Annotated in this window: 98 protein-coding genes, 3 tRNA genes and 3 pseudogenes (2 of these 104 running past the window's edge); 53 read left to right on the top strand and 51 right to left on the bottom strand. The window is 70.3% G+C overall.

Translation table 11 applies throughout. The features are described 5' to 3' along the window. Positions 1 to 360: the end of a HEPN domain-containing protein gene (locus tag HCC61_RS26480; protein WP_169139618.1), read on the top strand. The gene continues 1,005 nt to the left of window position 1, outside the view; 360 of the gene's 1,365 nt are visible here — the last part of the coding sequence; the start codon falls outside the window, past its left edge; it ends in the stop codon at positions 358 to 360. Between the two features lie 335 nt (positions 361 to 695). Here the strand turns inward: HCC61_RS26480 and HCC61_RS26475 are convergent, their stop codons facing one another. After that, positions 696 to 1,472, bottom strand: a complete 777-nt coding sequence (locus HCC61_RS26475) for a GntR family transcriptional regulator (protein ID WP_169139609.1) — start codon at positions 1,470 to 1,472, stop codon at positions 696 to 698. Between the two features lie 190 nt (positions 1,473 to 1,662). Between HCC61_RS26475 and HCC61_RS26470 the strand changes: the two are divergent. The 3 genes and pseudogenes from HCC61_RS26470 to HCC61_RS26460 all read left to right on the top strand — a co-directional run. Then, a pseudogene (locus HCC61_RS26470) lies at positions 1,663 to 1,914 on the top strand (hypothetical protein); the annotation flags it as partial. Positions 1,915 to 2,009: 95 nt separating this feature from the next. Then, on the top strand, positions 2,010 to 3,200 hold the full coding sequence (locus tag HCC61_RS26465; RefSeq protein WP_169139607.1) for an FtsK/SpoIIIE domain-containing protein: 1,191 nt from the start codon (positions 2,010 to 2,012) through the stop codon (positions 3,198 to 3,200). A 618-nt stretch (positions 3,201 to 3,818) separates the two neighbouring features. After that, complete coding sequence (locus HCC61_RS26460) at positions 3,819 to 7,310, top strand: NB-ARC domain-containing protein (RefSeq protein ID WP_169139605.1); 3,492 nt, start codon at positions 3,819 to 3,821, stop codon at positions 7,308 to 7,310. A 25-nt stretch (positions 7,311 to 7,335) separates the two neighbouring features. Here HCC61_RS26460 and HCC61_RS26455 read toward each other — a convergent pair whose 3' ends face one another. After that, complete coding sequence (locus HCC61_RS26455; RefSeq protein WP_169139603.1) at positions 7,336 to 8,028, bottom strand: DUF4286 family protein; 693 nt, start codon at positions 8,026 to 8,028, stop codon at positions 7,336 to 7,338. 189 nt (positions 8,029 to 8,217) lie between these two features. Between HCC61_RS26455 and HCC61_RS26450 the strand changes: the two genes are divergently transcribed. After that, the gene (locus HCC61_RS26450) at positions 8,218 to 8,994 is read left to right on the top strand and encodes an IclR family transcriptional regulator C-terminal domain-containing protein (protein ID WP_169139601.1); all 777 of its coding nucleotides are present in this window, start codon (positions 8,218 to 8,220) and stop codon (positions 8,992 to 8,994) included. Between the two features lie 140 nt (positions 8,995 to 9,134). On the opposite strand, the gene HCC61_RS26445 is transcribed toward HCC61_RS26450, so the two are convergent. From HCC61_RS26445 to HCC61_RS26430, 4 genes are all read right to left on the bottom strand, one after another. Continuing rightward, on the bottom strand, positions 9,135 to 10,079 hold the full coding sequence (locus tag HCC61_RS26445; RefSeq protein ID WP_206323016.1) for an amidohydrolase family protein: 945 nt from the start codon (positions 10,077 to 10,079) through the stop codon (positions 9,135 to 9,137). 28 nt (positions 10,080 to 10,107) lie between these two features. Then, positions 10,108 to 11,064: an SDR family NAD(P)-dependent oxidoreductase gene (locus HCC61_RS26440; RefSeq protein WP_169139599.1), complete on the bottom strand. Its 957-nt coding sequence runs from the start codon at positions 11,062 to 11,064 to the stop codon at positions 10,108 to 10,110. Further along, a complete protein-coding gene (locus tag HCC61_RS26435) occupies positions 11,061 to 11,597 on the bottom strand; it encodes a carboxymuconolactone decarboxylase family protein (protein ID WP_169139597.1) in 537 nt (178 codons plus the stop codon). Before HCC61_RS26435 ends, HCC61_RS26440 begins: the two co-directional genes overlap by 4 nt. 77 nt (positions 11,598 to 11,674) lie before the next feature. Further along, positions 11,675 to 13,150 carry a cation:dicarboxylase symporter family transporter gene (locus HCC61_RS26430; protein ID WP_206323015.1) on the bottom strand — a complete coding sequence of 492 codons (1,476 nt, stop codon included), beginning with the start codon at positions 13,148 to 13,150 and terminating at the stop codon, positions 11,675 to 11,677. A 480-nt stretch (positions 13,151 to 13,630) separates the two neighbouring features. Here HCC61_RS26430 and HCC61_RS26425 point away from each other — a divergent pair, with 480 nt between their 5' ends. After that, a complete protein-coding gene (locus tag HCC61_RS26425) occupies positions 13,631 to 14,131 on the top strand; it encodes an NUDIX hydrolase (RefSeq protein ID WP_169139595.1) in 501 nt (166 codons plus the stop codon). Between the two features lie 84 nt (positions 14,132 to 14,215). On the opposite strand, the gene HCC61_RS30310 is transcribed toward HCC61_RS26425, so the two are convergent. The 4 genes from HCC61_RS30310 to HCC61_RS26405 form a co-directional block, all read right to left on the bottom strand. After that, a complete protein-coding gene (locus HCC61_RS30310; RefSeq protein WP_346777394.1) occupies positions 14,216 to 15,559 on the bottom strand; it encodes a pyridoxamine 5'-phosphate oxidase family protein in 1,344 nt (447 codons plus the stop codon). Between the two features lie 126 nt (positions 15,560 to 15,685). Continuing rightward, positions 15,686 to 15,832 (bottom strand): hypothetical protein, encoded by a 147-nt coding sequence (locus tag HCC61_RS26415; protein ID WP_169139593.1) that lies wholly within the window; start codon positions 15,830 to 15,832, stop codon positions 15,686 to 15,688. Positions 15,833 to 15,972: 140 nt separating this feature from the next. Continuing rightward, complete coding sequence (locus HCC61_RS26410; protein ID WP_277349098.1) at positions 15,973 to 18,414, bottom strand: globin domain-containing protein; 2,442 nt, start codon at positions 18,412 to 18,414, stop codon at positions 15,973 to 15,975. A 204-nt stretch (positions 18,415 to 18,618) separates the two neighbouring features. Then, positions 18,619 to 19,419 (bottom strand): hypothetical protein, encoded by an 801-nt coding sequence (locus tag HCC61_RS26405; protein ID WP_169139591.1) that lies wholly within the window; start codon positions 19,417 to 19,419, stop codon positions 18,619 to 18,621. Between the two features lie 193 nt (positions 19,420 to 19,612). Between HCC61_RS26405 and HCC61_RS26400 the strand changes: the two are divergent. Then, a pseudogene (locus HCC61_RS26400) lies at positions 19,613 to 20,107 on the top strand (DUF2269 domain-containing protein); the annotation flags it as partial. 256 nt (positions 20,108 to 20,363) lie between these two features. Here HCC61_RS26400 and HCC61_RS26395 read toward each other — a convergent pair. Beyond that, positions 20,364 to 21,647 (bottom strand): MFS transporter, encoded by a 1,284-nt coding sequence (locus HCC61_RS26395; protein WP_169139589.1) that lies wholly within the window; start codon positions 21,645 to 21,647, stop codon positions 20,364 to 20,366. Positions 21,648 to 21,908: 261 nt separating this feature from the next. Here HCC61_RS26395 and HCC61_RS26390 point away from each other — a divergent pair, with 261 nt between their 5' ends. Continuing rightward, positions 21,909 to 22,358, top strand: a complete 450-nt coding sequence (locus HCC61_RS26390) for a MarR family transcriptional regulator (protein WP_169139587.1) — start codon at positions 21,909 to 21,911, stop codon at positions 22,356 to 22,358. Between the two features lie 482 nt (positions 22,359 to 22,840). Next, positions 22,841 to 23,278, top strand: coding sequence for a GNAT family N-acetyltransferase (locus HCC61_RS26385; RefSeq protein WP_169139707.1), 438 nt, complete (start codon positions 22,841 to 22,843; stop codon positions 23,276 to 23,278). A 143-nt stretch (positions 23,279 to 23,421) separates the two neighbouring features. Here the strand turns inward: HCC61_RS26385 and HCC61_RS26380 are convergent, their stop codons facing one another. Further along, entirely contained in the window at positions 23,422 to 23,880 is a 459-nt protein-coding gene (locus HCC61_RS26380; RefSeq protein ID WP_169139585.1) for a helix-turn-helix domain-containing protein, read from the bottom strand. Between the two features lie 106 nt (positions 23,881 to 23,986). On the opposite strand from HCC61_RS26380, the gene HCC61_RS26375 reads away from it, so the two are divergent. After that, positions 23,987 to 24,373 (top strand): DUF1304 domain-containing protein, encoded by a 387-nt coding sequence (locus HCC61_RS26375; protein WP_169139583.1) that lies wholly within the window; start codon positions 23,987 to 23,989, stop codon positions 24,371 to 24,373. A 201-nt stretch (positions 24,374 to 24,574) separates the two neighbouring features. Here the strand turns inward: HCC61_RS26375 and HCC61_RS26370 are convergent, their stop codons facing one another. Continuing rightward, complete coding sequence (locus HCC61_RS26370) at positions 24,575 to 25,471, bottom strand: aminoglycoside phosphotransferase family protein (protein WP_346777393.1); 897 nt, start codon at positions 25,469 to 25,471, stop codon at positions 24,575 to 24,577. 98 nt (positions 25,472 to 25,569) lie between these two features. Continuing rightward, a complete protein-coding gene (gene dnaB / locus HCC61_RS26365) occupies positions 25,570 to 28,269 on the bottom strand; it encodes a replicative DNA helicase (RefSeq protein WP_169139581.1) in 2,700 nt (899 codons plus the stop codon). A gap of 478 nt (positions 28,270 to 28,747) precedes the next feature. On the opposite strand from dnaB, the gene HCC61_RS26360 reads away from it, so the two are divergent. Next, positions 28,748 to 30,097: an MATE family efflux transporter gene (locus HCC61_RS26360; RefSeq protein WP_169139579.1), complete on the top strand. Its 1,350-nt coding sequence runs from the start codon at positions 28,748 to 28,750 to the stop codon at positions 30,095 to 30,097. Positions 30,098 to 30,238: 141 nt separating this feature from the next. Here the strand turns inward: HCC61_RS26360 and rplI are convergent, their stop codons facing one another. The 4 genes from rplI to rpsF all read right to left on the bottom strand — a co-directional run bounded on the left by rplI (position 30,239) and on the right by rpsF (position 32,072). Further along, positions 30,239 to 30,685: a 50S ribosomal protein L9 gene (gene rplI, locus HCC61_RS26355; protein WP_169139577.1), complete on the bottom strand. Its 447-nt coding sequence runs from the start codon at positions 30,683 to 30,685 to the stop codon at positions 30,239 to 30,241. An 18-nt stretch (positions 30,686 to 30,703) separates the two neighbouring features. Continuing rightward, the gene (gene rpsR / locus HCC61_RS26350; protein WP_028438380.1) at positions 30,704 to 30,940 is read right to left on the bottom strand and encodes a 30S ribosomal protein S18; all 237 of its coding nucleotides are present in this window, start codon (positions 30,938 to 30,940) and stop codon (positions 30,704 to 30,706) included. 108 nt (positions 30,941 to 31,048) lie between these two features. After that, positions 31,049 to 31,603 carry a single-stranded DNA-binding protein gene (locus tag HCC61_RS26345; RefSeq protein ID WP_169139575.1) on the bottom strand — a complete coding sequence of 185 codons (555 nt, stop codon included), beginning with the start codon at positions 31,601 to 31,603 and terminating at the stop codon, positions 31,049 to 31,051. 178 nt (positions 31,604 to 31,781) lie between these two features. Further along, positions 31,782 to 32,072, bottom strand: a complete 291-nt coding sequence (gene rpsF, locus HCC61_RS26340) for a 30S ribosomal protein S6 (RefSeq protein ID WP_055484685.1) — start codon at positions 32,070 to 32,072, stop codon at positions 31,782 to 31,784. Positions 32,073 to 32,303: 231 nt separating this feature from the next. On the opposite strand from rpsF, the gene HCC61_RS26335 reads away from it, so the two are divergent. Both HCC61_RS26335 and HCC61_RS26330 read left to right on the top strand, forming a co-directional pair. After that, the gene (locus HCC61_RS26335; RefSeq protein WP_169139573.1) at positions 32,304 to 32,603 is read left to right on the top strand and encodes a hypothetical protein; all 300 of its coding nucleotides are present in this window, start codon (positions 32,304 to 32,306) and stop codon (positions 32,601 to 32,603) included. 397 nt (positions 32,604 to 33,000) lie between these two features. Next, positions 33,001 to 33,363: a UBP-type zinc finger domain-containing protein gene (locus HCC61_RS26330; protein ID WP_169139571.1), complete on the top strand. Its 363-nt coding sequence runs from the start codon at positions 33,001 to 33,003 to the stop codon at positions 33,361 to 33,363. A gap of 147 nt (positions 33,364 to 33,510) precedes the next feature. On the opposite strand, the gene HCC61_RS26325 is transcribed toward HCC61_RS26330, so the two are convergent. Further along, positions 33,511 to 34,455, bottom strand: a complete 945-nt coding sequence (locus HCC61_RS26325; RefSeq protein ID WP_169139705.1) for a DUF5996 family protein — start codon at positions 34,453 to 34,455, stop codon at positions 33,511 to 33,513. 248 nt (positions 34,456 to 34,703) lie between these two features. Between HCC61_RS26325 and HCC61_RS26320 the strand changes: the two genes are divergently transcribed. The 3 genes from HCC61_RS26320 to HCC61_RS26310 all read left to right on the top strand — a co-directional run bounded on the left by HCC61_RS26320 (position 34,704) and on the right by HCC61_RS26310 (position 38,757). Continuing rightward, positions 34,704 to 36,473 (top strand): MFS transporter, encoded by a 1,770-nt coding sequence (locus tag HCC61_RS26320; protein WP_169139569.1) that lies wholly within the window; start codon positions 34,704 to 34,706, stop codon positions 36,471 to 36,473. Between the two features lie 45 nt (positions 36,474 to 36,518). Next, positions 36,519 to 37,637 (top strand): peptidoglycan bridge formation glycyltransferase FemA/FemB family protein, encoded by a 1,119-nt coding sequence (locus HCC61_RS26315; RefSeq protein WP_169139567.1) that lies wholly within the window; start codon positions 36,519 to 36,521, stop codon positions 37,635 to 37,637. A gap of 88 nt (positions 37,638 to 37,725) precedes the next feature. Next, positions 37,726 to 38,757 carry an alanine racemase gene (locus HCC61_RS26310; RefSeq protein ID WP_169139558.1) on the top strand — a complete coding sequence of 344 codons (1,032 nt, stop codon included), beginning with the start codon at positions 37,726 to 37,728 and terminating at the stop codon, positions 38,755 to 38,757. Positions 38,758 to 38,985: 228 nt separating this feature from the next. Here the strand turns inward: HCC61_RS26310 and HCC61_RS26305 are convergent, their stop codons facing one another. Both HCC61_RS26305 and HCC61_RS26300 read right to left on the bottom strand, forming a co-directional pair. Next, entirely contained in the window at positions 38,986 to 40,062 is a 1,077-nt protein-coding gene (locus tag HCC61_RS26305) for an inositol-3-phosphate synthase (protein WP_169139556.1), read from the bottom strand. 49 nt (positions 40,063 to 40,111) lie between these two features. Then, complete coding sequence (locus HCC61_RS26300; protein WP_169139554.1) at positions 40,112 to 40,813, bottom strand: PadR family transcriptional regulator; 702 nt, start codon at positions 40,811 to 40,813, stop codon at positions 40,112 to 40,114. A 403-nt stretch (positions 40,814 to 41,216) separates the two neighbouring features. Between HCC61_RS26300 and HCC61_RS26295 the strand changes: the two genes are divergently transcribed. The 3 genes from HCC61_RS26295 (at position 41,217) to HCC61_RS26285 (ending at position 47,036) form a co-directional block, all read left to right on the top strand. After that, a complete protein-coding gene (locus HCC61_RS26295; protein ID WP_169139552.1) occupies positions 41,217 to 43,901 on the top strand; it encodes a transglycosylase domain-containing protein in 2,685 nt (894 codons plus the stop codon). A 128-nt stretch (positions 43,902 to 44,029) separates the two neighbouring features. After that, positions 44,030 to 45,529, top strand: a complete 1,500-nt coding sequence (locus HCC61_RS26290) for a glycosyltransferase 87 family protein (protein WP_169139550.1) — start codon at positions 44,030 to 44,032, stop codon at positions 45,527 to 45,529. A gap of 163 nt (positions 45,530 to 45,692) precedes the next feature. After that, complete coding sequence (locus HCC61_RS26285) at positions 45,693 to 47,036, top strand: MFS transporter (protein ID WP_169139548.1); 1,344 nt, start codon at positions 45,693 to 45,695, stop codon at positions 47,034 to 47,036. Here the strand turns inward: HCC61_RS26285 and HCC61_RS26280 are convergent. After that, the gene (locus HCC61_RS26280; RefSeq protein ID WP_169139546.1) at positions 47,008 to 48,504 is read right to left on the bottom strand and encodes a CCA tRNA nucleotidyltransferase; all 1,497 of its coding nucleotides are present in this window, start codon (positions 48,502 to 48,504) and stop codon (positions 47,008 to 47,010) included. The two genes, HCC61_RS26285 and HCC61_RS26280, sit on opposite strands and share 29 nt — an antisense overlap. A gap of 169 nt (positions 48,505 to 48,673) precedes the next feature. Between HCC61_RS26280 and HCC61_RS26275 the strand changes: the two genes are divergently transcribed. The 7 genes from HCC61_RS26275 (at position 48,674) to trxA (ending at position 59,088) form a co-directional block, all read left to right on the top strand. After that, complete coding sequence (locus HCC61_RS26275; RefSeq protein ID WP_169139544.1) at positions 48,674 to 51,250, top strand: DUF6049 family protein; 2,577 nt, start codon at positions 48,674 to 48,676, stop codon at positions 51,248 to 51,250. A 34-nt stretch (positions 51,251 to 51,284) separates the two neighbouring features. Continuing rightward, on the top strand, positions 51,285 to 53,702 hold the full coding sequence (murJ, locus tag HCC61_RS26270) for a murein biosynthesis integral membrane protein MurJ (RefSeq protein WP_169139542.1): 2,418 nt from the start codon (positions 51,285 to 51,287) through the stop codon (positions 53,700 to 53,702). 111 nt (positions 53,703 to 53,813) lie between these two features. Then, a complete protein-coding gene (locus tag HCC61_RS26265) occupies positions 53,814 to 55,670 on the top strand; it encodes a protein kinase family protein (protein WP_169139540.1) in 1,857 nt (618 codons plus the stop codon). Between the two features lie 152 nt (positions 55,671 to 55,822). Then, entirely contained in the window at positions 55,823 to 56,527 is a 705-nt protein-coding gene (gene sigM / locus HCC61_RS26260; protein ID WP_346777392.1) for an RNA polymerase sigma factor SigM, read from the top strand. Further along, the gene (locus HCC61_RS26255) at positions 56,524 to 57,543 is read left to right on the top strand and encodes a hypothetical protein (protein WP_169139538.1); all 1,020 of its coding nucleotides are present in this window, start codon (positions 56,524 to 56,526) and stop codon (positions 57,541 to 57,543) included. Before sigM ends, HCC61_RS26255 begins: the two co-directional genes overlap by 4 nt. 133 nt (positions 57,544 to 57,676) lie before the next feature. After that, entirely contained in the window at positions 57,677 to 58,681 is a 1,005-nt protein-coding gene (gene trxB, locus HCC61_RS26250; protein WP_169139536.1) for a thioredoxin-disulfide reductase, read from the top strand. 77 nt (positions 58,682 to 58,758) lie between these two features. Then, positions 58,759 to 59,088, top strand: a complete 330-nt coding sequence (gene trxA / locus HCC61_RS26245) for a thioredoxin (RefSeq protein ID WP_070017807.1) — start codon at positions 58,759 to 58,761, stop codon at positions 59,086 to 59,088. 165 nt (positions 59,089 to 59,253) lie between these two features. Here the strand turns inward: trxA and HCC61_RS26240 are convergent, their stop codons facing one another. From HCC61_RS26240 to rpmH, 9 genes are all read right to left on the bottom strand, one after another. Continuing rightward, entirely contained in the window at positions 59,254 to 59,871 is a 618-nt protein-coding gene (locus HCC61_RS26240; protein ID WP_169139534.1) for a GNAT family N-acetyltransferase, read from the bottom strand. Between the two features lie 99 nt (positions 59,872 to 59,970). Beyond that, positions 59,971 to 61,113 carry a ParB/RepB/Spo0J family partition protein gene (locus tag HCC61_RS26235; RefSeq protein ID WP_169139532.1) on the bottom strand — a complete coding sequence of 381 codons (1,143 nt, stop codon included), beginning with the start codon at positions 61,111 to 61,113 and terminating at the stop codon, positions 59,971 to 59,973. Next, positions 61,110 to 62,183, bottom strand: a complete 1,074-nt coding sequence (locus HCC61_RS26230) for an AAA family ATPase (RefSeq protein ID WP_169139703.1) — start codon at positions 62,181 to 62,183, stop codon at positions 61,110 to 61,112. Before HCC61_RS26230 ends, HCC61_RS26235 begins: the two co-directional genes overlap by 4 nt. 255 nt (positions 62,184 to 62,438) lie before the next feature. Beyond that, positions 62,439 to 63,161 carry a 16S rRNA (guanine(527)-N(7))-methyltransferase RsmG gene (gene rsmG, locus HCC61_RS26225; RefSeq protein ID WP_206323050.1) on the bottom strand — a complete coding sequence of 241 codons (723 nt, stop codon included), beginning with the start codon at positions 63,159 to 63,161 and terminating at the stop codon, positions 62,439 to 62,441. A gap of 59 nt (positions 63,162 to 63,220) precedes the next feature. Continuing rightward, positions 63,221 to 63,751: a R3H domain-containing nucleic acid-binding protein gene (locus HCC61_RS26220; RefSeq protein WP_169139530.1), complete on the bottom strand. Its 531-nt coding sequence runs from the start codon at positions 63,749 to 63,751 to the stop codon at positions 63,221 to 63,223. A gap of 18 nt (positions 63,752 to 63,769) precedes the next feature. Beyond that, on the bottom strand, positions 63,770 to 64,876 hold the full coding sequence (gene yidC, locus HCC61_RS26215) for a membrane protein insertase YidC (protein WP_169139701.1): 1,107 nt from the start codon (positions 64,874 to 64,876) through the stop codon (positions 63,770 to 63,772). Positions 64,877 to 64,884: 8 nt separating this feature from the next. Further along, positions 64,885 to 65,175, bottom strand: a complete 291-nt coding sequence (gene yidD, locus HCC61_RS26210; protein WP_169139528.1) for a membrane protein insertion efficiency factor YidD — start codon at positions 65,173 to 65,175, stop codon at positions 64,885 to 64,887. Further along, complete coding sequence (gene rnpA / locus HCC61_RS26205; protein ID WP_169139526.1) at positions 65,172 to 65,549, bottom strand: ribonuclease P protein component; 378 nt, start codon at positions 65,547 to 65,549, stop codon at positions 65,172 to 65,174. The genes yidD and rnpA overlap by 4 nt, the downstream gene beginning before the upstream one ends. A gap of 24 nt (positions 65,550 to 65,573) precedes the next feature. Next, positions 65,574 to 65,711 carry a 50S ribosomal protein L34 gene (rpmH, locus tag HCC61_RS26200; protein ID WP_027748981.1) on the bottom strand — a complete coding sequence of 46 codons (138 nt, stop codon included), beginning with the start codon at positions 65,709 to 65,711 and terminating at the stop codon, positions 65,574 to 65,576. A 478-nt stretch (positions 65,712 to 66,189) separates the two neighbouring features. Here rpmH and dnaA point away from each other — a divergent pair, with 478 nt between their 5' ends. The 9 genes from dnaA to HCC61_RS26155 all read left to right on the top strand — a co-directional run bounded on the left by dnaA (position 66,190) and on the right by HCC61_RS26155 (position 79,078). Next, positions 66,190 to 68,109, top strand: a complete 1,920-nt coding sequence (gene dnaA / locus HCC61_RS26195; RefSeq protein ID WP_169139524.1) for a chromosomal replication initiator protein DnaA — start codon at positions 66,190 to 66,192, stop codon at positions 68,107 to 68,109. 878 nt (positions 68,110 to 68,987) lie between these two features. Then, positions 68,988 to 70,118 (top strand): DNA polymerase III subunit beta, encoded by a 1,131-nt coding sequence (gene dnaN, locus HCC61_RS26190; RefSeq protein WP_169139522.1) that lies wholly within the window; start codon positions 68,988 to 68,990, stop codon positions 70,116 to 70,118. 136 nt (positions 70,119 to 70,254) lie between these two features. Next, entirely contained in the window at positions 70,255 to 71,187 is a 933-nt protein-coding gene (gnd, locus tag HCC61_RS26185; RefSeq protein ID WP_169139520.1) for a phosphogluconate dehydrogenase (NAD(+)-dependent, decarboxylating), read from the top strand. Positions 71,188 to 71,195: 8 nt separating this feature from the next. After that, positions 71,196 to 72,374, top strand: a complete 1,179-nt coding sequence (gene recF, locus HCC61_RS26180) for a DNA replication/repair protein RecF (RefSeq protein WP_169139700.1) — start codon at positions 71,196 to 71,198, stop codon at positions 72,372 to 72,374. Then, on the top strand, positions 72,367 to 72,978 hold the full coding sequence (locus HCC61_RS26175) for a DciA family protein (RefSeq protein ID WP_169139518.1): 612 nt from the start codon (positions 72,367 to 72,369) through the stop codon (positions 72,976 to 72,978). Before recF ends, HCC61_RS26175 begins: the two co-directional genes overlap by 8 nt. 243 nt (positions 72,979 to 73,221) lie before the next feature. After that, positions 73,222 to 75,366 (top strand): DNA topoisomerase (ATP-hydrolyzing) subunit B, encoded by a 2,145-nt coding sequence (gene gyrB, locus HCC61_RS26170; RefSeq protein WP_346777391.1) that lies wholly within the window; start codon positions 73,222 to 73,224, stop codon positions 75,364 to 75,366. A 104-nt stretch (positions 75,367 to 75,470) separates the two neighbouring features. Further along, the gene (gene gyrA, locus HCC61_RS26165) at positions 75,471 to 78,122 is read left to right on the top strand and encodes a DNA gyrase subunit A (protein ID WP_169139516.1); all 2,652 of its coding nucleotides are present in this window, start codon (positions 75,471 to 75,473) and stop codon (positions 78,120 to 78,122) included. A gap of 81 nt (positions 78,123 to 78,203) precedes the next feature. Then, positions 78,204 to 78,920 carry a DUF3566 domain-containing protein gene (locus tag HCC61_RS30975; protein ID WP_240969312.1) on the top strand — a complete coding sequence of 239 codons (717 nt, stop codon included), beginning with the start codon at positions 78,204 to 78,206 and terminating at the stop codon, positions 78,918 to 78,920. Between the two features lie 81 nt (positions 78,921 to 79,001). Beyond that, a tRNA-Ile gene (locus HCC61_RS26155) sits at positions 79,002 to 79,078 on the top strand. Positions 79,079 to 79,319: 241 nt separating this feature from the next. Here HCC61_RS26155 and HCC61_RS26150 read toward each other — a convergent pair. The 3 genes from HCC61_RS26150 to hemC all read right to left on the bottom strand — a co-directional run bounded on the left by HCC61_RS26150 (position 79,320) and on the right by hemC (position 81,976). Then, the gene (locus HCC61_RS26150; RefSeq protein WP_169139514.1) at positions 79,320 to 79,784 is read right to left on the bottom strand and encodes a hypothetical protein; all 465 of its coding nucleotides are present in this window, start codon (positions 79,782 to 79,784) and stop codon (positions 79,320 to 79,322) included. Positions 79,785 to 80,024: 240 nt separating this feature from the next. Beyond that, positions 80,025 to 80,753, bottom strand: coding sequence for a class I SAM-dependent methyltransferase (locus HCC61_RS26145; RefSeq protein ID WP_169139512.1), 729 nt, complete (start codon positions 80,751 to 80,753; stop codon positions 80,025 to 80,027). Positions 80,754 to 80,872: 119 nt separating this feature from the next. After that, complete coding sequence (hemC, locus tag HCC61_RS26140) at positions 80,873 to 81,976, bottom strand: hydroxymethylbilane synthase (protein ID WP_346777390.1); 1,104 nt, start codon at positions 81,974 to 81,976, stop codon at positions 80,873 to 80,875. Between the two features lie 144 nt (positions 81,977 to 82,120). On the opposite strand from hemC, the gene HCC61_RS26135 reads away from it, so the two are divergent. From HCC61_RS26135 to HCC61_RS26120, 4 genes are all read left to right on the top strand, one after another. Next, positions 82,121 to 82,333: a hypothetical protein gene (locus tag HCC61_RS26135; protein ID WP_169139510.1), complete on the top strand. Its 213-nt coding sequence runs from the start codon at positions 82,121 to 82,123 to the stop codon at positions 82,331 to 82,333. A 161-nt stretch (positions 82,334 to 82,494) separates the two neighbouring features. Next, positions 82,495 to 82,629, top strand: a complete 135-nt coding sequence (locus tag HCC61_RS30970) for a DLW-39 family protein (RefSeq protein WP_003958712.1) — start codon at positions 82,495 to 82,497, stop codon at positions 82,627 to 82,629. Positions 82,630 to 83,081: 452 nt separating this feature from the next. Further along, positions 83,082 to 83,252 (top strand): hypothetical protein, encoded by a 171-nt coding sequence (locus tag HCC61_RS26125; protein WP_169139508.1) that lies wholly within the window; start codon positions 83,082 to 83,084, stop codon positions 83,250 to 83,252. A gap of 41 nt (positions 83,253 to 83,293) precedes the next feature. Then, positions 83,294 to 84,847: a hypothetical protein gene (locus HCC61_RS26120; protein WP_169139506.1), complete on the top strand. Its 1,554-nt coding sequence runs from the start codon at positions 83,294 to 83,296 to the stop codon at positions 84,845 to 84,847. 109 nt (positions 84,848 to 84,956) lie between these two features. On the opposite strand, the gene HCC61_RS26115 is transcribed toward HCC61_RS26120, so the two are convergent. Further along, positions 84,957 to 86,240: a serine/threonine-protein kinase gene (locus HCC61_RS26115; protein WP_169139504.1), complete on the bottom strand. Its 1,284-nt coding sequence runs from the start codon at positions 86,238 to 86,240 to the stop codon at positions 84,957 to 84,959. A 157-nt stretch (positions 86,241 to 86,397) separates the two neighbouring features. After that, on the bottom strand, positions 86,398 to 86,952 hold the full coding sequence (locus HCC61_RS26110) for a DNA-binding protein (protein WP_169139502.1): 555 nt from the start codon (positions 86,950 to 86,952) through the stop codon (positions 86,398 to 86,400). A 127-nt stretch (positions 86,953 to 87,079) separates the two neighbouring features. Here HCC61_RS26110 and HCC61_RS26105 point away from each other — a divergent pair. Next, a tRNA-Ala gene (locus tag HCC61_RS26105) sits at positions 87,080 to 87,152 on the top strand. 456 nt (positions 87,153 to 87,608) lie between these two features. Here the strand turns inward: HCC61_RS26105 and HCC61_RS26100 are convergent. From HCC61_RS26100 to HCC61_RS26090, 3 genes are all read right to left on the bottom strand, one after another. Then, a complete protein-coding gene (locus HCC61_RS26100) occupies positions 87,609 to 88,970 on the bottom strand; it encodes a deoxyribodipyrimidine photo-lyase (protein ID WP_169139500.1) in 1,362 nt (453 codons plus the stop codon). Between the two features lie 76 nt (positions 88,971 to 89,046). After that, positions 89,047 to 91,230 (bottom strand): MMPL family transporter, encoded by a 2,184-nt coding sequence (locus HCC61_RS26095; RefSeq protein WP_169139498.1) that lies wholly within the window; start codon positions 91,228 to 91,230, stop codon positions 89,047 to 89,049. Positions 91,231 to 91,675: 445 nt separating this feature from the next. After that, complete coding sequence (locus HCC61_RS26090; RefSeq protein ID WP_169139496.1) at positions 91,676 to 92,431, bottom strand: DUF5324 family protein; 756 nt, start codon at positions 92,429 to 92,431, stop codon at positions 91,676 to 91,678. Between the two features lie 206 nt (positions 92,432 to 92,637). On the opposite strand from HCC61_RS26090, the gene HCC61_RS26085 reads away from it, so the two are divergent. Both HCC61_RS26085 and HCC61_RS26080 read left to right on the top strand, forming a co-directional pair. Next, positions 92,638 to 93,165 (top strand): peptidylprolyl isomerase, encoded by a 528-nt coding sequence (locus HCC61_RS26085; protein ID WP_169139494.1) that lies wholly within the window; start codon positions 92,638 to 92,640, stop codon positions 93,163 to 93,165. A 222-nt stretch (positions 93,166 to 93,387) separates the two neighbouring features. Further along, positions 93,388 to 94,269, top strand: coding sequence for a rhomboid family intramembrane serine protease (locus HCC61_RS26080; protein ID WP_346777389.1), 882 nt, complete (start codon positions 93,388 to 93,390; stop codon positions 94,267 to 94,269). A gap of 352 nt (positions 94,270 to 94,621) precedes the next feature. On the opposite strand, the gene crgA is transcribed toward HCC61_RS26080, so the two are convergent. Continuing rightward, positions 94,622 to 94,882 (bottom strand): cell division protein CrgA, encoded by a 261-nt coding sequence (gene crgA / locus HCC61_RS26075; protein WP_169139490.1) that lies wholly within the window; start codon positions 94,880 to 94,882, stop codon positions 94,622 to 94,624. 127 nt (positions 94,883 to 95,009) lie between these two features. On the opposite strand from crgA, the gene HCC61_RS26070 reads away from it, so the two are divergent. The 5 genes from HCC61_RS26070 to HCC61_RS26050 all read left to right on the top strand — a co-directional run bounded on the left by HCC61_RS26070 (position 95,010) and on the right by HCC61_RS26050 (position 99,778). Continuing rightward, on the top strand, positions 95,010 to 95,747 hold the full coding sequence (locus HCC61_RS26070; protein ID WP_169139488.1) for a DUF881 domain-containing protein: 738 nt from the start codon (positions 95,010 to 95,012) through the stop codon (positions 95,745 to 95,747). Between the two features lie 121 nt (positions 95,748 to 95,868). Further along, on the top strand, positions 95,869 to 96,036 hold the full coding sequence (locus HCC61_RS26065) for a hypothetical protein (RefSeq protein ID WP_169139486.1): 168 nt from the start codon (positions 95,869 to 95,871) through the stop codon (positions 96,034 to 96,036). Next, positions 96,036 to 96,704, top strand: coding sequence for an aminodeoxychorismate/anthranilate synthase component II (locus HCC61_RS26060; protein ID WP_169139484.1), 669 nt, complete (start codon positions 96,036 to 96,038; stop codon positions 96,702 to 96,704). Before HCC61_RS26065 ends, HCC61_RS26060 begins: the two co-directional genes overlap by 1 nt. Positions 96,705 to 96,709: 5 nt before the next feature. Further along, positions 96,710 to 98,983, top strand: a complete 2,274-nt coding sequence (locus tag HCC61_RS30965; protein ID WP_240969296.1) for a class E sortase — start codon at positions 96,710 to 96,712, stop codon at positions 98,981 to 98,983. Between the two features lie 27 nt (positions 98,984 to 99,010). Further along, positions 99,011 to 99,778 (top strand): class E sortase, encoded by a 768-nt coding sequence (locus tag HCC61_RS26050; RefSeq protein WP_169139482.1) that lies wholly within the window; start codon positions 99,011 to 99,013, stop codon positions 99,776 to 99,778. A 65-nt stretch (positions 99,779 to 99,843) separates the two neighbouring features. On the opposite strand, the gene pknB is transcribed toward HCC61_RS26050, so the two are convergent. The 6 genes from pknB to HCC61_RS26020 form a co-directional block, all read right to left on the bottom strand. After that, positions 99,844 to 101,844: a Stk1 family PASTA domain-containing Ser/Thr kinase gene (gene pknB, locus HCC61_RS26045; RefSeq protein ID WP_169139480.1), complete on the bottom strand. Its 2,001-nt coding sequence runs from the start codon at positions 101,842 to 101,844 to the stop codon at positions 99,844 to 99,846. 223 nt (positions 101,845 to 102,067) lie between these two features. Continuing rightward, positions 102,068 to 103,534 carry a penicillin-binding transpeptidase domain-containing protein gene (locus HCC61_RS26040; RefSeq protein ID WP_169139478.1) on the bottom strand — a complete coding sequence of 489 codons (1,467 nt, stop codon included), beginning with the start codon at positions 103,532 to 103,534 and terminating at the stop codon, positions 102,068 to 102,070. A 58-nt stretch (positions 103,535 to 103,592) separates the two neighbouring features. Beyond that, on the bottom strand, positions 103,593 to 104,987 hold the full coding sequence (locus HCC61_RS26035; RefSeq protein ID WP_169139476.1) for an FtsW/RodA/SpoVE family cell cycle protein: 1,395 nt from the start codon (positions 104,985 to 104,987) through the stop codon (positions 103,593 to 103,595). Positions 104,988 to 105,003: 16 nt separating this feature from the next. Continuing rightward, a complete protein-coding gene (locus HCC61_RS26030) occupies positions 105,004 to 106,572 on the bottom strand; it encodes a Stp1/IreP family PP2C-type Ser/Thr phosphatase (protein WP_169139474.1) in 1,569 nt (522 codons plus the stop codon). Positions 106,573 to 106,594: 22 nt separating this feature from the next. Then, positions 106,595 to 107,104 (bottom strand): FHA domain-containing protein, encoded by a 510-nt coding sequence (locus HCC61_RS26025; RefSeq protein WP_169139472.1) that lies wholly within the window; start codon positions 107,102 to 107,104, stop codon positions 106,595 to 106,597. Between the two features lie 9 nt (positions 107,105 to 107,113). Then, positions 107,114 to 107,938 (bottom strand): DUF3662 and FHA domain-containing protein, encoded by an 825-nt coding sequence (locus tag HCC61_RS26020; protein ID WP_169139470.1) that lies wholly within the window; start codon positions 107,936 to 107,938, stop codon positions 107,114 to 107,116. 400 nt (positions 107,939 to 108,338) lie between these two features. Here HCC61_RS26020 and HCC61_RS26015 point away from each other — a divergent pair. Next, a tRNA-Leu gene (locus tag HCC61_RS26015) sits at positions 108,339 to 108,422 on the top strand. 328 nt (positions 108,423 to 108,750) lie between these two features. On the opposite strand, the gene HCC61_RS26010 is transcribed toward HCC61_RS26015, so the two are convergent. From HCC61_RS26010 to HCC61_RS26000, 3 genes and pseudogenes are all read right to left on the bottom strand, one after another. Next, on the bottom strand, positions 108,751 to 110,013 hold the full coding sequence (locus HCC61_RS26010) for an MFS transporter (protein WP_169139468.1): 1,263 nt from the start codon (positions 110,011 to 110,013) through the stop codon (positions 108,751 to 108,753). A gap of 43 nt (positions 110,014 to 110,056) precedes the next feature. Next, positions 110,057 to 110,267 (bottom strand): annotated as a pseudogene (locus HCC61_RS26005) (glyoxalase/bleomycin resistance/dioxygenase family protein); the annotation flags it as partial. A gap of 17 nt (positions 110,268 to 110,284) precedes the next feature. After that, positions 110,285 to 111,652, bottom strand: a complete 1,368-nt coding sequence (locus HCC61_RS26000) for an FAD-dependent oxidoreductase (RefSeq protein WP_169139464.1) — start codon at positions 111,650 to 111,652, stop codon at positions 110,285 to 110,287. A gap of 301 nt (positions 111,653 to 111,953) precedes the next feature. Here HCC61_RS26000 and HCC61_RS25995 point away from each other — a divergent pair, with 301 nt between their 5' ends. Next, complete coding sequence (locus HCC61_RS25995) at positions 111,954 to 112,325, top strand: metalloregulator ArsR/SmtB family transcription factor (RefSeq protein ID WP_169139462.1); 372 nt, start codon at positions 111,954 to 111,956, stop codon at positions 112,323 to 112,325. Positions 112,326 to 112,388: 63 nt separating this feature from the next. Then, entirely contained in the window at positions 112,389 to 113,159 is a 771-nt protein-coding gene (locus tag HCC61_RS25990) for a sulfite exporter TauE/SafE family protein (RefSeq protein WP_206323014.1), read from the top strand. A 151-nt stretch (positions 113,160 to 113,310) separates the two neighbouring features. On the opposite strand, the gene arsB is transcribed toward HCC61_RS25990, so the two are convergent. Further along, on the bottom strand, positions 113,311 to 114,417 hold the full coding sequence (arsB, locus tag HCC61_RS25985) for an ACR3 family arsenite efflux transporter (protein WP_169139460.1): 1,107 nt from the start codon (positions 114,415 to 114,417) through the stop codon (positions 113,311 to 113,313). Then, complete coding sequence (locus HCC61_RS25980; RefSeq protein ID WP_169139458.1) at positions 114,414 to 114,728, bottom strand: metalloregulator ArsR/SmtB family transcription factor; 315 nt, start codon at positions 114,726 to 114,728, stop codon at positions 114,414 to 114,416. Before HCC61_RS25980 ends, arsB begins: the two co-directional genes overlap by 4 nt. Positions 114,729 to 114,801: 73 nt before the next feature. Here HCC61_RS25980 and HCC61_RS30960 point away from each other — a divergent pair, with 73 nt between their 5' ends. The 3 genes from HCC61_RS30960 to HCC61_RS25970 all read left to right on the top strand — a co-directional run. Beyond that, complete coding sequence (locus tag HCC61_RS30960; protein WP_240969294.1) at positions 114,802 to 114,969, top strand: hypothetical protein; 168 nt, start codon at positions 114,802 to 114,804, stop codon at positions 114,967 to 114,969. A 116-nt stretch (positions 114,970 to 115,085) separates the two neighbouring features. Then, positions 115,086 to 115,277, top strand: a complete 192-nt coding sequence (locus HCC61_RS30955) for a hypothetical protein (protein WP_240969293.1) — start codon at positions 115,086 to 115,088, stop codon at positions 115,275 to 115,277. 20 nt (positions 115,278 to 115,297) lie between these two features. After that, on the top strand, positions 115,298 to 115,343 hold the 5' end (the start) of the coding sequence (locus tag HCC61_RS25970) for an arsenate reductase ArsC (protein WP_169139456.1). 377 nt of this gene lie beyond the right edge of the window; only the first 46 of its 423 coding nucleotides appear in the window; it begins with the start codon at positions 115,298 to 115,300; its stop codon lies off the right edge, out of view.

Raw genomic sequence — 115,343 nt, 5'->3', positions numbered from 1 at the left:
TTGGACGCTCTGCTGGGATCCAAATCCGCTCTGCCTGGACGCGCAATGAAGGAGCGTTATGCCCTCCTTGAAGAGGACCGCAAAGCAAGATCTCAAAGGGCGAAGCAATATGAAGATATGTACTCGGTCAGAAGTATTGTTGCCCATGGCGGGGAACCTCGAAAGCTCAGCGAAGGAAACTTCCTCAGAGATATGCAAGATTCCATAACTTGGGCCGCTTGGAGGCTCCTTGAAGTGAATTCCACTTTCTCAATCTCCAACGAGAAGGAGTTGGAATCCCTACTCGAAGACCTACGGTGGGGAACGCGTGAATGGCCATCGAGTGAGGCCCCGAAACCGGTTCCTAGGAATGACCCGTAGGTCGGTGGAACGGCTTTGGGCTGGAGCTGCCTTGGGGCGAGAGATCAGGGGCTCGTAAGCTTACCGCGACTCGGGCAGTCTTCTGACCTGCCCGCAATAGCCCGAAGTGAGCCCCTGATCTTCGAGGCTCGCCCCAAGGTGGCTGCCTAAAGCCGAGGAGCCGACCGACCCCGCCGTCGCCCTCTTGTCTCTTCTGGGTCGCGTCCGCGCGCGGGCCGGCGGCCGGGCCGGAGCGGGGCGAAGACAGGAGCGTCGGCCCGGCGGCAAGCCGGGCCGCGCGGCGAGCGGAGCGAGCCCTTGAGGAAGTGAAGAAGAGTTTCGACAGGTGGCGGTCGTCAGTCGGGGACCGCGGCCAGTTGGCGCGATGTCGTGGCTGTAATGCGGTAAGTCGCTTGAGCAAGACCGCCGTTGGTGCGGAGCTCTTCGAGAAGCAGAGGGCGGTTCTCGTTGCCGTGGGTGATGCGCGTGGTGTGCAGAACCGGCGTCGCATCGGGGAGTTCGAGAGCCGTGCGTTCGTCGGGGAGCGGCATCCGGGCACTGGCCGTCTCGGACCATGCGAGTTCGTGGCCGGACTCCGCAAGGATCGCGTAGACGCGCCCGGGGTCAGTGTCGGGGGCGTCGGCCAGCTCGGTGCCTTCGGCTGTGGCGAAGGGGATCAGGAGTCGGTGCGCGAGACGTACGCCGGCGCCGGTGATTTCCCAGAGGCGATCCACGGCGAACAGTGCTTCTCCTTCGTCGAGTTCGAGGAGCGGGCCGGTCGTGCCGTCCGTGTGGGAGCGGTAGATGCTGGGCTCTTCGAGCAGGTTCCACGCCTCGAAGCCCGCGTAGAAGTTGCCCTTGCAGTCCTTCGTGATGGTCCGGTTGATCTTGATGCCGGAGACCGGCGCACTGCGTACGAAGCTGCCCTTCCCGTGGACGACTTCGATCAGGCCCTCGGCACGTAGAGCCGCTATGGCGTTGCGCACAGTCGGGCGTGAGACCTGGTAGCGGTCGATGAGTTGGGACTCCGACGGCAGCGGGCTGCCCGCCGGATATTCGCCGGTCGCGATGCCGTCGCGGATCGCCGCGGCGACCTGGCGGTGGAGCGCTCCAGGGCGCTGGATCTCTGCCATGGCGGTGCCTCTCTTCGGCTCGTGCGTACGGCCGACCGGTTGCACGCGGCTCTGGATGGCTCCGCGTCGGTCTCACGTCACTCGTCAGCATAAGTTGTTGCGCTCAGCCGTCAAGGCATGCATAGTCGTCACTCGTCAGTACGAGTGACGTCCGCCAGGGACGTCCGACGGCCAAGGAGGCCAACAACCAATGCAGTCCATACCCGTGGACACTTCGCGGCTCGGCGTACTCCGTTGCGCGGTCGCGCCCGAGAAGAAGCTCAGCAACTACGAGACTCAGGAGGTCAAGAAGGACCGCGACGGCAACACGATCTACACCGTCGCCGTCATGGTGCGTCAGGACGGTCGTCGCGTCTCGGTGATCGAGATCGCCGCACCGGGCGAGCCGAAAGGCGTAGTCGAGGGCGTAGAGGTCCGGCTGACCGGGCTCGAAGCCTTCGCATGATCGATGGGCGACCGGCACGGGATCAGCTTCCGGGCATCCGCCATCACGCCCGCGCCGACTCCGTCAGCTGGCGGGAAGGGCGGTGCCGTCTGATGGAGCGCCCCATCATGCTGGCGTTCGCGCTCGCGCTGCTGGCCTGGTTCCTCGTGATCGGTGATCGGTTACGGATTCAACGTCCGGACTGGCACTGGTACTTGACCGGCTACCCGCGCACGCTGCTCAGGATCGTGTTCACGTGGCGCAAGGTGGCGCTGATCAACGATCTGAGCGTGTCCTACGGAAGCTCCCGGCGAGCGTTCGGGGACATGGCGGTCAAGGGAGTGCCGCTGCGCCGGCAGACACCGCGCATCTCCTTCCCGCGCCCGATACCGGGCGGCCTGGAACTGAGGGCGCGGCTGCGTCCCGGACAGACTCCGGCGCCGTTCCTTGAGGCGACTGAGGCTCTGGCGCACGCCTGGCGGGTGCACGCGGTGCGCGTCGTCGCACCGGAGCGCGGAGAGGTCGCCATCTCCGTGACCGCCCGCGATCCGTTGGAGAAGCCGCATGCTCCGTCACCTGGGAAGACCTGGCGGCTGCTGTCTGCCGTGGTCGGCGCACTGGAAACCGGAGGCACCTGGGTGATCGACTTCCGGCGCATCCCGCACTGGCCCGTCGTGGGTGCCACGCGCTCCGGCAAGTCGACGCTGCTGGCGCGACTCGTCACACAACTCGCCCCGCAACCCGTCGCCCTGGTCGGGATCGACTGCAAGGGCGGTATGGAACTGGGGCTGTTCGGCGAGCGCTTCTCGGCGCTGGCCGCATCCCGGAGCGAAGCGGTCGCGGTGCTCGGTGGTCTTGTCACCGAGCTTCAAGAGCGCATGCAGGCCTGCCGCTTGGCGGGTGCGCGTTCCATCTGGGAGTTGGCCGAGCAGGCGCGGCCTGTGCCGGTGGTGGTGCTGGTCGACGAGTTGGCCGAGCTGTACCTCAGCAACGGATCCAAGGAGGACAGGGCCGAGGCGGAACAGTGCTCGACCTACCTTCTGCGACTGGTCGTCATCCACACCGTCGCGGACATCGCCGCCGGGCTGCTGGCCCTGTGGATCGTCCTCTATCTGCTCGACGCCAACCAGGGAAACGTCTTCGTCCAGTTCGTACGGGACAGCGCCCACTGGCTGTCCGCCTGGTCGCAGGACATATTCACCATGGAAAACGACCATGTGCGTCTTGCTCTCAACTACGGCCTGCCCGCGGTCGTCTACCTCTTCATCGGACACGGCATCGCAGCGAAGATCCGTCACGGGTGACCGGAAAGAAGACCGGCTTCCGCCATGTGCGGAACAGGGAGCGGAACAGGGAAATGTGGTGTGGAGGCGCTTCCGGCGCCTCCATCGCGAATTCACCCTCCTCCGGCCGCGGCCCGCAGTGGCACGTCACCACGCCACTGCGGACCGCTTCGTACGGGCGCCGTACGGCCACGGCGCCGTGCGGCCACGGACCGGCAGCGTTTTCAAGCCCCCTCGTCAGCGGCCCTTCCATTGCCGTAGACCATCGACGGTCATGACGGCGCGGCGCCCCCGTTCCGCTCGGCCACGGACCGCTCCGCGCGGCGGCCGACAAAGCGTGCACCACCGGAATAACCCCATCCGCTTCCATCCGCGTACGGAAACGGGCACGGATCGTCCGGCGGCGCCGCACCGCACAGCGGAACGCCCGAAGCGGAGCCCGCGTCCGCGCACATGTCCTGCACATCCGTACTTCTCGGTAGCCGAACGACCGGTCCTACGGGGCGAAGCCTGTGGCCGGTTGTTGATGTTGACCGGATAACGGATGGTGCGGGCCGGACCGTGGCACCATGACCGGCCCTACGGCTTATGGGGGTTGGGGAGATGGGTCGGTGGGAGCGGTGGCTTGCGCTGGCGGTGATGTCGCTGGCGACCTTCGCCCTCTCCGTGTGGCTGTGCGACGAGACGCTGCCCTGGAATCAGGAGGCCCGCGTCGGCACCGGCACCGGCGCCGGAGCTGTGCTCGCCGCACTGGCCCTCACCTGGGGCAACTCCTGGGCGGGAGCGCCGCCTTCGCTCGAACCGCCGCCCCCGGACGCCGGCGAGGCCTGGCTCGTCGAGCGTCCCGCCGAGGCCGACGAGGTCGTACGGGCGCTGCTGCGCCGCCCCTCCTCCGGTGCGCCCCCGGCCGCGGGCACCGATGTCGGCCTCTACGGGCCGGGAGGCTTCGGCAAGACGACCCTCGCGGAGGTCGTCTGCGCCAGCCCCGCGGTGCGCAAGCACTTCAAGGGCGGCATCTACCCGTTCACGATGGGCCGCGAGATACGCAGCAGCGCCGCCGTCGCCGCCAAGGTGAACGAGGTCGCGCGCCTGGTGACCGGCGACACCACCACCTTCGAGGACCCGCAGCTCGCGGGCCGCCACCTGGGCCGCCTGCTCGGCCGCCGCCCGCCGACCCTGCTGGTGATCGACGACGTGTGGGACCCGGCGCAGCTGAGGCCGTTCCTGCACGGCCCGAGGCACTGCGCACGGCTCGTCACCACCCGAGTCCCGTCGTCACTGCCCGGCGACGCGGTACGCGTGCGGGTGGACCGCATGACGCAAGGGCAGGCCCGGCGGGTGCTCAACTGGGGCCTGCCGTCGATGGACTCGGCGCTCGCGTCCCGGCTGCTGAGCGCCTGCGGCGACTGGCCCCTGCTGCTCAGGCTCACCAACCGGATACTCGCGGCCGACCTCGAAACGGGCGCCAGACTGGAGACTTCGGCCGCCGAGGTACTCGGAAGGCTCCACACCGAGGGCCCGGCCGCGGTCGATCCGCCTCCGCGCGACGCCACTTCACCGGGCGGCGTCGCCGAACCGCATCCGCGCGCCGTGCGGTCCACGATCGAGGCGAGCATCGGGCTGCTGCCGGGCGACGGCGCGGCCCGCTTCCGTGAACTGGGGGTCTTCGCCGAAGACGAGCCCGTCCCCGTGGGCCTCGTCACCCGGCTGTGGCAGGAGACCGCCGGTCTGAACCCGCTCGACGGCCGGCGGCTGTGCCATGACATGGCCGATCTCTCCCTCGTCAACCTGCGTCCGTCCGCGGGCACCCTCGCCCTGCACGACGTCGTACGCGACTATCTGCGCGGAGAGGCCGGCCCCGCGAACCTCGCCCGGCTCAGCGCCTCGCTGCTGGACGCGGCCGCCGCCCGGCTCCCCGCCGCGGCACCGCTGACGCCGGACGAGCCCGGGCCCGGCACCGCCTGGTGGCTGGAGCACGACCCCTACCTCAGCCGGCATCTGATCGCCCATCTCCTGGACGCCGGACGCACCGAACAGGCCGAGGCCGCCTCCGGCGACCTGCGCTGGGTCGAGGAGCGGCTCGCACAGAGCGGCCCGAGCGCCCCGTACGCCGACCTCAGCCTCGTACCCACCGAACGGGCCGCGGCCCGTGCCGGGGCGCTCGCCCGTGCCGCTCACCTGCTGGCCCCCACCCGGCCGCGGCACTCCCTCGCCTCCGTGCTGCACAGCCGCATCCTCCACGAGCCCTGCTGGCAGGAGCAGGTGACGCGGCGCCGGGCCGAGCTTCTCGAACCTCATCTGGTGGGCCGCTGGCCACTGCCCGACCTGCTCGGCGACGGCCTCAAGCGAACCCTGGCCGGGCACGACGGGCGGGTGGCGTCGGTCGCGGCCACCCCGGACTGCCGCCGGCTGGTCAGCGCGGGCTGGGACGGCACCGTACGGCTGTGGGACGCGCACACCGGCGAGGAGATCCGCACCCTCAGCGGGCACACCAACATCGTCACCGGCGTCGCCGTCTCGCCCGACGGCGAATGGATCGCCAGCACCAGCTGGGACGACACCGTACGGCTCTGGAACGCGGACACCGGCGAGGAGACCCGGACCCTCAGCGGGCACACCGACACCGTGACGGGGGTCGCGATCGCACCCGGCGGCACCTGGTTCGCCACCGCGGGCGAGGACCACACGGTGCGGCTGTGGAACGTGCGCACGGGGCGCAACTTCAAGACCCTCACCGGGCACACCGCCACCGTCACCTGCGTCGTCGTCTCCCCCGACGGCGACTGGGCCGCCTCCGCCGGGGCGGACGGCACCGTACGCATGTGGAACACCGACTCCGGCCGCTGCCGCCGCACCCTCACCGGACACAACGGCACGGTCACCGCACTCGCCGCCGCACCCGACGGCAGCTGGCTGGCCAGCGCGGGCGAGGACAGCATCGTGCAGATCTGGGACGCCCGCACCGGGCGCTACGAGCGGACGCTGACCGGCCACACCGACGCCGTCACGGCCCTGGCCGCCGCACCCGGCGGCAACTGGCTGGCCAGCACGGGCGAGGATCAGACCGCGCGCCTGTGGGACCTGCGCACCGGGCAGGAGACGCGGACGCTGACCGGCCACACCGACGCCGTCACCGGAGTCGCCGTCTCCCCCGACGGGAACTGGCTCGCCACGACCGGCGCCGATCGCACCGTACGGGTGTGGAACGCCGGCACCGTGCGCAGGCGTCAGACGCTCACCAGGCACAACCGCCGCGTCACGGGCGTGGCCTTCGCCCCGGACGGCGGCTGGCTCGCGACGTCGGGCGAGGATCACACGGTACGGATCTGGGACACCGTCGCCGGACGGCACCTGCGCACCCTCACCGGGCACGGCGACCGCGTCACCGCACTCGCCGTCGCCCCCGGCGGAGAGTGGCTCGCGACGGCCGCCGGCGATCTGACCGTACGGCTGTGGGACACGGACTCCGGCGAGCACCTCCGCACCCTGACCGGGCACACCGACCGCATCACCGCGCTCACCGTCGCGCCCGGCGGGGAATGGCTGGCCACCGCGGGCGCCAACCGCACCGTACGGCTGTGGGATCCGGAGACCGGGCGGCAGCTGCGCACGCTCGCCGGGCACACCGACCTGATCACCGGGCTGGCCGCGGCGCCGGACGGAAGCGGGCTCGCGACGGCCGGCTGCGACCGCACCGTACGGCTGTGGAACAGCGGCACGGGACGGCAGACCGGCCTCTTCGCCGGGTCGGGGGAGCGCATCACGGGACTGGCCGCCGCACCGGACGGCGGCTGGCTCGCGACGGTCGGCGAGGACCACTCCGTACGGCTGTGGGACGCGGACAACGGCGAGCGCATCCACACCCTCACCGGGCACACCGACCGCGTGACGGGCCTGGCGGTCTCACCGTCCGGGTCGCGGCTCGTGTCCACCAGCACCGACCACACGGTGCGGCTGTGGGACACGGCGAGCGGCGGCTGCGTGGCGATGACGCGGGCGGACGACGACTTCAGGTGCTGTGCGTGGGTGCCGGGGCAGAGCGCGTTCGCGGCGGGCGGCAAGCGCGGGATCTACATGTTCGAGGTGCGGCAGGACCGCGGGCCGGAGGCCGGAGCGGGGAGCGGCGGCTGAACCGCGTCCGGTCCGGGTCCGCGTCTCACGACGGACTCGTCACCGCGGAGTGGAGGCGGAAGACCCGGCGCTCGCGGGCGGTGACGGTCCGCATCACGCGCTCGCGCGCCGGAGTCGCGGTGGCCCTGCGGTACGCGGCCGACTCGAAGAGGTCCGTACCGCTGATGTCGTGCACGGCGAGGAAGTCCGGGCCGGCGCCCTCGAGTCGGCGGAAGCGGCGGGTCCGCCACCACCCGGGGAGCGTGTGCAGCAGGGGGATGTGCTCGTGCACGTACCAGTCGTGGAAGGCCGCCTCGTCGCTCGTGCTCATCGCGACGCACACGGCGACCGGCGGCTCCACGGGAGCGGAGAGGGCGGAGACGCCGGTGGGCCCGGCGGGCCCCGGCGCATCGGTGAGGGCTGCCGGCTCGGCGCCGCAGGAGTCGAGGAGCCCGTAGACGCGGCGGTCCAGCACCGCCAGGCCGTCGACGACGCGCTGCTCGCGCGGACTTCGGTTGCGCAGGCGCGCGTACTCGGGGCTCGCGAGGGCGTCCGTGTCGAGGTCGTAGCGCGCCATCCAGGAGGGGGTCAGACCGTCCGCCGCCCGGTAGCGCAAGGCGTTGCGTACGCCCGGCACTTCGAGGCGCGCCGGTACGTGCTCGTTGTCGTACCAGTCGTGGAACTCCTCCTCGGGCACCCGGCCCGGCTCGGAGAGCACGTACAGCAGGCCCTCGGTCATATGGGATCCTCTCGGGTGGCGCCGCCGGAGCGGTGTCCGCGGCGGAGTCGAGCGCCGGGACACAGGACGCGGAAGACCGGCGGCCGTGACGGGTACGGGCACGGGCACGGGCACGGGTGACTGCAACGCATCGGCGGGCCGCGAGCGCGGCGGCAGCCGCGACGGCCGCGACAGGGGGAGGCACGAGAAGTGTCACGTAACGATCCCGACGTCATCGACTCGGTGGAGAAGGCGTTCCGCGTGCTGGAGTCGTTCTCCGCGGAGCGCCCGCAGATGTCGGTGTCGGAGGCCGCCGAGGCCGCGGGCCTCTCGCGGGCGACGGCGCGGCGCGTTCTGCTGACGTTCCAGCGGCTGGGTTTCGCCGAGACCGACGGGCGCCGCTTCGCGCTCACACCGCGAGTGCTGCGCTTCGGATTCGGCTACCTCTCCGCGCTGCCGTACTGGGAGACGGCGCAGTCGCGGATGCGTGCGCTCGCCGACGAGCTGCGCGAGTCGTGTTCCATGGCGACGCTCGACGGCGCCGAGATCGTGTACGTGGCACGGGTGCCGGCCGCACGCAGCATGTCCATCACGCTGAGCGTCGGCTCCCGGCTGCCCGCGTACGCGACGTCGATGGGCCGTGTGCTGCTGGCCGCGCTGCCGCCGCACGAACTGGACACGCTGCTCGCGGACGTGCGGCTGGAGCCGCTGACGAAGAACACGCTGACCGGACCGGCCGCGCTGCGGGGCGAGTTGGAGCAGGTGCGCAAGCAGGGCTTCGCGGTGGTGGACGGTGAGCGCGAGGAGGGCGTGCGCTCGGCGGCGGCTCCGGTGCGCGGGCGCGGCGGCCGGGTGCTGGCGGCCGTCAACGTCTCCGCGAACGCGGCGCGGGTGCCGCTGGAGGAGCTGCGTGACGTGTTCGTTCCGCGCGTGGTGGAGACCGCGGACGCGATCACGGCCGACATCGGCTACACGGGCCTGCACTGATCCTCCCGAGGGCTCTCGGCTCACGCCGGGGCTCGGCGCCGTGTGCGCCACGCTCTCCGGGCACCGGCGCCTCCAACGCGAACCCGGCACGGACTCCGAAGCGGACTCTGTCGGGGCCACGGCGCGGGCTACGGCGCGGGCTACGGCGTCCCGAAGCCGAAGCAGGCCACCGGGTTGTCGACGAGCAGCCTCCTCAAGTCCCCTGCCCCGGGGGCGATTTCGGCCAGCAGGTCGGTCAGGTCACCGTCGTCCGGCATGAATCCGTGGGTGTTGGGGTGCGGGAAGTCCGTGCCCCACAGGACCCGTTCCGGCGCGTCCCGTACGAGCAGCCGGGCGAGGGCGGCCGAGTCGTCCATCCGGGGCGGCGACGTCGCCAGCCGGTCGGCCCCGCTGAGCTTCACCCAGACTCCGCCGCCTTGCAGCAGCCGCCGCAGCGCGTGCACGGCCCGGCTCTCCAGGCCCTCGCGCAGATCGACCCGTGCCATGTGGTCGACGACGACGGGCAGCGGGATCGAGCGGACCAGCTCCTCGTGGTCGGCGATTCCGTCGCCCTGCACGTGGAGCGCGATGTGCCAGCCGTACGGACGCACGAGAGCGACGACCGCCCGGATCTCCTCCTCGGACGGCGCCGCCCCCAGGTGCGGGGTGAAGTGCAGCCGGGTGCCGCGCACTCCGGCCTCGTGGAGGCGGCGTACCTCGGCCTCGGGCGTCGCAGACGTGACGATGGCGACCCCGCGGCAGCGGCCCGCGCCGTCCTCCAGGGCGTCGAGCAGGGCGGAGTGGTCGGTGCCGTGGCAGGCGGACTGCACGATCACGGCGCGGGACAGTCCGAGCAGCCGGTGCAGCGCCCGCAGCCGTTCCTTCGGCGCCTCGGGCGGGGTGAAGGTCCGGTCCGGCGCATAGGGGAAGGTGTCGGTGGGACCGAAGATGTGGCAGTGCGAGTCGCACGCGCCGGCGGGCAGGACGGTACGGGGCCGGCGCGGCTCGGCGACCGGCGGAGGGCAGGTGGCGGCGGATGCGCCGGACGCCTGCCGGTCCGGGTGCCGGTCCGGGTGCCGGTCCGGGTGCGGGTCGGGCTCGTTCACGGTGAACTCCTGGTCGTGCGAGGGGTGTTCAGTCGCAGCGCGCGGTCATGCCGCCGTCGACGACGATCTCCGTGCCGGTCACGAAGCGGGCCTCGTCGGACGCGAGGAAGAGCGCAGCGTACGCGGTGTCGCGGCCGTCTCCCATGAAGCCGAGCGGGATGCGTGCCTCGCGCTGGGCGAGCAGAGCCGCCGCGTCGCCGCCCGCGCGCTGCCCGGCGAGCCGCGCCTCGACCATCGGCGTGTGCAGCTGGCCCGGCACGACGGTGTTGACGCGGATGCCGTCCGGCGCGTGCTGCACCGCCGCCACCCTGGAGAACTGGATGACGCCGGCCTTCGCCGACGCGTAGCCGATCTGCGGCGAACCCGTCCAGCGCAGCCCCGACGTCGACGCCGTGTTGACGATGGAGCCGCCGCCGCGCTCGCGCATCAGCGGCACGATGTGGCGGCAGGTGAGGTAGACGCTGGTGAGGTTGAGGTCCAGCTGCGAATGCCAGTCGTCCTCGGCGAGTTCGGCCGGGCCGCCGTGCCGTGAGCCGCCGACGTTGTTGACGAGGACGTCGGGGCCGCCGAGTTCGCGGCGGCAGTGCTCCGCCATGGCGGAGACCGCGGCGGAGTCGGTGACGTCGCAGACGTACGGGTGGATGCGCCCGCCGCCGTCCGCCTCGCCTTGCTCCTGTTCGCCTTGTCTGTGCGCGGGCCGGTCCGCGGACGCGCTCCGCTGGTCCCGCACGAGCGCGACCGTCGCCTCCAGCGCCTCCTCGTCGACGTCGACGGCGAGCACTGTGGCGCCTTCGCGTGCGAACAGGACCGCTGCGGCACGGCCGTTGCCCCACCCGCTGCCCACGCATCCGGCACCGGTGACGACGGCGGTCCTCCCGGCGAGCCTGCCGCGCGGGGAGTGCGCCGCGTCCGCGGGATGCGCGGAGCCCGTGCCGTCATCGCCGCCTGCCGGCCCCGCACCGCCGCCGGTTCGCGTTCCGCTCATGCGCTCAGCTCCTGGCCCGTACCCGCGTCGTCCGTGCCGACTTCGAGAGCGACGAGGAAACGGGAGACGAGGTTGTACGTGCCGACGGTGGCGGTCAGCTCGACGATCTGCCGGTCGTCGAAGTGCTCCCGCAGCCGGTCGAAGACCCGGTCGGGGACGGCCACTTGACGGGTCATGGCGTCGGTGTAGTCGAGCGTCGCACGCTGCTCCGGAGTCAGCGCCGCCGTGCCGCCGCCCTCGTGCAGCGCGTCGAGGTGTGCGTCGGTGAGCCCGGCAGCACGTCCGACCGGCTCGTGCGCCTGCCACTCGTACGACGCGCCGTTGAGCGCCGCGACACGGAGGATCGCCAGCTCGCGGAGGGCGGGCGGCAGGGACGTGCTGTCACGTATGGCGCCCAGCAGGCTGTTCCATCCGTCCGCGACGGGCGCGCTGTGCAGCAGCATTCCGTCAAGCGGGGTCAGGCTTCCGCCCCTGCGCAGGCGGATGCGCTCCGCGACCTCGCTGCTGTGGCGGACGTAGTCGAGCCGGGCCATCGAAATCCTTTCGGGTGTTCCTGAACGGGCTTCGTACGTACGGGAGTCGGACACCGGACACGGGAGGAGGGGAACGGCTATCGCCGCTGCTCGGCGGTCGTGCCGTCCGCCGCGGCCTCGTGACCATCGCCCTCGTGGCCATCGCCCGGACCGCCGCCCGGACCGCCGCCCGGATCGCCGCCCGGATCGCCGCCGGGACCTTCGCCGGAGCCGTCGCGCCGGGCTGGTACGGAGCCTTCCGGGTACGCGCCCGCGACGGCGGGCTCCGCGGCGGCCGGCTGCCGTCCATAGAGCACGGCACGTGCCCGTTCCCTGTCGAAGACCCCTTCCCAGCGACTGACGACGATGCTGCCGAGTATCTGGCCGGTGAGGCTGACCAGCCCGCGCAGCGTGGACAGGAAGCGGTCGACGCCGAGGACGAGCATGATCCCGGCGACGGGCACGGCCGCGGTCGTCGACAGCGTGGCGGCGAGGATGACGAATCCCGCTCCGGCGACCCCGGCACTGCCCTTCGACGTGATCATGAATACGGCGAGCAGACCGAGCTGCTGCCAGAAGGACATGTGCACATCGAAGGCCTGGGCGATGTACAGCGCGGCGAAGCCCAGATAGAGGCAGACGCCGTCCCCGTTGAAGGCGTACCCCGAGGGCACGGTGAGCCCGACGATCCGCTTGGGGCAGCCCAGGGCGACGAGCTTCGTCATCAACTGCGGCATGACCGCCTCGTAGTTGGCGGTGCCGAGCGTGATGAGCAGCTCGTCCTTGAAGTGCCGGTAGAGCGGCAGCACGCGGATGCCGCACAGCCGGGCCACCACGCCGAGCACGACGACGGAGAAGAAGACGCTCGTGCCCAGGAAGAGCAGCACAACTCCCATCAGCGATACGAGGGTGCCCGTGCCGAACTTCCCGACGGTGAAGGCCATGGCGCCGAACGCACCGACCGGAGCGAGATACATGATCAGCCGGACGATGCCGAAGACGGCCTCTCCGACGCGTTCGACGCCGCGCACCAGCGGTTCCCCGCGCTCGCCCAGCATCTTCACCGAGACGGCGAACAGCACCGAGATCAGCAGCACTTGGAGCACATTGCCCTCGGTGAAGGCGCCGACCATGCTGTCGGGGATGATCTGGACGACGAAGTCGTACCAGTGCTGCGCCTCGCCCTGCTCCATGTAGGAGCGGGCCATGCCCGTCACTTCGACCTTCGCCGGGTCGGCGTGCACGCCGGCTCCCGGCGCGGCCACGTCCATCACGATCAGCCCGATGATCAGGGCGATCGTGGTGAGGACCTCGAAGTAGACCAGGGCCTTCACACCGATCCGCCCGACGCTGGTGAGTTCACCCGCCGACGCGATGCCGCTGACGATCGTGCAGAAGATCACCGGGGCGATCAGCATCTGGATGAGCGAGATGAACCCCGTACCGACGGGCTCCATGGCGGCGCCCACACCGGGCGCCGCGAGGCCCACCACCGCGCCGAGGACGATCGCGACGAGGACCGTGACGTAGAGCTTGCTGGTGAAGGCGCTTCTCAGAATCGTTCCCGGCGACATCCGCGTCTCCGATCGTTCGACTGACGCACACTTGCACGGTCTGCGAACGCAGTATTGGGGCCGCATACCTTCGGGGTCAAGGAGCGGGTACGCACGGAAAGGCGGCGGCGGGAGACGGCGAGGGGGCGGAGGGAACGCGCCGCGAGCGCGGCGAACCGGAACGGAGGGTGGGAGCCCGGGCGCGCGCGTCCGCCCGTACACATGAGAGCGGTTCGAGGCTCCCCCCTCATGCCTCGAACCGCCCGGTCGCGGTTCAATGCGCCAAGAACCGCTCAAACCAGGTTAGTTGACTCTGCGTCAATGTCCAGTGACGCAGACGACATTATCGATATGCCTCCGTAAAGATATTCCCCGCTGCGAGGGTCCGCGCGGTGCGGCGACAGGGGTTGTGGAGTCCGGCTCCCCGGATTCAGGTCCGGATGTCCGTACATCGGCACGGGACGGTGTTTGACCCGCCGCACCGCGGGCCAGACCTCACCCATGCCCCATGAACGTCCCGTGGTGAAGCGCACCGCCCGCGCCCTGCTCCTCGACGCAGACGGCACCGGCGCTCCGAGACTCGTGCTGATCAAGCGCACCAAGCCCGGCCGCGAGCCGTACTGGATCACTCCGGGCGGCGGGGTCGAACCGGGCGTGGACTCCTCCGTCATCGACGCGCTTCACCGCGAGGTCGACGAGGAGTTGGGCGCGAAGGTCACGGACGTGGTGCCGGCCTTCGTCGACACCGTTCCGCACACCACGGAGCAGGGCGGGACGGGGGTGAAGGTGCAGCACTTCTTCGTCTGCCGCCTCGCCTCGATGGACCTCTCCCGCAGGCACGGCCCGGAGGTCGACGAGCCGTGCGGGGAGTACGAGTTCGTGCGGGTGCCCTTCACCCGCGAGGGCATCGCGTCGGTCGAGGTCGTGCCGCCCGCGTTGCGCTCGTACCTCGACAAGAACATCGAGGGCGTACTGGCGCTGCTCGCCCCCGACTTGGGCTGACCCGGCCCGGCTCGGACCGGGTCGCCGCTGCTCGGTGTGCGCAACGGCAGTGCGGCGGGCGGCCGTTGGGCCCGCCCGCCCGGCTCAGCCGAACCAGCCCTGGAACGAGCTGGTTTCGCTCATCGCCCCGCGCCGCTGCGCCTCGGCCAGCGCACGCTCGGCCTCCTGGCGCCACGCCTCCGGGTCCGAACCGCTCACGTCCAAGCCGTCGGGGGACTGAGCGGCACGCGCCGCGAGCGCACCGGACGCGCCGTCCATCGCGGACGGGCCCGGCAGGCCCGACTGGCCCAGCTGACCCGGGCGGCCCGAAAGCCCGGACTGCTCCTGCGAGTTGAGCGACGCGGTGGGGAAGCGGGGAGGCGACGGCATCTCCGGCCACTGAAAGTCGGGAGAGCGCCGCTGTTCCGGCACGGTGGGGGTCTCACGCGCTCCGGCGGCGGGGTCCGTGAACGGATTGCCGGAGCGCGGTGACGAGGACGGTGACGAAGACGAGGACGGTGACGAAGACGAGGACGGTGACGGAGACGAAGGGGTGTCGAGCGGCAGCATGTCCGCCACACCCGTCACGGCGGGCCCGGCGGGCTCGGGGGGCGCAAAGGGCCCCGTTTCGGAAGGCCCCGTTTCGGAAGGCGCCGGCTCGGAGGGCCGCGGCTCGGGGCGCACTTCGTGCTCGCGGGCGCCGCCCACGCCTTCGGCCGCACGCTCGCGCGCGTCGCGCGCCGTACCGAAGAAGTCGCCGCCCTTGCGCTTGTAGTCGTCCGTGCCCCAGTCCCTGGCGGTACGTTTCGGCGCCTTCTGCATCTGCGGAATGTGCTTCGCGCAGTGGATGTACGCCTCTTCGACCTCCACTTGCACCCACAGCTGCGGGCGCCGGCCCGGCACCGGGTCCTCCGGCAGATGGGGATACGCGGCGCGGATCTCCTCGTCCTCGACCACCTTCGCGCGGCCGTTGACGTGCAGCCCGATGCGTGCCCGGGTGAAGTCGATCAGCATGATGCCCAGGTGCGGGTTCTCCTGGATGTTGCCGAGGCTCGCGTGCACGCCGTTGCCCCGGTACTCCGGATACGCCAGGGTGCGTTCGCCGAGCACCTGGAGGAAGCCCGCCGGGCCCGCGCGGAAACTGCTGTCGCACTCGCCCGACGCGTCCGCGGTCGCCAGGAAGAACATCTCCTGCCGCTGTATGAACTCCCGCATCCGCTCGTTGAGATGGTCGAGCATCTGCTCGTCGTAGAAGCGCTCCGCGCGGTCGGACGTACCGAGCCGCCGTTGCAGCAGGTGCTCACCCTCACTGCCCGTACGGGGCCGTGCCCCCTCGGATGCCGCCCTGCCGTGTTCGGGCTCGTGTCCCTGTTCGTTCCGCTCGTGCCGCTCGTGTCCAGTCCGCGAGTCCTGCCCGACCCACGGACGTGGCTCCTCCGCCTCAGCCACGCCGCTGACCCCTTCGCCTTCCTCTTCCTTCACGTACCGTTCGCGCTCGTACCCGGCGCCGCGTGCCCAGCCGGGCCGGAGACCGGTTCCCCGCCCGCGCTCTTCCGGCGTGGTTCCGGTCCTGATTCAGATGCTGTGCTCGCTCGCGCTCTTGTGCTCGCCGGCGCTCATGTTCATGCGCGCTCTTGCCCGTTCGCGTACTCGGTGGTTCGCGTACTGGTGGTTCGCGTACTGCTGGTTCGCGCTCGTGCTCGTTGCGCAGGGCTGTCGCACGGGGTTTGTTCCGCGGAGCCGTTCCGCGTGCTTGTTCTCGTCGTCGATGCTCTCGCGCTCTTTCCTGCTTCCAGTGCGCGGGGAGCGGCGCCCGCGTTACGCCCCGGGAAACGTCCGCCGCACGCTCCCATGGCGCCGGCTCACCCGGAACCTCTCGCACCGCCGGTGATCAGCTCCGTCAGCGAGTCGTGCCGTATCCGGTCGGCCGGAACGCCCGAGGCCATCAGGGCGTCGACGCCGCTGCGGATCATCCCGGGCGGACCCGAGAGATAGCCGTCGTATTCGGCCCAGGGCCCGTACTGCCGTACGGCGTCGGGGAGTTGACCGGCGAGGGCGTTCGCGAACGCCGAACCCGGCGGGGTCGCGACCACCGGACGCACTGACAGCCAGCGGTGCTTCTGCTCCAGCCGCATCATGGTGTCCAGGTCGTAGAGGTCGTGATCGCTGCGCGCTCCGTAGAAGACCTCGACGGGCCGGCTACGGCCGTGCTCCGCGACATCCTCCACCAGCGCGCGGATCGGGGCTATCCCCGTACCGCCGCCGACGCACAGCAGACCGCTCTCCGTCACGTGGTCGACCGTCATGCTGCCCGCCGGCGGTCCCAGCCGCAGCACGTCGCCGGGACGCGCACGGTGCACGAGGGCGTTGGAGACCCACCCGGCCGGGACGGCCTTCACGTGGAAGGTGAGCAGCCCGTCGGAACGCGGCGACGACGCGAAGGAGTAGTGCCGCCAGACCCGCGGCCACCACGGCGTCTCGACGCTCGTGTACTGGCCCGCGAGGAACGGGTACGGCTGGTCAGGTCTGAGGGTGATCACGGCGATCTCGGAAGTGCGCAGCTCGTGCGAGACGATCTGGGCGTTCCACCAGGCCGGGGCGTGCTGCGCGTCCTCGGCGGCGGCGTCGATCATGGCCTGCGAGATCGTCGTGTACGCACGGACCCAGGCCTCCTCGGTCTCCTGGCTCCAGCTCTCCGGCGCGTACTGCGCGAGCGCGCCCAGCAGGCACTCGCCGACGGCCGGGTAGTGCTCGGGGAGCGTGCCGTACTTGCGGTGGCCGCGGCCCAGACCCGCCAAGTACTCGGTGAGCGCCTCGACTTCGTCGGCGAGCCGGACGGCCGTGAGCAGCGCCCTGAAGAGACGGTCGCGCTGGGTGTCCATGGAGACGGGGAACAGGTCCCGCAGTTGGGGCTGCTGGACGAAGAGCAGCGCATAGAAGTACGCGGTGGCCGCGTCGGCCCGCGGCTCGATCTCTTCCAGCGTGCGGCGGATCAACCCCGCGTCGTGCGACTCGACTTCGGGGACGGGCGCGGCGGCGGCCGTCGCCTCGTCGTACAGGGGGCCGCTGGGGTGCGGGCGCGTTCCGCTGCCGGCCGGGGGCGCGGCCTGAGGTGCCGCCTGCGGCGGGGCCTGGGGTGGCGTCTGGGGCGGAGCTTGGGGAGGGCCCTGTGGCGGAGCCGGAGCCGGAGCCGGAGCCTGGGCCGCAGGAGGCGTCTGCGGTGGAGGACCCTGCGGGGCCTGCGGATGCCGGGGCTCCGGAGGGGCCTGCGGCCGGGGCGGTGCCTGCACGTCGGGCGGCGTCTGCGGGCGGGGAGGCGCGGGGCGCGCACCGGCCTGGGGCTCGGACCGGGGCCCGGACTGGGGCCCGGACTGGGACTGCGGGGGCGTGGCCCGGGTGCCGGGCTGGGACGGCGTACTGGTCTGCGGAGCCCAAGTCCCGGACCCGGTCCGGCCCTGCGGCGAAGGGGAGGGATGTTCACGGGCCGGCTCGGGACCGCCGCCGGGCCACCCGGCGGGACCGGGCGCTCCGCGCTCTCCGGCGCCGGGAGCGGGGGCGGGCCCGGGGCCGGGACCGGGTGTGGGGCTGGAGCCGGGACCGGGGCCGTAGGGGCCGGGTCCGTAAGGGGAGACGGATCCGGGTCCGTAAGGGCCGTTCGCCACCGGGTCGTTGGGATCAGAGGCGTTGGGATCGGGAGCGTTCGGATCAGGGGCGTTCATGTCGGTGCCGCCGGCCGCCGGACCGTTCGCGTCCGGCGGTGACGGCACGGGTATCGCCGCCTCCTCGGGCGTCTCGGCCCAGCCCGCCCGGCCGCCGCCGGCACCGGTGACGATCGGGCTCAGCGGCCGACTGCCCGTCTCCGCGCCGCCGTTGTCCGCACGGCGGTCGTCCGCGGGCCCGCTGCCACCGGCGCCCCAGGTGCCGGCGGCGTCCGGTCTCGCCGTACGTCCCGCCTGGTCCGACTGCCCCGCCGCACGGGCCTGTTGAGGCTGCTCCGCCTGCCGTGCCTGCTGCGCGGGCTGCTGTGCGGGCTGCTGTGCGCCCGGTGACTGCGGGGACTGCGCGGACTGGTGTGCCTGGTGGGGGTACTGGGGGTGCTGAGGACGCTGTGCCTGCTGTTCCTGCGCAGGGGCTTCCGGCCGTCCCGGCTGCTCCGCCTGTCGCGTCTGCTCGCCCGGCTCGCTCTCACGGGACGCCTCTGCCTCGGCGGTCGGCTGCGCGGGGGTGAACCACCCCCATCCGCCGTCGTTCTCTTCTCTGCCGTCCCCCGCGGACGGACCGTTACCGGCCGATGTGGTCGTCATGGTCTGCCTCGCCTCGAACTCCTACGAACAATCTGCGCAGTCGCGCATTCGGAACGTCGTTCTGGTGGTGCGGCCCCCTGGCACCGGCTGCGGATTCTGTGCCGTACCGCGCGCGATGCGGACTCGACCATACCGTTATAACTTCGCCACACAAGTCCCATACGCACAGGGGGCGAATTACGTGACGTGCACCACTGGCGGGAATTACGGACTCTTACGGACAAGTCCGTAAGCCTCGCGAAGATCCTCCCCCTCGTACTCGGCGGAGGCGAGGTCGCGTACATGGCCGTCGGCATTGACCGCCACCGACACGGGCACCGCGGCGAAGAGCGCCGCGTCCGACATCGAGTCGCCGTAAGCCACGCAATCGCTTCTCGACACACCGAATTCCGCGCAGAGTTCGTCCGCGATCCTTACCTTCGCCTCGGCCGAGAGAATCCCCGCCGGGTCGGGTTGCTCGCGGAAAGGGACCGTCGGCCAGCGGGAACCGTATGCGGCGTCCGCGCCCCGCCCCGGATCCGCTCCGGTCTCACGCGGTGGGCCGCCCGGTCCGCGGTCCGTGAGGACGGCCGGACCCCGGGCCCCGGCCGTGTCACCTGTGCCGTCGCGCGGAGCACGCCCGTGGCGCGACGGCGGAGCCTGGAGAAGCAGCCTGCCGACGAAGAAATCCGGTGAGAGCGAAATGACGGCGGACCGTTCGCCGCGTTCCCGTATCTCTTGCCACACCTCGCGGATTCCCGCCAGCCAAGGTGCGTCCATGAAAGCGGCGGTGACGTGATCGTCCGTCAGTTCCGACCACAGTGCGCAAGCGCGTGCCGCGAATTCCGGCGGGGTCATTCCGCCTGCCGCAAAGGCCAGTTCGAGCTCGCGGATCTCTTCGTCCAGTCCGAGCTGGTGCGAAATCTCCACCGCCGCCGAAGAACCGCGGATCAACGTCCCGTCGAGATCGAAGAGATGGAGCCTGGCCGGGCGGTTCGGGGGCGTGCCGGAGATCAAGGAGGCCATGCGTCCGATCGTAGTGCGCACCGGCACAGCGGCCGAGGGGCACGGAAGCCTCCCGTCCCGTCCCCGGTCCCGTCCTCGGCGTCCGGGGCGTCGGGCTCGGGGTCCGGCACCGCCGCCTACTCGGAGCCGAGTAGAGCGACGTACTCCCCCCGTAAGACGCGGTGAGCGGCCCGGCACCGTCAACGTGTGGAGCATGTCTGAGTCGTCGCGCCTGCCGCGCCCCGCCCGCAGAGCCTTCCTCGTCGCCCACGTCACGGTCTCCGTCGGCTGGCTCGGCATCTCGCTGTGCCTGCTGACCCTCGCGATCGCCGGGGCCCGGGATCCCGACGCCCTCGGCGAGACCGCGTACACCGCCATGAAGCTCTTCGCCGACTGGCTGCTGCTGCCCGTCGCGCTGCTCTCCCTCACCACCGGGCTCGTGCTCTCGCTCGGTACGCAGTGGGGTCTCGCCCGGTACCGCTGGGTCTGGCTGAAGTTCTGGCTGACGCTGGCCGCCACCGGGCTGACCGTCTTCGCGTTCAAGCCCGGTGCGGACGAGGCGGCGGCGCTGGTGGCGGCGGGAGAGCCCGTCCCCGCCACCGACCTCCTCTTCCCGCCCGCCGTCTCCCTCTCGCTGTACGCGTTCATGACGGCAGTCTCCGTGCTCAAACCGTGGGGCCTGACACGGCGCGGACGCCGGCTGCGCGAGGCCCGTACGGGACGCGCCGCCCGTAAGGCAGAGCCCCTTGGAGAGCCCCTTGGAGAGGACTCCCGCGAGGGGACGGGCGCCGCGGCGGCCGTACGGTCCGGTGCAGGAAGCGCGCCGCCGGGCGGTGGCAACCGCGCTGGGCGGCGGTCGCGGTCCCGCCAGCCGGCCTGAGCCAGCGGACCGGCCGGGCCGCGTCACCGTCGACCGGACGGCCCCCGGAGGACCGGGACCCCGGCTCGCACGCCCCGCCGCGGGCCTACTCCACCGCCGCGGTCTGTACGGCGCGTGCCCCCGTACCGGCGGACGCATGAGCAGTGGACGCCCGCCCCGCGGACCCCGGACCGGTGAACTCGCCCGCGCCACCCCGCCGTTCGAGCACAGCCGACACCACGGCCAGCGCCAGCGCGGTCCCCGCGAGCAGAGCGCCCACCCAGTTCGGCGACGTGGGCCCGGCACCGGCGTCCAGTACGACACCGCCGAGCCAGGCGGCGAGTGCGTTGCCGAGGTTGAACGCGCCGATGTTCACGGCGGAGGCGAGGGTGGGGGCGTCTGCGGTCTGGTCGAGGACCCGCTTCTGCAACGGCGGCACCGTGGCGAAGCCGAAGGCGCCGACCAGCGGAAGCGTCACGGCCGCGGCCACCTTGTCGTACGCCGTGAAGACGAAGAGCGCCAGCACCAGCGCGAGCGCGGTGAGCGCCGTGAACAGCAGCGGCATCAGCGCCCGGTCCGCGAGCCGCCCGCCCACGAGATTGCCCGCGACCATGCCGAGCCCGAAGAGCACGAGCAGCCATGTGACGGACGGGGCGGCGTAACCGGCGGCGCCGGTCATCATCGGCGCGATGTAGGTGATGGCGGCGAAGACCCCGCCGAAGCCGAGGACGGTCATCGCCATGGCGAGCAGTACCTGCACGTTGCGGAACGCGGCCAGTTCGCCGCGGATGCGGGAGCGCGTGCCGCCCCGCCCGGGCTCGCCCGCGCCGTCTGGCCCTCCCGCCTGCCCTGCCGGTACCAGCACGGCGATGCCCAGCAGCCCCAGCACTCCCAGGACGGTCACGGCGCCGAACGTCACCCGCCAGCCCAGCTGCTGGCCGAGCATGGTCCCCGCCGGTACGCCCACGACGTTCGCGACCGTCAGTCCCGTGAACATCATCGAGATCGCAGCCGCCTTGCGCTGCGGCGCCACCAGCCCCGCGGCGACGATCGAGCCGATCCCGAAGAACGCGCCGTGCGTGAGCGAGGCGATGACGCGGCCCGCGAGCATCACGCCGAAGACCGGCGCTGCGGCGGAGACCGCGTTGCCCAGGATGAACAGGCCCATGAGCAGCATCAGCATCCGCTTCCGCGGGACGCGCGTGCCGAGCACGGCCAGCAGCGGGGCGCCGACGACGACACCGAGGGCATAGCCGGTGGTGAGGTAGCCGGCCGTGGGCACCGAGACCCCGAAGTCGCCCGCGACCTCGGGCAGCAGGCCCATGATCACGAACTCCGTGGTCCCGATTCCGAAGGCGCCGAGAGCCAGCGCCAGTAGTGCGAGCGGCATGGTGAGCCCTTCACTGTTGCGTGCACTGTTGCATGCGTACGTTGTTAACCGGCGGAGACAATAATTGCAGACGCGCTTTATTTGCAAGCGCGGGATATTGCGCCGGTGGACTACTCTGGGGACCCGCCCCAGCCGGGCCGCCGAGAGGGCCGGGCCACCGAGACCCAGTCCGGCGCACGCCGAAGGCCGGCTCGGCACCCGTACGCACCGGCCGGGCACACTCGCCGATGAGGGGCACCGCACAGGAGAGGAAGGGGAGCCATGTCACGTCCGGACCCCGGGCCGGCTCAGGGCTGGTGCGCGCTGTCCGCCCTGCACGGCCGCATCGAGACCCGCATCGAGCGCGCGCTCCAGGCCGAACACGGCCTGAGCGTCCGTGAGTTCTCCGTCCTCGACGTACTCAGCGAGCAACACGAGGGCGTGGGCGGCCACTTCCGCATGACCCAGCTCGCGGACGCCGTCGTGCTCAGCCAGAGCGCCACCACCAGGCTCGTCAACCGCCTCGAAGAGCGCGGCCTGCTCACCCGCTACCTCTGTCCCGACGACCGCCGCGGCATCTACACCGACGTCACGAAGGCGGGCCGCACGCTCCTCGAAGCCGCCCGGCCCACCAACGACACCGCCCTGCGCGAAGCTCTCGACGAGGCGCAGGAGCGAGCCGAACTCGCCCCGCTCGTACGGGCGGTGCGCGCGCTGGAGCCGACGGCGTGAGAAGCGCGCACGAGCGGGCGCGGGCCGTGATTCGTCAACGGAGCGCATGCGCGAGTCACAGCCGGGAAGCGGAACCCGAGGCGGGTCGCCCCACACGAGGTGACACCGTACGCAGCGGCACAACCGGTACGTTCACCGCACTCCCCGCACATCCGCCCGGTTGCGCACTTTCCAACCGAGTCCAACCTCTGGCCAATACCGGGGCGTAAGCTGCGATCATGAGCACCGGTACACCGCACCCGCCGTCGACGCCGTCGCAGTCGGCACAGCCGACGCCCTCGGCGCAGCAGGCGCAGCCGGCGCGCTCCACGGCGGCGCAGGAGAAGGAGACGCCGGGCGCTCCGGGGACGCCGGAGGCTCCGGGGACGGCGAACCGGCCCGAGACGCCGGGCACTTCGGGGACGACGAACGCTTCGGGGACGGCGAACGGGGCCGAGACGCCGGGCACTTCGGGCACCCCGGAGGCAGCGGCGCCGGTCGTCATGCGGCGCGCGACCGCCGACGACGTACCGGCCCTTGTCGCCATGCTCGCCGACGACCCGCTCGGTGCCCAGCGCGAGAGCCCCGGCGAACCGGCCGTCTACCTCGAGGCGTTCGAGCGCATCGACACCGACCCCAACCAGCACCTCATCGTGGCCGAGCGCGACGGCGTGCCCATCGGCACCCTTCAGCTCACCCTCATCCCCGGCCTGTCCAGGCGCGGTTCGACCCGCGCCCTGATCGAGGGGGTACGGGTCCACTCGGACGCCCGCGGCGGCGGCCTCGGCAGCACGCTGATCCGCTGGGCGATCGAGGAGGCCCGCCGGCAGGGCTGTGCGCTGGTGCAGCTCACCTCCGACGCCACCCGCATCGAGGCCCACCGCTTCTATGAGCGTCTCGGCTTCGAGGCGTCCCACCTGGGCTTCAAGATGCAGCTCTGACCGGTCACCGGTCACCGCTCACGGGGGCGGCCGGTCATGGGGGCGGCCGCCGGTCGCGGGTGCCCGCCGCTCATGGGTGCCGCGACGCGCCCGCGCCCGTCCCGCACCCGTCCCCGCCGGGCTGTCTCAACTGCCGGGCTCTCTCAACTGCCCGCTTCCGCCGTGCCGTTGTCCGGACCGGCGGCATCGGCGACCCCGACCGGCTCGCCGCACGAAGCGCACACGATCCCCGCGTCCAGCTGGCCGCCGCAGTCGTGTGTGAAGGGCGTCGGCCCCACCGGCGCGTCCGGCACCCAGCGCATGCCCCAGCGCATGAGGCCCAGCAGGGCCGGCGCGAGTTCGCGGCCCGCGCGGGTCAGGCGGTACTCGTCGCGCGGCGGGCGCTCGGAGTAGCGCACGCGCCGCAGCACACCGCCGTCGACGAGCGTGCGCAGCCGCGCGGCGAGCACGTCGCGCGGCGCCCCGGTGTTACGGACGATGCCGTCGAAGCGGTGCACCCCGTAGAACACCTCGCGCACCGCCAGCAGCGACCACTTCTCCCCGACCACGTTCAGCGCCGAGGCCAGCGAGCACTCCCGCGGGTCGACCTCTCTCCTCGCCATGCCCCGATCCAACCAGGCGCATGATTTGGAAGCCAAACCAACGTGCTACCGTCCTCACGTCCAAGTCGGTCGGAAATCCCAACTCACCCTTGTCCGGGAGGACTTCATGAACCAGGTCGACTTCGCCGGCCTCGCCCACGCCGCCGCCCTCGTGCTCACCGCACTGGTCGCCCTTCTCCATGTCGGCTTCCTGATACTCGAGATGTTCCTGTGGCGCACCCCGCGCGGCCGTGCCGTCTTCGGCACGGCACCCGAATTCGCGGAGGAGTCGGCGCCGTTGGCCGCCAACCAGGGTCTCTACAACGGCTTCCTCGCCGCCGGCCTCGTCTGGGGCCTCGCCGCGTCCGACCCCACCGGCCCCCAGGCACGGTTCTTCTTCCTGTGCTGCGTGATCGTCGCCGGAGTGTTCGGAGCGGCCACGGTCAGCCGCCGCATCATCTACATACAGGCCGCCCCGGCGGCGGCAGCCCTGGCCCTCTCACTGGCCGCCTGACGGAAGCGGAAGCCGGACTGCGGGAAACCGGAGAAACGAAAAGCTGGGGGAACGGGAAGCCGAAGGCCGTGAATGCCGTGAATGCCGTGAAGCCGGGGGAACGGGGGAAACCGGGCCGGCGGCACCCGGCGGTGTACGGACCCGCCACGGAGGCCCCGGTCGGGCAACGCCCTCAGGGAGCGGTCCGCCGGGCGACGCCCGTCAGGGAGAACCGTCCGCGAGCACCTGCTCCAGCGCATGCCAAGTCTGCCTGACCATCCCGGGGTTGGTGTCCCAGTAGTAGGCGAGGCCGCTCACCGCCTGATACAGCACCCAGCCTCGGCCACGCAGCCAGGACGCGTCGTCGGCGCCGAGTTCGGCACGGAAGCGCTCGCGGCTGCCGCCCGCGAAGGAGTTCCACGCCGGCTGGAGGTCGCACGCCGGATCGCCCACCACGAGCCCGAAGTCGATGACCGCGCTCAACCGCCCGTCGACGACGATCAGATTCCCCGGCAGCAGATCGCCGTGCAGCCAGACCTCCTCGCCGTCCCATCTCGGCGCCGCCAGCGACTCCTCCCACGAGCCGAGCGCGCCCTCGCCGTCGATACGGTCGCCGAGCTCGGCCACCGCACGCCGCACCGCTCCGTCCAGCTCGGCGAGCGGCCCGCCCCGGCTGCGGGGAGGGCGCGGCGGGGCCCCGTCCGTGCCGACCCGCCGCAGCGCCGCGACGAAGGCGGCCAGATCGACGGCCGCCCGGTCCAGGTCGGCGAGGGTGCCGTCGGCGTTCTCGCCCGGCATCCACTCGTACACCGACCACTCATACGGGTAACCCTCCGCGGGACGTCCCCTCGCCTTCTGCACCGGGACCGCGAGCGGCAGATGCGGCGCCAGCTTCGGCAGCCACTCACCCTCGACCACCGCCTGCCGCAGGGCCCCACGGACCCGCGGCATCCGCACGGACAGCTCCTCGCCGAGCCGGTAGATGTCGTGGTCCGTACCGTACGAATCGACCAACTCGACCGGCAGGCCCGCCCATTGGGGAAACTGCCCGGCAAGCAGGCGCCGCACCAGCGCGGCGTCGGTCTCGACCTCGTCGGCGTGCATCCTGACTCTGCCCACGGGACGAACTCTGACGTCCCGCCCCCTCGACGACAACCGAATTCCGCCCGGCACGCTCGGCATCCCCCGACCCGACGCGCAGACCACGGACGGAAGGTCTACGTCTGCGCCATGTCCACGAAGCGCGAGTAGTGGCCCTGGAAGGCGACCGTGATCGTCGCCGTCGGGCCGTTGCGGTGCTTCGCCACGATCAGGTCCGCCTCCCCGGCGCGGGGCGACTCCTTCTCGTACGCGTCCTCACGGTGCAGCAGGACGACCATGTCGGCGTCCTGCTCGATCGAACCCGACTCGCGGAGATCGGAGACCATCGGCTTCTTGTCCGTACGCTGCTCCGGCCCACGGTTGAGCTGCGACAGCGCGATCACCGGGACCTCGAGCTCCTTCGCGAGGAGCTTCAGATTCCGGGACATCTCCGAGACCTCCTGCTGCCGGCTCTCGGGACGGCGCGAACTGCCCGTCTGCATCAGCTGGAGATAGTCGATCACGACCAGCTTCAGATCGTTCCGCTGCTTCAGACGGCGGCACTTGGCCCTGATCTCCATCATCGACAGGTTCGGCGAATCGTCGATGTACAGCGGCGATTCGGTCACCTGCGGCATCTGCCGCGCCAGCCGCGTCCAGTCCTCGTCCGTCATCGAACCCGACCGCATGTGATGCAGCGCCACCCGCGCCTCCGCCGACAGCAGCCGCATCGCGATCTCGTTGCGCCCCATCTCCAGGGAGAAGATCACGCTCGGCATGTTGTGCCGCACCGAGCAGGCCCGCGCGAAGTCCAGCGCGAGCGTCGAGTTGTGAGTGGGGATCATGGACGTCGTCGCGAGGTAGAGGTGGCCGGGGTTGTCGACCTCGACGCAACGCACCGGAACACTCTCGACCGGAGTGACGTCACGGATGAAGCGCTGCGCCGTCCTCGGCGCCGCCTGCCGTCGGTGCTCCTTGTGCAGCAGCCGCTTCCGCTCCAGCCGGAAGACGTCGTCGTCTGTCGTGAAGGTGGTGACGTAAGAGGCGGACGGCTCCTCACCGCGGCCCTTCACGCGCTCGACCGCGGTGCCGCACCCGTAACCGAGGCTCGTCACCAGTTCCCGGAATCCCTCGGCGAGCGCCCTGCTGGTCACGGCGAACCGCACCGAGCCGTCACCGGTCACGGTGCCGTACGTGTCGAGAAGCCCGGAGAGCAGTGCCCGCCGCTGGGCGACGGACGCGCGCAGGTACGACTTCGGGATGTGCTTGCCGTCCAGGACTCCGGCCTCCCGGAGAAGTACGAGGACGCCTGCGTGCCGCTCGGTGGACGTGGCACAGCGCGGTTCCGCGAAGGGCGAGAAGCAGCGCCTCCCGCAGTCGGCGCAGGAGCGGTCCGCGTGCTCCGGCTCGTCCATGCCCGTAAGAAGGTCATAGGTGAACTTCGAGGAGCCCGCACGACGGGCGGTGAACCCCTCGGCTTCGATGTGCATCAGGAGTTCGGAATCCGCTGTCGTGATCCGGGCCGCGCCGCCGTGGCCGCCACCCAGCCATGCCCCGAACGTGTAAGGCGGGACGGGGAGTTCACGCTCCGGCAGCTCCAAGGGGGCCGTGTTGCTGACGGAATGGTTCATCCGCCCGTCCGCGGTGCGGCAGCGCACCGTCTCGGCGATCTCCCGCGTGGTCTTCACCGACGGGGAGGTCCGCCGGCCGCGACGCCCGTCGGACCCGGACCCGGACCCGGACCCGGACCCGGACCCGGCGGCCGACTGCTGCGCGGAAAGACGCGACGCCCGGGTGTCGGTGAGCCACTGGTGCTGTGCATCGGCGATCACCGTGGTGCCGTCGTCGAACGTGACCTCGTAGCAAGGGCGATGGCGCAATACGTCTGTCGCCGCGGTGACCCGCGTGGGCCGTCCGTCGGCGTCGATGAGGAGGTCACCGGCCTCCACCTCTCCCATGGTCGTCCAGCCGGTGGGAGTCGGCAGAGGAGTGTCGAGCGCGAGCGCCTTGCCCATCGCCGGCCTCGCGGCGATGACGATCATCTGGCCCGGGTGGAGCCCGTTCGTCAGCGAGTCCAAGTCCGTGAAGCCCGTGGGGACTCCGGTCATCTGGCCGCTGCGGGAGCCGATCGCCTCGATCTCGTCGAGGGCGCCCTCCATGATGTCGCCGAGCGGCAGATAGTCCTCGGAGGTGCGCTGCTCGGTGACCGAATAGATCTCCGCCTGCGCGGAGTTGACGATGTCGTCGACGTCGCCGTCCGCCGCGTATCCCATCTGCGTGATGCGCGTGCCCGCCTCGACGAGGCGCCGCAGGACGGCGCGCTCGTGCACGATCTCCGCGTAGTACTCGGCGTTCGCGGCCGTGGGCACCGTCTGCACGAGGGAGTGCACATAGCCGGGGCCGCCGACGCGGCCGATCTCGCCGCGGCGCGTGAGCTCGGCGGTGACGGTGATGGGGTCGGCCGGCTCGCCCTTCGCGTACAGGTCGAGGATCGCCTCATAGACCGTCGCGTGCGCCGGGCGGTAGAAGTCGTGACCCTTGAGGACCTCCACCACGTCCGCGATGGCGTCCTTGGAGAGCATCATGCCGCCCAGCACGGACTGTTCGGCCTCGATGTCCTGCGGCGGTACGCGCTCGAAGGAGACGGCAGCAGGCGCCGGGGCGTGTGCGTCCGCACCACGGTCGTGACGGTCGGCGCCGCCGCCGTTCCCACCGCCGTGTCCGTGCCCGTTGCGCGCGGCCGGGAAGCGCTCCTCGGAGTGGGCGGTGCGTGCGGCGCCGTGGGAGCCGGGCTCGGTCGCCCACGGGTCCTCGATGTGCTCGGGCTGCTGGGTCACGCGTCCACCTCCTCCCCGTCCGGTGATCGCGCACGATCGGACCTGACCGCAGTGCCCCTCTTTCTTACGGCACGGCTCTGACAATGGCGGCCCGACTGTTCATCGGCGCGTCGGATCAACGGAGTTGACGAGGGGTTCGCGCGGCGGGCGGGGACCAACGTTATGGCTGCGGGAGGCCTCAGCCAATCTTGTTATCCACAGGGTGATGTGGACAGGCCTCGAGTTTCTGTGGAGAAGACCGCGAAAGCTGTGCACGGCCCGGGGGACAGCGCTGTGGAGAAGTACCGCCCCCGCCCTCCGCCACACCCCTGACCTGTCACTACGGCGTCCACCGCCTGTGCGGGGAAAAAAGTCGGCGCCCGGATCCGGATCGTTACGCACCTTGACCCAGGGTTGCCGCACATGCACGCGAGCCCCCGCCTACGTAATAGACGAAAGCCACTTGCAGTCATTACCTGTGGATGCTTGGATCGAACCCATGGGCGAGACGACCGACACCGCATCCACGCGTGCCACGATGCGGCGCCACGACCGTGAGATCGTCGCGCTCGCCCTTCCCGCCTTCGGCGCCCTCGTCGCCGAGCCCCTCTTCGTCATGGTGGACAGCGCCATCGTGGGGCACTTGGGCACACCGCAGCTCGCGGGGCTCGGAGTGGCGGCGGCGCTGCTCCAGACCGGGGTCAACGTCTTCGTCTTCCTCGCGTACGCCACCACCGCCGCCGTGGCCCGCCGCGTCGGCGCCGACGATCTGCCCGCGGCCATCCGGCAGGGCATGGACGGCATCTGGCTCGCCCTGCTGCTCGGTCTCACCGTGATCGCGGTGGTGCTGCCCGCCGCACCGGCGCTGGTGGACCTCTTCGGCGCCTCGGCGACCGCGGCACCGCACGCGGTGACATATCTGCGCGTCAGCGCGCTCGGCATCCCAGCCATGCTCGTCGTGCTCGCGGCGACGGGCGTGCTGCGCGGACTACAGGACACGCGCACCCCGCTGTACGTCGCGGTCGGCGGCTTCTCCGCGAACGCCGCGCTCAACGTGCTTCTGGTCTACGGCTTCGGGCTGGGCATCGCGGGCTCCGCCTGGGGCACGGTGCTGGCGCAGTGGTCGATGACCACTGTGTATCTGTGCGTGGTGGTGCGCGGCGCGAGGCGGCACGGCGCTTCGCTGCGTCCGGACGCCGCGGGCATACGGGCCTGCGCGCAGGCGGGCGCGCCGCTGCTGATCCGTACGCTGTCGCTGCGCGCGGTGCTGATGATCGCCACGGCGGTCGCGGCCAGGCTGGGCGACGCGGACATCGCGGCCCATCAAATCGCCCTGACCCTCTGGTCGTTGCTGGCCTTCGCGCTGGACGCGATCGCGATCGCGGGGCAGGCGATCATCGGCCGTTATCTGGGCGGAGAGGACGCGGCGGGGGCGCGGGCCGCGTGCCGGCGGATGGTGCAGTGGGGCGTCGTCTCGGGCGTGGTGCTGGGATTGCTGGTCGTTGCGGCACGGCCGTTCTTCATGCCGCTGTTCACGTCGGACGGTGCCGTCATCGCCGAACTGACGCCCGCGCTGCTGGTGGTGGCGCTGACGCAGCCGTTGGCGGGAGCCGTGTTCGTACTGGACGGTGTGCTGATGGGCGCCGGGGACGGCCCGTATCTGGCGGGGGCGATGCTGGTGACGCTCGCGGTGTTCGCACCCGCGGCGCTGCTGGTGCCCACCCTGGGCGGCGGTCTGACGGCGCTCTGGTGGACGATCGCGGGCGTGATGATGGGCGTCCGGCTGGTGACGCTCTGGGTGCGCGCCCGCTCCGGGCGGTGGGTGGTCACGGGAGCCGTGCGGGACTGACCGTCCAACGGTCCACGGACCGCGCGCGGTTGCGTACGTACGGAGACGCCGTATCCGTGGAAGACCGCGCCCGCATGCGGAAGGGCCGTACCCCTCGCGGGAGTACGGCCCTCCGTGCGTGCCGTGCCGGCTGACGCGTGGTCAGCCGGCGAGTACCTCGATGTCCACCTTGGCCGCGACCTCGGCGTGCAGCCGGACCGAGACCTGGTGGGAGCCGAGGGTCTTGATGGGCGAACCCACCTCGATGCGGCGCTTGTCGATCTCCGGTCCGCCCGCGTCCTTGACGGCGCCGGCGATGTCAGCCGGGGTGACGGAGCCGAAGAGCCGGCCCTGGTCGCCGGCCCGCACCTTCAGACGCACGTTGACGCCCTCGAGCCGGGTCTTGACCTCGTTGGCCTGCTCGATGGTGGCGATCTCGTGGATCTTGCGGGCGCGGCGGATCTGCTCGACGTCCTTCTCTCCGCCCTTGGTCCACCGGATGGCGACGCGGCGCGGGATCAGGTAGTTGCGGGCGTACCCGTCGCGGACCTCGACGACGTCGCCCGCGGCACCGAGCCCGGACACCTCGTTGGTCAGGATGATCTTCATCTGTCGGTCACCCTTCCCTTATCGAGCGGTCGAGGTGTAGGGGAGCAGCGCCATCTCACGGCTGTTCTTCACGGCCGTGGCGACGTCGCGCTGGTGCTGGGTGCAGTTGCCGGTGACCCGGCGGGCACGGATCTTGCCGCGGTCGGAGATGAACTTCCGCAGCAGGTTCGTGTCCTTGTAGTCGACGTAGTTGATCTTCTCCTTGCAGAACACGCAAACCTTCTTCTTGGGCTTGCGAGCAGGCGGCTTCGCCATGTCTCTCTCCGTTTTGATTCAAGAAGTGTGCAGCTGTCTGAGCCCGCCCGGCCGGCCGCGATCGCTCCGCGGGCGGCCTTCCGGCCCGGTGCGCGCGTGCGCGTCGGGTCAGAAGGGGGGCTCGTCCGAGTAGCCGCCGCCGGAGCCTCCGCCCCAGCCGCCTCCGCCGCCGGCCGGTGCGCCGGTGGCCCACGGGTCGCCCGCGGGTGCGCCGCCGCCCTGCTGGCTGCCGCCACCCTGGCCGCCCCAGCCGCCGCCACCCTGACCGCCGCCGAAGCCGCCGCCCTGGCCGCCTCGTCCGCTGGTCTTGGTGATCTTGGCGGTGGCGTTGCGCAGGCTGGCGCCGACCTCGTCGACGTCCAGCTCGTAGACCGTGCGCTTGATGCCCTCGCGGTCCTCGTACGAGCGCTGCTTGAGACGCCCCTGTACGACGACCCGCGTGCCCTTGGTGAGGGACTCGGCGACGTTCTCCGCCGCCTGCCGCCAGACCGAGCAGGTCAGGAAGAGGCTCTCGCCGTCCTTCCACTCGTTGGTCTGGCGGTCGAAGGTGCGGGGCGTGGACGCGACGCGGAACTTCGCGACCGCCGCACCGGAGGGGGTGAAGCGCAGCTCGGGGTCGTCGACGAGATTGCCGACGACCGTGATGACGGTCTCGCCTGCCATGGGGTACCTCTCGGCGGGTGCTGCTGGCTGCTTGTGGCTTCTGGTGGCCTGTGCCTTGCGGCCTGTTGCCTTGCGGCTCGTGCCACATGCCGTGGCTCGCTGCTGCTCGGCGCGTACTCGGTGTGTCCTGGACCGGTGTACGGGCTGTGCCCGTCCTCGGTGCCCCTGTGCCGAAGCCTCAGTGGGCGGCGGGGCGCAGAACCTTGGTCCGCAGGACCGACTCGTTCAGATTCATCTGGCGGTCGAGCTCCTTGACGGTCGCAGGCTCGGCCTGGACGTCGATGACCGAGTAGATGCCCTCGGGCTTCTTGTTGATCTCGTAGGAGAGCCGGCGACGGCCCCAGGTGTCGACCTTCTCGACCTTGCCCTTGCCGTCGCGGACGACGGAGAGGAAGTTCTCGATGAGCGGGGAGATCGCACGCTCTTCGAGATCGGGGTCGAGGATCACCATCACCTCGTAGTGACGCATGTGGAACCCACCTCCTTCGGACTCGCGGCCACGGTCGTTCCGTGGCAGGAGGTTCGTGATGCGCTCCGCACGTCCGCCGCTCGCTACGGGGCGGCGGGTGCAGACCGTTCAGCGTACCCGGCTTGGGCCTTCCGGTTGAAATCCGGGGGCAAGTCGCCGCAACCTGGACGCATCGGTGTGAGCGGCGTCACGAGGGCGCCGCCGATGCCGGCCCCTGTCAGGAGGTGCCGCATGGCACAGGCAGTACGGCACAACCCGGTCTCCCTTCTCCTCGACGACAGCAAGGCGCACCCGCTGGAGAGTTCACTCGCGGCGGTGACGGTGCTGCTGGGCGTGATCGCCTTCGCCACCGCCTTCTCGGGCGGGCTGCATGTGCTCAGCGCCTGGACGGGTCTGGCGGGGATCGTCACGGGGGCATGGGGCCAGTTCATCTCCGCCACCACCGGCGAGCGCTTCGCGCTGATCATCGGGCTGGGCGGTGCGGCCTTCGGGTTCTACCTCGGGATGGCGCACGGCGGCCTGCTCGGCTGAGCCGCACAAGGGGGTGTGTACGCCGCGCACGTGCTGTGTGCGGCGTGCGTGCTGTGTACGGGCCCGGCCCCACGCGCGCGCTCGCTCACGCGCAGCCCGCGGCGCCGTTGCGCTGTCCGGCGCTCTCGCGGGCTTCCGAGGTGCCGGTGGCGTGCGTGCTGCTTACGCTGGCGGTTGTCCGGCCGCGGGGCTTCGGGTTCCGGTAAGGGCTTCGGGTTCCGATCGGGGCTTCGGGCTCCGCTCACAAGTGCCGTCGGTTCCGTCGGCGTTGTCCGAGGCGTTCGGCGTCGCCGGCGTCCGCTGCCGCCCGATGGTGTGACGGCCACGGCTACGGCCCGTCCCGCGGCCCGGCGAGGTTCCGAGGCGTCAAGGGGGGCCTGGCGAGAGGTGGCTGCGCATGGCACAGCAGGACGGCATCCCCGGCATCGACCCCTCCGCGCCGCCGAGCGGCACGGGGTGTGTGGAGTGCTCCGCGGGCGACGGCCCGGGGTGGTGGTTCCATCTGCGGCGCTGCGCGGCGTGCGGCCACATCGGCTGCTGCGACTCCTCGCCCGGGCAGCACGCCACGATGCACGCCCGCCAGGCGAGCCACCCCTTTCTGACCAGCTTCGAGCCGGACGAGGAGTGGTTCTGGAACGCGGAGACCGAGCAGCTCTACGACGGCCCGGAGATGGCCCCGCCCACGTCGCATCCGCGTACGCAGCCGACTCCGGGCCCCGAGGGCAAGGTCCCCGCGGACTGGGAGCGGCAGCTGCACTGAGGCACCGGCCGCACCAAGGCCCAACTCCGGGCCGGGCCACCGCAGTACGTCACCGCGATACGTCACCGCGGTGCCCCGGCACGGTCCGGTCCGGTCCGGTCCGGTCCGGTCACCGCCCGCGCCACCGGCACGGGCGCCCCGCGCGGATCAGCGGTGCTGCACTGCCAGCCGCGGGTCCGTGACCCCGCCGGGGCTGCTGAACGCGTCGATGTCCCAGTCGGCCCGTGCGGCCGCCGCGCGGTAGGCGCTCTCGTAGAAGTCGAGCACCGCACCGCGCGGATCGGGGAGTTCGCGTACGTCCTCGTAGCGCAGCAGCGCGAGGTGGCTGCCGTTCTGCGTGGCCCAGCGCGCCGCCGGCGGGCTCAGCGGCTCCAGTTCGAGGCCGTCCGGCTCGGGAGCCGCGTACGCGTAGAAGGCGGGCTCCGCGAAGGAGTCGTCCCCGAACCAGAAGCCGAAGCTGGTCACTTCCTGTGAGTACGCCTCGCGCGTCACGGGATCGGTCTGCGCCGACTGCTCGACGTGCCGCCCGGAGAAGCGGGTGTGCGCGATGTCGAACGTGTGCCAGAAGTGGTGCACCGGGCTGGACTTCCCCGAGAAGCGCGCGGCGAACTCCTCCAGCACCAGGGCGACTTGGCTGAGGACCTGCCAGTAGCGGTTGGCGTGTTCGGGGTCGTACGCGGCGTGCTCGGTGTCCTGCGCGAAGGGCCTGGAGGAGTCCGCCAGGTCGAAGGGCTCGGGGTGCGGGATCTCGGCGTGGATGCCGAGGTCGGCGAGGGTCTCCAGGGTGAGCCTGCGGAAGGAGGCCACGGACTGGCCGAGCAGGGGGAAGGAGACGGCCGTGCCGTCGAGCGTCGAGACGACGAGCTGGTGGTCCACGAAGTCGAAGTCGATGGTGTAGACGGGGTTGCCGTCGGACTGGCCCATCGGCCGGGTCGTGATGCCGCGTCCGGTGACATGGAACGGCACGTTCCACCAGTGGTTGCGGCGGGTGCTCGACGTGAGACGGATCTTGCCGATGAGCTGCTCGAAACGGTGCAGGGTCTCCTTGGTGTCCCGCCACTCGCTGAGCGGCAGGGGCGGGAAGAGCTCCATGGCGTCGTCCCCCTTCCTGCTGTGGTGCTTCCCGTCCGGGGCGACGGCCGTTGCGGCCCGCCGTACGGGCAGGTGCATGGCGGTTCCATGATGCCGAGATCGGCGGGGTCCGGCATGTGCGGCCCGCTCCGCCGCCTCCGGTGCGCCCCTGGTCCGCCCGCTCCGCCGCCTCCGGTGCGCATCCCCCGGTCCCATCCGTCCCGTACGCAGGCGTGCTCATCGCGTACACGGGCAGCACGATGGATGTCATGGACGCTCCGCGCTCCCGCAGGACGACCGGCGAGAAGACAGAACAGGGCGAGAAGACAGACAGGACCACCACCGGCGAGAAGACGGGTGGGGCGACCGAGGGCGGCACGGCCCGCGGGACGGCCGGCGAGCCCGCCGGCGAGGTGGCGCTTTCCGGCCCCACCGGACGCCGGGTGCTGTTCACGACGGTGCTCGGTTCGAGCATGGTGCTGCTGGACGGCACTGCCGTGAACGTCGCGCTGCCGCGCATCGGAGCCGATCTCGATTCGAGTCTCGCGGGCCTCCAGTGGGCCGTGAACGCGTATCTCCTCACTCTCGCCGGGCTGATCCTGCTGGGCGGCTCGCTCGGCGACCGCTACGGCCGCCGGAGGATCTTCGTCGTGGGCGTGCTGTGGTTCGCCGTCTCGTCCGCGATGTGCGGGATCGCTCCGAGCGCGCCGCTGCTGGTCGGCGCCCGCGGCCTGCAAGGTGTCGGCGGCGCGCTGCTGACGCCGGGCTCCCTCGCGATCATCCAGGCGGTCTTCCGTTCCCAGGACCGGGCGGCGGCCGTCGGCACCTGGGCGGGTCTGGGCGGAGTGGCCGGTGCCGTGGGGCCGCTGCTCGGCGGCTGGCTCGCGGGCGGACCGGGCTGGCGCTGGGTCTTCCTGATCAACCTGCCACTGGCCGTGCTGACCGTGACGGTCGCCGTGCGCCACGTGCCGGAGAACCGGGACGAGAAGGCGAGCGGCCGCTTCGACGTCACGGGCGCGGTTCTGGCCGCGCTGTCGCTGTGCTCACTGACGTACGCCCTGACCGCGGCCTCGACCCAGCCCCTCCCCGCGCTCGTGACGGGTGCGGCGGCGGTGCTGCTCGGTGCGGCGTTCGTCGTTGCGGAGCGGCGCTCGCCGCGTCCGATGGTGCCGCTCGGGCTCTTCCGCGTGCGGATGTTCTCGTACACGAACGTGGTGACAGTGCTCATCTACGGGGCTCTCGCGGCGGTCTCCTTCTTCCTCGTGCTGCAACTCCAGACCACCGCCGGCTTCTCGCCGCTCGTCGCCGGGCTCGCGCTGCTGCCGCTGACGCTGCTGATGCTGGCCTTCTCCAGCCGGGCGGCACGGCTGGGCAAGCGCATCGGACCGCACGTACCGCTGACGGCCGGTCCGGTCCTGGCCGCCGCGGGGGTGCTGCTGATGCTGCGGATCGGGCCGGACGCCTCGTACTTCGCCGACGTGCTGCCCGCGGGCGCAGGGCTGGGCGCCGGGATGACGCTGCTGGTCGCCCCGCTCACGGCGACGGTGCTGGATTCGGTGGAGGTGGGCAGGGCGGGCACCGCGAGCGGCATCAACAACGCGGCGGCGCGCACCGGCGGCCTGATCTCCGTCGCGGCGATCCCGTCCCTCGTCGGCCTTTCCGGCGACGAGTACCGCTCGCCCGCCGACGTCGACGCCGCATTCCACGGCGCGATGCTGACGTGCGCGGGACTGCTCGCCGTCGCGGCCGTCGCCGCCTGGCTGTTCGTACGACCGGAGAGGCCGCGGCAGGAGACGGTCGACGCGGTGTGCAGGTCGTGCTCCCTGTCGGCGCCCCCGCCGACGGCCGAGCCCGCAGGCGCGGATCGCGCGACCACCGCGGGCAGATCCACGTCGGCGGACAGGTCCGCGTCCGGGACTCCGCCCGGCGGACGCCCGGCGCCCCGCGCCCCGGACAAGTCAGGCGAGCCCCCGCGCGGGCCCCGCGACGACCCGGACAAGCCCGGCGGCGGGGAGTGGGGGCACCCCGACGCACAGTAGGCTTCGCGGCGAGTCACCCACCTGCGCCCGGAGGAGCGTCCCCGCATGAGCCTGACCCTGAGGACCATCAGCCGTGAGCAGCACCTGGCGTACATCAGCGCTCAGCCCTCGGCCAGCCACTGTCAGGTGCCCGCGTGGGCCGACGTGAAGAGCGAGTGGCGTCCGGAGAATCTGGGCTGGTTCGACGGCGACGGCCAGCTCGTCGGCGTGGGTCTGGTGCTCTACAGGCAGCTGCCGAAGGTCAAGCGCTATCTCGCGTACCTGCCGGAGGGTCCGGTCATCGACTGGTACTCGCCGAATCTGGAGGGCTGGCTCCAGCCGATGCTGGCGCATCTCAAGCAACAGGGCGCCTTCTCCGTGAAGATGGGCCCGCCCGTGGTGATCCGCCGCTGGGACGCACCGGCGATCAAGCGCGGCATCCAGGACCCCGACGTCAAGCGGCTGCGCGACGTGCAGGCGACGCACATCGAGCCGCGCGCCTTCGAAGTCGCGGACAGGCTGCGGCGGATGGGCTGGCAGCAGGGCGAGGACGGCGGTGCCGGCTTCGGCGACGTACAGCCGCGGTTCGTCTTCCAGGTGCCGCTGGAGGGCCGCTCGCTGGAGGAGATCCACAAGAGCTTCAACCAGCTGTGGCGGCGCAACATCAAGAAGGCCGAGAAGGCCGGAGTCGAGGTCGTGCAGGGCGGGTTGCAGGACCTCGACGACTGGCAGCGGCTGTACGAGATCACCGCGGAGCGCGACAAGTTCCGGCCCCGGCCCAAGGCGTACTTCGAACGCATGTGGACCGTGCTCAACGCCGAGGACCCCAACCGCATGCGCCTGTACTTCGCCGAGCACGAGGGCGAGCGCATCGCAGCCGCCACGATGCTGATCGTGGGCGGCCATGTGTGGTACTCGTACGGGGCGTCGGCCAACCACAAGCGCGAGGTGCGGCCGTCGAACGCGATGCAGTGGCGGATGCTCCAGGATGCCTACGCACTGGGCGCGAGCGTCTACGACCTTCGCGGCATCAGCGACTCACTGGACGAGACGGACCATCTGTTCGGGCTGATCCAGTTCAAGGTGGGGACCGGGGGAGAGGCGGCCGAATATCTCGGCGAGTGGGACTTCCCCCTCAATAAGCTGCTGCACAAGGCGCTCGACATCTACATGTCGCGACGCTGACGGCGCGGGCCGCCGCCACCGAGGCCCGCGAGCCGAGAGGTCGCAAAGAGACCGAGACCAGAGACGGAAGAAAGGTTCCCTACCGGCCATGGCGCTCACCCTCTACGTCGATACCGATCGCTGGCGGGCGCACCAGCAGGCGGTGATCCAGCAGTACCCGGGCCTCGTCCCGGTCTGCAAAGGCAACGGCTACGGCTTCGGTCACGAGCGGCTCGCCGACGAAGCCACCCGGTTCGGCAGCGACATCCTGGCTGTCGGCACCACCTACGAGGCCGCCCGCATGAAGGACTTCTTCGGCGGCGACCTGCTGGTGCTCACGCCCTTCCGCAAGGACGAGGAGCCGGTGCCGCTTCCGGACCGCGCGATCCGTTCGGTCTCGTCGGTGGAGGGCGTCGGCCTGATGCGGGGGGCGCGCGTCGTCATCGAGGTCATGAGCAGCATGAAGCGCCACGGCGTGACCGAGGAGGACCTGCCGAAGCTGCACGCCGCGATCGACGAGGTGCGGCTTGAGGGCTTCGCGATCCATCTGCCGCTGGACCGTACGGACGGCTCCGACGCGGTGGAGGAGGTCATCGGCTGGATGGACCGGCTGCGCGCGGCCCGGCTCCCGCTGGACACGATGTTCGTCTCCCACCTCGGACCGGACGAATTCGCCCGCCTCCAGCAGCAGTTCCCGCGCACTCGCTTCAGGGCCCGCATCGGTACGAGGCTGTGGCTCGGGGACCCCGACGCCACGGAGTACCGGGGCGCGATACTGGACGTGACGCCCGTGGTTAAGGGCGACCGCTTCGGCTACCGGCAGCAGAAGGCCGCGAGCGACGGATGGCTCGTGGTCGTCGCGGGCGGCACCTCGCACGGAGTCGGTCTGGAGTCGCCGAAGGCGCTGCACGGGATGACGTCGCGGGCCAAGGGCGTGGCGCGCGCCGGGCTGGCCACGGTGAACCGGAATCTCTCGCCGTTCCTGTGGGGCGGCAAGCAGCGCTGGTTCGCGGAGCCGCCGCACATGCAGATGTCGATCCTGTTCGTACCGGCGGAGGCGGCGGAGCCGAAGGTCGGCGAGGAGCTGACGGCTCAGCTGCGGCACACCACGACGATGGTGGACCGTACGGTCGACCGCTGACGGGCCGAGGCCGGGACCGGGGGCCGGAGGGCGGAACGCCCGCTGCACGTCCGGGAGTCGGCGCGCACACCTCGCGCCCCCCGCGCCCCCCGCCGACCGCGCGGACCGCGCCCCCCGCGCGCAGCCCGTACGCACGCGCGCACCCGGTCACACGTAAGGGGCTGTCCTCCCCGGCCGGACCGGAGCGGACAGCCCCCGCGACGACAGGCGCCTCAGCGGCGCCGCGGCTTACGCCTTGCCGTCGATGAACGCCTGCACCAGTTCCCGCGCCTCGTCGTCGTAGTACTGCACGGGCGGCGACTTCATGAAGTACGAGGACGCCGAGAGGATCGGCCCCCCGATGCCCCTGTCCTTCGCGATCTTCGCCGCGCGCAGCGCGTCGATGATGACGCCGGCGGAGTTCGGCGAGTCCCAGACCTCCAGCTTGTACTCCAGGTTGAGCGGCACGTCGCCGAAGGCCCGCCCCTCCAGGCGCACATAGGCCCACTTGCGGTCGTCCAGCCAGGCCACGTAGTCGGACGGGCCGATGTGCACGTTGTCGGCGCCGAGTTCGCGGTCGCGGATCTGGGAGGTGACGGCCTGCGTCTTGGAGATCTTCTTCGACTCCAGCCGGTCACGCTCCAGCATGTTCTTGAAGTCCATGTTGCCGCCGACGTTCAGCTGCATCGTGCGGTCGAGGATGACGCCGCGGTCCTCGAAGAGCCTGGCCAGCACGCGGTGCGTGATCGTCGCGCCCACCTGCGACTTGATGTCGTCGCCGACGATGGGCACCCCGGCCTCGGTGAACTTCTCCGCCCACTCCTTCGTGCCTGCGATGAAGACGGGCAGCGCGTTGACGAAGGCGACGCCGGCGTCGACCGCGCACTGGGCGTAGAACTCGACGGCCTCCTGGGAGCCGACGGGCAAGTAGCAGACCAGCACGTCCGCTTCGGCGTCCCGCAGGGCCCGTACGACGTCGACGGGCGCGGCGTCGGACTCCTCGATGGTCTCGCGGTAGTACCTGCCGAGCCCGTCGAGCGTGTGCCCGCGCTGCACGGTCACGCCGGAGGGCGGTACGTCGCAGATGCTGACGGTGTTGTTCTCGCTCGCGCCGATCGCGTCCGCCAGGTCGAGCCCGACCTTCTTGCCGTCGACGTCGAAGGCGGCGACGAACTCCACGTCGCGCACGTGGTATTCGCCGAACTGGACGTGCATCAGGCCCGGCACCTTGCTGCCCGGGTCGGCGTCCTTGTAGTACTCGACGCCCTGCACCAGCGAGGCGGCGCAGTTGCCCACGCCTGCGATGGCTACACGAACCGAACCCATTCCGGTTGCTCCCTGTGTGTGGTCGGTGAGGCCGCGTTCGTACGCGGCCTCATGCGGTGTCGTCGGACGGATCCGGCGGGGTGCCACCCCTGTGCCGGGGCCGGCCTCCCGCGTCTCCTGATCGGCGCGGCGGAGGCACGGGACCGTCGCCCGCCTCCCTGTCGCGCCCGGTCCGCTCGCTCTCGATGAGTTCGGTGAGCCAGCGGACTTCGCGCTCCACGGATTCCATTCCGTGGCGCTGTAGTTCGAGGGTGTAGTCGTCGAGCCGTTCGCGGGTACGGGCGAGGGAGGCGCGCATCTTCGCGAGCCGCTCCTCCAGGCGGCTCCGTCGCCCTTCGAGCACCCGCATCCGCACGTCCCGCGAGGTCTGACCGAAAAAGGCGAATCGAACACCGAAGTGCTCGTCCTCCCACGCGTCCGGACCGGTCTGTGAAAGAAGCTCCTCGAAGTGTTCTTTTCCGGCGGCCGTGAGCCTGTAGACGATTTTGGCCCGGCGTCCGGTCAACGAGGCCGGGAGGGCTTCCCGTTCGGGACCCTCGCTCGGCTGCGGCGGACGGGCCGGCTCGTGCTCCTCGGTCAACCAGCCGCGCTGAAGCAGGGTCTTGAGGCATGGATAGAGCGACCCGTAGCTGAAGGCGCGGAACACACCCAGCGAGGTGTTGAGCCGTTTTCGCAGCTCGTAACCGTGCATGGGCGATTCACGGAGCAGGCCGAGCACGGCGAACTCAAGGATCCCCGAGCGCCGGCTCATGCTGCACCGCCCCCCTCATCTCCGCGCGCAGATCGTGTACTTGTGTCGTACTTGTCTCGTAGCTGATGTATCGGCTCGATACATCAGAACGATAGGCCGGGGCCCGGAAGGCGACAAGTGGCCGCCGGGTGAAGGGACTCACATCTCTGATTAGTTGAGGGCAACTTGCCTGGATTGCGATGGATGCCCGCCGAAGGACGTTTTGGATCTGCGTAGTCTGTGCGCGTGCAGACCACCACCGGGAAACAGAAGACGCCCGCGCGGAACCAGAAGGCGCCCGCACGCGTCATCGTCCTGGGTGCAGTGCGACCAGTCGGCCGGATGCCGGCGGGCCGCGCTCGGGGGGACCAGACGTCAACTGCCACCTTCAGGCGCGAGCGCCTGCCCGAGGAGTAGCTGTTCCATGAGCGAGCACCGTCGAAAGCCGCCACAGGGGCGCGGCCGGCGCGCAGCGCAGCCGCAGCCGCCGTCCGGTTCCGGCCGCCGTGCCGCCCCGCCGCCCCGGGGGGGCGCACCGAGCTCGTACGGCGGTCGTGCCGACTCCCGGAGAGCAGCACCACCGCCGCCGCGTGGAGGTGGCGGCGGTCGCCGCCGGGCCGCGGGCTCCGGCGCCGGAATGGCCGCGGGAGGCTACGGCGCGGGAGGCCGCGGGCGCGGCGGTGGCGGTGGAGGTGCCGGTGGCGGCGGGCCGTACGGCCGTGGTGGCCGCGGGCGCTACCAGCCGCCGCCCAGAAAGCGGTTCATCGACTACCCCCGCTGGAACAAGGCCGGGGTGCGCCGCTGGATGCCCTCGTGGAAGCTCGTGCTCGGCTCGTTCGTCGGTTTCCTCGGCCTGATCATCGGCCTCTCCGGAATCGCGCTGGCGATGGTCTCCGTCCCCAGTGAAAATGCCGCCTCCAGGCAGCAGAAGAACGTCTACTACTGGGCCAACGGCAAGCAGATGGTCGTCGCGGGCGGCGGCGACCAGAACCGGCAGATCGTCCCGCTCGCCCAGATCCCCAAGTCGATGCAGAGCGCCGTCATTTCGGCGGAGAACGAGTCGTTCTACGACGACCCGGGCGTCGACCCGATCGGCATCGTGCGCGCCGTCGGCCGGATGGCCATGGGCGGCGACACCCAGTCCGGTTCGACGATCACCCAGCAGTACGTGAAGAACACCTACCTCGACCAGTCGCAGACCATCACGCGCAAGGTCAAGGAGCTGTTCATCTCCATCAAGGTCGGTGCGACGCAGAAGAAGCAGAAGATCCTCCAGGGGTACCTGAACACCGGCTACTACGGCCGCGGCGCGTACGGCATCCAGGCCGCCTCGCAGGCCTACTACCGCAAGGACTCCAAGGACCTCAACGCGAGCGAGGCCGCCTTCCTGTCGGCGACGCTCAACGGCCCGAACCTCTACGACCCCGAGGGCGGCATCGGTTCCGCGGCCACCAAGGAGAAGAACTACCAGCGGGCCAAGGCCCGTTGGAGCTGGACGCTGGACCGCGAGGTGCAGACCGGCAGGCTCTCGAAGACGCAGCGGGCGAAGTACACGAAGTTCCCGATGCCGGAGCGGCCGAAGAAGTCGACCGAACTCAAGGGCCAGAAGGGCTACATGGTCGACATCGTCAACAACTACATCACCGCCAACAGCAACATCTCCGACCGCAGGCTCAAGCAGGGCGGCCTGCGCGTCTACACCACCTTCGACAAGAAGAAGATGGCGGAGATGACCAACGCGGTGGAGCGGGTCCGCAAGGAGAACATCGACCCCAAGAAGCGCGACGTCGACAAGTACGTGCAGTTCGGCGGCGCCTCGGTGAAGCCCAACGACGGTGCGATCGTCGCCATGTACGGCGGTGCGGACGCCACCACGCACTTCACCAACAACGCGGACTACACCGGCGTCCAGGTGGGTTCGACCTTCAAGCCGTTCGTCCTCGCCTCGGCGATGCGCGACGGCGTCCGGGATCCGCGGGGTCCGGAGGTCCAGGGCAGGGACGCCCGTACGCCCGTGTCGCCCAAGAGCATCTACAACGGCGACAACAAGATCAAACTGCGCAACTGGGACGGCTCCGTCTGGCACGACAAGGAAGGCAAGGAGTGGCGCCAGCGCAACGACGGCAATGAGGACAAGGGCAAGATCTCGCTGCGCGAGGCGATGCAGTACTCCGTGAACACGCCTTACATCCAGCTCGGCATGGACGTCGGCGTCGACAAGGTGCGGCAGGCCGCGCTCGACGCGGGGCTCAACGAGGACAGCCTCGCCCGCAGCACTCCGACGCTGTCGCTGGGCACTTCGGCACCGAGCGCGATCCGCATGGCCAACGCCTACGCGACGTTCGCGAGCAGCGGCACGAAGTCCGAGCCGTACTCCGTCAAGCGCGTGGAGTCCGGCGGCAAGAACGTCTACAGCCACCAGAAGCAGGTCAAGAACGCCTTCGAGGCACGCGTCGCCGACAACGTCACCAACGTGCTGGAGACGGTCGTCCAGAACGGCACCGGCACGACGGCACGGGGACTGGGCCGGCCGGCCGCGGGCAAGACCGGTACGACGGACGACAACAAGTCGGCCTGGTTCACCGGCTACACGCCGCAGCTGTCGACCTCGATCGGCATGTGGCGCGTCAACGACAAGGCCAAGACCCAGCGGTTCCAGAAGATGTACGGCGTGGGCGGCCAGGACTCGATCCACGGTGCTTCCTTCCCGGCCGAGATCTGGACGAAGTACATGACGGGCGCTCTCCAGGGCACGTACGCCAAGCCCTTCCCGACGCCCGAGCCGATCGGCGAGCCGGTCTTCGGTGCGGGCGCGAGCCCGTCGCCGACGCCGACACCGACGCCGAGCGAGACCCCGTCGCAGGACCCGTCCCAGTCGCCGAGCGGGTCGCCGTCGCCCTCGGGCACGTGTGACAACCCGTTGACCTGCACCGACCAGGGCCAGGACGCCGGTCAGGACCAAGGGCAGAACGCCGGTCAGGACCAGGGCCAAGACGCCGGCCAGGACCAGGGCCAAGACGCCGGCCAGGACCAAGGGCAGACCAACGGCGGCGGAGGTGACGACGGCGGCCTGTTCGGCGGACCGACAGGAGGCCGCGAGAACGAATAGGGGCCCGGCAAGGCCCGAGCCCCCGGCTCCTCCCGCCGCGAACCGCACAGCGGGACCTCGCAGCCCCGTCACGGCTCACACCGTGACGGGGCTGCTGGCGTACGGGGCCGTACGGCAGGATGTGCCCCATGACGCGTGCCTACCTCTCGGAGCCGACCGGCCGGGACGCCGAGCCCGTACATCCCACCGAGCAGGACGAGGTCGCCGCCGCCGGCAGCGAGCTGATCGGAGGACCGGTGGGCCGCCGGGCCGCAGACGGCCCGTACGGCTGGTGGACCCCGGTGCGGGTGGTGGCGCTGCTGGGACTCGGCATGTTCGTACTCGGCATGATCCAGAAGGCGCCCTGCTTCAACAGCGCCTGGTTCTCAGGCCAGACGAGCCAATACGTACACGCGTGCTATTCCGATATCCCGCATCTCTTCGCCGGACGGGGCTTCGCCGACGGGCTCGTCCCGTACTTCGACCGCATCCCCGACCGCGTCTCCGGCGGCATGGCGTATCTCGAATACCCGGTGCTGACAGGGGTGTTCATGGAGGTGGCCTCCTGGATGACCCCGGGCGGCGACCTCCAGTACCGCGAGCAGCTCTACTGGATGGTCAACGCCGGCATGCTCATGGTGTGCGCGGCCGTGCTCTTCGTCGCCGCCGCCCGCACCCACCGCAACCGCCCCTGGGACGGCCTCTTCGTCGCCCTCGCGCCCGCCCTCGCGCTGACGGCCACCATCAACTGGGACCTGCTCGCCGTGGCGCTCACCGCCTCGGCGATGCTGATGTGGTCCCGCAGCCGGCCCCTCGCCGCGGGCGTGCTGATCGGGCTCGCCACGGCCGCGAAGCTCTACCCGGCGCTGCTGCTCGGCCCGCTGCTGGTGCTGTGCTGGCGGGCGGGGCGCCTGTCCGCCTGTGGCAAGGCGCTGGCCGGCGCCGCGGTCTCATGGCTGTGCGTCAACCTCCCCGTGATGCTTCTCGCACCTCAGGGCTGGTCGAAGTTCTACAGCTTCAGCCAGGAGCGCCCGGTCGACTTCGGTTCGATCTGGCTGATCATCTCCCAGCGCACCGGCGACCCCGTCCCCGACGCCAACTTCTACGCGATGCTGCTGATGGCGCTGGGCTGCGCGGGCATCGCCATGCTGGCCCTGCGCGCACCACGCCGCCCCCGCTTCGCACAACTGGCGCTGCTCGTAGTGGCGTTGTTCATCGTCACCAACAAGGTCTATTCGCCGCAGTACGTGCTGTGGCTCGTCCCGCTCGCCGCCCTGGCCAGGCCGAAGTGGCGGGACATCCTGATCTGGCAGGCCTGCGAGACGGTCTACTTCCTGGGCATCTGGCTCTACCTCGCCTATACGGGCAGCGGAGACAAGCACCAGGGCCTGCCCCCCGAGGGTTACCAGCTGGTAATCATCGCCCACCTGCTCGGCACGCTCTACCTGTGCGCCGTGGTCGTACGGGACGTGCTGATGCCGGAGCGGGACGTCGTACGCCGGGACGGCACGGACGACCCGGGGGGCGGTGTGCTGGACCGGGCGCCGGACGTCTTCACACTGGTCCCGGCGACCGGGCCTCGCGGGGCGTCGCACACGAAGCCAGTGCCCTTCGAGGACTCACAGGTGAGCTGGGGGACGAGGCGCTGAACCGAGCGGGACCGCTGTTTCACGTGAAACACGACACCGCAGGTGAAGCAGCCCTGCTGTGCTTCCGGCCCGTGGGCGCCCGCCCGGCTACCCCCGGGCCGCCCGTCCCGCCCCCTCCGGGATCGGGACGCGCACCCCACCCCGCGTGTGTGAAGCTGGGCCCATGACCGTCGTCGGAGACCTGCGCACCCTGCTGCACTTCCCCGGCTTCCGGCGACTCCTCACGGTGCGTCTGCTCTCCCAACTGGCCGACGGCATCTATCAAGTGGCCCTAGCGGCCTACGTCGTCTTCTCTCCCGAGAAGGAGACCTCCCCGGCGGCCATCGCATCGGCGATGGCCGTACTGCTGCTCCCCTACTCGCTCCTCGGCCCCTTCGCCGGCGTACTGCTGGACCGGTGGCGCAGGCGGCAGGTCCTGCTCTACGGCAACCTCCTTCGCGCGGTCCTCGCCGCCGGTACGGCTGCCCTGGTGGTCGGCGCCGTCCCGGAGTGGCTCTTCTATCTCTCCGCGCTGTCCGTCACCGCCGTCAACCGCTTCATCCTCGCCGGGCTCTCCGCCGCACTGCCACGAGTCGTCGACGACGCCCGCCTCGTGATGGCCAACTCCCTCTCCCCGACCGCCGGAACCCTCGCCGCCACCGCCGGCGGCGGAATCGCCTTCGCCATCCGGCTGGCCTCTCCCGAGGGGGGACGCGCGACCGACGCATGGGTCGTGCTGAGCGGAGCCGTGGTCTATCTCCTCGCGGGCGCAGCGGCGCTGCGGATGGGCCGTGACCTCCTCGGGCCCGGGCCCGACGCCGCGCGCGTACCCCTGCGGCTGCTGACGACGCTGGCCACCACCGCCCGCGGTCTCGCAGACGGCCTGCGGCACCTACGCCGGCGCCACGCCGCCGCCTACGCCCTCACGGCCATGACGCTGATGCGGTTCTGCTACGGCGCGCTGACGGTGATGGTGCTGATGCTGTGCCGCTATGCGTGGGGCAGCGACGGCCGGGTCGGCGGCGCCGTGGAGGCAGTCGACGCGGGCGCCGGACTGAAGCTGCTCGGGCTCGCCGTCGTGGCATCCGGGCTCGGATACTTCGCGGCAGCCCTCATCACACCGTGGGGGGTCGAGCGGTCAGGCCGCTTCGGCTGGCTGACGCTGTGCGCAGCGTCGGCGGCCGTACTGGAACCCGCGCTCGGCTTGAGCTTCGCGCCGGTCCCGATTTTGCTCGCCGCCTTCGTACTCGGACTCGTCACGCAGGCATCGAAGATCACAGCCGACACGGCCGTGCAGTCGACGGTGGACGACGCCTACCGGGGCCGGGTGTTCTCCCTCTACGACATGCTCTTCAACGTGGCCTTCGTCGGTGCGGCGGGAGCGGCCTCGCTGATACTCCCGCCGGACGGGCGCTCGGTTGCGCTCGTCATCGGGGTCGCCGTGGTGTACACGGCGGTCGCAACCTTGATGTTTCACGTGAAACGCACACAGCCGACCGCTAACTCTGTGCGGTCCACCACTCCTTGAGGGCCGCCACCGCGTCGTCGTGCTCCATCGGCCCGTGCTCCAGCCGCAGCTCCAGCAGATGCTTGTACGCCTTGCCGACGACCGGACCCGGCTTCACACCGAGGACGGACATAATCTCGTTCCCGTCGAGATCGGGCCGGATGGCGTCCAGCTCCTCCTGCTCCTGAAGCCGTGCGATCCGCTCCTCCAGACCGTCGTACGCACGCGAAAGCGCACTCGCCTTGCGCCTGTTCCGCGTCGTGCAGTCCGACCGCGTCAGCTTGTGCAGCCGGGTCAACAGCGGCCCCGCGTCCCGTACGTAGCGCCGCACCGCGGAGTCCGTCCACTCTCCCGTGCCGTAGCCGTGGAAGCGCAGATGGAGCTCCACGAGCCGGGAGACGTCCTTGACCAGATCGTTGGGGTACTTGAGCGCGGTCATGCGCTTCTTCGTCATCTTCGCGCCCACCACCTCGTGGTGATGGAAAGAGACCCGCCCGTCGGACTCGAACCGCCGCGTCCTCGGCTTGCCGATGTCGTGCAGCAGCGCAGCGAGCCTCAGCGTCAGGTCGGGACCGCCGCTCTCCTCCAGATCGATGGCCTGCTTCAGGACGGTCAGCGAGTGCTCGTAGACGTCCTTGTGCCGGTGGTGCTCGTCCCGCTCCAGCCGCAGCGCCGGAATCTCCGGCAGCACCTGATCGGCGAGCCCGGTCTCCACGAGCAGCCTCACGCCCTTCACCGGGCGGGGGGAGAGCAGCAGCTTGTTCAGCTCGTCCCGTACGCGCTCCGCCGAGACGATGCCGAGCCGGCCGGCCATCGCCTTCATCGCATGCAGTACGTCGTCGGCCACCGCGAAGTCCAGCTGCGCGGCGAAGCGGGCCGCACGCATCATGCGGAGCGGATCGTCCGAGAACGACGCCTCCGGGGCCCCCGGCGTGCGCAGGATCCGGCGGGCCAGATCCTCCAGACCGCCGTGCGGGTCGATGAAGTGCTTCTCCGGCAGCGCCACCGCCATCGCGTTCACGGTGAAGTCGCGACGGACCAGGTCCTCCTCGACGGAATCGCCGTAGGAGACCTCGGGCTTGCGGGACGTGCGGTCGTAGGCCTCCGAGCGGTAGGTGGTGACCTCGATCTGGAAGGTACGCGTCCCGTCTTCCTCGCGCGCCTTCTTCTGACAGCCCACCGTCCCGAAGGCGATGCCGACCTCCCACACGGCGTCCGCCCACGGGCGGACGATGCGCAGCACGTCCTCAGGTCGCGCGTCGGTGGTGAAGTCCAGATCGTTGCCGAGCCGCCCCAGCAGCGCGTCCCGCACGGAACCGCCCACCAGCGCCAGCCGGAAGCCGGCCTCCTGGAACCGCCGCGCCAGATCGTCGGCGACGGGGGACACCCTCAGCAGCTCGCTCACCGCGCGGCGCTGCGCCGTGTTGAGCTGCTCCTTGGCGGGAGGGGCGGGCGGTGTCGGCTGGATGTCATCATTGGCGTTCGGCACGACAGCACAGGGTACGTTGCCGCCCCCGCACACCGCCCTGCGCCTGGTCACAACGCAGGCCACGACCCCGGCCGATCATGTGACGCACACCGCGGCACGTGCCTTCCCGCAGCATCGTTACCATCAGACCAGCGAGACGCATCCACGACGACAGAGGACGGACGAGCGCGTGGCCGAGGCGGCTGAGAACCAGGGCACCCCGACCGCTCCCGGCCGCCGGTGGCTGCGAGGTACCGCCGCCCTCGTGCTCGCCACCGGGCCCCTCGTCGGCGGGCTGCTGCCCGCTCCGGCGGCCGCCTCGGAGAGCCACGGCGCACAGGCCGCCACGGCAGCAGGGAGCGCCTCCGGCGCCGCCACAGCGCCCGTACGAACGGGCAGCGGCTCACGCACGGCGCAGATCTCCATCAACACCCTCTCGCCCGCCACCCCTCAGAAGGGCGACACGCTCAGCGTCACCGGCACCGTCACCAACAAGGGCCGCTCGCCCATCACGGACGGCAGCGTCGGGCTCCGTATCGGTTCAGGCGCGAACAGCCGCAGCGCACTGGAGCAGAACTCCGCACGCAAGGACTATCTGCCGGGCGCCGACGGCAAGAAGGTCGAGGGGAAGCGGGCCACCGAGAAGGTCGGCAGCATGCGCCCCGGCATCCGCCGCTCCTTCAAGCTCAAACTGCCCGTCAGCGCGCTGAAGATGAGCTCCTCGGGCGTGTACCAGCTCGGGGTCACGCTCACCGGGCAGACGCGGGAGCGTCCGTACGACCAGATCCTGGGCATCGAGCGCAGCTTCCTGCCCTGGCAGACCTCCGACTCGGAGAACAAGACGGAGCTGACCTACCTCTGGCCGCTGATCTCCTCGTCGCACATGACCGCGCGTACGCAGTCCGACGAGGAGCAGACGCCGGTCTTCCGCAACGACGAGCTCGCCAAGGAACTCGCTCCCGGCGGCCGCCTCCAGCAGATGGTCAACCTCGGCAAGGACCTTCCCATCACGTGGATGATCGACCCGGACCTGCTGGCCACCGTCAACGCGATGACGGAGGACTACCGGGTGCAGAAGGAGGGCGGAGGCACCGTCGCCGGCAAGGGCCAGACGTACGCGAAGCAGTGGCTGATGGACCTGCAAGGCGCCGTGAAGGGCGAGGAGGTGGCGACCCTGCCCTTCGCCGACACGGACGTCGCCTCGCTCGCCCACCGCGGCCGGAGCGTCCCCGGCGCGCTGGGCGACCTGGACTCGGCGACCAAGCGCGCCATCACCACCGTCGAGTCGATCCTGCACACCAAGCCCAGTGCCGACTACGCGTGGCCGGTGGAGGGCGCCGTCGACCCGAGCATCGTGGACGTCGCCACGTCCGCCGGCGCGCACAGCGTCATCGCGCGCAGTGACACCTTCCGTGACACCGCGCTCTCGTACACGCCGACCTCCGCACGCCCCATCGGCGGCGGGAACACGGCACTCGTCGCCGACAGCCGGCTCTCCAAGGCCTTCGACGGCGACATGACGCGGCCCGGTGCGACCTCCGAGGCCGTACAGCGCTTCCTCGCCGAGACCCAGGCGGTCAACGCCCAGGTGCCCGGCAAGCGGCGCAGCGTCCTCGTCGCGCCGCAGCGGATGCCGAGCGCGGACCAGGCACAGGCGATGGCCCTGGCCCTCAGCTCCCTCCAGAAGGACGGGCGCTGGGCGGAGGGCAGCGACCTGTCGGAGGCGGCCAAGGCGAAGCCCGACCCGGGGGCGAACCGGCGGGTGCCGGGCGGCAGTCAGTACCCGGCGTCGCTGCGCAGGCAGGAGCTGCCCACCGGGGCGTACCGGCACATGCAGGACACCAAGCGACTCGTCGGCGACTTCAAGAAGATCCTCACGCGCGAGGACCGGGTGGTCACTCCGTTCGGGAGCGCCATCGAGCGCGGGGAGTCCGCCTCCTGGCGCGGGGATGCCGAAGGCGCCTCGAACTACCGCGACGGGGTGCGCAGTTACCTGGTCGGCTTGACCAAGGAAGTCCACCTGATCCAGAAGTCCCCCATCACCCTCTCCGGTCGCAGCGCCACGATCCCGGTGACGGTGCAGAACAACCTCGTACAGGGCGTGGACGATCTGGAACTGCGTCTGAAGTCCAGGCGCCGCATCGGACTGGACGTGGGCAAGGCACAGGCCGTCAAGATGGACGGCGAACACAGCCAGTCGGTGAAGTTCGCAACGAGCGCGAAGGCCAACGGGCGCGCGTACGTAGAGGCGCAGCTCTACACGAAGGACGGCAAGCCGTACGGGAAGCGCATGGTCTTCCAGGTCAACGTCACTTCGATCACGTCGACCGTGCTGCTGGTGATCGCGGCCGGTGTGCTCCTCGTGGTGCTCGCGGGCGTAAGGATGTACACGACGCGGAAGCGGAACGGCGGCACGCCGGCCGGACCGGACTCCGAGGGCCCCGACGAGGGCACGGACGGCGAGACCGGCGGGCACAGCGAGGACGGCGACGCGGGAGACGGGACTTCGGGCTCGCATTCCGGGTCCGGCGCTGGAGAGTCCGGCCCCGAAGGCACGGGCACAGCGGGCCCCTCCACGGACGACTCGGCGACCGCGACCCCCGCAGAACCGGACGAGACCGAACCGACGTCTCACGAGTCCGGAGCCGACGGGCCGGAGCGGGCCGATGGGCCCGAGGCCACGTCCGACGGGCCCGCCCGTGAGAGCGCCGACACCGACAAGGGAAGCGGAACCGTTCCCGACGCGGGTGAGAAAGTGGACCGTTGAGTCAGCTTGCGAGCAGGGGCAGGGGTAGGTAGCGATGAATCCGCCGCAGGACGGTGACCGGGACGGCCAGGCCGCCGGTGACGGCTCGCATCCGCCGGAGGACCCGTACGTACGGGACGCGTATGCGCGCGACCCCTATCAGGACCGCGACCCGGCCAAGGAAGAACCCGGCCCGTACGCACCCGATCCGCGCCTCCGGGCGTCCACCCGCGCTCCCGAGCCCGACGGGGCCTCCCGTCGGCTGCCGTACGGCGACGATCCCGCGACCGTCCAGTCCACGGGCGTCGACGGGCTTCTCAGCCGCTCGCGCGACGGTCAGGACGCCACAGCCCGGCACGAGGAGCAGCGCCCGGCACAGGGGCACGAGGACCGGCAGCCGGAGGCGCAGCGGCGCGAGGCGCACGAGCAGGAGGACCGTCCGCACGTGAGCAACGAAGGACGCGACCCCGACGACGCCTTCGCCCATCTCTTCCGCGACCAGGGCCGCACGCCGGTCGCCGACTCGTCCGCGGCGCCGCCGCAGCCGCGTACCGAGAGCGCACCCGCACCTGAGAGGCCCTCATCGGCGTCCGATCGGTACGCGGAACGCCGGCCGCTCCCCGACGAGCAGCCGCCAGGAGCAGGCGGCAGGACCGGCCCCACGGCGCCCGCAGGAACCGCCGACCCCGCAGACCCGTCAGGACCCGCACGGCCGGGCCAGGGCCCCGGTTTCGAGTCCGCACACGCCGCCCCCGCAGAGGCCACTCCGCCGCCCCCGGAGCCCGACGCCGCCCCGGAAAGCGCCGGCCAGACCGGCACCGAGTCGGCGGGAGGCGGACGTGGGGGCGGGCTGCTGCGCTCCAGCGCCATCATGGCGGCCGGCACGATGGTCTCCCGGCTCACCGGCTTCATCCGCTCGGCGATGGTCGTCGCCGCCATCGGTGCCGCCGTGCTCGGCGACACCTACCAACTGGCGATCACCCTGCCGACGATGCTGTACATCCTGACCGTCGGCGGCGGCCTCAACTCCGTGTTCGTCCCGCAGCTCGTCCGCGCCATGAAGGAGGACGGCGACGGCGGCGAGGCGTACGCGAACCGCCTGCTGACCCTCGTCACGGTCATCCTCGGCTCGCTCACCGTCCTCGCGGTCCTCGCCGCGCCCCTGCTGGTACGGGTGATGTCGGTGCGCCTCGCGGAAAACCCCCAGGCGAACGAGGTCACTGTCACCTTCATCCGCTACTGCCTGCCCTCCATCTTCTTCATGGGCATCCATGTGGTGATGGGTCAGATCCTCAACGCACGCGGCCGGTTCGGCGCCATGATGTGGACCCCGGTCCTCAACAACATCGTCATCATGGCCACCGTCGGCGCCTTCCTCTGGGTCTACGGCAGCGCCGACGACTCCGGCCTCACCGTCGCCAGCATCCCGCCGGAAGGCGTGCGACTGCTGGGCATCGGCACCCTGCTCGGACTCGTGGTGCAGGCGCTCGCGATGATCCCGTACCTGCGGGCCTCCGGCTTCCGCATCCGGCCCCGCTTCGACTGGCGCGGCCACGGCCTCGGCAAGGCCGCGAAGCTCGCCAAGTGGACCGTTCTCTTCGTACTGGCCAATCAAGCCGGCGTCCTCGTCGTCACCCAGCTCTCCACGTGGGCACAGGAGTCCGCCGCCGCGGAGGGCCACGCGGGAGCAGGCTGGACCGCCTACTCCCAGGCGCAGCTGATCTGGAACATGCCGCAGGCCATCATCACCGTCTCCGTGATGGCCGCGCTGCTGCCCCGCCTCGCCCGCGCCGCCAACGACGGCGACACCGGCGCCGTACGCGACGACATCTCCCAGGGCCTGCGCAACTCCGCGGTGGCCATCGTCCCCATCGCCTTCGGCTTCCTCGCCCTGGGCGTGCCGATGTGCACCCTGATCTACGGCCCGTCCGGGATCGGCGCGGCCCGTTCCATGGGGTACGCGCTGATGGCCTTCGGCGTCGGCCTGATCCCCTTCTCCGTGCAATACGTGGTGCTGCGCGCCTTCTACGCGTACGAGGACACGCGCACGCCCTTCTTCAACACCGTCGTCGTCGCCATCGCCAACGCCGTCGCCTCGACCGCGTGCTTCCTGCTGATGCCCGCCCGCTGGGCCGTCGTCGGCATGGCCGCCTCGTACGGCCTCGCCTACGTCGTCGGCGTCGGAATCGCATGGCGGCGGCTACGCATCCGACTGGGCGGCGACCTGGACACCGCGCACGTGCTGCGTACGTACATCAGGCTCGCGGGAGCCGCAGTGCCCGCCACCGTCGCCGCAGGTGCCGTGGTCTACGGCATCACCGTGGGACTCGGCAGCGGAACGATCGGTTCCCTGGCCTCGCTGATCGCCGGAGGGATCGCGTTGGCAGTCGTCTTCGTCCTAGCCGCGAAGAGGATGCGGATCGCAGAGATGACAGCCATGGTCGGTATGGTGCGCGCTCGCCTCGGGCGCTGACCGTACAACCATCCGCGGCCACTGTGTGTCGTGCATAGCGGCGGACTGTGGGCACAATTGTTGAGCTGTTGCACTGAGTGGCTGCAACGAATTGGGGAGGCAGGAACGACGGTGGCGGAACGGAGTACAGCTGCCGTCGGCGTGGCTGAGAACAGCGGTGACGAGGAAGCACGCACCGCCCGGGCGGACAAGGCCAGCGTCGACAGCGCTACGGACGGACAGAGCGGCAGCGACCGGCCCCCGGAGGACACCAGACCGGACACCCCCTCCACCGCCCACGGCAGCCAGGACGGCGCCGGCAGCGGGAGCAACGACACCGAGGCGCAGGCCGAGGTGTCCGGTGCGCAGCACGGCGCTCAGACCCAGCAGCACGTGCCCGGTGACGGTCAGGACGGTGGCGCCGCCGCCGAGACCCCGGCCGCCGTCCCCCCGGAGCTGCACAGCGGCCACAAGCTCGCCAGGCGGTACCGGCTGGAGGAGTGCGTCACCCGTCTGGACGGATTCAGCAGCTGGCGTGCAGTCGACGAGAAGCTGCGCCGCGCGGTCGGCGTCCACGTCCTCCCCGCCGGGCATCCCCGCGCCCGTGCGGTGCTGTCCGCGGCCCGCTCGTCCGCCCTGCTCGGCGACCCCCGCTTTGTCCAGGTCCTCGACGCCGTCGAGGACCACGATCTGGTGTACGTCGTCCACGAGTGGCTTCCGGACGCCACGCCCCTGAGCGACATCCTCAACGCCGGCGCCCTGGAGCCGCACGACGCGTACGAGCTGGTCGCCCAGCTCTCCCAGGCGATGGCCGCGGCACACCGCGGGGGTCTGGCCCACCTCCGGCTGACGCCGGGGACCGTGCTGCGCACGGGCTCCGGGCAGTACCGCATCCGCGGTCTCGCGGTGAGCGCCGCCCTCCGCGGCATCAGCTCCGACACCCCGCAGCGCGCCGACACGGAAGGCATCGGGGCGGTGCTCTACGCCGCTCTGACGCAGCGCTGGCCGTACGAGGAGGACGCGTACGGACTCGCGGGCGTCGGCTCCCTCGCGAAGCGCACCCTCGTCGCGCCCGACCAGGTGCGGGCCGGCGTCCACCGCGGCCTCTCGCAGCTGGCCATGCGCGCCCTCGTCAACGACGGCGCCACCGCCTCCAGCCAGGAGCAGCCGTGCGCCACTCCCGAGGAACTGGCCAAGGCGGTCTCCGCGCTGCCGAGGATCCGGCCTCCGGAGCCCAGCTTCACCTCGCCACGGCCGTATCAGCGCAACAGCTACCAGCAGGGCGCCTACGGCCAGGACCCCCAGCCTCGTACGGCGCCCGGCAGGGGCAGCCCCGTAGCACCCGCCGGCAATCCGGCACCGCCCGCGCTTCCCGGCCGCACGGGCAAGATCCTGAAGTGGGGCGTCTCCGCTCTACTCATCGCGGCGCTGGGCCTGGGCAGCTGGCAGGTCGCCGACACCCTCCTCAAGGGCGACAACTCCACGGGCGGGGGCGTGGGGCAGACACACGGCAACGATGAGACGGGCGACGTCGGCAAGCCGGTCAAGATCGTCGATGCCAAGGACTTCGACCCGCCGCCCGGGGGCAACGGCAGCGAGAACCCGGCGAAGGTCCCCGACGCATACGACGGTTCCCCCGGCACGTACTGGCTGACGCAGAAGTACTACGGCCATCCCGACTTCGGTCACCTCAAGCCGGGCGCCGGGCTCATCCTGGACCTCGGCAAGCCCCAGCAGGTCAGCTCCGTGAAGGTCGATTTCCTTGGCGCCACCACCGCGCACTTCCTCGCGGCACCCAGGAACACCACCACGATGCCCACCACCCTCCGCGGATTCAGCAAGGTCAGTGGCGGCACCGGCGAGCACCTGACCCTCAAGGCGAAAAAGCCCATCACGACTCAATACGTACTGGTGTGGCTCACCGAGCTCCCGCTCTCGGACGACGGCAACTACCGTGGCCGGATCAGTGAGATCCAGGTAAAAAGCTGATCCCTCGACACTGACGCACGGCACGGCCGGCGGGCGAGGATGACGGGAGGCGTCCGACGGTGAGCGACGACAGCGGCGGCAAGCGAATGCGCCGCCGCCCAAGACACGGGCGAGGCGGAGCCGACGCGGGTGAGAGATCCAAGCGGGCCCCCGTGCCCGCTCAGGACCGTGGATCCGACGCACCGGACGACCGGGAGCTCCTGGCCCGGCACGTCGAAGGCGACCCTGAAGCCTTCGGCGAACTTGTGCGCCGCCACCGCGATCGGCTCTGGGCCGTGGCGATACGCACCCTCGGCGACCGCGAGGAGGCCGCCGACGCCGTTCAGGACGCCCTCATCTCCGCCTACCGGGCGGCGCACACCTTCCGCGGCCAGTCCGCCGTCACCACCTGGCTGCACCGCATCACCGTGAACGCGTGCCTCGACCGCGCACGCAAGGCCGCTTCCCGTCGCACTCAGCTCACCGACGACACCGAGCGCCTGGATCTGCTCCTGGAGCCGCACGAGTCCGCGGCGCTGCCCGCCGAGCGCCAGGACCTCAACCGGCAGCTCGTCGCAGCGCTCGCACAACTCCCCGCGGAACAGCGGGCCGCCCTCGTGCTCGTGGACATGCAGGGATATCCCGTCGCCGAAGCGGCAGAGGTCCTCGGTATTGCCGTCGGCACGGTCAAGAGCCGCTGCGCCCGTGGAAGGGCACGTCTGCTTCCCCTCGTCTCCCATCTGCGCCCCAACGGGGAGGAAAGGAGAGCGTCCCAGCAGGAAGACGGAAGGAACCGGACCCGCGGGCCATCCGTCCCACCGCAGGAAGGCGTCACGCAACGACCCGGAGCCGTGAAGGGAGGAGGAGAGCACACATGACATCCACCCCTTTCACGTCCGGCCCGCGCAGCACCGATGGCCATCCGGACGTCGCCGAGATCTCCGCCCTCAATGAGGACCTGCTCCCCGCGGACCGTTCGTCGGCGCTCCAGGCGCACCTTGCCGGCTGCCGCCTCTGCGCGGACGTACTGGCGTCGCTGGATGAGATCCAGGAAACGCTGGGTACGCTGCCCGGCCCGGCCCGTATGCCCGCGGACATCGCCGGGCGGATCGATGCCGCCCTCGCCGCCGAAGCTCTGCCTCACTCCTCGCGGCGCGAGCCCTCCGTGGTTTCACGTGAAACGGGCGACGCCGTCGCCGCTTTTGGAGAGGACGGCCTGTACGGGAGGCCGGCCTCCGAGACGTCACCGGCAGGACACCACAGACACGCGGCCACCGTCGGCTCGGTTTCACGTGAAACCGGCGCTACACGTCGGCCGAACGACCGCCCCGCCGGACGCCCCGGTGGCGGCAGCGGTCCCGGCCGACACCGTCCGGCTCGCCGCGCGCGCCGGTGGCGCTCGGCGATCCTCGCCGGAGCGGGAGCCGTCGTAGCTCTCGGCATCGGCGGGCTCGTCATGCAGTCGATGAATGACCCCGCACCGCCGCCCACCGCAGGAGGTGGCCACAAGGACGGGCGGACCATCGCGGGAAGCGCGCTCGAGAAGCATGTGCACGGTCTACTCGCGGAGCATGAGTCCGGACAGTCCTCGGAAGGCTCCTCCGGCACCCCGTCCGGGGACTTCAATACGAAGGAGAGCACGGCGAACAGTCCGCTCGTCGGAGGCGCCACCTCCATCCCGTCCTGTGTGCGCGCAGGCATCGACCGTACGGAGAAACCACTCGCCGTCGACGAGGACGCCCCGTACAAGGGCCGCACGGCGTACCTCGTCGTACTTCCGCACAGGGACGATCCGAAGCGCGTGGACGCCTATGTCGTCGACCGGTCCTGTGTGGAGGGAGAGGGCGGCGGGCTCGGGACGCTGCTCACCAAGCACACATACGCCCGTCGCTGACACCGGCCCCTGACACGCCGCGCCGTGTAGGCCTGACGGGCCGCACCACAGGGAATGTCTGCCCCCTAGGATCCGTTGGGTGGGGTGAGAACCTCACAGACCGGAAAGCAGTCGGCAGACAAGGAAGACTCCCGTGAGCGACGTCCGTAACGTGATCATCATCGGCTCAGGGCCCGCCGGCTATACCGCCGCGCTCTACACGGCGCGCGCGTCGCTGAAGCCGCTCGTCTTCGAGGGTTCCGTGACCGCGGGCGGTGCGCTGATGAACACCACCGAGGTCGAGAACTACCCCGGCTTCTCGGACGGCATCATGGGCCCCGAGCTGATGGACCAGATGCGCGGGCAGGCGGAACGCTTCGGTGCCGAGCTTATCCCGGACGACGTCACCGAGATCGACTTCTCCGGTGAGATCAAGACCGTCACCGACTCGGCGGGGACGGAGTACCGCGGGCGCGCGATCATCGTCGCGACGGGTTCCGCGTACCGCGCACTGGGCCTGCCCCGCGAGGAGGAGCTTTCGGGCCGCGGTGTCTCCTACTGCGCCACCTGTGACGGCTTCTTCTTCCGCAACCAGGACATCGCCGTCGTGGGCGGTGGCGATACGGCGATGGAGGAGGCCACGTTCCTCTCGCGCTTCGCCAACTCCGTCACGGTCGTACACCGTCGTGACGCGCTCCGTGCCTCCAAGGCGATGCAGGAGCGGGCCTTCGCGGACCCGAAGATCTCCTTCGCCTGGGAGAGCGAGGTTGGGACGATCCACGAGCAGGACGGCAAGCTGTCCGGGCTGACTCTCCGCAACACCCGTACCGGGGACACTTCGGAGCTCCCGGTGACGGGTCTCTTCGTGGCGATCGGTCACGACCCTCGGGTCGAACTGTTCAAGGGCGTACTCACTCTCGACGACGAGGGATACCTGAAGGTCGATGCACCTTCGACCCGTACCAACGTGCCGGGCGTCTTCGCTGCCGGTGACGTCGTCGACCACACCTACCGGCAGGCCGTCACCGCGGCGGGCACCGGTTGCTCCGCCGCTCTCGATGCCGAGCGTTATCTGGCCGCCCAGCTGGACAGCGCCGAGTCGGCAGAACCCGAGAAGACCGAAGAGGCCCAGGAGGCAGCCGAGACCGCGGCGGTCTGAGCCGACAGCAGCGACCGTACGCACACTCAGATATTCACGCGCCACCCGCACCATCACAAGAAACGAGGAGAACAACCATGGCCGGTGCCACCGTGACCGCGACCGACGCAGACTTCGACGAGGTCGTCCTCAAGAGCGACAAGCCCGTGCTCGTCGACTTCTGGGCTGCCTGGTGCGGTCCGTGCCGTCAGATCGCCCCCTCTCTCGAGGCGATTGCCGACGAGAACAGTGACAAGCTGACCGTCGTCAAGCTCAACATCGACGAGAACCCGGCTGTCGCCGCCAAGTACGGAATCATGTCGATCCCGACCATGAACGTCTACAAGGGCGGTGAGGTCGTCAAGACCATCGTCGGCGCGAAGCCGCGGGCGGCGATCGAGAAGGACCTCGCCGAGTTCATCGGCTGAGGACGCTGCTACAGCAGCCCTCCGAGGCACACGCTGAAACGGCCCGGCGAACACCGCCGGGCCGTTTCACGTGAAACCACGCCCGAGAACAAGTCGGTATCCGGGCCCAACCGGATCACCTCCACACCGTCCCCCGTCTCCAACAGGCTCCGCCCGGAGGCGAGTTCACAACGGCCGGAGCACTCGATCCTTCTGTACGGCCCCCAGCAGCTGGTCGAGCGCCCGCTCCACGTCCACACGCCAGGAGATCGTCGATCGCAATTCAAGTCGCATCCTCGGATAGCTGTGATGCGGCCTGACGGTCTTGAATCCCACCGACACCAGATGATCGGCGGGTACGAGACAGGCCGGCGCCGACCAACGTGCGTCTCCGAACGCCTCGATCGCCTTGAAGCCCCTCCGCAGCAGATCCTTCGCCACTGTCTGCACGATGACCCGGCCCAGCCCCTGTCCCTGGTACTCGGGCATCAGCCACGCCGTCATCAACTGAACCGCGTCAGGAGAGACGGGACTCGTCGGAAACGCGAAGGACCGTGGAACGTAGGCCGGAGGCGCGTACAAAACGAAGCCGACCGGTTTCTCGTCCACATAGACGACCCGGCCGCATGATCCCCACTCCAGCAGCACAGCGGAGATCCACGACTCCTTCTCCACCTCTGGCCGCCCGGCTCGCACCGCGGCCTCTCCACTGACGGGATCAAGCTCCCAGAACACACAGGCGCGGCAACGCCCGGGAAGATCGGAGAGGTTGTCCAGCGTGAGCGGAACGAGCTGTCGCCCCATGGATCCATCGTATCCATGGGGCGACATCGGTTACGGCTTCTGCGGGGCGGTATCGGAGAATCCGAGGCCCGCCGCTCTCGCGGCTCCCGCGCACGGCTTTCAGTCCTCGCTCTCCTCCACCTCTGCCTCGACGGTCTCAGCCTTCTCTGACGTCAGCTGCTGTCCCAGCACGCGGCCCTCACCGGGGGCCAGCTGACCGAGGATGCGCTCAAGATCGTCCACCGATGCGAACTCGACGACGATCTTCCCCTTCTTCTGACCCAGGTCGACCTTCACCCGAGTCTCAAAGCGGTCCGAGAGACGTCCGGCCAATTCGTCGAGAGCGGGGGAGACCCGCTTGCCGGCACGGGGTCCCTTCGACTTCGAGGAGCTCTTCGGCGAAGAGTTCGCCATCGTGACGATCTCCTCCACCGCACGCACCGAGAGTCCTTCGGCGACGATCCGATGAGCCAGCCGATCCTGCTCCTCACCATCCTCCACCGACAGCAGCGCACGCGCATGCCCGGCCGACAGGACACCGGCGGCCACACGCCGCTGAACAGACGGAGAGAGACGCAGCAACCGCAGCGTGTTGGAGACCTGCGGACGTGAACGACCGATGCGATCGGCGAGCTGGTCGTGAGTGCAGCTGAAATCCTTCAACAACTGGTCGTACGCCGCTGCCTCTTCGAGCGGATTCAGCTGCGCCCGGTGAAGGTTCTCCAGGAGGGCGTCCAGCAACAGCTTCTCGTCATCGGTTGCCCGGACGATTGCAGGAATGCGCTCCAGTTCCGCCTCACGGCAGGCTCGCCAGCGCCGCTCACCCATGATGAGCTCATAGCGCTCCGGGCCCAACTGCCGTACGACGATGGGCTGGAGCAGACCCACCTCCTTGATGGAGGTGACCAGTTCCGCGAGTGCATCCTCGTCGAACACCTCACGGGGCTGACGCGGGTTGGGGGTGATCGCCTCCAGCGGCACCTCCGCGAAGTACGCACCGACGGGCACGGTCTCATCCGAGCCCCCTTCGGCACCGGTCGACGGAGATGTTTCACGTGGAACGTCGTCCCGCGCCTCGCTGTCCCGCAGGGCAGTCACTTTGGCGGCGGCCACACCGCGGTCCGGTGGAATCACTGGGACGGAACTCGGAGAGGTGGCACCGTTGGCGTCGACCGAGGGACTCCCCTCCTCGCCCCCGGATGCCGGCGCTGCCGGGATCAGCGCACCAAGTCCCCGGCCCAGCCCCCTACGTCGATCGCTCACTGCGTCCCCTCCGGCATGGTGCTGTTCTGCTGTTGGTGCAGCTGCTGAACCGACTCCTCATGGCGCTGCTGCACGTTCGGATCGCGCAACGCGATCTCACGGGCAGCCTCCAGATAGGACAGCGAACCGCTCGATCCAGGATCGTAAGTCAGGACCGTCTGTCCATAGCTGGGGGCCTCCGAGATCCGCACGGACCGCGGGATGTTGGTCCTCAGTACCTCGGCACTGAAGTGGCTGCGGACTTCGTCGGCTACCTGCGAGGCCAGCCGAGTGCGGCCGTCGTACATGGTGAGGATGATCGTCGAGACATGCAGTCGCGTGTTGAGGTGGCCCTTGACCAGATCGACGTTGCGCAGCAGCTGTCCCAGGCCCTCCAGCGCGTAGTACTCACACTGGATCGGGATGAGCACTTCGGCGCCCGCAACCAAGGCATTGACGGTCAACAGGCCCAGCGACGGTGGGCAGTCGATCAGCACGTAGTCCAATGGCTGCTCGTATGCACTCAGAGCCCGCTGAAGACGACTCTCCCGCGCCACCAGTGACACCAATTCGATCTCCGCACCGGCGAGATCGATGGTGGCGGGTGCGCAGAAGAGGCCCTCCACGTCGGGCACCGGCTTGACGACGTCGGACAAGGGCATGCTCTCGACCAACACGTCGTAGATCGACGGCACTTCAGAATGGTGATCGACTCCCAGAGCCGTCGAAGCGTTCCCCTGTGGGTCCAGGTCGATCACCAGAACCCGTGCGCCGTGCAGGGCTAGGGATGCCGCCAGGTTCACGGTGGTGGTGGTCTTGCCGACCCCACCCTTCTGGTTGGCCACGACCATGACCCGTGTCTGCTCGGGCCTCGGGAGGCCTTCGCCGGCACGGTTCATCGCCTCTACCGCCTGCTGGGCGGCGCGACCGATCGGCGTATCGTCCATCGGAGGCGGAGTTTCACGTGAAACATCCATCGATTCCGAACGGGGGCCGGGGACCGGTTCGGCCATCGGTCCCGCGGTATTGGCGTCGGACCGCAACGGTTCACTCTCCTCGACATAAGGCTCGTGCTGAAGAGAGCCTGCCATGCTTTCGGTGTCATGAACCAGCGAGCCCCGCTCAGTTGTGGATGAATCCACCGAGGAGCGGGGCTTGGACGAGGATTTGCGATCGCGCTGAGCGGCTTGAGCGCGACCGCGGCTGATGATTCCTTGCAAGAGAGAGCGGCGTTTCACGTGAAACACGATGCACACTCGTGCACCGCACACCAGGACGACACACCGTAACGCATAGTCTTAAGAGCTTTTTTGGAGTAACCGGACATCCCGCGACCGCAGGGATGATCAGCGCCTGCGCCGTCCACTCCGTGAAGCACGCCCCCGAGCCTTCTGGGCCTTCGCCCGTCTCGCCGCGAATCGCACACCGCCGGGACTCTCGCCGACCTCGGCCCGTACCACCGTCGACAGCGGGTCCACCACGCCGGCGCCCACCTGCACCACCGATGTGTCCACGACTCCGAGCTTGTGCAGCGCGTCCCGAGCGCCCTTCAGCTCTTCCTCCGCCGTGTCGCCCTTGATCGCGAGCATCTCTCCGTACGGCCGCAGCAAGGGGATGCCCCACCCGGCGAGCCGGTCCAGGGGAGCGACCGCTCGAGCGGTCACCACGTGGACGGGCTGGAGCGCGCCGAGCATCTCCTCCGCACGGCCACGCGCTACCGACACGTGGTCCAGGCCCAGCAACTCGACGACCTCCTCAAGGAAGGTCGTACGCCGCAACAGCGGCTCCAGTAGCGTGATGTCGAGATCCTGCCGCACGAGAGCCAGCGGGATGCCGGGCAGTCCCGCTCCGGAGCCGACGTCACAGACTGTCACGCCTTCCGGCACGATCTCCGAGAGAACGGCGCAGTTCAGGAGATGCCGTTCCCACAGGCGCGGCACCTCCCGCGGCCCGATCAGTCCACGCCGTACACCCACATCGGCAAGCAGCTCGGCATAGCGCTCGACATCAGGCAGGTGCTTGCCGAAGAGCTGCCGAGCCGCCTCCGGCGCCGCCGCGAGCTCGGACAGCTCGCTGGACTCCGCCGAGCCCCCCTCGGGTGGCCCGGCTTGCCCCACCGACCCGTCGGTCACGGCAGCACGACCACACAGCGCTGCGGCTCCTCGCCCTCAGACTCACTGCGCAGTCCGGCCGCCTTCACAGCGTCGTGGACGACCTTGCGCTCGAACGGCGTCATCGGGCGCAGCTTCACCGGCTCACCGGAGCCCTTCGCGTCCTGGGCCGCTTTCGCTCCCAGCTCCGCGAGCTCCTCACGCTTCCTCGCACGGAACCCGGCGATGTCCAGCATCAGCCTGCTGCGGTCGCCGGTCTCGCGGTGCACTGCCAGCCGCGTCAGCTCCTGCAACGCCTCCAGCACCTCGCCGTCACGGCCCACCAGCTTCTGGAGGTCGCGGGTGGATCCGTCGTTGATGATCGATACGGCGGCGCGATCGGCTTCAACGTCCATGTCGATGTCGCCGTCGAGATCGGCGATGTCGAGAAGGCCCTCAAGGTAATCGGCCGCGATCTCGCCCTCCTGCTCCAGCTGAGACAGCGTGTCCGTGTCCGCCTCCGTCTCTTCCGCAGCAGTCGTACCGGTGGTGTCCGTCGTCTCCGTCACGCCCTGGGCTCCTTCTCGCTACTTCTTGGAGGGATGCTTGGGGCGCTGCGCTCCGCCCTTGCGCTGCTGCCCCGACTTCTTCTGTCCGGACTTCTCCCCGGCCTTCTTCGGCTGCTGCCTCGCCGCGCCACCGGAGTCGCCGCCGGTGTCCTGCTTCTCCAGCGACTCCGATCCTCCGGGGCCGCCGGCCGTCCGGCCCTGCTGGCGCTGCGACTTCGTCTGCCTCTTGGGCTGCTGCCGACGGGAGCGCGCCGCATCTGCCGCCTCGCGCGCCTCGACCTCCTTCGGGTCCTCCTTCAGCTTGCCCGCGGCCCGCAGCTTCTCCTGACGCTGCTTGTATGCGAGGGAACCCGGCGTCGGATTGCGCTTGATCACGAACATCTGCTGGCCGAGCGTCCAGACGTTGGTGGTCAGCCAGTAGATGAGAACACCCACGGGGAAGTTGATGCCGAAGACGGCGAACATGAGCGGGAAGACGTACATGAGCATCTTCTGCTGCTGCATGAACGGCGTCTTCACCGTCAGGTCGACGTTCTTGGTCATCAGCTGGCGCTGTGTGTAGAACTGCGACGCCGACATCATGACGATCATGATCACTGTGACGACACGCACATCCGTGAGCACGGCGCCCAGCTCCGCGACCTTGTCCGCGCTGTCCAGGAACTTCGCCGCGATGGGAGCGCCGAAGACCGATGCGTTACGGGCGCTGTCCACCTGCTCCGCGGTGAGGACACCCACGGGTCGGTTGTGCGCGATGTGGTTCAGCACCTGGAAGAGGGCGATGAAGAACGGCGACTGCGCCAGGATCGGCAGGCAGCTGGAGAGCGGGTTGGTGCCCGTCTCCTTGTACAGCTTCATCATCTCTTCGGACTGACGCTGCTTATCGCTCTTGTAGCGCTCCTGGATCGCCTTCATCTTCGGCTGGAGCGCCTGCATGTTCCGGGTCGACTTGATCTGCTTCACGAAGAGCGGGATCAGGCAGATCCGGATCAGCACCACCAGGCAGAAGATGGACAGACCCCAGGCCCAGCCGCTGCTCTGGTCGAAGACCAGGCTGAACAGCGAGTGGAACTGGACAATGATCCAGGAGACAGCGGTATAGAGAGGACTCAGGATCGTGTCCAGGAAGTTCATCAGGCTCCTTGGGCGTTGGACTGGGTCCGGTACTGCTGCCAGCGGTGACGCAGCCGCTGGTGCCAAACCGGATGTTTCCGGGCGGGGACGTGGTCGACGCCACCGGGGGACCACGGATTACAGCGCAGGATGCGCCAGGCCGTCAGTGCCGTCCCCTTCACAGCGCCGTGACGCTCGATGGCCGCGTAGCCATAGTGCGAACACGACGGGTAGTACCGGCACACCGGCCCGAGCATCGGACTGATGGTCCACTGATACAACTTGATCAACCACAGCAGCGGGTACTTCATGACGGAGGCCTTCCAAGCAGCCGCTTCAAAGCGGCGTCCAGGTCGCGCACCAGCTCGTCATGGCTCGCCTCACCCGCGCCCGGCAACGCCCGTACGACAACCAGGCTACCTGGGGGCAACCCGGTCACCCGCTCGCGCACCAGATGCCTCAGCCGCCGCTTGACGCGGTTGCGCACGACCGCGTTGCCGACGGCCTTGCTCACGACGAAACCCGCACGGGCGGGGGGAGCCTCTCCCCCCGCCTCGTGCGGGTCCGATGAGCTGCTGTCGCTGCGCAGGTGGACGACGAGAAGCGGGCGGCCCGCCCGGCGTCCTCGGCGTACCGCCGCGGCGAAGTCCTCGCGCCGCCTCAGCCGGTTCTCGGTAGGCAGCACGTCATGGACCTGAGGTCGGGCCGCTCAGGCCGACAGGCGGCTGCGACCCTTGCTGCGGCGGTTCGCGACGATCGCGCGGCCGGCACGGGTACGCATGCGCAGCCGGAAGCCGTGGGTCTTCGCGCGGCGGCGGTTGTTCGGCTGGAAGGTGCGCTTGCTCACTCGGGGGCTCCAGGAAAGCTTCGTGTCCCACGGCGACCGCGGGAGATGGGCGTGTGGTGTCGACCGGCTGTCACCGTGCGCCCACGAGCAGCTCGCAACGCCCGAGTGTGCACCGCTTCGGGTCCGTGAGGAATCTCATGGACCTTGCCCATCGGAGGCAGGCGGCAGCAGCCGTCGACAACTCGACCTCGTTACGGTACGCGCGGCTACGCCATTCGGTCAAACCACCGAGCACCCCCGCGCACGGCGTCGCAGAGGGCCTCCGTGAAGGCGCCGCCCGCGGACTGGCCACCGGTCATGCACAGCCTGTGGACAACGACTTGAATGGTGCACGCCGCCCTGACTACCGTGACTGAACTTCCCATCCCTCCCGACCGTCCGCAGAACCACACATTCGTGGGATCTGCACGGCTGCACCGAACTGCACTTCCGGCACTCATCCAGCACTGCACACCTGCGAGCGAGAGAAGCGTGACCCGTGGCCGACCTGCCTGCCGATCTTGCCGCAGTGTGGCCGCGCGTACTGGAACAGCTCCTCTCGGACGGCCAGGGCGTCGAGGCCAAGGACCAGCGCTGGCTGCGCGAGGCCCAGCCGCTCGTGCTCGTATCCGGAACGGCCCTGCTCGGGGTGCCCAACGAGTACGCGAAGGGCGTGCTCGAGGGGCGGCTCTCCCCGGTGATCAGCGATGCTCTCAGCCGGGAGTGCCAGCAGCCCATCCGACTCGCGATCACCGTCACGGGCCCCGTGCCGGAGGCGTCGGCGCAGACGCCGGACGTCGATGCAGCGGCCGCCGCAGCTGCCGCATCCGGAGCCGATTCGCAGCATGCCGCTCCGTCCGTGCCTGCACAGCACACGCCCCCGCCGCGCGACGGCGGCGGATACGACAGCGGCGGATATGACGGCAACAACGGGTACGACAACGGCGGTTACGGCGGCGGCAGATACGAGGGCTACGAGAACCGCGAACTGCCGAGCCCGCGCCCCGCGTACCCGGAATATCCCGAGGCGCCGCGGCAGACCGGCGCCTGGCCGCAGCAGCACCAGCAGCCCCCGCGCGATCAGTACGCGCCGCAGGGGCAGCCGCCGCAGCAGCAGAGGTACGAGCAGCACTACGACCAGCCGCGCCCTCCGCATCATCAGCAGTACGAGCACGCACAGCCCCCCTCGTACGAGTCGTACGAGCACCAGCGGCAGGCGCAGCAGCAACTCCCGCCGCCACAGGGCCAGTTGCCCCAGCCTCAGGTGCCGCCGCAGGGGCAGCCGCCGGCTCCCCGCTACGACGGGCCGTCCCAACTGCCCGCTTCCAGCGGTGCCCCCGGGCCGCTCGCCGCGCAGCCGGCACCGGCCACGGGACCTGGCGAGCCGACGGCGCGGCTGAACCCGAAGTACCTCTTCGACACGTTCGTCATCGGTGCCTCGAACCGCTTCGCACACGCCGCGGCAGTCGCCGTCGCCGAGGCCCCGGCCAAGGCGTACAACCCGCTGTTCATCTATGGGGAGTCCGGGCTCGGCAAGACCCATCTGCTGCACGCGATCGGTCACTACGCCCGCAGCCTCTACCCGGGTACGCGCGTGCGCTATGTGAGTTCCGAGGAGTTCACGAACGAGTTCATCAACTCCATCCGCGACGGCAAGGCGGACGCGTTCCGCAAGCGCTACCGGGACATGGACATCCTGCTCGTGGACGACATCCAGTTCCTGGCGGACAAGGAGTCGACGCAGGAGGAGTTCTTCCACACCTTCAACACGCTGCACAACGCGAACAAGCAGATCGTGCTCTCCAGCGACCGGCCGCCCAAGGCCCTGATCACCCTGGAGGACCGGCTCCGCAACCGCTTCGAGTGGGGTCTGATCACGGATGTGCAGCCGCCGGAGTTGGAGACGCGTATCGCGATCCTCCGTAAGAAAGCGGTGCAGGAGCAGCTCAACGCACCGCCCGAGGTACTGGAGTTCATCGCGTCGCGCATCTCGCGCAACATCCGCGAGCTGGAGGGCGCGCTGATCCGGGTCACGGCCTTCGCTTCGCTCAACCGGCAGCCCGTCGACCTCGGGCTGACCGAGATCGTCCTCAAGGACCTGATCCCCGGCGGCGAGGACGCCACCCCGGAGATCACCGCGTCGGCCATCATGGCCGCCACGGCGGACTACTTCGGTCTCACCGTCGACGACCTGTGCGGCTCCTCGCGCAGCCGCGTCCTGGTCACGGCGCGGCAGATCGCGATGTACCTGTGCCGCGAGCTCACAGACCTGTCGCTGCCCAAGATCGGCAGCCAGTTCGGCGGCCGCGACCATACGACGGTGATGCACGCCGACCGCAAGATCAGGGCGCTCATGGCAGAGCGGCGCTCGATCTACAACCAGGTCACCGAGCTCACCAACCGCATCAAGAACGCCTGACGTTCGCGTTCTGGCGTCACCGACAGCGAACCACCGCTCGCGTACGTCGCATACATGCGTGCCTGTCGTGAGCGTCGTGCGCCCTCCCGGAACGGCACGAGCCCCCTTGGAGCCAACTCCTCGGGGGCTCTTCGCTGTTCGAATCCGAGCTGCCGGGAGGCCGAGGTCCACAGGAAACAGCCGTATGAGGCGTCCACACCCTGTGGGTCCCCGAAGTCGTCCCGAACTGCGTCCACAGAGCGGGCAGTCGGAGAGCGTTCGGCGAGGTCACCGGGCTGTGGAATTGTGAGCATCCACGGTCCACAGGATGTGGACCGGTCAGCGGCAGCAGTGTGCATGACGACGTCTGTCCACCGCCCGCCCACAGCCCGGGCGATGCTTTCCCCAGCTTCTCCACAGACCTGTCCACTGTTCGGCAACACAACGCGCCTGCTCACTGGTCCGAGTGAAAGCCGTCACACACCGGCCCGTTCAACCCCTGTGGGAAACCTGGGGAAAGCATCGGGATCGGCTGTGGGGAACTGCCGGGAAGCTGTGCACCGGGTGTGCAGAACTTTTCGCCGTCCACAGAAACAGTCGTCTGTCCACCGGCGGCGCCCACAGGCACGGTGGACAGAATTCTGGCGCTGAGCTGGGGAAACGGACTTATCCACGGAATCCACAAGCCCTACTACTACGACCACGGATGTATAGCGCGGAATCTGTTTCGAAGTGGGGGCTGTGCACAACTCGAGCTCTCCCTGTCCTACCCACCCCGCAACGACTTGACCCACACCCACGCCGACTGTCGGCGGCGTGCGTCAGACTGGACCCCGGCAACGAGCCGACTACGACAGGCAGCAGGGCGAGCAGCCAGCAACAGCAGGAGGCGGCTGAAGGTGAAGATCCGGGTAGAGCGCGATGTACTCGCGGAGGCGGTGGCCTGGGCGGCGAAGAGCCTCCCCGCCCGTCCGCCCGTACCTGTCCTTGCGGGTCTGCTGCTGAAGGCCGAGGACAGTTCCCTGAGCCTCTCCGGCTTCGACTACGAGGTCTCGGCGCGGGTCTCGGTCGAAGGCGAGGTCGAGGAGGAGGGCACGGTCCTCGTCTCCGGCCGGCTGCTCGCCGACATCTGCCGCTCGCTCCCCAACCGTCCCGTGGAGATCTCCACAGACGGTGTACGGGCCACGGTCTCCTGCGGCTCCTCCCGTTTCACCCTCCACACACTGCCTGTGGAGGAGTATCCGGCGCTGCCCGAGATGCCCACCGCCACCGGCACGGTGCCGGGCGAAGTGTTCGCCTCCGCCGTCTCCCAGGTCGCCATCGCCGCCGGCCGCGACGACACCCTGCCGGTGCTCACGGGCGTACGGATCGAGATCGAGGGCGACACGGTCACCCTGGCCTCGACGGACCGGTACCGCTTCGCCGTACGCGAGTTCCTGTGGAAGCCGGAGACGCCGGACGCCTCGTCGGTGGCGCTCGTACCCGCCAAGACCCTGCTGGACACCGCCAAGTCGCTCAGCAGCGGCGACAACGTCACGCTGGCGCTGTCGGGTTCGGGCGCGGGCGAGGGTCTGATCGGCTTCGAGGGCGCGGGGCGGCGTACGACGACGAGGCTGCTGGAGGGCGATCTGCCCAAGTACCGCACGCTGTTCCCCACGGAGTTCAACTCGGTCGCGGTGATCGAGACGGCGCCGTTCGTCGAGGCGGTGAAGCGCGTCGCGCTGGTCGCGGAGCGGAACACCCCGGTCAGGCTGAGCTTCGAGCAGGGCGTGCTCACCCTGGAGGCCGGGTCGAGCGACGATGCACAGGCTGTGGAGCGTGTGGACGCGGAGCTGGAGGGCGATGACGTCTCGATCGCCTTCAACCCCGGTTTCCTGCTTGAGGGTCTGAGCGCGATCGACTCCCCCGTCGCCCAGCTCTCCTTCACGACGTCGACGAAACCGGCGCTGCTGAGCGGCAAGCCCGCGCGGGATGTCGAGGCGGACGACGCGTACAAGTACCTGATCATGCCTGTGCGGTTGTCGGGCTGAGCCACGGGCTGGGTGCCGTGCGGTCCACGCCGTAGCTCCTGGTCAGCACGTTCGGGCAAGCGGAGTCCACAGCTGTGCGCACACCCTGTGGGCGTAGGCTCGGGCCCAGGTACGAAACGTGAAAGAAGGGGCACTGATGGAGCTCGGTCTCATCGGTCTCGGCAAGATGGGCGGGAACATGCGCGAGCGCATCCGCCGGGCCGGCCACACAGTCATCGGCTACGACCGCAACCCCGATGTCGCGGACGTGCGAAGCGTCGAGGAGCTGGTGGCGAAGCTCCAGGGACCGCGCGTCGTGTGGGTGATGGTCCCGGCCGGGGCGGCGACGCAGTCGACCATCGATCAGCTGGCGGAGCTGCTCTCCCCCGGCGACGTCGTCGTCGACGGCGGCAACTCCCGCTGGACGGAGGACGAGCAGCACGCCGGGGAGCTGGCCGCCAAGGGCGTCGGTTTCGTCGACTGCGGTGTCTCCGGAGGCGTCTGGGGCCTGGAGAACGGCTATGCGCTGATGTACGGCGGCGACGCCGAGCACGTGGCGCGGGTCCAGCCCGTCTTCGACGCGCTCAAGCCCGAGGGCGAGTTCGGCTCCGTACACGCCGGGAAGGTAGGTGCGGGCCACTTCGCGAAGATGGTCCACAACGGCATCGAGTACGCGATGATGCAGGCCTTCGCCGAGGGCTGGGAGCTGCTGGAGGCCGTCGACTCGGTGACGGACGTGCGCGAGGTGTTCCGCTCGTGGCAGCAGGGCACGGTCATCCGTTCGTGGCTGCTGGACCTGGCGGTCAAGGCGCTGGAGTCGGACGAGCATCTCGCCGAACTGCGCGGCTATGCGGCCGACTCGGGCGAGGGCCGCTGGACGGTCGACGCCGCGATCGACCACGCGGTGCCGCTGCCGGCGATCACGGCGTCGCTCTTCGCGCGCTTCTCGTCCAGGCAGAAGGACTCGCCGCAGATGAAGATGGTGGCGGCGCTGCGGAACCAGTTCGGCGGACACGCGGTCTCGGCGAGCGGCGTACATGTGGACGGTGACACTCCGGGGGCGGACGTCCTTCCGCCGGTGGGTGGTTGACGGTTCCGATGCACGTCACGCATCTGTCGCTCGCCGACTTCCGTTCGTACGCCCGGGCCGAGGTGTCTCTCGGTCCGGGCGTGACGGTCTTCGTGGGGCCGAACGGCCAGGGCAAGACGAATCTTGTGGAGGCCGTCGGCTATCTCGCGTCGCTGGGCAGCCACCGGGTGTCGTCGGACGCCCCGCTGGTGCGGGCGGGTGCGCAGCGTGCCGTCGTACGGGCGGCGGTGCGGCAGGACGACCGGCAGCAGCTGGTCGAGCTGGAGCTGAACCCGGGCAAGGCCAACCGCGCGCGGATCAACCGCTCTTCGCAGGTCAGGCCGCGCGATGCGCTGGGGATTCTGCGTACGGTGCTGTTCGCGCCCGAGGATCTGTCGCTGGTGAAGGGCGATCCGGGTGAACGGCGGCGGTTCCTGGACGAGTTGGTGACGGCGCGCTCGCCGCGCATGGCAGGGGTGCGCTCCGACTACGACCGGGTGCTGAAGCAGCGCAATTCGCTGCTGAAGTCGGCGGTGATGGCGCGGCGGCACGGCGGCCGTGCCGTGGACACCTCCACGCTGGACGTGTGGGACGAGCATCTGGCGCGCGTGGGCGCGGAGTTGCTGGCGCGGCGGCTGGAGCTGATATCGGCGCTGCGGCCGCTCGCGGACAAGGCGTACGAGCGGCTCGCGCCGGGCGGCGGTCCGGTGGGGCTGGAGTACCGGGGGGTTCCGGCGGACGGCGGTGACGGGGGCGACCGCGGGGACGGGGATTCCGGCGGGGACGGGGCCGGCGGTGCCGCCTCCCCCGCGGAGCTTTACGAGGGGTTGCTGTCGTCGCTCAGGGACTCGCGCCGCGCGGAGATGGAGCGCGGTGTGACGCTGGTGGGCCCGCACCGGGACGACCTGGTGCTGAAGTTGGGGGATCTGCCCGCGAAGGGCTATGCGAGCCATGGCGAGTCGTGGTCGTTCGCGCTGTCGCTGCGGCTGGCTTCGTATGAGTTGCTCAAGAGCGAGGGCCACGAGCCGGTACTCGTGCTGGACGACGTCTTCGCCGAGCTGGACGTGCAACGGCGGGCGCGGCTGGCCGAGTTGGTGGCTCCGGGCGAGCAGGTGCTGGTGACGGCGGCGGTGCCGGAGGACGTGCCGGAGGTGCTGGCGGGTGCCCGTTTCGCGGTCGCGGACGGGGAGGTCGTACGCGATGAGTGAGGAGCCCGGGGCCGCACGGGACCCGGAGCCGGAGGCGCCGCAGCAGCAGGCAGCGGAGCCGGATCCGCAGTCGCCGCCCGGCGCGGAGCGGCCGGAGCCTGCAGAGCCCACCGGTGTCGATCTCGCGCGGGTGGCGCTGCGCGCGGCCAAGGAGCAGGCGCGGGCGCGTGGTGCGGCGGCGCAGCAGAAGAAGGACGTGCGGCGTGGCCGGGTGCCGCGTTCCGGATCGGGGCGTGACGGACGGGATCCGCTGTCTTTGGGTGCGGCGGTGCGGGGGCTGATCACCGAGCGGGGCTGGGAGGTTCCGGCCGCGGTGGGCGGTGTGATGGGCCGGTGGCCGCAGTTGGTCGGTCCGGAGGTGGCGCAGCACTGCGAGCCGCAGCGGTACGACGAGGAGCAGCGGGTGCTGACCGTGCGGTGTGATTCCACGGCGTGGGCGACGCAGCTCCGGCTGCTGGCGCCGCGGCTCGTGGCGCGCCTCAACGAGGATCTGGGCGATGGGACGGTCGCGTTGTTGAAGGTGCTCGGTCCGCAGGCTCCTGTTACGCGTAGTGGTCCGTTGCGTGCACCGGGTAGCAAGGGGCCCGGGGACACCTACGGGTGATTCGTGAGGGCGCTCACCGTGATGGGACGTTGACAGCCCGAAGCGCTGAGCGCCCCTGTGAGCGCGCTGGCCCCCCGGTGTGCATATGGGGAGTCGGCGGACGCCAGTTCAGGACGGCACATGCGGACTCAGGCACCGGCAAACGCCCATTCAGGCAGCCGCCACCGGTACACTGGTCGAGAACCCGCCCCGTTGCGGAACATGTCGAACGACGCAGCCGCTCCAGGCTTCTGGAGTCGGCCTGTGCTGTGCCAGAAAGGGCGCTTCGTGGCCGATTCCGGCGATCTCAACGAGTACGAGAACACTCCCACCGACGGCGACACCGGCACACCGGGCGAGAACGGCTCCGAGGCGGCCACACAGGCCGGAGCCGCCCTGGTCGACGGCGCGGGCGCCGAGGTTCCTCCGGTGGGTCCGCCGGTCTCGCCCGTGTCCGCGGACGGTGAGCCGTCGTACGACGCGAGCGCGATCACCGTTCTCGAGGGCCTTGAGGCGGTGCGCAAGCGGCCCGGCATGTACATCGGCTCGACCGGTGAACGTGGTCTGCATCACCTCGTACAGGAGGTCGTGGACAACTCGGTCGACGAGGCCATGGCCGGGCACGCGGACACGATCACCGTGACGCTGCTGGAGGACGGCGGCGTGCGGGTCCAGGACAACGGCCGCGGCATCCCCGTGGGCATCGTGGCGTCCGAGCAGAAGCCGGCGGTCGAGGTCGTGCTCACGGTGCTGCACGCGGGCGGCAAGTTCGGCGGCGGCGGGTACGCGGTCTCGGGCGGTCTGCACGGTGTGGGCGTCTCGGTCGTCAACGCGCTGTCCCAGCGCCTGGCGGTGGAGATCAAGTGTGACGGCTACCGCTGGACGCAGGACTACAAGCTGGGTGTGCCGACGGCGCCGCTGAAGCGGAACGAGGCGACGGACGAGACCGGTACGACGGTCACGTTCTGGGCGGACCCGGAGGTCTTCGAGAGCACGGAGTACTCGTTCGAGACGCTCGCGCGCCGGTTCCAGGAGATGGCGTTCCTCAACAAGGGCCTCGTGATCGAGCTCGTCGACGAGCGTCCCGAGCATGTGGACGAGGAGGGCAAGCAGCTCTCCGTCCGCTACCACTACGAGGGCGGCATCTCCGACTTCGTGCGCTATCTCAACTCCCGCAAGGGCGAGTTGGTGCATCCGACGGTGATCGACGTCGAGGCCGAGGACAAGGAGCGGATGCTCTCGGTCGAGATCGCGATGCAGTGGAACAACCAGTACAGCGAGGGCGTGTACTCCTTCGCCAACACGATCCACACGCACGAGGGCGGCACGCACGAGGAGGGTTTCCGCGCGGCGCTGACGGGTCTGATCAACCGGTACGCACGGGACAAGCGCCTTCTGCGCGACAAGGACGACAACCTCACGGGTGAGGACATCCGGGAGGGCCTGACGGCGATCATCTCCGTCAAGCTGGGCGAGCCGCAGTTCGAGGGCCAGACGAAGACCAAGCTGGGCAACACGGAGGCGAAGACCTTCGTGCAGAAGATCACCCACGAGCACCTCAGCGACTGGCTGGACCGCAATCCGAACGAGGCCGCGGACATCATCCGCAAGGGCATCCAGGCGGCGACGGCCCGGGTGGCGGCGCGCAAGGCCCGCGATCTCACGCGCCGCAAGGGCCTGTTGGAGACGGCGTCGCTGCCGGGCAAGCTGAGCGACTGCCAGTCCAACGACCCGGCGAAGTGCGAGATCTTCATCGTGGAGGGCGACTCGGCCGGCGGTTCGGCCAAGTCGGGCCGCAATCCGGAGTTCCAGGCGATCCTCCCGATCCGCGGCAAGATCCTCAACGTGGAGAAGGCCCGTATCGACAAGGTCCTTCAGAACGCCGAGGTGCAGGCGCTGATCTCTGCGTTCGGCACCGGCATCCACGAGGACTTCGACATCGCGAGGCTGCGCTACCAGAAGATCATTCTCATGGCCGACGCCGACGTCGACGGCCAGCACATCAACACCCTGCTGCTGACGCTGCTGTTCCGCTTCATGCGCCCGCTGGTCGAGGCGGGGCACGTCTTCCTCTCGCAGCCGCCGCTCTACAAGGTCAAGTGGGGGCGGGACGAGCATCAGTACGCCTACTCCGACCGCGAGCGCGACAGCCTCATCGAGCTCGGCCGCGAGCAGGGCAAGCGGATCAGGGACGACTCGATCCAGCGGTTCAAGGGTCTCGGCGAGATGAACGCCGAGGAGCTGCGGATCACGACCATGGACGCCGATCACCGGGTGCTGCGTCAGGTGACGCTGGACGACGCCGCGGCCGCGGACGACCTGTTCTCGATCCTCATGGGCGAGGACGTGGAGGCACGGCGCTCGTTCATCCAGCGCAACGCCAAGGACGTCCGGTTCCTCGACATCTGAGCCCCGGCGTCCGCGCAGGCGGGTCTCCCGTGGCACCGCCCCCGGGTCCCCGCGCCGTGCAGTCCGGTGCCGCCGCACACACACTGAAGGACTTGAGCTGAGCAATGGCCGACGAGATCACTCCCACTCCTGACAGCCCCGACGGGGACGACGGCACCGAGCCGGTGGTCGCCGGCGACCCGGCGCCGGTGCAGATCGAGGGCGCCGCCTCGCGCGTCGATCCGGTGAGCCTCGAGACTGAGATGCAGCGTTCGTATCTCGACTACGCGATGAGCGTGATCGTCTCGCGTGCGCTGCCGGACATCCGCGACGGCCTGAAGCCGGTGCACCGGCGCGTGCTGTACGCGATGTACGACGGCGGCTACCGGCCGGAGAAGGGCTTCTACAAGTGCGCCCGCGTCGTGGGCGACGTGATGGGCACGTACCACCCGCACGGCGACTCCTCCATCTACGACGCCCTGGTGCGCCTCGCGCAGACCTGGTCGATGCGGATGCCGCTGGTCGACTCCAACGGCAACTTCGGTTCGCCGGGTAACGACCCGGCCGCCGCCATGCGGTACACCGAGTGCAAGATGACGCAGCTGTCGATGGAGATGCTCCGGGACATCGACGAGCAGACCGTCGACTTCCAGGACAACTACGACGGGCGCAATCAGGAGCCGACGGTTCTGCCGGCCCGCTTCCCGAACCTGCTGATCAACGGCAGCGCCGGCATCGCGGTCGGCATGGCGACGAACATCCCGCCGCACAATCTGCGCGAGGTGGCGTCGGGTGCCCAGTGGTATCTGGAGCACCCGGACGCCTCCAGCGAGGAGTTGCTGGAAGCGCTGATCGAGCGGATCAAGGGCCCCGACTTCCCGACGGGCGCGCTGATCGTGGGCCGCAAGGGCATCGAGGAGGCCTACCGCACGGGCCGCGGCTCGATCCCGATGCGTGCGGTGGTCGAGGTCGAGGAGCTCCAGGGCCGTCAGTGCCTGGTGGTCACCGAGCTTCCGTACCAGGTCAATCCGGACAATCTCGCGCTGAAGATCGCCGAGTTGGTGAAGGACGGCCGCGTCGGCGGCATCGCGGACGTACGGGACGAGACGTCCTCGCGCACCGGCCAGCGGCTGGTGATCGTCCTGCGGCGGGACGCCGTCGCGAAGGTCGTGCTGAACAACCTCTACAAGCACACCGATCTACAGACGAACTTCGGCGCGAACATGCTGGCGCTGGTGGAGGGCGTGCCGCGCACGCTGTCGCTGGACGCCTTCATCCGGCACTGGGTGGCGCACCAGATCGACGTGGTCGTGCGCCGTACGCGCTTCCGGCTGCGCAAGGCGGAGGAGCGGGCCCACATCCTGCGCGGTCTGCTGAAGGCGCTCGACGCGATCGACGAGGTCATCGCGCTGATCCGGCGCAGCCAGACCGTGGAGGACGCGCGCGGCGGCCTGATGGGCCTGCTGGAGATCGACGAGATCCAGGCGAACGCGATCCTCGAGATGCAGCTGCGGCGGCTCGCGGCCCTGGAGCGGCAGAAGATCACCGCCGAGCACGACGATCTCCAGGCGAAGATCGACGAGTACAAGGCGATCCTGGCCTCGCCGGGCCGCCAGCGGCAGATCATCGGCGAGGAACTCACCGCGCTGGTGGACAAGTTCGGTGACGACCGCCGCACGACGGTGATCCCCTTCGAGGGCGACATGTCCATCGAGGACCTGATCGCCGAGGAGGACATCGTCGTCACGATCACCCGTGGCGGCTACGTGAAGCGTACGAAGGCGGGCGACTACCGGGCGCAGAAGCGCGGCGGCAAGGGCGTGCGGGGCACGAAGCTCAAAGAGGACGACATCGTCGACCACTTCTTCGTCTCCACGACGCACCACTGGCTGCTGTTCTTCACCAACAAGGGCCGGGTGTACCGGGCGAAGGCCTATGAACTGCCCGACGCGGGGCGGGAAGCGCGCGGTCAGCACGTGGCGAACCTGCTGGCGTTCCAGCCCGACGAGCAGATCGCGGAGATGATCGCGATCCGCGACTACGAGGCCACGCCGTATCTGGTGCTCGCCACCAAGTCGGGCCTGGTGAAGAAGACTCCGCTGAAGGACTACGACTCGCCGCGCTCCGGCGGCGTGATCGCGATCAATCTGCGGCAGATGGACGACGGGCGCGACGACGAGCTGATCGGTGCCGAACTGGTCTCCCCCGAGGACGATTTGCTGCTGGTGAGCCGCAAGGCGCAGTCGATCCGCTTCACCGCGACCGACGAGGCGCTGCGGCCCATGGGTCGTGCGACTTCTGGTGTGAAGGGCATGAGTTTCCGTGAAGGTGACGAACTCCTCTCGATGAACGTCGTTCGTGCGGGTACGTTCGTGTTCACCGCCACGGACGGCGGGTATGCGAAGCGCACCGATGTGGACGAATACCGCGTGCAGGGCAGGGGCGGTCTCGGCATCAAGGCCGCGAAGATCGTGGAGGACCGTGGCTCGCTGGTCGGCGCACTGGTCGTCGAGGCGAGCGACGAGATCCTCGCCATCACGCTCGGCGGCGGTGTGATCCGTACGCGCGTGAGCGAGGTCAGGGAGACGGGCCGGGACACGATGGGCGTCCAACTGATCAACCTGGGCAAGCGGGACGCGGTGGTCGGAGTCGCCCGTAACGCGGAGGCCGGTCGTGAGGCCGAGGAAGTGGAGGCGGCTGTGGAGCCCGGTGGGGAGCCGGGCGAGGAGCCGGCGGCCGTACCGGTCGAGGCGGACGATTCGGACGACGAGGAGTAACGCGTGAGTGGTGCCCAGCCGCAGCCCCGTGCGCAGCAGGAGACGGGTTCGGGGCAGCAGTCGCATCCGGAGTCGCAGCCGCTGCCGCAGGCCCAGCCGCAACCGCAGACCCGGTCCGAGCAGCACACGCAGGCGCATCCGCAGCCGCACCGGCCGCCGCAGGCGTATCCGGCTCCGCCGGTGAGTCCGCCGACGGCGGGCATGGGCCACGGCACGGGTGCGGGGCCGGGGCCGGGCGCCGGGTCCGCGAACACGGATGGGCAGCAGCAGGGCACGGACGGTACGGGCTACGCCACCACGGACTCGGGCACGAGCGTGGGACACGGTCCCACCGGCGGTGCCGCCGCGGGCGGGGGTCTGGCGGGCATGACCGGGGGCGCGGGCGCCGTGCGCCGCTCGCGTACCGGCGCCCGTACGGTCCCGCGCACCCGCAAGGCGCGGCTGCGCGTGGCCAAGGCCGACCCGTGGTCGGTGATGAAGGTCAGCTTCCTGCTGTCGATAGCGCTGGGCGTGTGCACGATCGTCGCGGTGGCGGTGCTGTGGATGGTGATGAACGCGATGGGCGTCTTCACCGCCATATCCGCCACCGTCAGCGAGGCGACGCAGTCGGGGGCCTCGGGCGGCGGGTTCGATCTCGAATCGTTCCTGTCACTGCCGAAGGTGCTGCTGTTCACGGCGGTCATAGCGGCGATCGACGTGGTGCTGGCCACGGCCCTGGCGACGCTGGGGGCCTTCATCTACAACCTGTCGGCGGGCTTCGTCGGCGGGGTCGAAGTCACCCTCGCCGAGGACGAGTGACGCCTGGCCGGCCGGCCTGACGGACCCCCGGAACGGATTTGGGGGCACCGATGGAAGTGCGCTAATCTTTCGGTGCAGCACGGGGCTATAGCTCAGATGGTTAGAGCGCATCCCTGATAAGGATGAGGCCGGAGGTTCAAGTCCTCCTAGCCCCACCAGCGCAAGAAGCACCGTGGGACATCCCACGGTGCTTTTTGACACCCACAGGTGACACCAACGGCAAGATCAGCCGATGAGTGGATCTTCCAGTAGCTCAGCGAGCATCGAGGGCTCGCTCCGCTCGCCGCGCGGCCCGCGCGCGGACGCGAGCCAGAAGAGAGAGGTCGTGGCTGAGACGGTCGGCTCCACGGCTTTAGGCCGCCCCAAGGCAGCTCCAGCCCAAAGCCGCTACGCCTATTGTCAACTGCCAGAGCGCCGAAGACCTATGCTCGCCGCAGACCGGTCTCGAGTGAGTGTCCGAATGCCCACAACGATCCCGGACGTGAGGGCGACGCTGACAACATCGGGCACCAAGTCGGCAATTCGTGGGTTGTGCCCGATGACCGTGGTCTCCGCCAACTCCCAGGCCAGCCCGACGACGAGGGTCAGCCCGGCGGCTCGTCCCAGCCGGTTGACGCTTACGGCGAGTACCGCCAAGCAGAACAACACGGCCATCCACAGGAAGTGCGGCCACTTCGTCAGCGCGAGCAGCACCGACTCCCCGTCAAGGCTCCAGTCCATCCGCGGCGCCTGCCGCCCGTCCGGTGCCCGACTTGCCGCCCACACGCTGGCAACTGCCAGCACCACGAACGGAACCCCACGCACGAACGTCCAACTTCGCCAACTCCCCCGAAGTTTGACGGGTGTCTCACCGGTCTGTTGCATGATCGCGCACCCTACTGGCTGATAGCGACGTACGCAGTCCTGTCAGCCCCACGGATCAGAAGAGCACCGCCGGATTCCGGCGGTGCTCTTTGGCCGGACCGCACGCCGGGGCTGGACTTCGTCCGGGTCGACGACGGCAAGACGAGCAAGAGCCGGCTGCATCTCGACTTCGTGCCCGACGACCAGGAGGACCACCCACCGGCTTCGGCGGGTGGTCCTCTTCGTGACCGGTGCGCCGGGTCAGCCGCGTCGGGCCTGCACGACCCACATGGGGATGCTGACGTGGCCGTTCTCGTCGAGCACCGCTTCGCCGCCTTCGTCGCCCGCCGGCTTGCCCACGTTGGCCGCCAGCTCGCCCACGTTGGCCGCTCCCGCGTAGATGGTCCGGCGCAGATCCGTGATGTCCCAGCCCGTGGCGGCCAGGGTCGAGCGGATGTTGTCCTCCGGGACCGTCATGGCGTCGGGGATGGGCGTCGGGCTGTCGTCGCAGAAGCACAGGATGTTGAGCAGGGCGTCGGGCTTGGCGACCCGGTGCAGGGCCGCCGTGTAGCGAAGCCGCTGCTCGTCGTCGAGGCAGTGGTACAGGGCGCTGTCGAGCACGGAGTCGAAACGGCCCTCGTAGCCCGCGAGTTCGGTGGCGTCCGCCACGGCGAAGTCCACCTCGGCACCCTGCGCCCTGGCCCGCTCCTCGGCCTTGCGGATCGCGGTGGGCGAGCCGTCCAGGGCCGTCACGCGGTGGCCCTGCGCGGCGAGGAAGATCGCGTTGTCGCCCAGGCCGCAGCCGATGTCGAGGACCTCGCCGAACAGCCGCCCGGCGCCCTCGAGTTCCTTCACGGCCGGCTGGGCCTGCTCGATGTCCCATGGCGGCCGGTCGGTCTTCACGCCTTCCACCAGAGGTTCGCCCTGGTAGATGGCGTCGAAGTCGACGTTGTATATGTCCGGAGGCCGGCCGGCAGGGTCCTCGGTCATGGTGGGTCCGCCTTTTCAGTCGTTTCCGTCGTTCGTGCGGCCGGCAGCGGGCGCGCACGTCCTACGAGCCTAGTGGCCCGGCCCTCGCGGGAGTTCGGGAATCGGGAGCGTACGGGAGTTCACCCACGGGTCCCACGGGTGCCACGGGTGCCGTGATCCCCGGGTTCCTGCCCGTCGCCGTCCTCCTGCCGGTTGCCGGCGGCCGGGGGTACGGCCTCGTCGATGATGGCGCGGGCGCCGCGGCGCAGCAGTTCGGCGCACACGCGGGCGCCCAGCTCCGCGCCGGCGCCGGCGGCCGTGGCGTGCAGGCGGGCGTGCGCGGTACGGGTGCCGTCGAGGCTGAACACCATGCCGTGCAGGGTGAGTCGGCCGTCCTCCTCCGTGGTGCAGTGGCCGGCGACGGGTGAGTTGCAGTGGCCGCGCAGGCCTTGGAGCATCGACCGTTCCGCGGTCGCCTCGGCGTGCGTACGGGGGTGGTCGAGTCGGCGGAGCAGTGCGAGGACCGTCTCGTCGTCGCGCCGGCAGTGCAGTGCCAGCACGCCCGCGCCGACGGCCGGGAGCACTTCGTCCGGCGGGAACTCGTACCGGATGCGCCGCGTGAGTCCGAGGCGCAGGAGTCCCGCTCTCGCGAGCACCATGGCGTCCGCTTCGAGGCCGGCGCGCAGGCCGTCGAGCTTCTCCAGGCGGGTGGCGACCGCGCCGCGCACCTCCAGTATGCGCAAGTCGGGCCGCCGGGCGAGGAGTTGGGCCCTGCGGCGTACGGAGCTGGTGGCGACGGAGGCGGCATGCGGCAGGTCCGCGAGGGACGCGGCCGGGGAGCCCTCGGGTACGAGGAGCACGTCGTGCACGTCGGCGCGTGGCGGAGTCGCCGCGAGTACCAGGCCCTCGGGAAGCGGCTGGTCGCCGGGCACGTCCTTGAGGCAGTGCACGGCCACATCGACCTCGCCGTGCTGGAGCCGGTGGTCGACGGCCTTGACGAACAGGCCCTTTCCGCCGGCCTGTGCGAGGGAGCCGGGCCAGGTGTCGCCGGAGGTCGTGATCGGTACGGTCCGTGTGAAGAGCCCCGGGGCGTGCCGGCGCAGCAGTGCGGCGACGTGCTCCGCCTGTACGAGGGCCATGGGCGAGCCGCGGGTGCCGATGAGGAGCGGACGTCCGGGGAAGCCGCGGAAGCCGCGGAAGCCGATGGCCTCGGAGGTGTCGGGTGCGTCGGGGGTGTCGGTCACGGGCTGGAGATCCTCTCGCGGTGTGGATCTCAACGTAGGGCGGACCGGCGTTCATTGGGCGTTGTGGCGCTGTGTGTCCCGTCCGCCACGTTCGGTGCCCGGTTCGAGATGCGCGGTGGCCGGAACCGTCGCACTCTTTTGCGTATGGCTGCCTCGATCGTCGTGCATCCGCCCGCGCCTACGGGCGGGCGCCGGATAACCGCTGACAGAGTCGATGGGGACGAGATCGGATTCGCCCGTGGAATCGAGGATCTCGTCGGGATACTTCGCCGTGCGGGACTCGATCCGGATCAGGTGCGTCTGGACGATCCGGTGCTGATCGAATGGCGCGGCGGCAAAGCCGACGTGTGGGAATGACGACCGCGGTCCGGGACGGGCGGGGCGCGGGCGTGCCTGTCGCGCCGTGGCACCGCGTTGATCGTCGCTCGTCGGGGCGGACTCCGCGATCGCGGCGGCCGGTTGGGTATCATCGGGCGCCAAGATGGTCCCAACGTCTCTCAGAAGGACGAGGTAGCGCGGTGAAGAAGCTTCTCCTGGTCGCACTGGCCGCCATCGGCGGGCTCCTCGTGTACCGCCAGATCCAGGCGGACCGCGCCGAGCAGGATCTGTGGACGGAGGCGACCGACTCCGTGCCCGCAGGTTCGGGTGTGTGAAACCACGACGTTCGCTCAGTGAGGCCCCGGCCGCCAGGTGAATTCCCCGGCGGGCGGGGCCTCTTCGTGTCCGGGGAGGGGCGGCGGCGCGGGTCTCGGGGCGGCCCCGGAGGGCGTTGCCGTACTGTGATAGGCCGCGCCTTGCCGTGTGCTTGAGCAAAGCAATAGTGTCTCCGCGACACGTGCCCTGTTCTCGGTCCGCGGAGGGGTTCTGTCGGCTGTGGGGCGCTGTTCGTACGGGCCGCGGCCGTGCCCGCCGCTCCGGCGGAGGGCGCGTCGGCAGTCGTTGCAGACGGCAACGGTGAAGCTCGCGCCGTTGGGTGCGGACAGCGGGCGGGGGACAGGGGGCACGGGAGGGATTCGGCGCGCACCGCGGATGCTGCCGGGACAGCGGTGCCGGGGCAGGGCGGTGCCGGAGCGGTGCCGCAGCAGGGCGGTGCCGGAGGACGGCGGTGCTGGAGCAGGGCTCGTCGGTCGGCGAACTGGCCGCTCCGCGTGCGGAGTTGGCCGGAGCCGGTCCGTACGCGGGCAGTTGCGGCGCGAACACCGGAAACTCCGGGCAGCACGAGGGCGCGGCCCCGAGCGGGGTCGAGAGGGACGCGATGAGGGGGAGCGCGTGGTGACACGGGGCAGAGGGCGGAACCGGAACCGGAGTACGGAGCCGATGGCGAAACCGGCCGCCGCACGAGTGGCCGCACGGACGGCCGCTCCGCTGTCCGCGGCTGCGGCGGCGCTGTGCCTGCTGGCCGCCATGACCGGTCAGGCGGTGGCGGCCCCCGCGGACGGCGGCCGTGACGTACCGGCGTATGAAACCGACGCGGACGCCGAGCAGATCAAGGGCACGGCCGGGAGCGGGGATGCCCCCGAGATCCGGCCCGGCTCGTACACCGACACCATCGGCCGCGGTGACAAGCGGTACTACCGCGTGGACTTGGATGCGAAGTCCAGCGCGTTCATCTCCGCGGTCGCCGCCCCGAAGCCCGGTGCGCGGGTCAAGGGCGTGGGCGAGGGCCTGAAGATCCAGCTGGAGAGCGTCGACGGCAGCACCTGCGACGGTTCGGCCGAGCCGCAGTTCGCCGCCGATAACGAGGCCCATCCGATCGCGGACTACGCGACCCGCATCATCGGCGCCGACGACGAATGCCAGAAGGCCGGTTCGTATCTCTTCTCCGTCGAACGCGAGAGCCCCGCGAACTCCGATCCGGCGCGCTGGCCGCTGGAGATCCGCTACATGTCGGAGCCCGGGCTGAAGGGCGGCCCCGGTGCCGCGCCGCCCGCACCCGAGGAGAGCCCGGGTTCCGCGGAGGAGACGCCCGCCCCCGTCACCGCGGGCGAGAGCAGGAAGGCGCATGGCGGCAACGGCTTCAGCGACGCGGGCGCCCTCGCGAAGGGCGTCTGGAAGGACCGCATCCGGCCCGGCGAGACGCGCTTCTACCGGGTGCCGGTCGACTGGGGGCAGCGCCTGAACGCCGCGGTCGAGCTGGGGAGCGCGAGTTCGCCGGGCGAATACCCGCCGACGATCTACGACGGCTTCGGGGTCACGGCGTACAACCCGGCGAGGGGGCAGTTCGACAATCCCTCCTTCGTGTCCTACTCACCGGACAAGTCGGCGCAGGCCGGCGTCTATACGCCGCCGGTGGACTTCGCCAGCCGCTTCGCCTACTCGGGCAGCGAGCCGTGCGTGGCGGGCTGGCACTATCTGGCGGTGCGCGTCTCTCCGCAGCTGGCCAAGTACTTCAAGTCGACGGCGCCGCTGACCCTGCGCATCGACGTCATCGGCAAGGCCGAGAAGGGGCCCGACTACGCGGGCGACGCGCAAGCGGCCGGATTCGGCGTCGGCGAGGACGACCGGGAACAGGCGGAGAAGGGCCAGAGCGCGGCCGAGGCGGAGCGCAGCGACACCCTCAGGATCGTCGCTTACGCGGGCATCGGCGCGGGTGTGCTGCTGATCCTGGTGCTGGCGGCGTGGACGCTGGTGGCCCGGCGCCGGGCGGGTGCGGGCCCGGGCCCGGGTTCCGAGGGCGGGGTCTTCGGCGGCGGTGCCGGTGCCACGGGTGGTCTCCTCGGGGGGACGGGCGCGCCCGGTGGTCTGCCCGGACAGGGCGACCGGCCGGGGACGGTGCCGCTACGGCCGCAGCCGGGAGCGCCGGCTTCCGCTCAGCCACAGGGGCACGGGCAGGGAGCGGGACCAGTGCAGGGACCGGGACAGGAGCCGTAAGGGCACCGGGAACGTAAGGGCACCAGGAACCCGTAATGGCACAGCGGACACGCTCCAGGCGCGGCCCGGTGGCGGGGGCACGGCGGGGTACGGCGGGAGTACGGACCGCTCAGGAGACGGCCAGGGCCCATATCCCGACGGCCAGGCAGACCAGCGCCACGAGAAGGACCGGGACCGCGACCTTCGGGGGCGGTCCCGGCCTGCGCGCTGCCGCCGCGGTCGCCGAGGGGAGCGTCGGGGTGGCGGCCGGCGCACCGGCGGGCTGTCCGTGCGGGGCGCCCGGCGAGGGCACGGGACCGTAGGCGGCATGCGGGTGCGCCGACGCCGTGGGTGCGGAGGCCGGTGCCGGTACGGAGGCCGATGGCGGTACGGGGGCCGCGGTCGGGGCCGGTGGCGTGCCCGGCTGCTCGGGAGCGCCGAACGCGCCCTGCGGCGGGGCGAGATGGAAGCTTCCCGTGGGCGACGGCTCCGCCGCTGCCGCAACCCGCGCCGGAGAACCGGGAGTCGCCGGGCCCACCGGACCGTCCGGCCCGAACCCCTCGGGCAGCGGCCCGAGTTGGTCGAAGACCTCGACGACGTCCTGCTCGGCGGTGGCGTCCGGGGCGAGCATCTCCGCTGCACCGGCCAGTGCCTTGCGCGCGCCCGTGGCCGTACGGAAGCGCAGCTGCGGGTCCGGCTGGAGCAGCTGGCCCAGCACCTGCCACAGCGGCTCCGGGACCCGCTCGGGCGCGGCCGGTACGCCCTGCTCGTAACGCGCCACCATCTCCAGCGAGTCGGGCCTCCGCCCGGTCAGCAGATAGAGCGCGACGAGGCCCACGGCGTACAGGTCGGCGGGGAAGTCCGGCTCGGCGCCCATCAGTTGCTCGGGCGCGAAGTAACCAGGCGTGCCGACCACGAAGTCGGTCTCAGTGAGCCGCGGCTCGCCCTTGCGCATGGAGATGCCGAAGTCCGAGAGCCGCAGATGAGGGCGTCCCCTGCCGGTGGGCTCCAGCAGGATGTTGGCGGGCTTGATGTCGCGGTGCACCACGTCCTCCGCGTGCACGGCGGTCAGCCCGGACAGCAGCTGGTCCAGCAGGGTGCATACGAAGCCGGGCGGCAACTGCCCGTAGTCGCCGATGAGATGGGACAGCGAACCCCCTCTGACGAGGTCCATGGTGAACAGGACCTTGTCGTCGTCGGCTGCCCAGCTGGCCGGTGCCAGCACGTGCGGATGGTCGATGCGCAGGGCCTGTTCGCGTACGAAGCGCAGCAGTGAGTGGGCGTCGCTCTGCTGAAGCACCTTCGCGGCGACGTAACGCCCGCGGCGCCGGTCCCAGGCGCGCCAGACGGCGCCGACCCCGCCGCGGCCGATCGGATCGGCCAGTTCGTACCGCCCGGCGAAGACCTCACCCATGCCGCTGTGTCCCCCTGTGCGTGTGCCAGTACGCGTGCCCGTGCCCGTGCCCTTGCGTGGGCGAGTGTGTCGCGTGTGCTGCGGTGCCCGGTTACGTTCCGGGTCCGGTCCGGGTCCGGTCCGTACGGACCGAACGGCCCTGCTCCGCTTCCGCGGCTCAGCTCTGATGCGACTCGTAGTGCTTCACGGCGTCCGCGGTACGCCCCGCCCCGTACACCCGGAGGAACTCTGCCAGTTCCGGGTGAGTGGAGGCGAGTGCGGACGACGCGTCCAGGATGTCGGCCGCGTCGGAGACGGAACGCAGCAGCGCCTGGATCTCGCGTACGACCCGCTTCACCGGGGTCTGCGACGCGGTGCCCGAAGTGGCCCCCTGCGCCTGGCTGTTGAGCACGCTGCCGCCCGCGCTGCGCCGCACCTCGTCCATGCGCTGCGTCGCGTCGGCCGCGCTGACCTCCCCCCTGGCGACATCCGCGGCGAGCTCCTGGAGAGCCTGAACCCGCTGTACGACCGCGGGATTGCCGATCTTCGCGCGCTGCCCGCTCATCAGCTGCGACAGCATGGGCGCGGAGAGGCCCAGCACGGTCGCCAGCCGCGCCTGATTCAGTCCGAGGTCGTCGATGAGCCGGCGGAAGAGGGTCCCCAGCGGCTCGCCGTACCACTGACTTTGCAGCTCACGCGCCTTGGCGGTGGATTCCTGCTGTGCTGCGTCCATCACGTCTCCCCTGGACTCCCCTGGCACTTCGCTGACGCGAACTTGCGTGCATCCTACGGAGGGTCGCCGACAGCGGGCGATACCCGGTCGGAATTCGCTCCGTGGAGCCGGTACTCTTGTGCGCAGCGGGGCCTTAGCTCAGTTGGTAGAGCGCTGTCTTTGCATGGCAGATGTCAGGGGTTCGACTCCCCTAGGCTCCACGAGTGCGAGGGCGAACCGAGTCCGCGGAGGCGCGGATCCGGTTCGCCCTCGTCGTCTTTGCGAGGCTCCTCGCGGTGCGGGTGCTTCGCCCCGCGGCGGCCCCTGGCGGGGGGCTTCGCCCCTCGCGCCCCCGGCGTCCCGTTGTGGTGGCGGTCGGCTTTTCGTCTGCGGGGCCTTGTTCCCCACCGTCGTGCGGCAGGGCGTCCGTCCGTCTCCCGGTGGGCCGGGCCGCGTCCCAGGGCGTCCGGGCCGCCGTCGGTCCCCGGTCTCCGCAACCGTGTTCCTCGTATGGGACCCGGGCCGCCGGACAGGCCGTCGCCGCAAGGGTGTTGAGCCGCCTGCCGGGGTGCGGGCGAGCGGTGCCGCCCGTGGCGGACCGGCGCCTTCCGGCCGCCCGGTTCTTCACCCGCGCGAAGTGCCACCCCGCCGTGTGCCGACGGTCACGCCGCGACCGGTCACCCTCCCCGCGACCGGAGGAAGCGGTCCGCGCCCTCCGAGAGGTCCACGAGGGGCGGCGGGTAGTCGAGCCGCGCCCGTTCCCGTTCGGGCAGAGTCCACGGCCGGTGTACGGCGGGGCCCTCGACGCCCGCGAGTTCGGGGAGCCAGCGCCGCACGTACTCGCCGTCCCGGTCGAAACGCCTCGCCTGCGTCAGCGGGTTGAGCACCCGGTTGGGCCGGGTGTCGTTGCCGGTGCCCGCGACCCACTGCCAGTTGAGCTGGTTGTTCGCCACGTCCCCGTCCACCAGCAGATCGAGGAAGTGGCGTGCGCCGACCCGCCAGTCCGTGTACAGCGTCTTGGTGAGGAAGCTCGCCGTCAGCAGCCGTGCCCGGTTGTGCATCCAGCCCTCGTACAGCAGTTGCCGCATCGCCGCGTCGACGAGGGGATAGCCGGTGCGTCCGTCCCGCCAGGCCCTGATCTCCCTCTCGTCGTGCCGCCAACTGTCGCCGCGCGCACGGTAGTCCTCCCACGAGGCGCGGGGTCTGGCCGCCAGCACCTGGTGGTGGAAGTCGCGCCAGGCCAGCTGCCGTACGAAGGCTTCGGCGCCCTCGCCCCCGGCCTTCCGGGCCCGGTGCACGAGCTCCACGGCCGAGAGCGTGCCGAAGTGCAGATGCGGCGACAGCCGGGACGTGGCATCGCCCGACAGGTCGTCGGCGCGTTCCGCATACGCCTTCAGCGACGACCTGCGCCATGAGTCGAAGCGGGCGCGGCCCTCGCTCTCGCCTCCCGCCGGCGCTCCCGGCGAGACGCCCTTCACCCGTGACCGTTGCGGCAACGCCTCCGAGGCGACGCCCTCCGGGACCCGTACCGAACGCGGCGCCTCCAGTGACGGGCGCAGCCGCTCGGCGGCCCAGCGCCGGAAGTACGGGGTGAAGACGGCGAAGTGGTCCCGGCCCTGCGGAGTCACCTCGCCCGGCGGCAGCGCCGTGACGACGGCGTCGTGAACGCACAGCTCCCTGCCGTCCGACTCCAGCCCGCGCCGCAGCCGCTCCTCGCGGCGCTGTGCGTAGCCGCTGACGCCGCCCGCCACGTGTACCTGCCGCGCGCCGCACTCGGCCGCCGCCCTGCGGGCCTCTGCTACGACGTCGCCGCCGCGCAGCACCAGGCGCCCGCCGCGCTCGCGCAGCCCGCGGTCGAGATCGGCGAGGCAGTCCGCGAGGAACGCGCGCCGGTTCGGTACGTCGAAGCCCGCCGCGCTCACGCCCGTATCCATCACGAAGAGCGGCACGACCTCGTCCGGGCCGTCGAGCGCGGCGCGCAGCACCGGATTGTCGTGGACCCGCAGATTCGCGGTGAACAGGGCGACGGAAGCGCTCATCGGGCTGGTCCTTCCTGCGGCTCGGCACTTGCCGCGTCGGCGGCTCTCCGCCGTCAGCTCACCACGTACGGCGCCCTCAGCCGCGGCGGCGCAGCGCGCCCGGCCACCACACGGCAGGACCGATGTCGCGCGCGAGGGCGGGCACCAGCAGCGAGCGCACGACGAGCGTGTCCAGCAGCACCCCGAACGCGACGATGAACGCGATCTGCACGAGGAAGGAGAGCGGGATCACCACCAGCGCCGCGAAGGTCGCCGCGAGCACGACGCCCGCCGAGGTGATCACGCCGCCCGTGGTGGTCAGGCCCCTGCGGATCCCGGCGCGGGTGCCGTGCACGAGCGCCTCCTCGCGTACGCGCGTGAGCAGGAAGATGTTGTAGTCCACGCCCAGGGCCACGAGGAAGACGAACGCGTAGAGCGGCACCGACGCGTCCGTGGCCGTGAAGCCGAGCAGATGCTGGAAGACCAGCGCGGAGACGCCCAGCGTGGCGAGGAAGTTGAGCGCCACGGTCGCCACGAGCAGCACCGGTACGAACAGGGCGCGCAGCAGCGCCGCGAGGATCACGAGGATGATCAGCAGCACTACGGGCACGATGAGGGCCCGGTCGTGCTCGGCGGTCGTCTGGATGTCGCGCTGCTGCGCGGTGTAGCCGCCCACCAGCGCGTGGGCTCCCGAGATCCCGTGCACCGACGTGCGCAGCCGCTCCACCGTCCGCTTGGCCTCGTCGCTCGAAGCCCCGCCGTCGAGCGTGGCGTTGATGAGGACGCGTCCACCGGACACGAGGGGCTTGCCGGGCCCCGGGCGCCCCGACTCGGTGACGGGTGCCGCCGTCGCGACGCCCTCCGTGCGGGCGGCCGCCCTGGTCACGTCCCGTGCCGCGGCCGCGTCGGCGACGATCACGGCCGGATTGCCCGAGCCGCCCGGGAAGTGGTCGCTGAGCGCTTGCTGCCCGGTGACGGACGGGGCGTCCTTGACGAACATCTCGTCGACCGGCACCCCGTGTGAGTTCAGCTGCGGTGAGAACGCGGCGCAGGCGATCAGCGCCACCAGCGTGCTCGCCCAGATCCGGCGCGGAGTGCGGTCGACGCGGGCGGCGATGCGGCGCCACAGGCCGTTTATGGGCGCGGCCGTCGGCTCGCCGCCGCCGCTCCCGTCGCCGCCCGTCGCACCGGCGTCAGCGGTGTCCTTCGCTCCGTTCTGCGCGCCGTCCTCCGCGCCGTTCTGCGCGGTCGCGGCGGCCGGCGGCTCGGGACGGGCGGGCCAGTACGCGGCACGTCCGACGAGTACGAGGGTCGCCGGCAGGAACGTCAGGGTGCTGACGACGGCGCATGCGATGCCGATGGCCCCGACGGGTCCCAGCGCCCGGTTGTTCGTCAGGTCGCTCAGCAGCATCGCGAGCACGCCGAGCGCGACGGTGGCGGCGCTCGCCGTGATCGCGCCGGCCGAGCGTCGCAGCGTCGCGCGCATCGCGGCGAACCGCTCGCCGTGCGCGGCGAGTTCCTCGCGGAAACGGGCGGAGAGCAGCAGCGCGTAGTCCGTGGCGGCGCCGATGACGAGGATCGACAGGATGCCCTGCACCTGCCCGTCGACTCTTACGACGTCCTCCTTCGCCAGCTCGTAGACCACCGCGCACGCCAGGGCCAGGGCGAAGACGGCGCCGAGGATGATGATCACCGGCAGCAGGACGCTCCGGTACACCAGCAGGAGGATCAGCAGGACGACGACGAGCGCGACGACGAGGAGGATCCCGTCGATCCCGGCGAACGCGTCGGACAGATCCGCCTGTGTCGCCGCCGGTCCCGTGATGTGCGTCTCCGTCCCCTGCACACGGCCGGCGGTGTCGCGTACGTCGTCGAGCACGTCCGGCAGCGCGTGCCCGAGATCGCCGCGGAGCTGCACGGAGCCCTGGAGGGCGCGGCCGTCCTTGCTGGGGAGCACCGGCGAGGGCCTGCCGACGATTCCGTGGTCACCGGCGAGCGAGGCGAGCGAGCGGGCCGCGGCCTCGCGCTGCTGCCGGTCGATCGTGCCCTCGCGGACGGTCCAGATGACGACGGCGGGCAGTGTGTCGTTGTCCTGGAAGGACTTCTGGGCGTTCATGGCCCGCGTGGACTCGGCGCCGCGCGGCAGGAAGGACGACTGGTCGTTGGTGGCGACGTCGCTGAGCTTCCCGGCGTACGGGCCCAGCAGACCGCCGAGGATCAGCCAGACGACGAGCAGGACGACCGGGGTGATCCAGCGGGTGAGGCGCTGTGCGGACGGCATCTGTTGTTCCTCGTGGGCGGGGACCGGGACGGCGGGCGGCTTGCGGCGGGCATGGAGGTCCGGGGGCTGCGCGACGGCGGACGGCCGCGGTACGGACCAACTTCGAGCCTACGAAGCCGAGTTCGGACCGCCGACGCCGACCCACCACGGACGGCCTGCCGCAGACCCCGCGTGCGAGCGGACCTGCGTAAACGGTCGTACCCGAGTCGCCCTGGGCAGCCGGAAGCAAGGACATGAAGGGCGTACGGCCCACGGGCGCGCACACGCGGCCGCGGAGACGCATACGTACACGGGAGTCGACGTCCATGGGCATACGGACACAAACGGGCCCGGCGGACATCCCTGATGCCCGCCGGACCCATGACTGCGGCCGGCCGAAAGCGTCCGGTTGAAAGCGTCCGGCCGAAACGTCCGCCCGCCCCGCCCGCTCTGCGGCGCGTGCCGGCTAACGTCCGCGCCTCTTCGCCTTCGCCTCGGCCTCCCTCTCCTCCTTCGCCTTGGCCTCGACCTCGGGGTCGAGCTGCCCGTCGCCCGCGCGCCGTTCGGCCGCGGCGGCGCCGCCGACCGACGACAGCGGAGCCCGGTCGCCGACCTCCGTGGCCTCCGGGGGCTCGACGAGCCAGTCGGGGTTGGCCTGCTTGTCCCACCAGCGCCAGGCGGCGTACGCGCCGCCCGCCAGCAGGCCCAGCAGACCGAGCCGCCTGGCCAGCCGTCCCCTGCGCGCACGCTTGTCGCGCTTGCGCACGAGCTTCTCGATCTCCTTCGCCGAGACCTGTCCGCGAAGGGCGGCGAACGCCGCAGCGCCACGCGAAGCGGCCTCGTCCCGCACCGGCCCCGAGGCGCTGCGGGCTTCGGCTACGGCGTTCTCGATGCGCGGTGCGGCGTAGTCGCTCGCCTTGCGAGCGGCCTTGCGGGTGCGCTTGGCGGCCTTGGTCGCCGCCTTGTCGAGCTCGGGCGGCAGGCTCTTGCGGGCCTTGGCGATACGGGGCACGACGAGCTGGTCGTACCCGTCACGCGCCGAGGTACGGGCCTGACGCGCGGCGTACGAGACCTTCGGCCCCAGCCGCGCTCCCGCCTCGTGCGCGTACTGCACTGCGGTGTCCCTGGCACTCTCTGCGTAGGGCGCCATGACTTCCGCTGCGTGCCGCACGCTTTCCCTGGTGTTCCCGGTCGCGGCGCGCACGGTGTCCCTGCGGGTCACGGGTACCTCCTCCTCGGTGGCGTGTCACGGGCTGGTCGGTCCTCCCCCGGACACAGTGTCGTTTTCCACCCGTTTCGAAGATCATGCCTGGCTGCGTCCACTCAAGCGCGTTGCGTGGGGGCATCCGGGTCACTGGCGGGTACTCCGGGCCGGCCCGGTCCGTGGGAGGATCGGGCGGGTCAACGCAGACAGATGGAAGGTAGATCGTGGCCGAGCAGCTCTACGCCACCCTGAAGACCAATCACGGCGACATCGAGGTACAGCTCTTCCCGAACCACGCGCCGAAGACGGTCAAGAACTTCGTCGAGCTCGCAGAGGGCTCGCGTGAATGGACTCACCCTGAGACCGGCAAGAAGACGAGCGAGCGCCTCTACGACGGCACCGTCTTCCACCGCATCATCAGCGGTTTCATGATCCAGGGCGGTGACCCGCTGGGCAACGGCACGGGCGGTCCCGGATACGAGTTCGGTGACGAGATCCACCCGGACCTCGCCTTCACCAAGCCGTATCTGCTCGCCATGGCGAACGCCGGGCCGGGCACGAACGGTTCGCAGTTCTTCGTCACCGTCGGCGCCACCGCGTGGCTGACCGGCAAGCACACCATCTTCGGCGAGGTGACGGACGCCGCCTCGCAGAAGGTCGTGGACGCCATCGCCGGAGTCCAGACGAACCCGCGCACCGACCGTCCCGTACAGGACGTCGTCCTGGAAGCGGTCACGATCGAGCGCCGCTGACGAGCACGTCGCCGTCGCACCCTGAGCGGTGCGTGCGGGAACCGTTCCGCCCCGCCCGACCGTAGGAGAGGTCAGGGGCGGAACGGTTCCGCGCCCCACGGCCCCGCAGATGCAGACGCAGGAGCAGACGCGCGAGCGGGCGCCACAGCAAGACCACAGACGCCGAAGCGGGCGCGCAGCAGAGACCGCAGCAGAGACCGCAGCGAGGGGGAGGGAAGGGCCGTGGAGGACCAGCACCGCACGGAGCCCCGGGTGACGTACTGCTACCGGCACCCGGATCGGGAGACCGGCATCAGCTGTGTCCGCTGCGAACGCCCGATATGTCCCGAATGTATGGTCCCGGCGTCCGTCGGTTTCCAGTGCCCCGAGTGCGTGAGGACCGGATCCGGCACGGGGCACTCCGCCGCGGCCAGCGCGCCGCGCACGATAGCGGGCGGTGTGATCGCCGCCGACCGGCGCCTCGTCACCAAGATCCTTCTGGGCGTCAACGCCGCCGTCTTCGTCGCCGTGCTGATCGCCGGCGACCGCCTCGTCAACGATCTGCTGCTCTTCGGGCAGGCCGTCACCGAGCCGTACGGACCGGTCCAAGGGGTCGCGCAGGGCCAGTGGTACCGGCTGCTGTCCTCGATGTTCCTGCACCAGGAGATCTGGCACATCGCGATGAACATGCTGGGCCTCTGGTTCCTCGGTCCGCCCCTGGAGGCCGCGCTCGGACGGCTGCGCTTCACCGCGCTCTATCTGCTGTCCGGCCTCGGCGGCAGCGCCCTGACCTTTTTCGTCTCCGCCCCCGGGCAGGCCTCGCTCGGCGCCTCCGGGGCGATCTTCGGGCTCTTCGGTGCGACGGCCGTGCTGATGCGCCGCCTGAAGTACGACATGCGGCCGATCCTGATCCTGCTCGCCATCAATCTCGTCTTCACCTTCACCTGGCGGAACATCTCCTGGCAGGCGCACATCGGCGGCCTGGTCGTGGGCGCGCTGATCGCGTACGCGATGGTGCACGCGCCGCGGAAGCACCGGCGGCTGGTGCAGTACGGAGCGTGCGCGGCGATGATGCTGCTGATCGTGGGCGCGTGCGTCGTGCGGACGCTTCAGCTCACGGCCTGAGGGCCGGCGACCACCGGCACCGGGCCCTCGACCCGAGCCGCCCCGACGCTCTGACCGGGGAATTCGCCCTGTTGTCCACAGCGGGTTCCGGATCTTGTGCATCGCGTACGGAACGGCTGTCCAGACTCGCTCACAGGTCCGTTTTCCCTGGACAGAGGGGGTGGCGGCGACCGGCCCGTAGAGATGACCGATAGGACGGGCGTCAACTCACGCAGGGTTATCCACAGATCTTGTGAAAGTTATCCAGCCCTGTGGATCAGGCTGTGGATAACTCGTCGCGCGGTCACGCCCGCCCCCGGTCACGCCTTTTCGGCGGCGGCTCGGAGGAGCGCCGCCCGGGACCGTACGGGCGCTACTTCCACTGTGTGGAGACGACGAAGCCCGCCGCGATGAAGCCGAAGCCGACCACGATGTTCCAGCTGCCCAACGCCTCGACGGGCAGCTTGCTCTGGGTCACGTAGAACAGCACGATCCACGCCAGACCGATGAGGAACATCGCCAGCATCAGCGGCGCGACCCACCTGCCGCCCGAACCACCGAGGCTGATCTCGGTCGCCTTCTTCTCCGGAGGCGGAGTGAAGTCTTCCTTTTTGCGGATCCGTGACTTCGGCACGAGAGTCTCTCCTGTCGACGGCTTCCCTTACCGCGATGGGGCCCCTCGGAACGGGGACCGAGGGGGATGTGACGCTGTGGTGGTCCGTTAGCGTAGTGCTTCCCCGCGGTGGAGGGAGACGAGGGTAGTGACCGGATTCCGAATCCGTCCCGCACGGCTGGCCACTCTTGGGGTCTTCGCCCTCGCCGGTCTCATCTTCTGGATCAGTTTCAACACCGCACATGGTACCGATCTGCGTACCGACTCCTCGATGCTGCGGCTGTCCGATCTCATCCAGGAGCGCAGCCGCAAGAACGCCGAACTCGACTCCTCCGCCGCGGCCGTACGCAGCCAGGTCGACCGCTTCGCACGGCGCGACAGCGGAAGCAGCAGCGAGGAGAACCGGAAGCTGACGGGCCTGGAGAAGGACGCCGGCACCAAGAAGGTCTCCGGAGCGGGCCTTTCCGTCACCCTCGACGACGCACCGCCCGACGCCACCGCGCAGATCCCCGGAGTCCCCGAGCCGCAGGCCAACGACCTCGTCATCCACCAGCAGGATCTGCAAGCGGTCGTCAACGCCCTGTGGAAGGGCGGCGCCGAGGGCATCAAGATCATGGACCAGCGGCTGATCTCGACGAGCGCGGTGCGCTGCGTGGGCAACACCCTCATCCTCCAGGGCCGCGTCTACTCCCCGCCGTACAAGGTGACGGCCGTCGGCGACCGGGGTGCGCTGAAGAAGGCCCTGGACAGCTCGCCGGCGATCCAGAACTACCTTCAGTACGTTGACGCCTACGACCTCGGCTGGAAGGTCGAGGAGAGCAAGTCCGTGACCCTGCCCGGCTATTCGGGCACCGTCGACCTCCACTACGCCAAGCCGGTCGGGTGACGCGGGGCCGGGTCCGTACCCACTTGCCCGACTGGGCCACTTCGCCCCCGCGCAGGCCCGTACTCTGGTGGTCGCGCCCGAAAGGCGAAGACCGACGGAATCGAAGGGACGGCACGCAGGGATGTACGGCTGGATCTGGCGGCATCTGCCTGGCAACACATGGGTGCGGGCGCTGTGCTCGCTCGTGCTGGCGCTCGGGGTCGTTTTTCTGCTCTTTCAGTATGTCTTCCCCTGGGCGGAGCCCCTGCTGCCGTTCAACGACGTGACGGTCGACGGCGGTGGCCGCTGATGGGCACCGCCCGCATCCTCGTCGTCGACAACTACGACAGCTTCGTCTTCAACCTCGTCCAGTACCTGTACCAGTTGGGCGCCGAGTGCGAGGTCGTGCGGAACGACGAGACCGAACTGCGCCACGCCGACGAGGGGTTCGACGGCGTGCTGCTCTCGCCCGGGCCCGGCACGCCCGAACAGGCCGGTGTGTGCGTCGAGATGGTGCGGCACTGTGCGGCGGGCGGTGTGCCGGTGTTCGGCGTCTGCCTCGGGATGCAGTCGATGGCCGTCGCGTACGGCGGGCTGGTGGGACGGGCGCCCGAGCTGCTGCACGGCAAGACCTCGCAGGTCTCGCACGAGGGTGCGGGCGTCTTCGCGGGGCTGCCCTCCCCGTTCACGGCCACGCGGTACCACTCGCTGGGCGTCGCCGGGGACGACGTGCCCGAAGCGCTCGCGGTGACCGCCCGTACGGCCAACGGTCTGGTGATGGGGCTGCGCCACCGTGAACTGCCCGTCGAGGGCGTGCAGTTCCACCCCGAGTCCGTGCTGACGGAGTGGGGTCATCTGATGCTCGCCAACTGGCTCGCCGAGTGCGGCGACGCGGGTGCCGTCGAGCGCGCCGCCGGGCTGTCCGGGGTGCGGGCGGTCGCTGCCGCCGCCGGGGGCCCGGCCGCGGGGGGCAGGTGACGGGGATGCCTCCCGAGGGGGAGGACGCCTACGGGCGGCCTTATGGCGATCCTTACGGGAACGCGTACGGCGATGGCTACGGCGAGCGGGACGAGGACGATCCGTACAGTCCGCGGGGCCGCCGGGCCGGGCAGTGGCAATACGGGCAGGACGAGGACTTCCAGCGCGCGGTCGACGCGCTCGGCGATCCGCTGAGCGACCCGCTCCCCGGACAGGGGACCGGGCGGCAGGGAGCGGGCGTGCTGCGGCGGCCGGAGAGCGGGAGCCGCGACGGGCAGGTCCACGGCGGCGGGCAGGATCACGGCGGGCCGGGACAGCAGGGGCAGGGATACGAAGGACGCGGGTACGACGGCCAGGGCTACGAGGCTCAGGGGTACGGCGGGCAGGGCTACGGCGGACAGCGTCATCAGGGCCGGGGTTACGAGGGCCAGAGCTACGAGGGCTCCGGTTACGAAGGCCAGAGTTACGAGGACCCCGGTTACGAGGGCTCCGGCTATGGGGGCCGGGGATTCGAGAGCCAGGGCCAGGGCCGGACGTACGGGTCGCGGGGCTACGAGACGCGGGGTTACGAGGCCCAGGGGTACGAGAGCCCGGGTTACGAGGCCCAGGGATATTCCGGCCAGGATCGTCAGAGCGGCCAGGGGCCGTCGTACTCCGGGCAGTCCTACAACGGACAGGTCTACGGCGGGCAGGAGCAACGGACCCAGGATCCCTCCGCCCAGGGGCGCGGGCCCGGGGCGTACGAAGGGCAGGGGCAGCAGGCACAGCCGGGGCAGCAGGACGAGGACGGTCTCTCGCCCTGGTTCCGCCCGCGCCGTGACCCGGGGACGGATGAGCAGAGCGGGCCGGGCGGGGCTGCGGCCTCGGGCCGGGTTCCGCCCGCTTCCCCGCGGCAGGAGTACGGCGGCGCCCGTCAAGTCCCTTACGGCGGTGGGCAGTCACAGGCTCGGCAGCAGTGGCAGGCCGCGTCGGGCACGGTCGCGGGGCCGCCCGTCGCCGGGCAGCGTCCGCAGCCCGGCCGTGGGGCCCCCGCGGCGGCTCCGGCTTCCGGCCCGCAGTCTCAGACTCACCAGCCCCCGGCCCCCCATTCTCAGACCCACCAGCCTCAGGCCCACCGGTCTCAGGCCCACCGGTCTCAGGCCGCGCAGTCCCAGGCCCCGCGGGCCCCGTCCCCGCAGGCCCCCGACGAGGCCGCGGGTCGTTACCGCCGTGGCGGAGGCGTCTCCGAGACCGCGCCGATGCCCGTCGCCGACGGATCCGGCAGCGCGCCGAGCGCGCCCGGCGCGCCCTCCGCCACCGGCCGCGACACCGCGGGCACGGCTCCGGCCTCCGCGTCCGCTTCCGTCTCCGCCCCGTCCCCTTCGTCAACTGACCGCCCCGCACAGGGAATCGAGGACGACGACGACAAGACCAACACCAGCACGGTCGGTCTCGTGCGCCCGGGCTCGCCGGAGTTCGAGGGCCGCGCCGCGCGCCGCCGCGCGGCCCAGCGCCGCGGCAGGGGCGCCGCCGTGCAGCAGCCGCCGCCGCGTACCGCCGGCACCCGCCTGGAGGCCAGGCGCGCCGAGCGTGCCCGCCGTGAGGGCCCGGCGATCATCGCGAGCCGTTTCCTGGGCGAGGTGTTCATATCGGCGGGTGTGCTGATGCTGCTCTTCGTCGCCTACCAGCTGTGGTGGACGAACGTGCTCGCCGGGCAGGAGGCCGGCGGCGCCGCGCAGTCCCTCCAGGACCAGTGGAAGGGCGGCGGCAAGGGGAAGGCCGGGCTGGATCCGGAGCGCAGGGCGGACGACTTCGCGCCGGGTGAGGGCTTCGCGATCCTCTATCTTCCGAAACTGGACGTCAGGGCCCCCATCGCACAGGGGGTCTCCAAGCCGCAGGTGCTCGACAAGGGCCTCGTCGGGCACTACAACCAGCAGCCGTTCAGGACGGCCATGCCGTGGGACAAGAAGGGCAACTTCGCCCTGGCCGCTCACCGCAACACCCATGGCGAGCCGTTCCGTTACATCAACCGGCTCGTCGCGGGCGACGACATCGTCGTGGAGACCGCGACCAAGTTCTACACGTACAAGATGGCGGCCCGGCTGCCGTCCACCTCTCCGTCGAACACCCGGGTGATCGAGCCTGTTCCGGAGGGCTCCGGATTCGAAAAGCCGGGCCGTTACGTCACGTTGACCACGTGCACGCCCGAGTTCACTTCGAAGTACCGGCTCATCGTCTGGGGCAAAATGGTCGAGGAGCGTCCGCGCAGCGAGGGGAAACCGGACGCTCTCGTCGAATAGGGGACAGCAAGAACGGGCGGGTCAGCGGTGTCACAGACCAAACACGACAGGGGCGGGGGGCCCGGCACTTCGTCGTCCTACTCGCAGCCTCATCCCGCGTCCGAGCGCGGGCGCAGGGCCGCGCGCCGTCGCAGGCTCTCGGCGCTCGTCGGCTGCGTCGGCGAACTCCTCATCACCGCGGGCGTGGTGCTCGCGCTCTTCGTCGTCTACTCGCTGTGGTGGACGAACGTGCTCGCCGACCGCGACTCCGAGCGCGCCGGCGACAAGGTGCGGGAGAGCTGGCTCCGCGACCGCACTCCGGGCGCTCTCGACACCAAGGACGGCATCGGCTTCCTGCACGTGCCGTCGATGTCGAGCGGCGACGTGCTCGTGATGAAGGGCACCGACGCGAAGGAGCTCAACAAGGGCGCGGCCGGCTACTACACGAAGCCGGTCAAGTCGGCGATGCCGCAGGACCAGTCGGGCAACTTCGCGCTGGCGGCCCACCGGGACGGGCACGGCGCGAAGTTCCACCGGATCGACAAGATCGAGAAGGGCGACCCGATCGTCTTCGAGACGAAGAACACGTGGTTCGTCTACAAGGTCTTCTCGATCCTGCCGCGTACGTCCAAGTACAACGTCGACGTGCTGAAGCCGGTGCCCAAGGGCTCGGGCAAGAGGACCGACGGGCGCTACATCACGCTCACCACGTGCACGCCCGTCTTCACGTCCAAGTACCGGTACGTGGTGTGGGGCGAGCTGGAGCGCACGGTGGACGTCGACGCGGACCGCACCCCGCCGAAGGAACTGCGCTGACCACTGCGCTGACCCCGGCGCCGACACCGGCTTCGGGCCGGCGCCGGGGTCAGCGCGGTACCTGACTAGTGCTTGTTCCTGGCGCCCTTGCTGGGAGCCAGCCCGTCGGGGCCGCCGAAGATGCCGTCGTCGCCGTCGTCACCGCCGTCGTCCCCCGGCTTCCCGGGCTGGGCGAAGATGGTGACGGTGTCGCCCTTCTTGCCCTGGGTGTTGGCCGGCGGGTTCGTGGTGAGGACGGTCGCGTCGTTCTCGTCGGGTGCTCCCTGCACCTGCACCTGGAAGCCCGCGTCCTCCAGCGTCCCGCGGGCGTCCGCCACCAGCTGGTTCGTGACGTCCGGGACGGTGGCCGGCTGGTCGTCGGGCGCCTTGGCCACGGTCAGCGTGACCTGGGAGCCGGCCTTGGCCTTCTCGTTGGCGGCCGGGTCCTGCGCGAGAACCTCGCCCGCGGCCTTGTCCGGAGCGTCCTGCTCCTTGCGGGCCACCTCGAAGCCGCGGTCCTCCAACAGCTTCTGCGCCGCGTCGAATTGCTGGCCGACCACGTTGGGCACGGCCGTCGTCTGCTCCTGCGCGACGGTCAGCACCACGGTCGACTTCTTCGGCGCCTTCCCGCCGCCGGACGGGTTCTGCGTCAGCACGGTGCCGGGCGTCTCGTCGGACTCCACGTTCTTGCGCCGTACCTCGAACCCGGCGGACACCAGCTCCTGCTTGGCGTTGGGGAAGGACTTCCCCTCCACGTCGGGGACGTCCACGGGGCGCTGACCCTTGGACATGTTCAGGGTGACCGTGTCGCCCCTGTCGATCTTCGAGCCCTGCTTGGGGTTGGTGTCGCAGACCGTGTTCTTCTTCTGCGCGCAGTACTTGCTGCCGCCCTTGGTGACCTTGAAGCCGCCGTTGGCGGCGAGCTCCTTGGCCGAGGCATAGCTCTCCCCGGAGAGGTTCGGGACGTTCGTCGTGTCCCCGGGGTTGCTGAAGAGGGTCCTGCCGATGAAGATCGCGCCGACGAGGATGAAGATCGCGGCGAGCACGAGCAGGATCGTGGAGAGGTTGCTGCGGTTCTGCCGCCGCCGGCCGCCGCCCCGACCGTCGTCGTAGTAGCCGCCGTTGTCGTCGCGGACGGGCGGCATCATCGAGGTCTGCGAGTCCTGGGCGCGCAGCGCCGTGGTGGGCTGGTCGTCGGGGTAGCCGCCGTATCCGACGGCACCCATGGCGGCGGTGGCCGCGACGGGCTGCCCGTCGAGGCAGGCCTCTATGTCGGCGCGCATCTCATCGGCCGACTGGTACCGGTAGTCGGGGTCCTTGACCAGCGCCTTCATCACGATCGCGTCCATGTCGGGCGAGATCTCGGGGTCGAAGACGGTCGGCGGCTGCGGATCCTCGCGTACGTGCTGATAGGCCACCGCGACTGGGGAGTCCCCCACGAACGGCGGCCGGTTGGTGAGGAGTTCGTAGACCAGGCAGCCCGTGGAGTAGAGGTCCGAGCGGGAGTCGACCTGCTCGCCCTTCGCCTGCTCCGGGGAGAGGTACTGGGCGGTGCCGATCACGGCGGCGGTCTGCGTCATCGTCATGCCGGAGTCGCCCATGGCCCGCGCGATGCCGAAGTCCATGACCTTGACCTGGCCGGTGCGGGTGAGCATGACGTTGGCGGGCTTGATGTCGCGGTGGACGATGCCGCTGCGGTGCGAGTACTCCAGCGCCTGGAGGATGCCCACGCACATCTCCATGGCGCGCTCGGGCAGCAGCTTGCGTCCGGAGTGCAGCAGCTCGCGGAGGGTCGACCCGTCCACGTACTCCATCACGATGTACGGGATGGAGACGCCGTCCACGTAGTCCTCGCCGGTGTCGTAGACAGCGACGATCGCCGGGTGGTTCAGCGATGCGGCCGACTGGGCCTCACGGCGGAAGCGGGCCTGGAACGAGGGGTCACGAGCCAGGTCGACGCGGAGCGTCTTGACCGCGACGGTCCTGCCCAGGCGCGTGTCATGGGCGAGGTACACCTCGGCCATGCCGCCGCGGCCGAGCACCGAGCCCAGCTCGTACCGGCCGCCGAGGCGACGCGGCTCTTCCATAGTCTCCAGCCCTCTCCGTTCGTCCGGGCCCGTATCTGACGTACGGCACGGCGGTGTGCTGCTCGGGATACGGTACCCGCCCACACGTGCGGGTCGGTCGTGAGTGAGGTGACGGACGTCACCATTTGCTGTGCCCCCGGGGGAGTTTCGGTCACGTCCCGCGGTGCCGCCGCGGGACGGTGACGGGCCCGGTGGTTCTCGGTGCCGTCCGGTGTCGGATTCGTCATCCCTGATCCTCGAGCACGGCGTTCATCACGCCCTTGGCGACGGGTGCGGCGAGCTTGCCGCCCGCGATGTCGCTGCGGAGGGTGTCGGAACCCTCGATGACGACCGCCACCGCCACGGGGGCCTCACCGTTCTTGTCCTTCGCGTATGAGATGAACCACGCGTAGGGGTTCTCACTGTTGTTCTCGCCACGCTGGGCGGTGCCCGTCTTGCCGCCGACGGTCACGCCCGGGATCTGCGCGCTGGTACCGGTGCCCTTCTGTACCACGGTCTCCATGCCCTGCTGGAGTTTCTGTGCGTTCTCGGAGGAGAGCGGCTGGCTCATCTCCGTCGGCTTGTGCTGCTCGACGACGTTGAGGTTCGGGGCGACGAGTTGGTCGACCATGTACGGCTTCATCAGGGAGCCGTTGTTGGCCACCGAGGAGGCGACCATGGCCATCTGGAGCGGGGTGGCGCGGTTGCTGGCCTGGCCGATGCCGGCCATGGCGTTCTGCGGCTTGTTGTCCTCGGGGTAGACGCTCTCGGCGGCGCGGACCGGGGTGTCCAGCTCCTTGTTGTTGAAGCCGAACTTGTCGGCCATCTTGATCATGTCGCCGTTGCCTACGGTGTGGCTCATCTTCGCGAAGACGGTGTTGCAGGAGAAGCGCAGCGCGTTGCGCACCGTGGCGTTCTCGCAGGGGATGTGGCCCTCGTTGCCGAGCTTGGTCTGGGAGTCCGGCAGCTTGTACGGGTCCGGGGAGTCGGTCGCCTTGTCCAGGTCGTACTTCCCGCTCTCCAGGCCCGCCGCCGCGGTGACGACCTTGAAGGTGGAGCCCGGCGGATAGGTCTGCCGCAGCGCCCTGTTGAGCATCGGCTCGTCTTCGTTGTTGTTCTTCTGGAGCTTCGACCACGCCTTGGTGTCGTCGCCGCCGTTCCCCGCGAAGTGGGACGGGTCGTACGACGGGGTGCTCGCGAGGGCGAGGATCGCGCCGGTCTTCGGGTTTATCGCCGCGACCGCGCCCTTCTTGTCGCCGAGCCCCTCGAACGCGGCCTTCTGCGCCTTGGCGTCGAGCGTCGTGACGACGTTGCCGCCCTTCTGCGGCTTGCCCGTGAGCATGTCGATGGTGCGGTTGAAGAAGAGCCGGTCGTCGTCGCCGGTGAGGATGCCGTCGTTGAGGGCTTCGAGCTGGTTGGCGCCGAAGGCCTGCGAGGCGTAGCCGGTGACCGGCGACCACATCGGGCCGTTCTTGTACGTGCGCTTGTAGCGGAAGTCGCCGCTCTTGGTCTCGGTCGAGCCGGTGATCGACTTGCCGTCGACGATGATGTTGCCCCGCGGCTGCGAGTAGCGCGCGATGGCGACGCGGCGGTTCTTGGGATCGGTCTTGAGTTCCTCGGCCTGTACGAGCTGGATCCAGTTGTCGCGCACCAGCAGGGCGAGCACCAGCAGGCCGCAGAAGATCGCGATCCGGCGCAGTGGCTTGTTCACTGTGCATCACCTCGTACGGGTAGCCGGTTCACGTGTGCGGTCTTGTTCGGCGTGGACATCATGGGCGGACCACCTGGGTCATCTCGGCGTCCGGCGATGGCGCCGGTGCCGGCGCGGGACGCCGCGCCGTATCGCTGATCTTGAGCAGGATCGCCACGAGCGCCCAGTTGGCGATGACGGACGAACCGCCCTGTGCGAGGAAGGGCATCGTCATGCCCGTGAGCGGGATGAGCCCCATCACGCCGCCCGCGACGACGAAGACCTGGATGCCGAACGCCGCGGACAGGCCCACGGCCAGCAGCTTGCCGAAGGGGTCGCGGGCCGCGAGCGAGGTGCGGATGCCGCGCTCCACGAGCAGTCCGTACAGCAGCAGCAGCGCCATCACGCCGGCGAGGCCCAGCTCTTCGCCCACGGTGGCGAAGATGTAGTCGCTCTTCGCGGCGAAGCCGATGAGCCGGGAGAAGCCCTGCCCGAGCCCCGAGCCGAGCACGCCGCCCGAGCCGAAGGCCCACAGTGCCTGCGCGGGCTGCTCCGAGCCGTCCTTGAAGGCCTGCATCGGGTCGAGCCAGTCGTCGACGCGGCCCTGCACGTGGGGCTCGAAGCTGGCGACGGCGACGGCGCCGACGACGGTGAGCGCGAGGCCGAAGACGATCCAGCTGGTGCGTTCCGTGGCGACGTACAGCATCACGACGAAGAGGCCGAAGAAGAGCATCGAGGTGCCCAGGTCGGTCTCGAAGACGAGGATGAGGACCGACAGGCCCCAGATCACCAGGATCGGGCCCAGGTCGCGTCCGCGCGGCAGGTAGAGCCCCATGAAGCGGCGGCTGGCGAGGGCGAGGGCGTCGCGCTTGACCATCAGGTAGCCGGCGAAGAAGACAGCGATGATGATCTTCGCGAACTCTCCCGGCTGGAGCGAGCCGATCCCGGGGATCGTGATCCAGATTCGGGCGCCGAAGCGGGCCGGGAAGAACACGGGAAGGATCAGCAGGATCAGCGCCGCCACCATCGAGATGTACGTGTAGCGCTGGAGCACCCGGTGGTCCTTGAGGAAGACCAGCACCCCGACGAAGAGCGCGACGCCGAGCGTGGACCACATCAGCTGCGTGGGGGCGGCGGCGCCGCCCGGCAGCGGTTCGAGGTCGAGCCGGTAGATGAGCACGAGGCCCATGCCGTTGAGCAGCGTGGCGATCGGCAGCATCAGCGGGTCCGCGTACGGTGCCCAGCGGCGCACGACCACGTGAGCCACGCCTGCGAGCAGGCACAGGCCCGCACCGTAGCCCAGCATGCCGGCGGGCAGTGCGCCGTCCTTGGCCAGGCCGACGTTGGCGTAGGCGAAGACGGGGATGAGCACGGCGAAGATCAGCATCGCCAGCTCGGTGTTGCGGCGGCTGGGAAGGCCTCCGGGGGAGACCGTCGTGTTGCTGCCGGTGTTCGTCATGATGTTGCTGCTCATTGCTGCCGGAGCCCCCCTACGGCGCGGTGCACTGCTTGGCGAGCTGCTGCTGCTTCTCCGACAGCTTCGGGCCGGGCGTCGGCGAAGGAGAGCCGCTGGGCTTCTTGCCGCCGGAGGCGCCTGCCGCCGAGTCCTTCGCCGAGTCGCCCGCCTCGCCCTGCTTGGCCGGGTCGTCCTTCTTCTTGCCCTCGTCGTCCTTCGGGGGCTGGACGCGCTGCTCGGCGACGATCCGGCAGACCTCGGCCTGCGCCTCCAACTCGTCGGCCTTGTCGCGCGCTTCGCCGGAGCTGCTGGCCGCGATGGTCTCGCGGACCTGGTTGCGCTGGTAGCCGGGCAGGTACTTGAGTTCGACTCCGGGACGGTCCTGGTAGACCTCGTGCAGGCTGATGCCGGCCAGCTCCTGGCTGATGCCCTGGTAGAGCGCGATGTGGTCGTCGTTGGCGCCGACGTAGTACTGGGTCTGCGTCCAGCGGTAACCGCCGTAGAGCCCGCCGCCGACGATGATCAGGACCAGCGCGATCCACACCGACCGCCGCAGCCAGCCTCTGCCGCCGCGGTGCTTGATGAAGTCTTCCTCGGTGTACGCGTCGAAGCTGCCGGCGGGCGGGCCCGCCATGTTGCCGCTTCCGGGCGGCCCGAAGCCATCACCGCCCGGGCTCTGCGGAGGCACCGACTGGCCCGCGGTGCGCCCGAGTTCGGCGGCGCGCGCGGCGGGCGTGTGCATGGCCGCGACGCCGCCGAGCGGCGTCTGCGACTCAGCGACGGCACCGACGACGATCGGGGTGTCGTTCAACTGCCGCCCGAGAGCGTCGTTCTCGTCGACGTCGACGACGTCCGCGACGATGCACGTGATGTTGTCGGGGCCGCCGCCGCGCAGCGCGAGCTGGATCAGCTCCTGCACCGTCTCCTGCGGCCCCTGGTAACTGGCGAGGGCTTCCTCGATGGTCTGCGGGCTGACGACGGTGGGCAGTCCGTCGGAGCAGATGAGATAGCGGTCGCCTGCGCGAACCTCCCTGATGGACAGGTCGGGTTCGACGTGGTCGCCGCTGCCCAGCGCGCGCATCAGCAGCGAGCGCTGCGGGTGGGTCGTGGCTTCCTCTTCGGTGATGCGGCCCTCGTCGACGAGCTTCTGCACCCACGTGTGGTCCTGGGTGATCTGCGTGAGCTGTCCGTCGCGGAGCAGGTACGCGCGGGAGTCGCCGACGTGCACGAGCCCGAGCCGCTGGCCCGTCCACAGCAGCGCGGTGAGCGTGGTGCCCATGCCCTCCAGCTGCGGGTCCTCCTCGACCATGACGCGCAGCTGGTCGTTCGCGCGCTGCACGGCGACGCCGAGCGAGGTGAGGATGTCGGAGCCCGGGATGTCCTCGTCGAGCTGGACGATGGTGGAGATCACCTCGGAGCTGGCGACCTCGCCCGCGGCCTGGCCGCCCATGCCGTCGGCGACCGCGAGCAGGCGCGGGCCGGCGTATCCGGAGTCCTCGTTGTGGTCCCGGATCATGCCGTCGTGAGACCCGGCGGCGAAGCGCAGTGACAGACTCATGCGCACCTCGCCCGTCGGCTCCGGATACATCCGCACGGTGCCCACCCTCCGGTCGTCATGATCTGTACTACTTCCGCAGCTCGATGACCGTCTTGCCGATACGGATCGGCGCTCCGGGCTGGATCGGCGTCGGAGTGGTGAGTCGGGTCCTGTCGAGATAAGTGCCGTTGGTGGACCCGAGATCCTCGACGATCCACTGGCCGTCACGGTCCGGGTAGATCCTGGCATGCCGGCTGGAGGCGTAGTCGTCATCCAGCACGATTGTGGAGTCGTGCGCACGGCCCAGCGTGATGGTCTGCCCCTGGAGCGCCACCGTCGTCCCGGTCAACGACCCTTCTGTGACGACGAGCTTGCTCGGTGCGTTCCGCCCGCGGCCGCCACCGCCGCGTCGGCCTCCCTGCTGCCGCGGGGGCTGCTGGCGCTGCTGCGGGCGCTGGCCCTCGGCCCGCCGCGCTGCGCGCTGGGTCACGCGCGTACCGAACAGATCGCTGCGGATGACCTGCACGGCCACGATGACGAACAGCCACAGTACGGCGAGAAAACCCAGCCGCATGACCGTGAGGGTCAGCTCTGACATGCCCCCGCTTCACCCTTCGGCTTGCCGGTAAATGATCGTGGTGCTGCCCACGACGATGCGTGAGCCGTCGCGGAGCGTAGCGCGAGTGGTGTGCTGCCCGTCCACCACGATGCCGTTCGTGGATCCGAGATCCTGGATCGAGGCCGGGTCTCCCACGCGGATCTCGCAGTGCCGGCGCGAGACTCCGGGGTCGTCGACGCGCACGTCGGCCTCGGTGCTGCGGCCCAGCACGAGCGTCGGGCGGGAGATCTGATGGCGGTTGCCGTTGATCTCGATCCAGCGCCTCGTCTCGGCACGGGGCATCGCGCCGGCGTCGCTGCCGGAGCCGGGGGCGTAACCGGGGGGCGGTCCGGCCAGCATGGGCGGCGCACCCGCCGGGCCGGCTCCGGGCGGGTAACCGCCTTGGCCGCCATAGGCGTTGTTGGGTGCGCCGCCGGCGCGCTGCGGCTGCTGCGAGGCGCTGGAGGCGAGGGTGCGGCTGCGCACCCGGTAGAGACCGGTGTCGAGTTCGTCGGCCTTCTCCAGATGGACCTTGACGGACCCCATGAAGGTGTAGCGCTGCTGCTTCGCGTAGTCGCGTACCATTCCGCCCAGTTCGTCGCCCAGCTGGCCGGAGTACGGGCTGAGGCGCTCGTAGTCGGGGGCGCTCAACTCGACGATGAAGTCGTTGGGTACGACCGTGCGGTCGCGGTTCCAGATCGTCGCGTTGTTGTCGCATTCGCGCTGGAGGGCGCCCGCGATCTCCACGGGCTGTACCTCGGACTTGAACACCTTCGCGAAGGTGCCGTTGACAAGACCTTCCAGACGCTGCTCGAAGCGCTTCAGAACTCCCACGTTGCACCTCCTTCCCAGATGCCCTCGGCTCTAGTGCGCCTCCAGTGTCACCCGGTGGCGCCCGTGCTGTGTTCGTACGTCGGTCCGGTACTGCTTACTGATCGTATCCACGCGTGGGGATACCGGGTGGTTCCCCGGTGGGGCCCGGGCGCAGGAGTGTCACCTCTCACACCCCTCGGCGTCGCCGCGCACGCGGTCACACCCTCGCATGGATCGCGGCGTCCCCGAAGCCAGTGTCCCGTAGTCGCGCACACACCTGCGGTGCCGGTGCCGCCCGCCCTGCTGCGGCACCGATACGGATGTGAACCCACCGCGGCCAGCGTGCTAATCTTTCGGTCGTCGGCAGGCGTCCCGAGGGAGCCCGTCGGTCGCCCTTCCGCTCAGGCGGGAGGCACCCGATGCGCGGGTGGCGGAATAGGCAGACGCGCTGGATTCAGGTTCCAGTGTCCGAAAGGACGTGGGGGTTCAACTCCCCCCTCGCGCACAGAGAGACACCGACGAAACGGGTCTCCGTCAGTGACGAAAGTCGCGGCGGGGGCCCGTTTCTCGTTGGTCGGACGGCAGGCGGCCCACTTTGGGACGCCTGACATTGCGCACAAGAACTTTTTCTACGCATAGGGCCCGTACCGGGACAAAGTTCCCAGTACGGGCCCTGGTTGGTGATCTTCAGTTGCCGTGACCGGAGTTGATCAAGCGGGGACGGTGCGAGGAAGCCGGCAAGGGGCCGGCGATCAGCAAGGGCGCGGACGCGGACACCCCGTCAGGTATTGCCTCGTGCAGTGGGTCCCCGCGTCATCGCACTCAATTCGGGGTCACGGGGCTGTATGTGCCCGTGGGGTTCCCCCGAGGGCAAGGAGCGCGCTGAGTACCGAGACGGCTGCCAGCGCGAGGAACAGTGCCGGGTATCCGCCCAGGGGCCCGGCGAGGGCGGCTCCGGCGAAGGGGGCGAGGCCGGTGGCTGTGGTGACGGGCGCGGTGAGGATGCCGCTGAGTCTGCCGTAGTTCCGGGCGCCCCAGCGGTCGGTGACGGCGGTGGCTTGCAGGAGGGTGAGGTTGCCGCGGACCATGCCGACGCCGATGGCGAGGGCGGTCAGGAGGGTCACGGGACCGGGGACGACGGCGAGGGCAGCGGTGGTGACGCCGCCGGCCGCGATGAGGGCGCTGGTGCGCGTGGTGACACCGGTGCGGCGGGCGAAGGGTGCGTAGAGAGTCCGGCCCAGGGTCTGTCCGAGGCCGCCGAGGCCGAGCGCCCAGGCCGCCTGCGTGGGGGTGGCACCGCGTTCGTTCAGCAGCGGGACGATGCCGATGACGACGGCGAAGGACGAGAGCGCGGAGAGCGTCAGCGCGACGGCCAGGAGAACGAAGGGCCGGGTGCGTGCGACCGGCGTTGTGGGCTTCGCCACCTTCTCGGGCTGTCCGGCCGCCTTCTCGGGCTGTCCGGCCGCGTTCGGGGCGTCGGGTGCGGGTGGCCATGGGGCCCGGAGGGCGAGCGCGTGGGCGGGGACGGTGACCGCGGCGAGGACCGCGGCCAGGGTGACGTATGCGGCGCGCCAGCTCATGTGCTCGATGAGCGCGGCCGTGATCGGTGCGAAGACGGTGCTGGCCAATCCCCCGGCGAGGGTCAGGATCGTCAGCCCACGCACCCGGGTACCGCCCCACCAACGGGTGACCGCGGCGAAGGCGGGAGGGTAGAGCGTTCCGGCCATGGCTGCACCGGCACAGAGCCAAGCTCCTACGAACACAAGGAAGTTGGGGGCCGCTGCGATGGCCAGCACTGATGCCGTGGCAAGGGCGGATCCGGCCGTCATCACGGCGCGTGGGCCCCGCCGGTCCAGTACGCGTCCGACAGGGATGCCCGCGAGAGCGCTGACGAGCAGGGCGGCTGAGAAGGCGCCCGTTGCCGCGGTGCCCGACCAGCCGGTCGCGGCTGTCAGGCGGGGCAGGAGAACGGGGAAGGCGTAATAGAGGACGCCCCAGCTGGTGATCTGCGTGACGCACAGGGCGGGCAGGACAAGGCGGGGCCGCGACCGGTCCCCCGTGCCGGTCGCGGCCTCAGCGGTGAGAAGGCGCGTCATCCGCACGTCAGCAGCAGCCTCCGGTGGTGGCGTTCACGGCCCCGGAGGAAGCGGGTTCGGCTCCCAGGTGGTCCATGCGGGCCCTCCCTTGCGGGCCCGCCTTCGATGAGGACGGGCTTGAGCAGGGGTTCCACGACGGCGAAGTCGGCGCAGCCGTCGGGGAGTCCGGCCGGCTCGGCCCCAAGGAGCCTGCTGTGGAAGGCGGCTGACGCGTCCAGGTCCGGGACGCGGAGCGCGAGTCGTACGCGTGACATGGTGCACCTCGTCGGATTCAGCAGCCGCCGGCTCCGGCCGGGGCTTCGACGTCTGCGGTCTGCACGGTGTCCGGCGCCGCGCAGCAGCCGCCGCCCGCACCTTCAGTCTCCGCCTGGGCGTCCGGATCGTCGAAGAGCCCGGCGCCGCCGCACACTCCGGTCTCCGGCAGGGTCAGCTCGACGCGTTCGGCGGCTTCACGGTCTCCGGCGAGTGCGGCCGCGATGGAGCGGACCTGTTCGTAGCCGGTCATCGCGAGGAAGGTCGGCGCGCGGCCGTAGCTCTTCATCCCCGCCAGGTAGAGGTTCGATTCGGGGTGTCCCAGCTCCTTCGCGCCGTGTGGATACACGGTGCCGCAGGAGTGGACGTTCGGATCGATCAACGGAGCCAGTTCGAGGGGGGATTGGAGCCGTGTGTCCAGGCCGAGGCGCAGCTCGCCGAGGAAGGACAGGTCGGGCCGCAGACCGGTCAGTGCGATGACCTCGTCGACCGGCTCCAGGCGGCGGCCGTCCTCTCCGGAGAGGACCAGCTGTCCGTCGACACGGTCCACGGCGGTCGTACGGAATCCGGTGACGGCTTCGGCGTAGCCGTCCCCGACGGCGGCTCTGGCACGCAGTCCGAGCGCGCCTCGGGCGTGCAGCCGGTCGGCTTCGCCGCCCCCGAAGGTGTCCTCGCCGATGCTGCGCCGAAGGATCCAGGTCGTGTGGGTGCCCGGATGTTCCTTCGCCAGGGCGGCGAGACCGGCGAGCACGGTGAAGGCGGACGCACCGGAGCCGAGGACGGCGGTGCGCCTGCCCGCGTAACGGGCGCGTGCGGAGGGGCTCTTGAGGTCGGGGACGCGGTAGGCGATGTGATCGGCGGCGGTGCGTTCTCCGAGCGCGGGAAGCCCGTCGCCGCCGAGCGGACCGGGGCCCGACCACGTGCCGGAGGCGTCGACGACGGCCCGGGCGGTCAGCCTCTCCTCGTCGCCGTCCGCTGTGACGAGATGGACGGTGAAGGGCTGCTCGTCGCGGCCGGCGTCGACCACGCGGTCGCGGCCGGCGCGGGAGACGCCGGTCACGCGGGTTCCATAGCGGACGCGTTCGCCCAGCACGTCGGCCAGCGGCTGGAGGTACAGCTCGGCCCACTCCGCGCCGGAAGGGCAGGCGGCACCGTCGGGGCGTACCCAGCCGGTCGGGGCGAGGAGCTTCTCGGCGGCGGGGTCGACGAGTTCGGCCCAGGGCGAGAAGAGCCGCACGTGGCCCCACTCCCGCACGGCCGTGCCCGCACCCGGCCCGGCCTCCAGCACCAGCGGCTCCTGCTCCCGCGCGGCGAGGTGGACCGCGGCGGCCAGGCCGACCGGGCCTGCTCCGATCACGACGACGGGCGGTGTGGCGGCCTCTTCCACGGTGGCTCCCCTGGTTGCTTCGACGTCTGTCTATGGCTTGCCCTGTGACCATCCCACCTGATTCGATAAGCGTCAACATAGACATTTATCAAATTAATTAGCGAGTGGTGGAGACTCTCGAACTCGACCGGCACCCCCGATGCTCACCGGCGTCGAAGGCTCTGAAGTCACCTTGAGCGATGGAAGTGTGGATGGCGTCGTCGTCGTGCTTGCCGCCGAAGGGGCCGCACCTGGCCGGCCCGGCTCCGGCGTGTGCGGGCCTGGGGTGGAGCGCTTATTCGATGCGTGTCAAAATAGATGCATGTCGAATACCAAGGCGTTGCCGCTGATCGAGGCGGACGTGGCGCCGTGCTGCCCCCCGCTGGACGAGGGGCCGCTGACGTCGGAGGAGGCAGAGCGGGCTGCCGCGATGTTCAAGGCGCTGGGGGACCCGGTGCGGCTGCGGCTCTTCTCCCAGATCGCCTCGCATGCCGGTGGCGAAGCCTGCGTATGCGACATCTCCGACGTCGGCGTCTCGCAGCCGACTGTCAGCCACCACTTGAAGAAGCTGCGTGAGGCCGGGTTGCTGACCTCCGAGAGGCGCGGCACGTGGGTGTACTACCGCGTCGCCCCCAGCGTCATGGCCTCCATGGCACGCAGCTTCTCGGTCTCGGGACGAGAACCCCTTGACTGACCCGGTCGGTCAGGAGCGCTGCCGTTGCCCGGCCACATTGTCTGCGGCTGAGGCCGCCCGGTCGTGACGGACTCCGCTGACATCGTGCTGCTGGCCGCCGCAGGGCTCGTCGCCGGGCTTGTCGGGTCGGCGGGCGGCATCACTTCCCTGCTCTCCTATCCCGCGCTGCTGGCCGTGGGCCTTCCCGCTCTGTCGGCGAACGTGACCAACCTCGTCGCGGGCGTCGCCTGCTGGCCCGGTGCGGCTCTCGCCTCCCAGTCCGAGCTGGTCGGCCAGGGGCGATGGCTGCGACGCCGGGTGCCGATGGCCGCCCTCGGCGGTGCGACGGGTTCGGTGTTGTTGCTCTCCACCCCACCGGGGACGTTCGCTCGCGTCGTGCCGTTCCTGGTGGCCGCCGGTTCGCTGGCTCTGCTTGTCCAGCCCTGGCTCGTCGGCGGCGCTTCGAGGAACCAGCGTGGTCGCACCTCGGGGGCGTGGGGTGCGGTTCTTCCGATGGGGCTGATCGCGGTCTCCGTGTACGGCGGCTACTTCGGTGCCGGGTCCGGTGTGATGACCCTTGCTCTCCTGCTGATCACGGCCGAGCCTCACATGGCCACCGCCAACGCCCTGAAGAACATGCTCATCGGCGCCCTGACCCTCGTCTCGGCTCTCCTCTTCGCTGCCTTGGGGCCCGTCGACTGGGCGGCGGTACTGCCGCTGGGTCTCGGGATGTTCGTCGGCTCCACGCTCGGCCCGCGGCTTGCCCGCCGGCTGCCGGCCGCGTTGCTGCGCTGGCTGGTCGCCTTGATCGGTATCGGCCTGGCTGTCCAGTTGTGGATCAACCCGAGTGAATGAGATCGGGCCGCGTCCCGTGGCGAAGCGTGAGACTCCGTGGCCGAGTCGGCGCCTGCGGAAGGTGGCGCCGCCGGGTCAGCGGCACTGCCGGTGCACGCTCCTGGCGCCTCGGGGGACTGCGATGGGGCCGAACAGGCCCGGGCCGTCGGTGTCATGGGGCTGACAGCGGGTCCGGCGGCGTGAACTTCCGGCGCCAGGCCAGCGATACGTACACCAGAGCCACCAGCACCGGCACCTCGATCAGGGGTCCCACGACGCCGGAGAGTGCCTGGCCGGAGGTGAGGCCGAAGGTGGCGACGGCCACGGCGATGGCGAGCTCGAAGTTGTTGCCCGCAGCGGTGAACGCAAGCGTGGCCGTTCGCTCATACGGGATGCCGAGGCCCTTGCCGAGGGCGAAGGAGCCGAACCACATCAGCGCAAAGTAGGCCAGCAGTGGCAGGGCGATGCGGGCGACGTCCAGGGGCTGGGAGGTGATCGTCTTCCCCTGGAGTGCGAAGAGGATCACGATGGTGAACAGCAGGCCGTACAGGGCGAACAGGCCGATCTTCGGCAGGAATTCGTTCTCGTACGACTCGCGTCCCAGCTTCTTCTCACCGAGGCGGCGGGTGAGGAAGCCCGCCAGCAGCGGGATGCCGAGGAAGACGACCACGTTCCAGGCGATCTTCCACATGGAGATGCCGAGCTGCTGCCCGGTTGCGAGGCCGAGCCAGCCGGGCAGCAGATCAAGGTAGAGCCAGCCGAGCAGGCCGAAGGCCAGGACCTGGAAGACGGAGTTGAGGGCCACGAGGACGGCTGCGGCCTCGCGGTCGCCGCACGCAAGGTCGTTCCAGATGACGACCATCGCGATGCAGCGCGCGAGGCCGACGATGATCAGGCCGGTGCGGTACTCGGGGAGGTCGGGCAGGAAGATCCAGGCCAGCGCGAACATCACCGCCGGCCCCAGGATCCAGTTGATGACCAGCGAAGAGAGCATGAGCTTCCGGTCGCCGGTGACCGCGTCGAGCTTGTCGTAGCGGACCTTGGCCAGCACGGGATACATCATCACCAGCAGGCCCACCGAGATCGGCAGCGAGATCCCGCCGATCTCGACCTTGCTGAGCACGCTGTTCAGGCCGGTGATGACGCGGCCGAGGCCGAGCCCCAGTGCCATCGCCATCAGAATCCACACCGCCAGGAAGCGGTCCAGCGTGGACAGGCCGGCGACGACCCCGGGCGTGGGCTCCGGGGTCGTGGAGGCGGAGGGTTCGGTGCGGGTCACGGGCAGGCCCTCTTCTTGCCGGCAGCGGCTGTGGCGCGGGCGGTGGCGGCGAGATCCGAGAAGGAGCCGGCCACGGCCTCGATGACCTCGGGCCGCAGCTTGTAGTAGGTGAAGCGGCCGCACGGCTCGGTCTCCACGACCCCGGCCTCGCGCAGCACCTTCAGGTGGTTGGAGAGGTTTGTCTGACGCGCTCCGGTCTCCTCCACCAAGTGCGTTGTGCAGAGGGTCTCGTGGGCCAGCAGGGTCACGATCCGAAGCCTGAGGGGGTCTGCCAGGACCCGGATCAGGTCGGTGTCGACTGACGTCAGCATGCGTTGATACTGTCACATCAGTCATCGCTGACACCAGCGTCCGCTGATTCGTGAACCTCGCGAAGGGGGTCCGATGACCGCCTTGATCTCCCCACTTCCGCCCGATGCCCGTCTCGCCACGAGCGCTGCCCGACTGGCAGCACGTCACCAGGGCACCTACTCCGTCGAGACGGTGCAGCGCCTGCTCGCCGACTCCTACACACGGCTCGCCGCACACGCCCGCATTCGGGCGCCCACCTGATCGTGCTCGCCGAACGCCTCACCGCCCTCGCAGACATCCAGGAGGCTGCTCCGTCGCGGCCTCCTCGGGCGCCGTTTCGTCTGTAGCGGCAACGCCGGACGCCACTGACCGACGAAGTGATCAACGCGGCAGACATCGTGGTCACCATGGGCTGCGGCGATGCCTGCCCCGTAATCGACGGCCACCGCTACCTGGACCGGCCCGTCCCCGATCCCGACGGCGCCCCACTGGTCGTCGTGCGTCGCGTCCGGGACGACATCGACGCCCACATCACCGACCTGCTCAACTCCCTGCCCCCGACCGCCTGAAGTGCAGAGGGAAGGACCCGATGTCCGCCACACCCATCGCATCCGTGCTGTTCGTCTGCGTGCACA

The sequence above is a fragment of the Streptomyces sp. HNM0575 genome, from assembly GCF_012726265.1.
In the GTDB taxonomy this organism is placed as follows: domain Bacteria; phylum Actinomycetota; class Actinomycetes; order Streptomycetales; family Streptomycetaceae; genus Streptomyces.
The sequence above is the reverse complement of the archived record's forward strand: the minus strand, read 5'-3'. Positions and strand labels throughout refer to the sequence as shown.

Bases quoted from the DNA above. Each gene is read 5' to 3' on its own strand.
- HCC61_RS26475 (WP_169139609.1), bottom strand. From the start codon at position 1,472: ATGGCAGAGATCCAGCGCCCTGGAGCGCTCCACCGCCAGGTCGCCGCG.
- HCC61_RS26465 (WP_169139607.1), top strand. From the start codon at position 2,010: ATGGAGCGCCCCATCATGCTGGCGTTCGCGCTCGCGCTGCTGGCCTGG.
- HCC61_RS26460 (WP_169139605.1), top strand. From the start codon at position 3,819: ATGTCGCTGGCGACCTTCGCCCTCTCCGTGTGGCTGTGCGACGAGACG.
- HCC61_RS26455 (WP_169139603.1), bottom strand. From the start codon at position 8,028: ATGACCGAGGGCCTGCTGTACGTGCTCTCCGAGCCGGGCCGGGTGCCC.
- HCC61_RS26440 (WP_169139599.1), bottom strand. From the start codon at position 11,064: ATGAGCGGAACGCGAACCGGCGGCGGTGCGGGGCCGGCAGGCGGCGAT.
- HCC61_RS26435 (WP_169139597.1), bottom strand. From the start codon at position 11,597: ATGGCCCGGCTCGACTACGTCCGCCACAGCAGCGAGGTCGCGGAGCGC.
- HCC61_RS26430 (WP_206323015.1), bottom strand. From the start codon at position 13,150: ATGTCGCCGGGAACGATTCTGAGAAGCGCCTTCACCAGCAAGCTCTAC.
- HCC61_RS26425 (WP_169139595.1), top strand. From the start codon at position 13,631: ATGCCCCATGAACGTCCCGTGGTGAAGCGCACCGCCCGCGCCCTGCTC.
- HCC61_RS26410 (WP_277349098.1), bottom strand. From the start codon at position 18,414: ATGACGACCACATCGGCCGGTAACGGTCCGTCCGCGGGGGACGGCAGA.
- HCC61_RS26405 (WP_169139591.1), bottom strand. From the start codon at position 19,419: ATGGCCTCCTTGATCTCCGGCACGCCCCCGAACCGCCCGGCCAGGCTC.
- HCC61_RS26395 (WP_169139589.1), bottom strand. From the start codon at position 21,647: ATGCCGCTCGCACTACTGGCGCTGGCTCTCGGCGCCTTCGGAATCGGG.
- HCC61_RS26390 (WP_169139587.1), top strand. From the start codon at position 21,909: ATGTCACGTCCGGACCCCGGGCCGGCTCAGGGCTGGTGCGCGCTGTCC.
- HCC61_RS26385 (WP_169139707.1), top strand. From the start codon at position 22,841: ATGCGGCGCGCGACCGCCGACGACGTACCGGCCCTTGTCGCCATGCTC.
- HCC61_RS26380 (WP_169139585.1), bottom strand. From the start codon at position 23,880: ATGGCGAGGAGAGAGGTCGACCCGCGGGAGTGCTCGCTGGCCTCGGCG.
- HCC61_RS26375 (WP_169139583.1), top strand. From the start codon at position 23,987: ATGAACCAGGTCGACTTCGCCGGCCTCGCCCACGCCGCCGCCCTCGTG.
- HCC61_RS26360 (WP_169139579.1), top strand. From the start codon at position 28,748: ATGGGCGAGACGACCGACACCGCATCCACGCGTGCCACGATGCGGCGC.
- rplI (WP_169139577.1), bottom strand. From the start codon at position 30,685: ATGAAGATCATCCTGACCAACGAGGTGTCCGGGCTCGGTGCCGCGGGC.
- rpsR (WP_028438380.1), bottom strand. From the start codon at position 30,940: ATGGCGAAGCCGCCTGCTCGCAAGCCCAAGAAGAAGGTTTGCGTGTTC.
- HCC61_RS26345 (WP_169139575.1), bottom strand. From the start codon at position 31,603: ATGGCAGGCGAGACCGTCATCACGGTCGTCGGCAATCTCGTCGACGAC.
- rpsF (WP_055484685.1), bottom strand. From the start codon at position 32,072: ATGCGTCACTACGAGGTGATGGTGATCCTCGACCCCGATCTCGAAGAG.
- HCC61_RS26335 (WP_169139573.1), top strand. From the start codon at position 32,304: ATGGCACAGGCAGTACGGCACAACCCGGTCTCCCTTCTCCTCGACGAC.
- HCC61_RS26330 (WP_169139571.1), top strand. From the start codon at position 33,001: ATGGCACAGCAGGACGGCATCCCCGGCATCGACCCCTCCGCGCCGCCG.
- HCC61_RS26325 (WP_169139705.1), bottom strand. From the start codon at position 34,455: ATGGAGCTCTTCCCGCCCCTGCCGCTCAGCGAGTGGCGGGACACCAAG.
- HCC61_RS26320 (WP_169139569.1), top strand. From the start codon at position 34,704: ATGGACGCTCCGCGCTCCCGCAGGACGACCGGCGAGAAGACAGAACAG.
- HCC61_RS26315 (WP_169139567.1), top strand. From the start codon at position 36,519: ATGAGCCTGACCCTGAGGACCATCAGCCGTGAGCAGCACCTGGCGTAC.
- HCC61_RS26310 (WP_169139558.1), top strand. From the start codon at position 37,726: ATGGCGCTCACCCTCTACGTCGATACCGATCGCTGGCGGGCGCACCAG.
- HCC61_RS26305 (WP_169139556.1), bottom strand. From the start codon at position 40,062: ATGGGTTCGGTTCGTGTAGCCATCGCAGGCGTGGGCAACTGCGCCGCC.
- HCC61_RS26300 (WP_169139554.1), bottom strand. From the start codon at position 40,813: ATGAGCCGGCGCTCGGGGATCCTTGAGTTCGCCGTGCTCGGCCTGCTC.
- HCC61_RS26295 (WP_169139552.1), top strand. From the start codon at position 41,217: ATGAGCGAGCACCGTCGAAAGCCGCCACAGGGGCGCGGCCGGCGCGCA.
- HCC61_RS26290 (WP_169139550.1), top strand. From the start codon at position 44,030: ATGACGCGTGCCTACCTCTCGGAGCCGACCGGCCGGGACGCCGAGCCC.
- HCC61_RS26285 (WP_169139548.1), top strand. From the start codon at position 45,693: ATGACCGTCGTCGGAGACCTGCGCACCCTGCTGCACTTCCCCGGCTTC.
- murJ (WP_169139542.1), top strand. From the start codon at position 51,285: ATGAATCCGCCGCAGGACGGTGACCGGGACGGCCAGGCCGCCGGTGAC.
- HCC61_RS26255 (WP_169139538.1), top strand. From the start codon at position 56,524: ATGACATCCACCCCTTTCACGTCCGGCCCGCGCAGCACCGATGGCCAT.
- trxA (WP_070017807.1), top strand. From the start codon at position 58,759: ATGGCCGGTGCCACCGTGACCGCGACCGACGCAGACTTCGACGAGGTC.
- HCC61_RS26240 (WP_169139534.1), bottom strand. From the start codon at position 59,871: ATGGGGCGACAGCTCGTTCCGCTCACGCTGGACAACCTCTCCGATCTT.
- HCC61_RS26230 (WP_169139703.1), bottom strand. From the start codon at position 62,183: ATGGCAGGCTCTCTTCAGCACGAGCCTTATGTCGAGGAGAGTGAACCG.
- yidD (WP_169139528.1), bottom strand. From the start codon at position 65,175: ATGAAGTACCCGCTGCTGTGGTTGATCAAGTTGTATCAGTGGACCATC.
- gnd (WP_169139520.1), top strand. From the start codon at position 70,255: ATGGAGCTCGGTCTCATCGGTCTCGGCAAGATGGGCGGGAACATGCGC.
- recF (WP_169139700.1), top strand. From the start codon at position 71,196: ATGCACGTCACGCATCTGTCGCTCGCCGACTTCCGTTCGTACGCCCGG.
- HCC61_RS26175 (WP_169139518.1), top strand. From the start codon at position 72,367: ATGAGTGAGGAGCCCGGGGCCGCACGGGACCCGGAGCCGGAGGCGCCG.
- gyrA (WP_169139516.1), top strand. From the start codon at position 75,471: ATGGCCGACGAGATCACTCCCACTCCTGACAGCCCCGACGGGGACGAC.
- HCC61_RS26150 (WP_169139514.1), bottom strand. From the start codon at position 79,784: ATGCAACAGACCGGTGAGACACCCGTCAAACTTCGGGGGAGTTGGCGA.
- HCC61_RS26145 (WP_169139512.1), bottom strand. From the start codon at position 80,753: ATGACCGAGGACCCTGCCGGCCGGCCTCCGGACATATACAACGTCGAC.
- HCC61_RS26135 (WP_169139510.1), top strand. From the start codon at position 82,121: ATGGCTGCCTCGATCGTCGTGCATCCGCCCGCGCCTACGGGCGGGCGC.
- HCC61_RS26120 (WP_169139506.1), top strand. From the start codon at position 83,294: ATGGCGAAACCGGCCGCCGCACGAGTGGCCGCACGGACGGCCGCTCCG.
- HCC61_RS26115 (WP_169139504.1), bottom strand. From the start codon at position 86,240: ATGGGTGAGGTCTTCGCCGGGCGGTACGAACTGGCCGATCCGATCGGC.
- HCC61_RS26110 (WP_169139502.1), bottom strand. From the start codon at position 86,952: ATGGACGCAGCACAGCAGGAATCCACCGCCAAGGCGCGTGAGCTGCAA.
- HCC61_RS26100 (WP_169139500.1), bottom strand. From the start codon at position 88,970: ATGAGCGCTTCCGTCGCCCTGTTCACCGCGAATCTGCGGGTCCACGAC.
- HCC61_RS26095 (WP_169139498.1), bottom strand. From the start codon at position 91,230: ATGCCGTCCGCACAGCGCCTCACCCGCTGGATCACCCCGGTCGTCCTG.
- HCC61_RS26065 (WP_169139486.1), top strand. From the start codon at position 95,869: ATGTACGGCTGGATCTGGCGGCATCTGCCTGGCAACACATGGGTGCGG.
- HCC61_RS26060 (WP_169139484.1), top strand. From the start codon at position 96,036: ATGGGCACCGCCCGCATCCTCGTCGTCGACAACTACGACAGCTTCGTC.
- HCC61_RS30965 (WP_240969296.1), top strand. From the start codon at position 96,710: ATGCCTCCCGAGGGGGAGGACGCCTACGGGCGGCCTTATGGCGATCCT.
- pknB (WP_169139480.1), bottom strand. From the start codon at position 101,844: ATGGAAGAGCCGCGTCGCCTCGGCGGCCGGTACGAGCTGGGCTCGGTG.
- HCC61_RS26035 (WP_169139476.1), bottom strand. From the start codon at position 104,987: ATGAGCAGCAACATCATGACGAACACCGGCAGCAACACGACGGTCTCC.
- HCC61_RS26025 (WP_169139472.1), bottom strand. From the start codon at position 107,104: ATGTCAGAGCTGACCCTCACGGTCATGCGGCTGGGTTTTCTCGCCGTA.
- HCC61_RS26010 (WP_169139468.1), bottom strand. From the start codon at position 110,013: ATGACGCGCCTTCTCACCGCTGAGGCCGCGACCGGCACGGGGGACCGG.
- HCC61_RS25995 (WP_169139462.1), top strand. From the start codon at position 111,954: ATGTCGAATACCAAGGCGTTGCCGCTGATCGAGGCGGACGTGGCGCCG.
- HCC61_RS25980 (WP_169139458.1), bottom strand. From the start codon at position 114,728: ATGCTGACGTCAGTCGACACCGACCTGATCCGGGTCCTGGCAGACCCC.
- HCC61_RS30960 (WP_240969294.1), top strand. From the start codon at position 114,802: ATGACCGCCTTGATCTCCCCACTTCCGCCCGATGCCCGTCTCGCCACG.